The 115,343-nt window shown below is 70.4% G+C and carries 87 protein-coding genes, 3 tRNA genes and 2 pseudogenes (2 of these 92 cut by a window edge); 52 read left to right on the forward strand and 40 right to left on the reverse strand.

The genetic code is table 11. The features are described 5' to 3' along the window. The 4 genes in view from OG623_RS22365 to OG623_RS22380 are tightly spaced (at most 4 nt apart) and all read right to left on the reverse strand, a layout consistent with a single transcriptional unit that may run on beyond the window. Positions 1–648, reverse strand: the 5' portion of a protein-coding gene (locus tag OG623_RS22365) for a hypothetical protein (protein ID WP_406148725.1). 456 nt of this gene lie to the left of the window's left edge; only the first 648 of its 1,104 coding nucleotides appear in the window; the start codon lies at positions 646–648; its stop codon lies beyond the left edge, outside the window. After that, positions 645–2,519: a DrmB family protein gene (gene drmB / locus OG623_RS22370; protein ID WP_406148727.1), complete on the reverse strand. Its 1,875-nt coding sequence runs from the start codon at positions 2,517–2,519 to the stop codon at positions 645–647. Before drmB ends, OG623_RS22365 begins: the two co-directional genes overlap by 4 nt. A 4-nt stretch (positions 2,520–2,523) precedes the next feature. Then, positions 2,524–5,685, reverse strand: a complete 3,162-nt coding sequence (locus OG623_RS22375) for a helicase-related protein (RefSeq protein WP_406148729.1) — start codon at positions 5,683–5,685, stop codon at positions 2,524–2,526. Next, complete coding sequence (locus OG623_RS22380) at positions 5,682–7,307, reverse strand: NERD domain-containing protein (RefSeq protein WP_406148730.1); 1,626 nt, start codon at positions 7,305–7,307, stop codon at positions 5,682–5,684. Before OG623_RS22380 ends, OG623_RS22375 begins: the two co-directional genes overlap by 4 nt. Before the next feature lie 262 nt (positions 7,308–7,569). On the opposite strand from OG623_RS22380, the pseudogene OG623_RS22385 reads away from it, so the two are divergent. From OG623_RS22385 to OG623_RS22400, 4 genes and pseudogenes are all read left to right on the forward strand, one after another. Beyond that, positions 7,570–8,589: pseudogene (locus OG623_RS22385) on the forward strand (sigma-70 family RNA polymerase sigma factor); the annotation flags it as partial. Between the two features lie 246 nt (positions 8,590–8,835). Beyond that, complete coding sequence (locus OG623_RS22390; RefSeq protein ID WP_406151959.1) at positions 8,836–10,920, forward strand: transcriptional regulator; 2,085 nt, start codon at positions 8,836–8,838, stop codon at positions 10,918–10,920. Next, entirely contained in the window at positions 10,917–11,909 is a 993-nt protein-coding gene (locus OG623_RS22395) for a hypothetical protein (protein WP_406148731.1), read from the forward strand. The genes OG623_RS22390 and OG623_RS22395 overlap by 4 nt, the downstream gene beginning before the upstream one ends. Further along, positions 11,906–12,799 carry a DUF6339 family protein gene (locus OG623_RS22400; RefSeq protein WP_406148732.1) on the forward strand — a complete coding sequence of 298 codons (894 nt, stop codon included), beginning with the start codon at positions 11,906–11,908 and terminating at the stop codon, positions 12,797–12,799. Before OG623_RS22395 ends, OG623_RS22400 begins: the two co-directional genes overlap by 4 nt. Here OG623_RS22400 and OG623_RS22405 read toward each other — a convergent pair. The 5 genes from OG623_RS22405 to OG623_RS22425 form a co-directional block, all read right to left on the reverse strand. Further along, positions 12,730–13,947: a DNA cytosine methyltransferase gene (locus OG623_RS22405; protein ID WP_406148733.1), complete on the reverse strand. Its 1,218-nt coding sequence runs from the start codon at positions 13,945–13,947 to the stop codon at positions 12,730–12,732. The two genes, OG623_RS22400 and OG623_RS22405, sit on opposite strands and share 70 nt — an antisense overlap. Positions 13,948–14,031: 84 nt before the next feature. Further along, positions 14,032–14,556, reverse strand: a complete 525-nt coding sequence (locus OG623_RS22410) for a very short patch repair endonuclease (protein ID WP_406148735.1) — start codon at positions 14,554–14,556, stop codon at positions 14,032–14,034. 20 nt (positions 14,557–14,576) lie between these two features. Further along, complete coding sequence (locus OG623_RS22415; protein ID WP_406148737.1) at positions 14,577–17,495, reverse strand: Z1 domain-containing protein; 2,919 nt, start codon at positions 17,493–17,495, stop codon at positions 14,577–14,579. Between the two features lie 61 nt (positions 17,496–17,556). Next, entirely contained in the window at positions 17,557–19,086 is a 1,530-nt protein-coding gene (locus OG623_RS22420) for an ATP-binding protein (protein WP_406148739.1), read from the reverse strand. A gap of 146 nt (positions 19,087–19,232) precedes the next feature. After that, entirely contained in the window at positions 19,233–20,159 is a 927-nt protein-coding gene (locus tag OG623_RS22425; RefSeq protein ID WP_406148741.1) for a TetR/AcrR family transcriptional regulator C-terminal domain-containing protein, read from the reverse strand. A gap of 114 nt (positions 20,160–20,273) precedes the next feature. Here OG623_RS22425 and OG623_RS22430 point away from each other — a divergent pair, with 114 nt between their 5' ends. Further along, positions 20,274–21,896, forward strand: coding sequence for an MFS transporter (locus OG623_RS22430; protein ID WP_406148742.1), 1,623 nt, complete (start codon positions 20,274–20,276; stop codon positions 21,894–21,896). Between the two features lie 69 nt (positions 21,897–21,965). Here the strand turns inward: OG623_RS22430 and OG623_RS22435 are convergent, their stop codons facing one another. Further along, positions 21,966–22,532, reverse strand: a complete 567-nt coding sequence (locus OG623_RS22435; protein WP_406148744.1) for an SMI1/KNR4 family protein — start codon at positions 22,530–22,532, stop codon at positions 21,966–21,968. A 178-nt stretch (positions 22,533–22,710) separates the two neighbouring features. Here OG623_RS22435 and OG623_RS22440 point away from each other — a divergent pair, with 178 nt between their 5' ends. Beyond that, positions 22,711–25,191, forward strand: coding sequence for a SpoIIE family protein phosphatase (locus OG623_RS22440; RefSeq protein WP_406148746.1), 2,481 nt, complete (start codon positions 22,711–22,713; stop codon positions 25,189–25,191). A gap of 14 nt (positions 25,192–25,205) precedes the next feature. Here the strand turns inward: OG623_RS22440 and OG623_RS22445 are convergent, their stop codons facing one another. Beyond that, a complete protein-coding gene (locus OG623_RS22445) occupies positions 25,206–25,412 on the reverse strand; it encodes a DUF4287 domain-containing protein (protein WP_406148747.1) in 207 nt (68 codons plus the stop codon). A gap of 236 nt (positions 25,413–25,648) precedes the next feature. Here OG623_RS22445 and OG623_RS22450 point away from each other — a divergent pair, with 236 nt between their 5' ends. From OG623_RS22450 to OG623_RS22460, 3 genes are read left to right on the forward strand one after another with little or no spacing between them, the layout of a single operon-like run. Continuing rightward, positions 25,649–26,092, forward strand: coding sequence for a hypothetical protein (locus tag OG623_RS22450; RefSeq protein ID WP_406148748.1), 444 nt, complete (start codon positions 25,649–25,651; stop codon positions 26,090–26,092). A 5-nt stretch (positions 26,093–26,097) separates the two neighbouring features. After that, entirely contained in the window at positions 26,098–28,992 is a 2,895-nt protein-coding gene (locus OG623_RS22455) for a caspase family protein (protein ID WP_406148749.1), read from the forward strand. Continuing rightward, a complete protein-coding gene (locus OG623_RS22460; protein WP_406148750.1) occupies positions 28,989–30,530 on the forward strand; it encodes an extracellular solute-binding protein in 1,542 nt (513 codons plus the stop codon). The genes OG623_RS22455 and OG623_RS22460 overlap by 4 nt, the downstream gene beginning before the upstream one ends. Positions 30,531–30,578: 48 nt before the next feature. Here OG623_RS22460 and OG623_RS22465 read toward each other — a convergent pair whose 3' ends face one another. Both OG623_RS22465 and OG623_RS22470 read right to left on the reverse strand, forming a co-directional pair. Then, a complete protein-coding gene (locus tag OG623_RS22465) occupies positions 30,579–31,586 on the reverse strand; it encodes a hypothetical protein (protein ID WP_406148751.1) in 1,008 nt (335 codons plus the stop codon). A 123-nt stretch (positions 31,587–31,709) separates the two neighbouring features. Next, complete coding sequence (locus OG623_RS22470) at positions 31,710–31,982, reverse strand: hypothetical protein (RefSeq protein WP_406148752.1); 273 nt, start codon at positions 31,980–31,982, stop codon at positions 31,710–31,712. Here OG623_RS22470 and OG623_RS22475 point away from each other — a divergent pair, their 5' ends adjacent. Together OG623_RS22475 and OG623_RS22480 are read left to right on the forward strand one after the other, a co-directional pair. Continuing rightward, positions 31,983–32,315, forward strand: coding sequence for a DUF6412 domain-containing protein (locus OG623_RS22475; RefSeq protein WP_406148753.1), 333 nt, complete (start codon positions 31,983–31,985; stop codon positions 32,313–32,315). A gap of 105 nt (positions 32,316–32,420) precedes the next feature. Continuing rightward, positions 32,421–33,194, forward strand: a complete 774-nt coding sequence (locus OG623_RS22480) for a YidC/Oxa1 family membrane protein insertase (protein WP_406148754.1) — start codon at positions 32,421–32,423, stop codon at positions 33,192–33,194. A 37-nt stretch (positions 33,195–33,231) separates the two neighbouring features. Here the strand turns inward: OG623_RS22480 and OG623_RS22485 are convergent, their stop codons facing one another. Beyond that, positions 33,232–34,917 (reverse strand): hypothetical protein, encoded by a 1,686-nt coding sequence (locus tag OG623_RS22485; protein WP_406148755.1) that lies wholly within the window; start codon positions 34,915–34,917, stop codon positions 33,232–33,234. A 268-nt stretch (positions 34,918–35,185) separates the two neighbouring features. On the opposite strand from OG623_RS22485, the gene OG623_RS22490 reads away from it, so the two are divergent. Then, on the forward strand, positions 35,186–36,046 hold the full coding sequence (locus OG623_RS22490) for a fumarylacetoacetate hydrolase family protein (protein ID WP_406148757.1): 861 nt from the start codon (positions 35,186–35,188) through the stop codon (positions 36,044–36,046). A gap of 81 nt (positions 36,047–36,127) precedes the next feature. Here the strand turns inward: OG623_RS22490 and OG623_RS22495 are convergent, their stop codons facing one another. Both OG623_RS22495 and OG623_RS22500 read right to left on the reverse strand, forming a co-directional pair. After that, entirely contained in the window at positions 36,128–36,607 is a 480-nt protein-coding gene (locus OG623_RS22495; protein WP_406148758.1) for a heme-degrading domain-containing protein, read from the reverse strand. Beyond that, positions 36,604–37,746, reverse strand: coding sequence for a Gfo/Idh/MocA family oxidoreductase (locus tag OG623_RS22500; protein ID WP_406148760.1), 1,143 nt, complete (start codon positions 37,744–37,746; stop codon positions 36,604–36,606). Before OG623_RS22500 ends, OG623_RS22495 begins: the two co-directional genes overlap by 4 nt. 56 nt (positions 37,747–37,802) lie before the next feature. Here OG623_RS22500 and OG623_RS22505 point away from each other — a divergent pair, with 56 nt between their 5' ends. The 9 genes and pseudogenes from OG623_RS22505 (at position 37,803) to OG623_RS22545 (ending at position 46,725) form a co-directional block, all read left to right on the forward strand. Next, complete coding sequence (locus OG623_RS22505; RefSeq protein ID WP_406148761.1) at positions 37,803–38,951, forward strand: ROK family protein; 1,149 nt, start codon at positions 37,803–37,805, stop codon at positions 38,949–38,951. Positions 38,952–39,190: 239 nt separating this feature from the next. Beyond that, on the forward strand, positions 39,191–40,066 hold the full coding sequence (locus tag OG623_RS22510) for a hypothetical protein (protein WP_406148763.1): 876 nt from the start codon (positions 39,191–39,193) through the stop codon (positions 40,064–40,066). A 60-nt stretch (positions 40,067–40,126) separates the two neighbouring features. Continuing rightward, entirely contained in the window at positions 40,127–40,891 is a 765-nt protein-coding gene (locus OG623_RS22515) for a GntR family transcriptional regulator (protein WP_406148765.1), read from the forward strand. Between the two features lie 137 nt (positions 40,892–41,028). After that, positions 41,029–42,152 (forward strand): annotated as a pseudogene (locus OG623_RS22520) (TIGR03364 family FAD-dependent oxidoreductase). 4 nt (positions 42,153–42,156) lie between these two features. After that, entirely contained in the window at positions 42,157–42,888 is a 732-nt protein-coding gene (locus tag OG623_RS22525; protein WP_406148767.1) for a phosphonatase-like hydrolase, read from the forward strand. Next, a complete protein-coding gene (locus OG623_RS22530; RefSeq protein ID WP_406148768.1) occupies positions 42,885–43,985 on the forward strand; it encodes an ABC transporter ATP-binding protein in 1,101 nt (366 codons plus the stop codon). The genes OG623_RS22525 and OG623_RS22530 overlap by 4 nt, the downstream gene beginning before the upstream one ends. Further along, positions 43,982–44,833, forward strand: a complete 852-nt coding sequence (locus OG623_RS22535) for a 2-aminoethylphosphonate ABC transporter permease subunit (RefSeq protein ID WP_406151961.1) — start codon at positions 43,982–43,984, stop codon at positions 44,831–44,833. The genes OG623_RS22530 and OG623_RS22535 overlap by 4 nt, the downstream gene beginning before the upstream one ends. Then, positions 44,820–45,617 (forward strand): ABC transporter permease, encoded by a 798-nt coding sequence (locus tag OG623_RS22540; RefSeq protein WP_406148769.1) that lies wholly within the window; start codon positions 44,820–44,822, stop codon positions 45,615–45,617. The genes OG623_RS22535 and OG623_RS22540 overlap by 14 nt, the downstream gene beginning before the upstream one ends. Positions 45,618–45,663: 46 nt before the next feature. Continuing rightward, complete coding sequence (locus OG623_RS22545) at positions 45,664–46,725, forward strand: 2-aminoethylphosphonate ABC transporter substrate-binding protein (RefSeq protein WP_406148771.1); 1,062 nt, start codon at positions 45,664–45,666, stop codon at positions 46,723–46,725. Positions 46,726–46,745: 20 nt separating this feature from the next. Here OG623_RS22545 and OG623_RS22550 read toward each other — a convergent pair whose 3' ends face one another. Both OG623_RS22550 and OG623_RS22555 read right to left on the reverse strand, forming a co-directional pair. Further along, on the reverse strand, positions 46,746–47,525 hold the full coding sequence (locus OG623_RS22550) for an HAD-IIA family hydrolase (protein ID WP_406148772.1): 780 nt from the start codon (positions 47,523–47,525) through the stop codon (positions 46,746–46,748). 138 nt (positions 47,526–47,663) lie between these two features. Beyond that, positions 47,664–49,175: a recombinase family protein gene (locus tag OG623_RS22555; RefSeq protein ID WP_406148774.1), complete on the reverse strand. Its 1,512-nt coding sequence runs from the start codon at positions 49,173–49,175 to the stop codon at positions 47,664–47,666. A gap of 192 nt (positions 49,176–49,367) precedes the next feature. Between OG623_RS22555 and OG623_RS22560 the strand changes: the two genes are divergently transcribed. The 3 genes from OG623_RS22560 (at position 49,368) to OG623_RS22570 (ending at position 51,970) form a co-directional block, all read left to right on the forward strand. Beyond that, entirely contained in the window at positions 49,368–49,931 is a 564-nt protein-coding gene (locus OG623_RS22560) for a hypothetical protein (RefSeq protein ID WP_406148776.1), read from the forward strand. Between the two features lies 1 nt (position 49,932). Further along, complete coding sequence (locus OG623_RS22565; protein ID WP_406148777.1) at positions 49,933–50,667, forward strand: class F sortase; 735 nt, start codon at positions 49,933–49,935, stop codon at positions 50,665–50,667. Positions 50,668–50,941: 274 nt separating this feature from the next. Then, positions 50,942–51,970 carry a glycoside hydrolase family 6 protein gene (locus OG623_RS22570; protein ID WP_406148779.1) on the forward strand — a complete coding sequence of 343 codons (1,029 nt, stop codon included), beginning with the start codon at positions 50,942–50,944 and terminating at the stop codon, positions 51,968–51,970. Between the two features lie 33 nt (positions 51,971–52,003). On the opposite strand, the gene OG623_RS22575 is transcribed toward OG623_RS22570, so the two are convergent. The 3 genes from OG623_RS22575 to OG623_RS22585 form a co-directional block, all read right to left on the reverse strand. Beyond that, positions 52,004–53,938 (reverse strand): galactose oxidase-like domain-containing protein, encoded by a 1,935-nt coding sequence (locus OG623_RS22575; RefSeq protein ID WP_406148781.1) that lies wholly within the window; start codon positions 53,936–53,938, stop codon positions 52,004–52,006. Beyond that, positions 53,935–55,845, reverse strand: coding sequence for a glycosyltransferase family 2 protein (locus OG623_RS22580; RefSeq protein ID WP_406148783.1), 1,911 nt, complete (start codon positions 55,843–55,845; stop codon positions 53,935–53,937). The genes OG623_RS22575 and OG623_RS22580 overlap by 4 nt, the downstream gene beginning before the upstream one ends. 320 nt (positions 55,846–56,165) lie before the next feature. After that, positions 56,166–56,239 (reverse strand) — tRNA-Lys (locus tag OG623_RS22585). Between the two features lie 169 nt (positions 56,240–56,408). Here OG623_RS22585 and OG623_RS22590 point away from each other — a divergent pair. From OG623_RS22590 to OG623_RS22600, 3 genes are all read left to right on the forward strand, one after another. Further along, complete coding sequence (locus OG623_RS22590) at positions 56,409–57,698, forward strand: peptidoglycan-binding protein (RefSeq protein WP_406148785.1); 1,290 nt, start codon at positions 56,409–56,411, stop codon at positions 57,696–57,698. 22 nt (positions 57,699–57,720) lie between these two features. Then, positions 57,721–59,790: an SPFH domain-containing protein gene (locus OG623_RS22595; protein WP_406148787.1), complete on the forward strand. Its 2,070-nt coding sequence runs from the start codon at positions 57,721–57,723 to the stop codon at positions 59,788–59,790. A 190-nt stretch (positions 59,791–59,980) separates the two neighbouring features. Further along, positions 59,981–60,568 carry a lytic polysaccharide monooxygenase gene (locus OG623_RS22600; RefSeq protein ID WP_406148788.1) on the forward strand — a complete coding sequence of 196 codons (588 nt, stop codon included), beginning with the start codon at positions 59,981–59,983 and terminating at the stop codon, positions 60,566–60,568. 91 nt (positions 60,569–60,659) lie between these two features. On the opposite strand, the gene OG623_RS22605 is transcribed toward OG623_RS22600, so the two are convergent. The 7 genes from OG623_RS22605 to OG623_RS22635 form a co-directional block, all read right to left on the reverse strand. Further along, a tRNA-Lys gene (locus tag OG623_RS22605) sits at positions 60,660–60,733 on the reverse strand. Positions 60,734–60,895: 162 nt separating this feature from the next. Then, on the reverse strand, positions 60,896–61,654 hold the full coding sequence (locus OG623_RS22610; RefSeq protein ID WP_406148789.1) for an IclR family transcriptional regulator: 759 nt from the start codon (positions 61,652–61,654) through the stop codon (positions 60,896–60,898). A gap of 180 nt (positions 61,655–61,834) precedes the next feature. Continuing rightward, the gene (ehuA, locus tag OG623_RS22615; protein ID WP_406148790.1) at positions 61,835–62,671 is read right to left on the reverse strand and encodes an ectoine/hydroxyectoine ABC transporter ATP-binding protein EhuA; all 837 of its coding nucleotides are present in this window, start codon (positions 62,669–62,671) and stop codon (positions 61,835–61,837) included. Next, the gene (gene ehuD / locus OG623_RS22620; protein WP_406148791.1) at positions 62,661–63,305 is read right to left on the reverse strand and encodes an ectoine/hydroxyectoine ABC transporter permease subunit EhuD; all 645 of its coding nucleotides are present in this window, start codon (positions 63,303–63,305) and stop codon (positions 62,661–62,663) included. Before ehuD ends, ehuA begins: the two co-directional genes overlap by 11 nt. Continuing rightward, complete coding sequence (ehuC, locus tag OG623_RS22625; RefSeq protein WP_406148792.1) at positions 63,302–64,036, reverse strand: ectoine/hydroxyectoine ABC transporter permease subunit EhuC; 735 nt, start codon at positions 64,034–64,036, stop codon at positions 63,302–63,304. The genes ehuD and ehuC overlap by 4 nt, the downstream gene beginning before the upstream one ends. Before the next feature lie 19 nt (positions 64,037–64,055). Next, complete coding sequence (ehuB, locus tag OG623_RS22630) at positions 64,056–64,958, reverse strand: ectoine/hydroxyectoine ABC transporter substrate-binding protein EhuB (RefSeq protein ID WP_406148793.1); 903 nt, start codon at positions 64,956–64,958, stop codon at positions 64,056–64,058. Between the two features lie 206 nt (positions 64,959–65,164). Continuing rightward, on the reverse strand, positions 65,165–66,136 hold the full coding sequence (locus tag OG623_RS22635) for a D-2-hydroxyacid dehydrogenase (RefSeq protein ID WP_406148794.1): 972 nt from the start codon (positions 66,134–66,136) through the stop codon (positions 65,165–65,167). 182 nt (positions 66,137–66,318) lie between these two features. On the opposite strand from OG623_RS22635, the gene OG623_RS22640 reads away from it, so the two are divergent. Both OG623_RS22640 and OG623_RS22645 read left to right on the forward strand, forming a co-directional pair. Further along, positions 66,319–67,083, forward strand: a complete 765-nt coding sequence (locus OG623_RS22640; protein WP_406148796.1) for a decarboxylase — start codon at positions 66,319–66,321, stop codon at positions 67,081–67,083. A gap of 64 nt (positions 67,084–67,147) precedes the next feature. Beyond that, a complete protein-coding gene (locus OG623_RS22645; protein ID WP_406148798.1) occupies positions 67,148–68,248 on the forward strand; it encodes an LLM class flavin-dependent oxidoreductase in 1,101 nt (366 codons plus the stop codon). A 45-nt stretch (positions 68,249–68,293) separates the two neighbouring features. Here OG623_RS22645 and OG623_RS22650 read toward each other — a convergent pair whose 3' ends face one another. Continuing rightward, the gene (locus OG623_RS22650) at positions 68,294–70,147 is read right to left on the reverse strand and encodes a putative bifunctional diguanylate cyclase/phosphodiesterase (RefSeq protein ID WP_406148800.1); all 1,854 of its coding nucleotides are present in this window, start codon (positions 70,145–70,147) and stop codon (positions 68,294–68,296) included. Positions 70,148–70,569: 422 nt separating this feature from the next. Between OG623_RS22650 and OG623_RS22655 the strand changes: the two genes are divergently transcribed. Then, complete coding sequence (locus tag OG623_RS22655; RefSeq protein WP_406148802.1) at positions 70,570–71,814, forward strand: M6 family metalloprotease domain-containing protein; 1,245 nt, start codon at positions 70,570–70,572, stop codon at positions 71,812–71,814. 56 nt (positions 71,815–71,870) lie between these two features. On the opposite strand, the gene OG623_RS22660 is transcribed toward OG623_RS22655, so the two are convergent. From OG623_RS22660 to OG623_RS22690, 7 genes are all read right to left on the reverse strand, one after another. Further along, positions 71,871–71,944 (reverse strand) — tRNA-Lys (locus tag OG623_RS22660). Continuing rightward, complete coding sequence (locus OG623_RS22665) at positions 71,935–72,621, reverse strand: hypothetical protein (protein ID WP_406148803.1); 687 nt, start codon at positions 72,619–72,621, stop codon at positions 71,935–71,937. Before OG623_RS22665 ends, OG623_RS22660 begins: the two co-directional genes overlap by 10 nt. Before the next feature lie 167 nt (positions 72,622–72,788). Next, positions 72,789–73,130 carry a hypothetical protein gene (locus OG623_RS22670; protein WP_406148804.1) on the reverse strand — a complete coding sequence of 114 codons (342 nt, stop codon included), beginning with the start codon at positions 73,128–73,130 and terminating at the stop codon, positions 72,789–72,791. Between the two features lie 72 nt (positions 73,131–73,202). Continuing rightward, on the reverse strand, positions 73,203–74,537 hold the full coding sequence (locus OG623_RS22675) for an AAA domain-containing protein (protein WP_406148805.1): 1,335 nt from the start codon (positions 74,535–74,537) through the stop codon (positions 73,203–73,205). Continuing rightward, the gene (locus OG623_RS22680) at positions 74,534–76,171 is read right to left on the reverse strand and encodes a hypothetical protein (RefSeq protein WP_406148807.1); all 1,638 of its coding nucleotides are present in this window, start codon (positions 76,169–76,171) and stop codon (positions 74,534–74,536) included. The genes OG623_RS22675 and OG623_RS22680 overlap by 4 nt, the downstream gene beginning before the upstream one ends. After that, positions 76,162–77,346, reverse strand: coding sequence for a hypothetical protein (locus OG623_RS22685; RefSeq protein WP_406148808.1), 1,185 nt, complete (start codon positions 77,344–77,346; stop codon positions 76,162–76,164). The genes OG623_RS22680 and OG623_RS22685 overlap by 10 nt, the downstream gene beginning before the upstream one ends. Then, a complete protein-coding gene (locus OG623_RS22690) occupies positions 77,243–78,190 on the reverse strand; it encodes a phosphatase PAP2 family protein (RefSeq protein WP_406148809.1) in 948 nt (315 codons plus the stop codon). Before OG623_RS22690 ends, OG623_RS22685 begins: the two co-directional genes overlap by 104 nt. A gap of 314 nt (positions 78,191–78,504) precedes the next feature. Between OG623_RS22690 and OG623_RS22695 the strand changes: the two genes are divergently transcribed. After that, positions 78,505–79,101, forward strand: coding sequence for a histidine phosphatase family protein (locus tag OG623_RS22695; RefSeq protein WP_406148811.1), 597 nt, complete (start codon positions 78,505–78,507; stop codon positions 79,099–79,101). A 249-nt stretch (positions 79,102–79,350) separates the two neighbouring features. Here OG623_RS22695 and OG623_RS22700 read toward each other — a convergent pair whose 3' ends face one another. After that, positions 79,351–80,706 carry a tetratricopeptide repeat protein gene (locus OG623_RS22700; protein ID WP_406148813.1) on the reverse strand — a complete coding sequence of 452 codons (1,356 nt, stop codon included), beginning with the start codon at positions 80,704–80,706 and terminating at the stop codon, positions 79,351–79,353. A gap of 263 nt (positions 80,707–80,969) precedes the next feature. On the opposite strand from OG623_RS22700, the gene OG623_RS22705 reads away from it, so the two are divergent. Together OG623_RS22705 and OG623_RS22710 are read left to right on the forward strand one after the other, a co-directional pair. Beyond that, positions 80,970–81,332, forward strand: coding sequence for a hypothetical protein (locus tag OG623_RS22705; protein ID WP_362886144.1), 363 nt, complete (start codon positions 80,970–80,972; stop codon positions 81,330–81,332). Positions 81,333–81,419: 87 nt separating this feature from the next. Beyond that, a complete protein-coding gene (locus tag OG623_RS22710; protein WP_406148814.1) occupies positions 81,420–82,304 on the forward strand; it encodes a spermidine synthase in 885 nt (294 codons plus the stop codon). Between the two features lie 25 nt (positions 82,305–82,329). On the opposite strand, the gene OG623_RS22715 is transcribed toward OG623_RS22710, so the two are convergent. Beyond that, positions 82,330–82,914: a hypothetical protein gene (locus tag OG623_RS22715; protein ID WP_406148816.1), complete on the reverse strand. Its 585-nt coding sequence runs from the start codon at positions 82,912–82,914 to the stop codon at positions 82,330–82,332. Between the two features lie 79 nt (positions 82,915–82,993). Here OG623_RS22715 and OG623_RS22720 point away from each other — a divergent pair, with 79 nt between their 5' ends. The 10 genes from OG623_RS22720 (at position 82,994) to OG623_RS22765 (ending at position 96,438) form a co-directional block, all read left to right on the forward strand. After that, complete coding sequence (locus tag OG623_RS22720; RefSeq protein ID WP_406148818.1) at positions 82,994–83,713, forward strand: response regulator transcription factor; 720 nt, start codon at positions 82,994–82,996, stop codon at positions 83,711–83,713. Continuing rightward, entirely contained in the window at positions 83,710–85,131 is a 1,422-nt protein-coding gene (locus OG623_RS22725) for an ATP-binding protein (protein ID WP_406148820.1), read from the forward strand. Before OG623_RS22720 ends, OG623_RS22725 begins: the two co-directional genes overlap by 4 nt. 141 nt (positions 85,132–85,272) lie before the next feature. Further along, a complete protein-coding gene (locus OG623_RS22730; protein ID WP_406148821.1) occupies positions 85,273–86,763 on the forward strand; it encodes a cellulose binding domain-containing protein in 1,491 nt (496 codons plus the stop codon). A gap of 670 nt (positions 86,764–87,433) precedes the next feature. Beyond that, a complete protein-coding gene (locus OG623_RS22735; RefSeq protein ID WP_406148822.1) occupies positions 87,434–88,756 on the forward strand; it encodes an ABC transporter substrate-binding protein in 1,323 nt (440 codons plus the stop codon). Between the two features lie 168 nt (positions 88,757–88,924). Beyond that, positions 88,925–89,923 carry a carbohydrate ABC transporter permease gene (locus OG623_RS22740; RefSeq protein WP_406148824.1) on the forward strand — a complete coding sequence of 333 codons (999 nt, stop codon included), beginning with the start codon at positions 88,925–88,927 and terminating at the stop codon, positions 89,921–89,923. 15 nt (positions 89,924–89,938) lie between these two features. Beyond that, positions 89,939–90,859 (forward strand): carbohydrate ABC transporter permease, encoded by a 921-nt coding sequence (locus tag OG623_RS22745; RefSeq protein ID WP_406148826.1) that lies wholly within the window; start codon positions 89,939–89,941, stop codon positions 90,857–90,859. A gap of 148 nt (positions 90,860–91,007) precedes the next feature. Next, positions 91,008–92,465, forward strand: a complete 1,458-nt coding sequence (locus OG623_RS22750; RefSeq protein ID WP_406148827.1) for a GH1 family beta-glucosidase — start codon at positions 91,008–91,010, stop codon at positions 92,463–92,465. A gap of 253 nt (positions 92,466–92,718) precedes the next feature. After that, a complete protein-coding gene (locus OG623_RS22755) occupies positions 92,719–93,765 on the forward strand; it encodes a LacI family DNA-binding transcriptional regulator (protein ID WP_362885735.1) in 1,047 nt (348 codons plus the stop codon). 121 nt (positions 93,766–93,886) lie between these two features. Next, a complete protein-coding gene (locus OG623_RS22760; protein WP_406148828.1) occupies positions 93,887–95,932 on the forward strand; it encodes a TerD family protein in 2,046 nt (681 codons plus the stop codon). 335 nt (positions 95,933–96,267) lie between these two features. Next, positions 96,268–96,438: an MbtH family protein gene (locus tag OG623_RS22765; RefSeq protein WP_406148830.1), complete on the forward strand. Its 171-nt coding sequence runs from the start codon at positions 96,268–96,270 to the stop codon at positions 96,436–96,438. Between the two features lie 11 nt (positions 96,439–96,449). Here the strand turns inward: OG623_RS22765 and OG623_RS22770 are convergent, their stop codons facing one another. Then, complete coding sequence (locus tag OG623_RS22770; RefSeq protein ID WP_406148832.1) at positions 96,450–97,457, reverse strand: helix-turn-helix domain-containing protein; 1,008 nt, start codon at positions 97,455–97,457, stop codon at positions 96,450–96,452. A gap of 204 nt (positions 97,458–97,661) precedes the next feature. Here OG623_RS22770 and OG623_RS22775 point away from each other — a divergent pair, with 204 nt between their 5' ends. Next, positions 97,662–97,787, forward strand: coding sequence for a hypothetical protein (locus OG623_RS22775; protein WP_406148834.1), 126 nt, complete (start codon positions 97,662–97,664; stop codon positions 97,785–97,787). A gap of 43 nt (positions 97,788–97,830) precedes the next feature. Continuing rightward, positions 97,831–98,736 (forward strand): LysR family transcriptional regulator, encoded by a 906-nt coding sequence (locus OG623_RS22780; RefSeq protein ID WP_406148835.1) that lies wholly within the window; start codon positions 97,831–97,833, stop codon positions 98,734–98,736. A 9-nt stretch (positions 98,737–98,745) separates the two neighbouring features. Here the strand turns inward: OG623_RS22780 and OG623_RS22785 are convergent, their stop codons facing one another. Beyond that, entirely contained in the window at positions 98,746–99,780 is a 1,035-nt protein-coding gene (locus tag OG623_RS22785; protein ID WP_406148837.1) for an aspartate-semialdehyde dehydrogenase, read from the reverse strand. 500 nt (positions 99,781–100,280) lie between these two features. Here OG623_RS22785 and OG623_RS22790 point away from each other — a divergent pair, with 500 nt between their 5' ends. The 7 genes in view from OG623_RS22790 to OG623_RS22820 are tightly spaced (at most 4 nt apart) and all read left to right on the forward strand, a layout consistent with a single transcriptional unit that may run on beyond the window. Further along, positions 100,281–101,123, forward strand: a complete 843-nt coding sequence (locus OG623_RS22790) for a thioesterase II family protein (RefSeq protein ID WP_406148839.1) — start codon at positions 100,281–100,283, stop codon at positions 101,121–101,123. Continuing rightward, positions 101,120–102,799 carry a condensation domain-containing protein gene (locus tag OG623_RS22795; protein ID WP_406148841.1) on the forward strand — a complete coding sequence of 560 codons (1,680 nt, stop codon included), beginning with the start codon at positions 101,120–101,122 and terminating at the stop codon, positions 102,797–102,799. Before OG623_RS22790 ends, OG623_RS22795 begins: the two co-directional genes overlap by 4 nt. Beyond that, the gene (locus OG623_RS22800; protein WP_406148843.1) at positions 102,789–104,648 is read left to right on the forward strand and encodes an amino acid adenylation domain-containing protein; all 1,860 of its coding nucleotides are present in this window, start codon (positions 102,789–102,791) and stop codon (positions 104,646–104,648) included. Before OG623_RS22795 ends, OG623_RS22800 begins: the two co-directional genes overlap by 11 nt. Further along, positions 104,645–109,237 carry a beta-ketoacyl synthase N-terminal-like domain-containing protein gene (locus OG623_RS22805; RefSeq protein ID WP_406148845.1) on the forward strand — a complete coding sequence of 1,531 codons (4,593 nt, stop codon included), beginning with the start codon at positions 104,645–104,647 and terminating at the stop codon, positions 109,235–109,237. Before OG623_RS22800 ends, OG623_RS22805 begins: the two co-directional genes overlap by 4 nt. Before the next feature lie 2 nt (positions 109,238–109,239). Next, a complete protein-coding gene (locus OG623_RS22810; RefSeq protein WP_406148847.1) occupies positions 109,240–110,550 on the forward strand; it encodes a MupA/Atu3671 family FMN-dependent luciferase-like monooxygenase in 1,311 nt (436 codons plus the stop codon). Continuing rightward, positions 110,547–114,644, forward strand: a complete 4,098-nt coding sequence (locus OG623_RS22815) for a non-ribosomal peptide synthetase (protein WP_406148849.1) — start codon at positions 110,547–110,549, stop codon at positions 114,642–114,644. Before OG623_RS22810 ends, OG623_RS22815 begins: the two co-directional genes overlap by 4 nt. A 4-nt stretch (positions 114,645–114,648) precedes the next feature. Beyond that, a protein-coding gene (locus OG623_RS22820; RefSeq protein ID WP_406148850.1) for an MFS transporter crosses the window boundary here: on the forward strand, positions 114,649–115,343 show its 5' portion. Its footprint extends 562 nt past the window's final position; the window shows 695 of its 1,257 coding nt (coding positions 1–695); the start codon lies at positions 114,649–114,651; its stop codon lies beyond the right edge, outside the window.

The following is a 115,343-nucleotide window of genomic DNA, read 5'->3' on the forward strand; positions in this document are numbered from 1 at the left end:
GTGACGGTTCGGGAATTCACCGTTCGCAGTCTTCGTGTCCACTCGGAACAGATCGGCAAGAAGAGCGATCTCGCGTGAGGTGCGGTGATTCGTGCGCAACAGAAGAGTTTTCTCATCGATGTCAAGCTCATTTTCGATGTCGACGAGGGTAGTCTGTCTCTCTTCGATGCTGCGGCTTCCGTCAGCGAACACAGTGACATTATTCTCGAGGATGGCGCATAGCTCGTAGAACTGGCTCGGAAGATTCTGTCCCTCATCGATGACCAGACTCTCGAGCGGCTCCGGTGGGTTTCGCAGGCACGCGATCTGCATCCGGTGCCAGTCGTAACTCCACTCGTCTGTGCCGTCGTTCGGTGGGTCCTCCTGAAAGTTCTTGTTCCAGAAGTTGCTCAGCCACCGATGGAAGGTGGTGATGCGGAACCCACCGGACAAGCGGTCCGAGAGCTGTGCTGTGTACTGACTGAGGAGATTCGAGCGAGTGATGAGGGTGGTGCTTCGGCCGGCGGTGGCCTGCATCCATGCCCTGTAGACGGCCATGACGGTCTTGCCGGAACCCAGGGGTCCGGTGATCAAGTGGTTTCCGTCAAAGGGCAGTTTGATGACCTCGTACTGATCTGGCGTCAACTCGAGCAGGCCGGGAAAGTTCATTGCGCCTCGACGGCTGCTGCTGATTCCTCGAACGCGGCCTGAATCACCGATTGGAAGAACCCACTTACTTGGCCGTCACCGATTAGAAGAGTGCGATCGAGCAGCGTGTTCCCAATTTCGCAGCACGTCTCGGGGAGCAGTGTGCACGCATGGCAGGCCGCCCTGTTGAGGTTTGCGAGGGAGCGGCCGGTGGAGTCGGCGCACAGCGGATCCTGTGAACACCACTGGGCCGACTCGAGAAGTCGAACCAGTGTGTCCGTCAGGTGTGGGGGCAACCCTTGGCGGACCAGGCCGCCCAGGGTCCCCTCCGAGTCCCCGGCTGCTGTGTAAATGAATATGCCGGCCTGCGGCGGATTTCGACTCCCGGCCGGATGGCTTCTGGCATAGACCCGTTCACGGAGAGACGCCGCGTTGTATCCGCTGTCGTACGAGAGCTGGCGGATGAACTGATGCGCCAGTGTGTGCAGCATGACGAATCTGGGCAGCAGTCGGGGACCTGTCTTCTCTCGCAGGCGTTCGATCTGGAAAGAAGCCTCAAGGTTCCCCTCGATCCCCTCGACCCAGCGGAGAACCGCCGGCGAGGATTCCCATTCGCTGAGCGCGTCCTCGTTGAACGAGATGAAAATTCCTTCGCCGTACGACTCCACGGCGGGCAACCACTGCGCTCGGGCAACGGGATTGACCGAAACGAGACGTTCGCGTCCCTCCGACTCGTAACGGGAAAATCCTTCGAGCGCCCTGACTTCACGAATTCTGTCCGCCACCACAATTTTGTGGACGCGATGGTGGAGCAGCACGAGGGATGTCGGGTCGTCCACCTGCGCCCCCACTCCCACCTGCCTGATGCTGAAGTCGGTCGTGGAGTCCTCCTCGGATTCCGATGAGGAGAAGGCCGCCCATTCGGCGATGCTGAGATCTTCTACTGCAGCATCGACGACTGGGCTCGCCGTGGCATCGAGCGTGTGCGCCCGGCGCAATCCGTCGACGAACTCTACGGGTACGTCGCATTTTCTTGCGATGTGCTTGACGATCACCTCCGTGGCGGGTGCGTCTCCCGTCTCGATCAGCTCTTCCCACAACCCATGATTCATGACTCGCTGGGCTGATTCATTATCCGCTTCAAGGTCCGGTGGGGAGGGGATCTCAATAGCAGAATGAATCAGTGGAAAATATACATTGGATGCGCCGCGTTGGACTGCACGTGGCGTCTCCTCGCAGTCGTCGTGCTCATCGTCGGAGGTCTGCCAGGGCTGGCTCCCCGAGCAACGTGCCCCCACCTTCTTCAGTGTGTACTTCTGGCTGATTCCTTCGAGTGTCCGATATGAGGCGCAGGTAATACACGACACCTTCAGGGCGTCGAGGCCGGACGAGTCGGGGGTGGCGATGAACTTGAGGCTCTTCGTCCGGCACTGACGTTGATCGTGGCTTTCGGCGCGTGAATGTGCCCATCGCTGCCAGTCGACATCGGCCATGTGGCCGGCCCTGCAGACCTGAATGAAACGCATGGGGGCCAACTGGGGGGCGTTCGAGCACCGGCCACACTTTGGGGTCTTGTCCCTCTGCTCCGCCTCGGGACGCCAAAGGGTCATCATCCTGCACTTCGGGCAGAACAGCCAACGAGGGAAACGCACATAGCCAGGACCGCGACGGGACACGTACTGGGCCTTTCCGGACGGGATCACAGCAGCCGCACGGAATCCCCTTACTCCCAGCTTCCGTGCCAGCCGTGGGGAGTTCACCGGATCGCCCAGGTTGCCCCAACTTCGGATGTCGGCGGCAACGAACGACTCACCTTGCAAGTCGATGATGCCGCCGACGCCGAACGGCGACACAGTTTGTGCCCTGCGGACCTTCCGCCTGATGTCCTTCATCCGGTCATGCCCCCCTGACCGCGACCAGGCATTCCCGGTCGACATTTCTCATGGACTGAGCGGTCTCCCACAGTCCTTGTCCCTTGCCGAAGTCGGTCAACAGAGAGGCATGCCCGAGGCCCTGTGGCCGGTAGTAGAGGCGACTGCCCTCTCCGCGGGCGATGGCGGCTTCCTGCATCCAGCTCTCGATGAGCTCGTCCAACTGCTCACCGGCTGCTTCGCTCTCGTCCGGGTCGGATCTCTGCACGTGCGCCACGATTCTGTCCCGCACGCGCTGGACCTCCTCCTTATGATCGGGCACGTCCCCGGCACTGTCCTCGGAGCTCAGTCCCACGCCATGGCGTACGAGGATGGTGAGTGCTGCATGCAGCGCCCGATCCCGGGACGGTGGCGACCACGGCGTGACACTCGTGGGCTCCACGTGCCGATAGAGCGAGGAGTGGTAGACCCCGAAGGACTCATAGTGAGAACGGTCGCGGGGTTTGCTCGATCGGAACAGAGTGACGATCAATCCGGGGACCTTGCGGCGACCGACCCGACTGGTCGCTTGGATGTACTCGGAGGTGGTCTTGGGCTGCCCGTTCATCAACATCAGACCCAGGCGCGGCACGTCGACGCCTACGGACAACATGTTGGTTGTCGCCAGAAAGGAGACGCTCTCCCTGTCCGTGAATGGCCGGCCGAGCCGATCGAGCAGTCTGGGCTGTGAGGCGCGCGGAATGTTGCTCGTGAGTTCGACGACTGCGTGGTCGGGGAGTTCACGGCGCATGGACTCGTCCTGTGTGAGGTGTTCAAGCCTGGCCGGGATGTCGTCCCTGGCGATCGTGACAGTGCGCCCGAGTTCACGGAGACTGTTGTGATATGCAACGACGGTCCAGTAGGCATCACGGAGCTCGTCGTCCCGGCAGACGTCGTTGGGGGCTTGGAGGGCCGCTGCCCCGACGTGGACCGTCCCAGTGGAGGACGTGTGACCCTGAGCCATGACACCGACGTAGAGCCGCCCCGGGCGGTCATGGTCGGGGGAGGCGAAGTAGGAATAGCGGGCGTCGGTCCCTGCCGGTGGGAAGAGCTGCGTTCGACGACCGTAGAGGCTCTGGATCTGTTCCTGTGACCGGCGGATCGTTGCCGTCGACGCGATTACCTTCGGCCTGATGCCGTCCCATGCACAGAGTTCCAGGACTGCTGCCTCGTAGAGGCCGACCGTCGTGCCCAGCGGACCTGCCAGCAGATGCAGCTCGTCCTGAATCACCAGTGACGGCCTGCGCTTGCCCCTGCCCCCGAAGATGCGGCCGGCTTTCGTCTCCCAGGCCAGTCGCGCGAACTTGTCCACGGTGCCGAGCAGAAAGGTGGGCGGCTGCTCGTAGATGTGCTGGTCGACCACGGAGACCGGTAGGCGGTCGTGGAAGTGGCATGTGTCCCGAGGACAGAGGAACGAAAAGCTGACAGAGTCCGCGGAGATCCCGAAGTCACCGTCGCGGGTGTGGCGCTGGGGGACAATCTCGGTCCCGCACCAGGGGCAGCGTTCCAGGAGGAACCGATCGTCAGGTTCGTTCATCTGCTTGAGCTCGCCGAGGGCGGTCTCGGCCTCGGCGTACGAGTTCGGTGTGGTGTCCCTGCCCACCCACAGGCCAACAGTGATCGGTTCATCCCCCAGCTGTCGCGCTTCTGGTCCGTCGTGCCCAAGACGCATGTACTCGAGAGCGCAGATGGCCGTCGCTGTCCGCTGGAATTGTTGGGTGGTGAGAAGGCTGAGCGTGTACCGACTGATGACTGCCGTACCACCACCTGCGGTTCCGTGGTGCAGCCGACGCCAGGCGATCTCGAAACACGCGGTGAGTAGGTATGCCTCGGTCTTACCGCCGCCCGTGGGAAACCAGATGAGGTCGACCGTGTCACGGTCCTCGTGGCCGGGGTTCATGAGCCCCTCGACCACCAGCAGGAAGAAGGCGAGCTGGAAGGGGTGCCATGCCGCCTCTGCGTCGGGCTCGGAGATTTCGACGACGTCGTCGGTCCTACGGCGTCGGGTACCGGCAAGTTCGCTCCGACTGTGCAGCATCTGCAGGGCCATGGCTCGGTTGGCCAGCCGGAACGCCTCCCGTGCGTGGTCCCCTCCGACGCCTTCCGCGGTGAGGATCTCGACGCCGGACTCCATGCGCCTGACGGCGGTCTCGACACGTTCGAGGATGCGTGAAGCGGGTGGCTGGCTCCACTTTGGTAGCTTCGTGGTCGCCTCGACCACACGGGACTCGTACCAGGTGCGATAGCCCGCGACGAACGCTTCGAGGTCAGCGCGGAACCTATCCACGGGAAGATCCCGCCGGTACAGGCGAGCGAGGTTGAGCACCGGCAGATCTGTGGGGCCGTCCGGACGGATGTGGTCGACCACTTGCTGCGGCATGACCTCCGCGCGAAGCGTGGTGACCTGCTCGCCCGACTCCTTCCACTCGACTGCACAACCGTGTCCGACGGCTCGCGTCGCGATGTGCCGGTACTGAACCCGGAGCTCCTCTTCCTCTGGGTCCCGGCTGTTTAGACGAGTACTCGGGTACTCGAGTACCCTCCCGTCCAGCACCGTGACCTCGAGCCCGGCTTGAAAGAGCATGAGGTTCCACGAGTTCCGGGGGTCTTCGTCCTCGTGGTGAGCGTTTGCGAGCACGCACGTGACAAGACGGCCCACGCCATGCCGACGCCACCGGACGTAGAGACGCGCGTGCCCGTCCAGGACGAGTTCGCTGCTGGTCGAACCCTGGGTGACCGGGACCGTCTGGGAACGGCTCGGCCGTCGGATCCAGATCCTGCGCCCTCCCTCACGCACTGTTTCGTACCGCGCAGCAGACCCGGTCACTGTGATGGTCGTGGCATCGGTGAAGAACGAGAACCCGAGTGATGACGGCATCCACGCGTTCGCCTCGGCCACGGGATCGTCGGCGAACCCGTCCTCCTCGCCGACCCCTGCGACGTTCTCGGACAGCTCCTGCTCACCTGCAGCTGATGTGCGGTCGTGGAAGTCCGTGCCACGCGGGTAGAGAGTGCCCATGAGATAGCGTCGATCCGGTGGGTCGACGAGTGTCTCCTCCGCGTCCGGATGCGGTCCGACGAGCTGCCTGCGCAGATACCCGACGTATTCTTCCCGGTGCGCCGCGAGTTCCTGCTCGGAGGCAGTCATCCCGTCTCACCCTCCCGCTCGAGTCCGGCAGCGCCAATTTCTCTGAGCACACGGTTGACGCCGGGCAGAGTGGCGATCCACAGGTGTGCACGGGCGCGGGTCCAGGCGACGTAAATTGCGTCGAGTCGACCTTCGAGCACTTCGATATCGAGGTCGATGAGGCACACGACCTGGTTCTCAAGGCCCTTGAAGTCCACCACCGAGGACCAGGTGATGCGATTTCTCGAGCGTCCGGTGCCGACAGTGTCCGCGTATCGCTCAATCTTGGAGAAGCGGTTCGAGAGCCGGGCGGAGGTCTTCTCCCAGTTGCCCGAGGCGGACACCAGAGTGATGTCCCTGGGGGCCACTCCGTCATCCAGGAGGCGCCTCAGATGTGCGTCCAGAGCCACCGCCTCGTCTTCCCTGGATGTGACCTTGGCGAAGGCTACCTGCTCTCCTTGCCCGGCCATCGCGACTCCCAGATCGGCACCTGTGTAGCGCTGTACCTGCTTCACGATCTGTTTGGTGTTGCGGCAGTTGCGCCTCAGGGAGGCCGTCATCGCGCCCAGTTCGCGAAGGTATTTCCACGCTTCGGGGTCGTAGCCCTCGGGAGAGAGAACCTGGTTGTTCTGGTCAAGCATGAAGATCCACTGACCCTTGTCCAATCCGCCTCGGACGAGTTCATCGAGTCTTCCCAGGTGCTCGAAGCTCATCAAGTCCTGAGCCTCGTCGACGATCAGGTGGTCGAAGGATCGCCCTCGTATCTCGGCGAGACGATCGAAGGGGAGTACGACGACGGGCTCCCCCGACAAGATGCTGGAGAGATGTGCTGCCAGCGTGCGACTTGCACACGTAAGGAGGACCGTGCCGCGGGCAGACTTGCGACGGGCAGCCTCTGCCGCGAGGAATGTCTTGCCCGTTCCCGCCCCCCCTGTCCAGATCAGCCTCGGGTTGTCCTCCAGCTCGTCGATGCGTTCCAACTGCTCGGTGGTCAAGCGCTCGAAGGTCGCCTCGAGATCGGTGATCCTGGACTGGAGGTTGGGGACCAGATCGAATTCCGGGCGTACGGCCCTCAGGATGTCCCCGCGAAGCTGGGCGGAGATTGGTGTGATGGCCGACTTGTTTCTGCCCTTGCTGGGCCAGTAACGGCCAGCCCGCCGGATCGCTGCTTCGAGCCCCTTCCCACCGGCGTACGCAGTCTGGCCGAGATACTGTTCGGGTTCGTATGTCGTCATGGGGGGGAGATCGACATTCGGGGTGATGACCAGGTATCCACCCACCGCGCTGCGACCACGGAGACCGTCGACCGCTGTTTGGAACTCTCGTTCCAGTTCGTGCATGCCGCTGCTGGCCTGTTCGAAGGGGCCTTCTGCCCGCGTGTCCATGTGCCCGTCACCCCGGCCGTACTGCCACCTGCCGTCACGGAAGGCCACTCCACCTCCCTTCACCTCGATGAACAGGATCAGCTGGGGTGTGATGACGACGAAGTCGACCTCCCCGACCCGCTTGTAACGGTGCGCCGGTAGATGCACGGAGTGCAATGCGACGCTCTCCTTGTCGGGGATCGCCTTGAGTGCGGCGAAGACGCTTCGCTCGGCGACACTCCTGGTCCTGCTCGAGATTTCGCTCGGAACGATCCTCATCAACTCTCCCCGCGGTCGCATCAACAAGGTCAAGATAGCGATATGACCTCGGAACAGCCACGGAGCAAGTGCGCAGGGGAGAGCCATGAGCTCGGAGCATCGACTTACAGCCAGTCAGCGTGCGTATCCGGCCGATTCGGCCCGGGTCGAGCGGTTGTTGCGTCGATTCCGGGCCGAGGGGGTCGACCGCGGCTTCGCCGTTTCGCAGGTGGCGGCCGCCGCGCTTCTCGACCCCGATGCCTGTCGTGTGCTGACTTCCGTGATGGAGGCCGAAGGATGGACAGCCAATCGGGCGGACCTTGGCGTACCGAGCGCAAGTTGTCAGTCCGTGCCCACCGTTCCGGTGGAGGTTGTCGGTGATCCTCCGCTCGATGCGCCGGGTGCTGCCGGGTTCGCCGGGGTTGCGCGAACGGCAGGAGCTTTCGACTCCGCCGTCGCGGCGGCCAGGCGGGTTCTGGAGAACGACAGATGGGACAGCAGGCCGCAGAAGCGGATCCTGACTGCTGAGGAGGAGGCCGGCCTCTTCTGGCTTCTGAGATCCGACCTCCCGTTGACCGGAGACCTTCCGGAGGGTTACCTGCGTGGTTTGGGGGACGGAAGCGAAGCGCGTCGTGCCTACGAGGCTTTGGTGATGCACAACCAAGGGCTCATTTACGCGACGGTGAAGGGCAAGGTTCCTGACGGGGAGGGATTGGACCGTGAGGAAGTCATCCAGTTCGGTGAATTCGGACTGATTCGCGCCGTGGAGAAGTTCGATGTCACAAGGGGGTTGAAATTCTCTACCTATGCAACATGGTGGATCAGGCAATCTGCCGACCGTGGAGTGGCGGACCATGGTTCCGTGATCCGCTATCCGATCTACGTGCGAGAGGCTATAAGGAAGGTTCGGAAGGCCCAGCGGAAGTTTCAGAGTCTGGGAAGGGAGCCGGATGAGGTGGATCTGGCGGCCGAGTGCGACATGGATTACAAAAAGGTCGTCGAGTGTCTCAAGCTAATGCGCGGTGTCCAGTCGCTAGAAGGCCTCGTCGAGAGTCCGGCGTCTAATGAAGCGATCCGTTGGGCACATAGTGGTGCACCTGATCCCTACCAGGCGTTGAGAGGGTACTTCGCTGTGGAGGAGCTCAGACCGCTGTTGGGCATCCTGCCGGAGCGAACCCTGCTTGTGATCCTCCACCGCCACGGGGTCGTGGACGGCGAACGCTGGACGCTCGAGGCGCTGGGGAACCGGTTCGGAGTCACGCGTGAGCGGATTCGCCAGCTCGAGCGTCGGGGAATGCAGGACCTCCGCATCGCTCTTGACCTGGAGTCGGACCCTACGGTCGCGACCGAGCGCCGACAGCAGGACGTGAGAGAAAGGCTGAGGCGGAGCCGCGAGAAGTTGGGAAGGCTTCGCCGAAGGGCCGCAGCGGCAGGTGGGCCGGCGCCCGCGCCGGGAAATCTCGGCGCTACCACGGGTGGTCGCTCGGACAAGAAAGAGGGAGCGGTGGCATCGATCGAGGGATCATTCAGTAGCTGGCTGAGTGACCGAATGCAGGAACGTGGAATGAAGGATATCGAGCTTGCGGACCGTCTGGGTGTGTCCGTCGGACTCGTCGCAGAATGGGCTGGCGGGCGATCATCGCCGGATGAGGGAATGCGGATGGTTATCCGATCCATTCCGGAGTTGAGAGATGTGTCGGGACTTCCCGAGGAGACCGACGAGGAATTGTCCGAGTTGACCGGGAGTCCTGCCTGGTATCATCGCCCCGCGTACACCGATGGCGGGCGGGACTTCGGAAATGCGGCAGCCTTTGCTTTCGAGGCGGACGTGGAGGTCCTGGCACGTGAGGCCACCCAGAACAGCCTCGACGAGTGTCATGACGGCACCCGGCCGGTCCGTGTCCGGTACACGCTGCACGAGCTCACGGGCGATGCTCTGACAAGCTTTCGCGAAGCGATCCACTGGGACGAACTCGCCCCACACTACGAGGTCGCGGCGGCTCAGGATCAGAAGGTCGGCCGAGTCATCGACGCCGGGCTGCGGGAGATGCGCGAGCGTGACCGGCTTGTTCTGCTGCGGGTCGACGACTACAACGCCTCAGGCCTCACCGGCGATGACTACGAGACGGGTCGGTTCGCTGCCGTAGTCCGGCGCCAGCTGGACAGTCACAAGTCCGTCGCCGGTGCTGGTGGTTCATACGGCCTGGGTAAGGCGACCCTGTGGGCGACCAGCCGGCTCGGTCTGGTGCTCATGAATTCCACGCTGTCCGAACCGCACGAGGGGCGTGCCGAGAGGCGACTCATCGGCCGACTCGATCTGCCGTGGCGCGAGGTCGAAGGCACGCCCTGGGCCGGCCCCGCCTGGTTCGGCCGGCCCGACCCCGATGCCGACAGACCCGACGTCGCGCGCTCGTGGTGGGCCGACGAGGAGAGTGTCGAGCGACTCCATCTCACGCGGGAAAGCAACGATCCCGGTACCTCGTTCCTCATTGTCGGCGCACACGACGTGGCGAGCCTCGCCGACGCCGCGTCGGCTGAAGGCGACGCCGGTGAGGACGAGGAGAGCGTGCATCGCATGCACAAGCGTCTCCTCGATGCGCTCGGACGGAATTTTTGGGCCGCCATGACCGCAGGTGATGACGGACAGCCGTTGCTGGAGGCCTCCGTCCGCACGTTGCGCAACGGTGTCGAGATCATCGAGGAGGAGAGTGTTGATCCCCGGGTCACCCAACCTTCGAGGAGCCGTGCGCTCCAGGCGTTCCTGAACGGCACGACCGTAGAGCGCCTGACCGAGTCCGGCCAGGTGGCCATGACGACCGTACCGCTGAACGTGCCAGGTCTCGGGGGGCAGAAGAACGGTGGTGAGCACCGAGCGGTGCTCCTAGTGACCGAGGCCGAGGACGCCGACGGGCGACCGAACACAGTGGTGGCGATGCGAGGTAACCGCATGACGGTCAGGACGAGCCGTGTGCCGGACCTCGCTCTGGGCACCAACCCCTTCCAGGCGGTGCTTCTCGTTGGGCACGCCGCGGGCGACGAACAGCCCTTCGCCGACGAGGCCGAGGCGTTTCTTCGCACCTCGGAGCCGCCCGAACACAACAAATGGGGGCAGACCGAGGAGCTGCGCATGCGGTACTCGCCGTCCGCCTACCGGAGGATCGCCACGCTTACCCGCGACACGAACAGGGCGGTGCGTGAACTCGTGACGCTGCCCAAGGCGAAGCGTCGCGGCGCGACCGACAGGCTGCGCAAGCGGCTCACGGTATCGGGCAAGGGGGTGTCTCGGACATCCGGCAAGGCCGGGGTACCGATCCTCGACGAGCTTGATGCCAAGATCGGCGCCGATGGTGCATGGTGCGTCACTGCCGAGGTGAAAGTTCCCGCAGGGGGCGAAGCCGTGCACCTGACCCCGGTGGCCAAGCTGGACGTGCGATCCGGCCCCAGGCCGACGGTGGCCTGGGCCGAACTAGTCGCCGTGCGCAACTGTGAATTGGTGAGCGGTGTGCTGCGGTTCGAGCCCGGCACGCGGAACGCGACCTTCCGCGGTGTCACCGACGTGTCAACGCACCCGGTACGTACTGCGCTTACCGGCCTGGTCGTCGAACTCCGCACAGAACAGGGAGAGAAGCCGTGAGGGCATATCCGTACCAGCGGCTCCCCGGCGTCGTCTCACTGCGCGTGACGGCGGTGGGTCTGAAAGGGCCTGGGGACAGCCGTGAATCGCTCGACACCAAGGCGTACTCGGTAGTCGAGCAGGTGGTGGCTCTGGGGCGGGCGGAGCGCGTTGACTGGGAGAGCGCTCGGATCAAGCTGTCAGCCACGGTTCCGGCCAGGGCGACCGAACCCAACGGCTACTGGTCCGACGTGACGGTTGTCGCGGTGCTTGCAGAGAAGATCACCAACACACGGATCACCGTCCAGCTGGAGCCCGAGACCGAGGGCGGTCGGGATTGGATCGGCTCCGTCGAACTATGGCGTGCCGATCATCTCGACCGTGCCGCTCTGTCTGTTCACGTCGTGGCGACCGTCGACGGGGTGCCGGGTCGCGTGATCGCCACTTCGGAGAAGGAGTGGGTCATTGATCTGACGGCAGATACTCCGCTGCGTCAGCGTGAACTCGACGTTCGCGAGGTTGGCTTCCGCGAGGGCCCGGAATGGCTGCGCCCCTTCCGGGATGTGCCGTGGATCGTCGATACCTCCGGTGAACTGCCGGCTGTGCACGTGAACACCGACTTCGAAGGAATCACCGACCTCGTCGGTGGCGACGGTTCTGCAGCCGAGATTCTGGTCCGAGACCTCCTGATTGCCCAGATGTGCACAGATGTGTGGACCGCCGTGTTCCACACCGCCATCGGAGATCTGGAGGTCGAGGAAGACGGTACGCCACTCTTCCCGCACGACTGGCGAGGAGAGGTGCTACGCGAGATGCTCCCGGACGTCGTACCTGGCCGCCCCGTCGAGGAGGCTCTGCGCGAGGTTCATCGGCGGCGTACCGGAACCTTCGGGTGGATCGACCTCCAACCCCGTATCCAATTTGCCGCCACCCGCAGGGCCGAGGTGCCCAGAGCTCTGGCCACAGCCATCCGTGGCCTGGACCGACTCCACCAGGGGATCCACGCATGACCGACAAGCCCGTTCACCTGCCAGAGCGACTTGCCGTGCTCTCCGACCTCAACGCCGCCTCATACCTCACCGAAGGGCTGCTCGCAGGCAAGGAGCACGTACCGGCCATAGCGCTCGGCAGAATCGCCGAGACCGTTCCTGGCGACGAAGCACGCCTGGCGCTCGGGCCGGTGCGCGACCTCTTCGACGAAGCGATGTACCGGTGTCGAGCTGACAAGCCGACCAAGGCCGATGCCTGGCTCGCGCCTCGGCTCCATGCCACTGTGCGGTTCGATCGTCGCGAGGCCGCCGACCGCGGGAGGTGGAATCATCTCGCCCTGGGTGTTGCTCCCGACTACGTCACCTGGCGTCACATGCCTGAGCCCAAGCAGGACGGGAAGGCACCGATGGTCACGGCCAACCGATTTCGCGGCGCCCACTACACCCAGGCCTTTGCTCGGTTGTGGTGGGCGGCCGAGCTATTTCGGAACGGTCCCGACTACGGACCGGTTGTCACCGCCTGCGCCCACCAGGACATGCTCAACACCGTGCTGCGGCTGGACGTCATCGACCACCGACCGACGGCTCAGGCGATGGTGCGCCTCATCGAGCGCGGCACGGTCAGAACCGGCCGTGAGATCAACGCCCTGGCCAGCGTGGTGAACACATCCGCCGCCACTCTGATGTACGACGTCATTGCCCCGGACGCGGAGCGGGAAGGGGAGCCATTGCGTCAGTGGATCGAGGCGGCGGAGTGGGCTGGTCCGGTGACACGCGACATCCTTCCGGAGGGCCCGGATGAAGCGCCCGCGCCGGAGGAATCAGTGGATCGTCTCGTCGACTACTTCTCGGAGCTCTTCGAGGACGCCTGCGTCCGCGGGCGGGTTGACAAGGCGTCGGATGACGACTGAGTCTCGGCGCCCCGCTCCCTCTTCGGGGGCTGCCACTGCTTGAGACGCTTGAGGGCTTCTTCGGAAGGCTTGCCCAGCCCCAGAGTCGCGCTCAGGATGTGCAGGCCCAGGAGCGGTGGAACGGCGTTGCCGATCTGCTGAGATACGTCCTTCCCGGACCAGGGGTATTTTTCCGGGAAGGACTGCAGCATGCCTGCTTCCCGGAAGCTGAAGCGGGGAAGATCGGGGCCGCTTTCCCCGGCGACGATTCTGTTCCGGGACACTTTTCCCGTGACCGTCGCGGAGGGGGCGCGAGAGCTTCGGCGGCCACGTGCCTTGGGATCCCCCCCCGTGCCATAGTTCGAGATCACGGTGAACGGCCCGGTGCGGTGATCCGCGAGTGCCTCCCCCATGGAGACCCAGGGGAGCGGTGGGCCGTCCCTGCCGTCCGTCTGCTCCTGCCACAGACAGGGATCGGGCGGAGTCGGAGTGAGCGTCGGCCGTATGTCCTTGCGGTAGGGCTGATGGGTCGGGCTCGGCAACGCGACCTTGTTCTTCTTCCCGTATCGGGCAATGAGGACAGCCCTTCGCCGGGTCTGAGGAACGCCGTACTCCTCGGTTCGGAGGATGCCGCACTCGGCCGAGTAGCCCTTTTCGTGGAGTACGTCACGGAACGCTGTCCACACAGGCAGGACCGCAGGGACCTGCTCCAGAACGATGGCTTCGTAGGGGCTGCCGTTCAGGAGCGCGTCCAGGGCCCAGTGGAGAGGTTGGAGGACGAGCCCCGTGCGCTCGTCCTCCAATACAGCGAGATCGGCCTCTATGTATGGCCAGGCCTCACCGTTCGCCAGGCGCTCGACGAAACCCAGTACCTCGTCGAGGGCTCGACGACCGGCGCCCTTCCCGGCGACGGTGTAGGTCTGGCACGGCGGACCGCCGGCCAGGACATTGGCTTCCGGGAACTTGGCCGCGTCGAAGGCGCGGACATCACCCTGCTCGGTTGGCAAGCCGGCCTCTCGGCGGGTCTCGCAAGCGCTCGCGTCCCACTCGATTCCGATGGATGCGGCCCCCAGCGCGTGAGCCGCCATGTCCAGACCGCCTGGCCCGGCGAAAAGGTCGACAATGCGCACATCCGCAGGGCGGAGCGGATTCTGGGATGTGTTGGTCATGGGGTTGAAGTGTAGCCGGCGAGAAATGTTCCGGAGCTCAGTGCGTGATCACAACGGAAACGCCCGCGATCACCCGGTTCGCAGTCACCCCGCCGCCGGCGGTGACGAGCGGGGTCCTCCGGCGACATCGCTCTCTGCCGCATCGCGCGACGTCGCTCGCAGACCCTTGTCCCCGTGCTGTGTCCGCCGCTCAGGCCGCTCCTGCTCGATGGCCTCCGCCACCTGCTCCGCGACCGAGCTCGGATCCTCGTGTTCCCAGAAGCGCAGCACAGTCCACCCCTCGGTCACCAGATGCGCCGTTGTCTCCGCGTCCCGCGTCATGTTGCGATCGAGCTTCTGCCGCCACCACTCCGCGTTCGACTTCGGTTGCGTGGCGTGCTCGGGGCAGCCGTGCCAGAAGCACCCGTCCAGGAACACAGCCACCCTGGCCCGTGTGAAGGCGATGTCGATCGTGCGCCGGGCCATGTGCGGCACGCGCTCGTTGAGGCGGTAGCGGTAACCGGAGGCATGCAGTAGCTTCCGAACCGCCACCTCGGGGGCGGTGTCACGGCGGGCTTGGCGGCTCATCCGGGCCGAGACGGCAGGAGAGGACGGTTTGGCGGTGCTCATCACTGCCCATTTTCCTACGCTCAGCCACCTTCGCGATCAATGACGGCGAAATTACTCCTGCTCGAATCGATGGCCCGGAAGCGCACAAGGCTTCGCTGCTCGCCGTTCGGTGAGGTCGGGGCGACCAAGCAGAACGCCATCACGACCTCTCCGGGATCGATCTTGCCGGCCGAGGAGAGCCGGGGCTCTTTCTCGACCATAGGGTAGAGGACCAGGACGCCTCGCCGTTCCTGCACGAGTGACTCGATGAGAGAGTCCCCGGAGTCCTTGAGCGCGCCGGCCACGCGGAGGGCGACGCCGCGGTGTCCGGGTTCACTGACAGCGCCGAACAGGTCACCGCGACGCCGGGTACGGCTCGCCAGCGAGAGTGGACGGGATCCCAGGATGCTCGCATCGACCCGCCGCGCGGACGTCTGTTGCGGGACGATCACCAGCCAGTCGGCAATTTCGTGTCCGGCCTCGGCGGACGCGGCGAGGTATTCCAGGTGCGGTGAGAACTGCGTGGGAGTCGACCACTTCAAGTCGCGCAGTATGCCCAGCAGCGCACCGTGCTCGATGGACCCGAGCACCGCTTCGTAGCTGTCGGTACGACCGTTCGCGAGGGATGAGAACTCCAGAGTCACAGTGGACGGATCCAGAGCGTCGAGGACGGGGCGCCATGCCTCTGTGTTGTGCCGCAGGTCCGCTGCGCCCGTCGGGTACGCCGTCGGCTCCACCCATTGCCCTGGCGAGCGGATCTCCACCAGCTCCGCGTTGAACATCTTGTTCCTGGCCGCCGGCTTGAGCCAGGAGAGGTGTTGCGAGACCAGCGGCGGGATCTGTGCCGGGGTGACCTGGGGTTTGCCGTCCACCAGGGCGGCGTAACGGGTGAGCTGGGTGCGGAAGGTCTCCTCGTCGCGGCAGATCGCCTCGAAGGCCTCGTAGAGGTCGACGGTCTTCTTCTTGCCCATCGGTACCTCGCGGCCGATGTAGAGGCGGACCAGGTCGCGGTAGCCGGGGCGGAATCCGAACCACCGGCCCATCTGCATGAGGGTGTCGGCCTGCTGGGCCCTGCGGCGGTAGTACGTAATCGTGAGGCCCTCGATCGTGAAGCCGCGGGAGAGCTTCGTGCCGCCGACCAGGATCTTCCACACGTGCGGTGTCCGGTCGAAGTCGAGCTCCGCCTGCTCGTAGTCGCGTTCGGTGGCCCCGTTGACGATGATCACCGGTTCGCCGCCCGAGTTGATGAGCTGGCGGGCCCGGGAGACGTACGGCTTCAGGTCGTCGTACGACGTGGGGGCTGGCAGGCCATCGTCCCCGAAGCGCTGGAAATCAGTGGTCAGCAGGGTGGCGAGGCGTGCGTGTCCCTCCTGGCCCGTGTACGCCGACCGGTGCCACATCGAGTTGATCCGCAGGGCGAGGGCCGCGTGTTCCCGTTGTTGCACGGACTCGTGGACGAGCATCGTGTGGTGGCGGAACGGCCCTTCGGGAACGCCGTTTGCCGCCCGGTACAGCTTCAGTGCTCCTGTGAGGACGAAGGCGTCCATGGCTTCTTGAAGCCGGCCCCCGGTGTCGTCGTAGATGCCGCGTACGTGCGTCTCCTCCGCCGAGCCCTCGCCTTCGAGGTCGTGGAAGTCCTGCACGCCCATGTAACCGGTCGGCCGGGGCAGCGAGATCAGGAAGTCGCGGGGGAAGATGTCCTCCTCGTCGCCCGGGTCGACGAAGACGTTGGCGAACGGCGTCGCCGTGTAGCCGACGTACTGGGCGCGCGGAAGCAGACCGAGAAGCTGCGTGATCTGGCCGTTGATCGCCTTGCGGGCGACCTTGCCGTTCTCCCACTTCGCCGGGTCCGTCGTGTTCAGCGATGCCTGGTCCGACTCGTCGTCGATGATCAGCGCAGGGATCTCGGAGAGGATCGGGCCGATCTTCCTGAGGTCTCTGAGCAGCTTGTCCAGAACGCCTGCGTTCTTCTTCACGACCATCACGCGTGCGGCGGCATAATGGAGATTGGCCGCGTCGTACAGCGGCTGGGTACGGACCTGCTTCTCGAATTCGAGCGTGCGGATGCCGTTCAGAAGGCTCTTGTAGTCGTCGTCGCGCGTTGTGAGGCGCTCGATGTCGAAGGCACCCAGGGTGGACGGACGGCCGCCGTGGCTGACGAAGTTCGCCGGCCAGTCCTCGTCGTCCTGGTAGTCGACACCGACGAGCGCGTCCGTATCGGCCGGGTCGGCGCCGCGCAGGATGTTCTCCTGTCCTATCAGCTCCATGTCCAGTCGGCGCTGGGTTTGGCCTCGCAGGAGATTCAGGGTGCCACCCAGGATGATGACCAGGCGGTAGCCCGCGTCGACGGCCTTCGCGATGACACCTGTGAAGTTGGCCGTCTTTCCCGACTGGACGTAGCCGACGACCAGGCCCCGGGCCCCGTATGCCTCCGTGCGGGTGGGATCGGAGAGACGCTCGACCACGGCGTGGCTGGCTTCGTCCAGGCTCGACACGGCAGCGTCCGACCAGCCCTTGCGGCGCAGCGTCTGCTTGTACGAGTTCCAGTAGAAGGCGCGTGCCGCCGCCATGTCCCTGGAGTACCAGGACGTGAACTCCTTGCTGATGACCGTGGCACCCGGCTCCTTGAACACCGGGACCGCCTGGTCGAGGGCCTTGCGCAGGTCGGGGCCGAAGCCCAGGCGGTCGTACGTGTCGGAACGTCGGGCGTCGGTGCGCGCCGGAGCGGTTGACCAGTCCGCCTGTTCGGCTAGATCCCAGGTGGTCAGTGTGCGGTGCCAGAGCGCGGTCAGCTCGTCGCCGGGGCCGGCGGCGACGATCCGGTCCCGGAAGTGGCCGGTGTATGTGTCAGCGGGCTCGTCGGCGTCGGAGAGCGCGAAGGCCAGCTTCGCGAATGCCTTCGGACCCCGGCGCATGGCCGCCAGGACATCGCCGTGGAGGTTGAACAGGTGGTCGGTCATGGCGTTGTGTGCTTCCTCGGGTGATCGGGAGATGCCAGAAGTACAAGCGGCAGGGTGGGGCTCAGCGGGACAGTTCGCAGCGAGCCGCCGTGACCAGGACGGCGTTCCACAGGGCGATCTTGTCGGCGCGCACGGCCCTGACCCGTGATTTCTGGAAGATCTCCTCGACCATGAGGTAGAGCATGCTCTTGACGACCGGGGCGTCGTTGAGGCCGCCTCTGCGCCCGCCGTTGAAGGCAGGCCGATACAACTTGTTCAGCCTGATCTCGCGTTCTTCGCGGTCGAGTTCGAAGAACAGGTCTGCTGCCAGGGGCACCCAGCGGAAAGTGATCGGATCTTCCCCCCTCAGCTCTGGCAGCTCATCCCGGAGGACCCGCCGCAGTTTCGGATCGAGGCCCTTGCCTGCGGGGATGACGGCGTCACGGGTCACTTCGGTGGTCCGCTTGGCGGCTTCCCTGTACGTCGTCTGCGCCTCCAGGACGTAATCGGCGAAGCCGTTCCCCGCCGCGTCAGTTGCCCGTTCGAGCCCTCGCCCGAAGGCGGGGGTGACCGTCACACCGTCCTTCTTGACCGTGAGACTGAAGACGTCGTTCGCCTCGGCCGGCAGGTCGATCGCGATACGGGCCAGCGCGAGGTGGCCCTCGGCGCTGCGGGTGCTGTTCCAGCCACCGGCCTGCACAAGCCTGTTGTTGCGGTAGATGTAGAAGCCCTGCCGCTCGGCGAGCGGGCCGATCCCGCGGAAGCTCACCAGTGGGGACTTCGGCTGCCAGATGTGCGCGGTCAGCTCCACGTCACCGATGCCCTCGACAGGAGCGGTGTACGTGCGCGGATAGCCGGCCCGGCCTGGGACGCGATAGCCGAACGGGTCGATCGGTTCGACGCCCCGGTGGTCGAGCTCCTCCTTGGTCGTCACATCCTCAACCACGATATCGACGTGGAAAGCGTCGTCGGTCAGGAAACGGTGCAGGTGAAGCCCGAGATGGGTCTCCAGCTTCTCGATCGCGTCGTCGAGATAGCGGTCGGCCTGCCCAGCGGTGACCGTGTCGAAGGCGCGGACCTTGTCCCAGCGGACGATTGTGCCTTGCCATTCGATCAGGCCGTCGTAACGGTCGACGAGGTCCTGGCAGTAGCCGGGGTCCACGATGTCGCAGGTGAAATCGGCCTGGGCGCGAGCTGTCAGCCACCGGCGGCCGGCGGACGGGCTGCGCTTGGTCCGGCTGATCACCGTGAGCGAGTCGGCGTGCGAGAGGGACGCGGCCTTGAGGCCCGCGCCGAAGTGGCCGAGCGAGTTCTTTCCGTAGTTCTGCCGTCCGCCCACCGTCATCGCGGTGTCGAGCGCCTCGTCGTTCATGCCCTGTCCGTCGTCGATGACCAGGAGGCTGACCAGCCGGTCCTCGTCGCGCAGGAAACTGATGACGACTTTGTGCGCACCCGCGTCGATGGAGTTGTCGACGAGGTCGGCTATCGCCGCCTCGAATCCGTACCCCTGGTGCGTCAGCGATTCGACGTAACGGGCGGCGGGCGGCAGCCGCTTGCTGCCGGCCGTCGGGATCTCGTACTGCCAGTCCGCAGACGGCTGGTAGGGCGGCATGGGCTTCCTCGCACAGACGAAACGGGGCCTGTGTGGGGGAGTGGCCCGAAGCTAGTTGTTGAATGTGATCGTATTGCAAAGGTGCGACATAGGGGAATCCCCGGTGAATTCGGCCAGAGGCTGATCAGATTCCGTGCACCGTGGCTTTAAGCCGATGTCCCTCGCACCCCCGCCACCAGCGCCTCCACCCCGTCCAGCACGCGCGCCAGGCCGAACTCGAAGAGGGCGTTCAGGTCCAGTCCGAAGCCGTTGCCGGCGTCGTCGTCGAAGAGCGTGGACAGGACCGGGTATGCCGTGGCCGTCTGGATCGCTTCCATCCGTGGTTCGGTCGCCGTCATCCATTCGTCCGCCGTCATGCCGCTGTCCTGCCGCGCCTGGGACTCCAGCTCCACCGCCATCGCGATGCCCTGGGCGTATCCGAGCACCGTGAGGTGGGTGTGCAGCATCTGTTCCGGGGTGAGGCCGAGGCCCGTCAGTGCGCTCAGGACGCGTTCGAGATAGTGCATGGCGTTCGGGGCGGCCATGGGGCGGGTGATGCCGGCCATGGCCCGTGCCAGCCACGGGTGTTGCTCGTACTGTTTCCACAGCCAGCGAGCCTCCCGCTCCAGCAGGGGGCGCCAGCCCGTCGGTTGCGGGGCGGGCGGGCCGCTGCCGAACACCGCCTCGGACATCAGCCGGACCAGCTCGCCCTTGCTCGGGACGTGGCGGTAGAGCGCCATGGTGGACGTGCCGAACTCCGTCGCCAGGCGCCGCATCGAGAGTGCGCCGAGGCCCTCCTCGTCGGCCAGCGCGATCGCCGTACGGATGATGCGCTCCCGGCTGAGCTGTCGTCCTGGAGCCGTCGCGCGCTGCCGGCTGTGCTCCGCGACCACCGTGCCGACGCCGGGCACCGCGCGCACCAGCCCTTCCTGGTTCAGCGCGCCCAGGGCCTTCGTCGCCGTGGCCATCGCGACGCCCCAGTCCTGGGTGATCCGGCGTGTGGAGGGCACCGGGTCCCCCGGGCGGAGCTCGCCCGAGGCGATGCGGCGGCGGATCTCTCCTGCGATGCGGAGGTAGGGCGGTTCCGTGGTCATGGGCATAGCGTACTAGTGCACCTGGGGAGGTGATGGGCCCTACAGGTGGGGGTTTGCAGCGGTGCACTAGGTTGCTGTTTGCGGTGTACGTGGCGTCGCGCTTCCGTGCTGTGCATGGAGAACACCCAGCGCACCCAGCGCGCCCAGAACACCGAGCACGCGGAGGGCGCCCCCGGGCCCCTCGCCGGCCGCAAGGAATGGACCGCCCTCGGCGTCCTGATGCTGCCGCTGCTCCTCGTCTCGATGGACGTGTCCGTCCTCTACTTCGCGATCCCCTACATCAGCCAGGACCTGGAGCCCAGCGCCACACAGCAGTTGTGGATCCTGGACATGTACGGCTTCGTCCTCGCCGGCCTGCTCATCGTCATGGGCGACCTCGGTGACCGCATCGGGCGGCGCACGCTCGTCCTGGCCGGTGCCGCCGTCTTCGGTGCGGCATCGGTGGCTGCCGCCTACGCGCACTCCGCCGAAGTGCTCATCGGCGTACGCGCGCTGCTGGGGCTCGGCGGGGCTGCCCTCATGCCCTCGACCCTCGCCCTGATCCGTAACCTCTTCCTCGACGCGAGGCAGCGCGCGAAGGCGGTGACCCTCTGGACCGGTGTCATGACCACCGGCATCTCGCTGGGGCCCGTCGTCAGCGGGCTGCTGCTCGAACACTTCTGGTGGGGCTCGGTCTTCCTCATCAATCTGCCCGCCATGGTGCTGCTGCTCCTGCTGGTCCCCTTCCTGGTGCCGGAGACCGCGACCGGCACCCGCGGCGGCCGTTTCGACCTGCTCAGTGCGCTGCTCTCGCTGGGCGCCCTGCTCGCCGTCATCTACGGCATCAAGGAGTGGGCCCGGCACGGTTACGAACCGCTGCCCGCGCTCTGCGTCGTCGCGGGTCTGGTGCTCGGCGCCGTCTTCGTGCACCGGCAGCGGCGCCTCGCCCATCCGATGATCGACCTCGGCCTGCTCGGACGGCGGGCCTTCGGCGGGCCGGTGCTCGCCAATCTGCTCGCGATGTTCGCCACGGTGGGCATGGCGGTCTTCTTCACCCAGTACCTGCAGTCCGTGCTCGGCCAGAGCCCCCTCACCGCCGCCCTGTGGAGCCTGGTGCCGGCCGCGGGTGTGGCGCTTATGGCGCCGACCGGGGCCGCGCTCGCGCAGCGGACCGACCGTGCGTACGTGATGGGCGGCGGGTTCCTGCTCGCCGCCTGCGGGTTCCTCTGGCTCGCACAGGTGCGTACGGACTCCCCGCTGTGGTTCTCCCTCGCCGGCGGCGCCGTGTACGCGGGTGGGCTGGTCGCCGCCATGACCCTCGCCAACGAACTCGCGCTGGGCGCGGCCCCGCCGGAGCGCGCGGGTTCGGCGGCGGCCGTGCTCGAATCGGGCCAGGAGCTGGGCGGGGCCCTGGGCATGGCGATCCTGGGTTCCATCGGCGCCGCGGTCTACAGCCGGGACATGGCCCACGCCCTGCCGGCCGGGACACCGCACGCCGACGCGGTACGCGAGACCCTGGGCGGCGCGGCGGCGGTCGCGGCTGAGCTGCCGGCGGCGACGGCGGACACCGTGCTGTCGGCCGCGCGTGAGGCGTTCACACACGGGCTGGGCATCGCGGCGATCGGCGCGGCCGTGGTCATGGCGGGGGCGGGTGTCCTGTCGGCCGGCTTCCTGCGGGGCCTGGGCAGGCCGGCAGGGACCGTGCCACCAGCCTCGGAGCACGACGGGGACAGCCGTCCGACGGCTGTGGCAAGCTGATCGACGGGGGCCGGGCGGCCGCGGCTGGCAGCGTGTCGGTGGGCGGAGCCGTGTCGGCCGACCGTCGGTTCAGCGGCAGAGCGCGTCGATGTCGTCCGAGAAGGCCGGGAACTCCGCCCGGGCCTCGGTGACGATCTCCTTCGCCGTACGGCGCGGCGTCGTCGCGTGGCGCTCGGCGATGCGGGTCAGGAGCTCGTCGGGCTCGGATGCGAAGTCGTCGGCCCCGGCCTCGGCTGCCTCCATCGGGCCGTAGCCGTCGGCCAGGACCCAGAGGAAGTCGGAGAGGCTGCCCGCCACCACGCCGCGCTCACCCTCCGAGCCCAGGAACACGATCGGCTGGTCGGCGAGGGGCCGGTCGGGCCTGACACGCCAGATCATGGCCTTACCGCCCGAGCCGTCCTGGCCGAAGACGAGGTAGGCGTCGCCGTCCACTTCCGGGTTTCCCGTCCAGTTCCGGAAGAGATCGGTCGTCCACTCGGCGGACTCGAAGTCCGCGCTCGGCTCGAAGTCGAAGCGGAGGTACTCGTACCCGCCCGCGTCGGCGGTGAGGTAGCGGTCGTCGTGGAAGTCGACCCCGGCCACCTCGGCCAGGGCTGCCGGGAAGTCGCGGTCGGTCCGGCCCATGTCGTCGTTCATGGACGCAGGCTATGCGGCCCCACCGACAACACGGACCCGCGAGAAGCCGCCGCCCGCTCCGGTAGCGGCCTGTGAGCCCGGGGCCGATGCTGGGTGCGTACGTGTCCACGTGTGCGGAGACCTGCTCGCCCGGGCGCCCGCGCCGGGCCCCGCGACGGGCGGCGAAGGAGCTGGGCTCATGGCTGATGCGCCCCTGATGGTCGTGGACGGCGCCGGGCTGGTCACCGGGTGGAGCCGGGCGGCCGAGGAGCGCTTCGGGCCGGCCACCGCCGATGCGCTGGGCATGCACCTGATGGACGTACTCGCCCGTGACACCCGGCGTGCGGTCGGCGATGAGGGAGAGACCGGTGACGCCCGTGGCGGCGGCGACGGGCGTGGTGACGGTGACGGCGGCGGCAATGACGGGAAGAGCGCGGGCGACACAGGCGCGGGCGACACGGGCGCCGGTGCAGGCCTGCGGCTAGAGCCCCTCGCCGGGGCGCGTTGGGCCGTGCGGGAGGGCGATGCGGGTGCGGGGGACGGGGCGGATCCCGTCGGTAAGGCGCTGCTGGACGTGATGTTCACGCAGGACCGCGTACGCGTCCTCGTGCTCGACCCCGAGCTCCGGCTCCTTCGCATCAGCGACTCCTCCGCGGGCCCCGGCACGGACGAGACCGAGCGGCTGCGCGGGCGCCAGTTCCGTGAGGTGTGCGCCTTCGAGGACCCCGAGCGGGTGGAGAGCTACGTACGGGAGGTCCTGCGCACCGGGGTGCCGGGTGTCGAGCGCTCGTTCCGGGCCCGCCCCGGTGACGTACCAGGCGGGCGGCGCACCCTCTCCCTCACGGCGTTCCGGCTCCAGGAGGGGTACGGGGCGCGGCAGGGCGCCCATGGCCCCGTGCTGGGTGTCTCCGTCGCGGTGGAGGACGTCACCGAGCGGGTGAGGCGCCGCGTCCGGAGCCAGGCGCTCGCCGCGGTACGCAACAGCGTCGGCCGTACGCTCGACATCGAGGCCACCTGCCGCGATGTCGTCGAGGCGCTGGTCCCGCTCTACGCGGACGTCGGCGTCGTCGAGGTCGTCGACGCGGTTCTGCGCGGTGAGCCCCCGCAGCCGGCGCCGCTGGGCCGCGACGTACCGCTGCGCCGCGCCGCGTACGGCGGCGGCAACGTGTCCGCCCATCCGGTCGGCGATGTGCGGGCGGTGCCGCCGGGTACGCCCTTCCAGCGCGGTCTTTCCGACCTGCGGGCCCGCGTCGTCCCGGTCGAGGACGCGCCCTGGGCCGACGCCGACCCCGCGCGTGCGCGCTCCATCAAGGAGACCGGCGCCCACTCGCTCCTGCTGGTGCCCGTGGCACTGCGCGGAGCCGTCCTCGGGCTGGTGAGCCTCTACCGCTGCGGCGACTCCGAGTCCTTCACCGAGGACGACATGCGCGTGGCGGCGGCGGTGGGCTCCCGCGCCGCTCTGGCCATCGACAACGCCCGCCGTTACGTGCACGAGTACACCATCGCCAGCGCCCTCCAGCGCCGGCTGCTGCCCCAGCGCCCGGCGCCCCAGCCCGCCGTCGAGACGAACCATCTGCTGCTCCCGGGCGGCAGCGCGGGCAACTGGTTCGACACGATCGCGCTGCCCGGGGCCCGTACCGCCCTCGTCATCGGGGAGGTGGCCGAGGAGGGCATCCAGGGAGCCACCGCCATGGGACAGCTGCGCACCGTCGTCCACGCACTCGCCGCCCTCGACCTGGAACCGGACGAACTGCTCGCCCGTCTGTACGACACCGCGGCCCGGCTGGCGCAGGAGCGGGCCGAGCTGCCGAAGAGCGACCCGCTGCACCGGGAACCGCTGAGCGCGACCTGTGCGTACGCCGTGTACGACCCCTTCGCCAGGACCTGCACCGTGGCCTCCGCCGGGCATCCGGCGCCCCTGCTCATCGGTCCCGACGGCACCGCTGCCGTGACGAGCGTGCCGCAGGGTCCGCCGCTCGGCGCCGTCGCCCGTGGCCCCGTCGCCGCGGCCTCCTTCCCGGTCCGGGCCGGTAGCCTGCTCGCGTTGTACAGCGGTGCGTTGCGCAGCCACGCCGAGATCCCGGAGGGTGTGCTGCGTCAGGTGCTCGCCCGCCCGGAGCGCCCGCTGCGGGAACTCTGCGACGCGGTGGCCTACGCCCTGCCCGACTCCGCCGAACTCCGGGGCTCCGCCTTGCTCCTGGCCAGGATCCATGCGATGCCCGAGGACCGGTACGCCGCCTGGGAGCTCCCGTACGACAGGTCGGCGCCCTCCACCGCCCGCCGGCTGACGGCCGGCACGCTGGCCGGCTGGCACGTGGACGGCGAGACCGGGGAGGCGACCGAGCTGATCGTCAGCGAGCTGGTGACCAACGCCGTGCGCTACGGGAGCCCGCCCGTGGAGCTGCGCCTCATCCGCGACCGGGGCCTGACCTGCGAGATCCGGGACGGCAGCACCACCGCCCCGTACATGAAGTACGCCGGAGCGGTCGACGAGGGCGGGCGGGGCCTGTTCATCATTTCCCGGCTCGCCTCGCTGTGGGGTACCCGGTACGCCCCCGACGGCAAGACTGTGTGGTCGGAGCAGACGATGCCGGAGGAAGGAGCGCCAGGGGTACAGGGAGAGGAAGGGGTGCAGGGGGAGGAAGGGGTGCGAGGGGCGCAGGGGGCAGAAGGGGGCTGAGGAGGTGATCGGGACTACTTGTCCTCCGCGAGTGTGTGCGCGACCAAGGCGTTGGCGTGGCCGTGGCCCATGCCGTGCTCGGCCTTGAGCCAGGCGACCAGCTCCATGTGCTTGGTCAGGGGGGAGGACCGGATGAGGCCCTTCCACTCCATGACCGGGCGGCCGTACTTCTTCTCGATCGCGGGGAAGTAGCTCGCGGGGCCCTTCACTTCTGCGGTCATGTCTCTCGTTCCTGTCCTCGGTGGCCGGGTGTTTCCCGGGTGGTCCGGTGTCTGTCAGCTCTTATGACTGCCGACGGGCGCGTAACTGATCGGTCGGCGCACAACGACCGCCAGATGAAGCGGAACAGAGGGGTGCCCCGTGTCAACACCCGTGAAATACTTCGGTGTTCAGTGATCCTCGCCCTCACGGGGTCGAGGGTGCGCGTGAGGGCCACGGGGCCGATGGGGGCAGCAGCATGACGGACGGGGCGGACACAGGCGTGCGGAAACAGGGGCAGGAGAGGGTCGAGTTACGGATCGGCCTCGTCGGTACGCACACCCGGCGCGACGACCTCGAAGCCCTGGACATCTGGCTGAGGAACGCGCCGGTCCTGGAGGACGCGCTGGAGCGCGGCGAAGTGGCCCTGGTCCGTGCGGACTCGCCCACGCAGTCCGAGGCGATGGGCGGCGAGCTGATCCAGGACATCATCCTGGTCGTCTCCGCCGAGATGGCGCGCTCCGTGGCCGAGAACGCATGGCGGTCGGTGGAGACCTGGCTGCGTAACCGCCGCCGGTTCGCCGGCCCGGAGGAGGCCCCACGCGTCACCCTGGACGGGCCGCCCCAGGGGCCGGGTGCCGGCCTGAGCCGCGACACCGACGACGATGCCCATGGCGGCGACGACGAGCCCGGAGAGGTCTAACGGCCGTGCCGCCGTACGACACGCGCGGCGGGGGGAACGGAGCGAAGCGGCACAGGGCCGTACTCATCGGGGTGGAGCACTACACCGGCACGCGGAACGACCTTCCGGCCGTCGCCACCAACCTCCGCCTCATGCGCGAGGCCCTGACCGCCGAACACACCGGGGTTCTCGCCGCGGAGGACCTCGTCGTGATCCCCGCGGACGGCGCCGGCGGCCCGAACGCCACCGTCGATCCGCTCCAGGTGCGTGCGGCGCTCACCGCGGCCCGCAAGGACGTGACCGGCCTGCTGGTCGTCTACTTCGCCGGGCACGGCATCGTGCGCCCCGACGGCAGCGACCTCAACCTGATGTTCACCGACTCGGGGGTCACTCAGGACCCCGAGCACCCCTTCGTCGACACCCTGTCCTGGCGCGGCGACGTCATGCCGGACCTGCGCAAAGCCAGCGCCGACTGGGTCGTCGTCATCCTCGACTGCTGCTTCGCAGGCAATGCGCTCGGGGCCTTCAACCCGGCCGCCGGGCAGAACTTCGCCCTGCTCACCGCGGCGGAGCGGGGCGTGGAGATCCCGCCCGGTGATCCCCGTACGGGTACGGAGTTCACGGCGGCCCTCCACCGGCTGCTGACCACGGGCGAGGGCGAGCCGGTCACCTTCACCCGGATCGTCGCCGGGATACGCGAGGCGATGGCGCCGCTGAAGGCCATCGACGGACACCAGTGGATCCCGGACGAGCGCCGGCACGGCGACGACGTGGTGCTCGCCCACGCGGCGGACCCGGAGCCGGAGCCGGCACCCACACCAGGACCGGGTCCTGCACCCCCTCCGCGTCTGCCGGATCCGGATCCGGACCCGGACCCGGACCCCGCCCCCGTACCGTTGCCAGGTCCGCAGCCCGAACCGGGGGGCACCTGGCGGACCCGGGCCGCCGCGTGGTGGGCGCGGCTGCCCGCCCCGGACCTGGCGCGCCGCCTGCTTCCGGTCCTGGCGCGCCGTATGACGCGTACGACCGCCGCGGCCCTGGTCGGCGTCGTCGCTCTCGCCGGGGCCGGCACCTGGTACGTCCTGGGCTCCTCCTCCGGCGGCGCCTGCGCGTCACCCCTGGAGCTGCGCGTGCTCACCGACCCCGATCTGCGGCCGACCGTGCAGAAGGCCGCCGACGCCTACCCCAAGCGGGACGGCGACGGCTGCCGGACCGTCGGCATCAATGTGTACGACGCCAAGGCCACCGACGCCGTCGCGGCCCTGCGGTCCTCCTCGCTCTGGCAGGAACCGCCCGCGACCTGCCCCGAGTCCGGCGACTGCCCTCGGCCCCAGCGGGACGTCGGCGCACAGCCGGACATCTGGATCCCGGCCGCGGGCAGCGCGTGGCAGCGGGCGACGGCCGACGGGGCGAGCGGCGGCGGAGCGAGCGGCGAGGGGGTCCCGGCCGGGAGCGAGGCCGGAGCCGATGAGCCCGGTGCTGGACCCGGCGGGGAGCCCGGTGCTGAACCCGGCGGGGAGTCCGGTGAGGGGTCCGATGAGGGGTCCGGGAGCCGGGCGGGGAGCAGCGTGGTGGACCTCGACCGGCTCGGCTCCGTCGCCTACACCCCGATGGTCCTCGGAGTGCCGGACACCATGGCCCTGGCGCAGTCCCTCCAGACCGACGATCCGCTCGACGCGATCGTCACCGGGCTCGAAGCCGCCCAGAAGGTCGAGATCCTGCGCCCCGACCCCGAGGACACCGAGGGCGCCCTGCTGGCGACCGACGCCCTCTACGCCTCGTCCGGCTCCGGGCACGCGGCCACGGTCGAGCAGGGCATGGCGCAGGCGCTGCGGCCGATGCCCTCCACGGCGCGGGAACTCATGTGCGTACTGGCCGACGGTGCGCACAACAGCCTGGAGGACCGGGCGGCCGTACTCGTGCCGGAGCAGACCCTCGCGCAGTTCAACCTGTCGGCGGGGGAGCCTGGCCGGCCCGGCTGTGCGACGGAGGCGCTGGCGCACCGGGTGGCCCACTATCCCTCCGATGTGCCGATGCTGGACCTCCCCTTCGTCCGTGTCACCTGGGCCGGGGCCGACCGGGACGCCGACGCGCGTAAGGCGGCCGTCGAGGACTTCTACGACTGGCTGGCCACGGACCCGGACGCGCAGAGGTGCTTCACCGACGACGGTTTCCGGGGTGTCGACGAGGGTGCCCCCGCGCCGCCCGCCGACGACTCGGTGCTGCGGAGCGAGGACAACACGACGGCCGTGCGTGAACGGCTCCCGACGACCGCCCCGGGCGTCGACGTCTCCGCGTCGCTGAGCGACACCCTGAGCCGCTACCGGGGGGCCCTCGGGCCGGGCAGGGTGCTGTATCTCCTCGACAACTCGACCTCGATGGAGGACAAACGGGTCTGGGACGGCACCGGCGGCGCCAAGGAACTGGTGGCCCGCTCGATGAGCTCCCTGGGCGCCGGGGACTCGTACGGGGTGCTGACGGCGGCTGTGGGCGAAGGGGAGCCCGTCGCGGAACTCGTGCCGTTCGGGCCGAACACCAGGGCAGGTGCGCAGAAGGCCGTCGCCGGCACGCGTACCGCCGCTTACGACGCCCGCATCGCGCCGGGTCTGGACACGGCGCTCGGCACCCTGCGCGGCGGCTCCACCGGGGTGGAACAGCCACGGCTCCTCGTCCTGGTCACCGATGGCGAGGACTTCGAAGCCGTCGGGGACAAGGACCAGAAGCGGCTGGTCCGGGAGGCGGCGAGTACACCGCTGGTCAGGATCGTGACGGTCTCCCTCCAGGACGGTGCGTGCACACCCGGCAGATTCGGCGAGCGGCTCGCGGGGGCGAGTGGCGGACGCTGCCTCGACCCGGCCGACGACATCGCGGCCGAGCTGGCGGCGGAGGTCGCCAAGACCGGTACGGGGGACGCGGAATGACCTACGGAGACCACCACCACACGCACGACGGCACGCACGATGGCACGCACGACCGCACCGGGACCCGTACCCGTACCTGCATCCGTGCCCGCACCCGCACCCGCGCCCGTACCCGCCGGGTCAGGGTGGCGCTCGCTCTCGGCTGCCTGCTCACGCTGGTCTCCGCCGCCTGTACGGGGGGAGGGCCAGGGGGCGGCGCGCAGGAGTCCGGCGACGGGAAGCCGGCGGCCGAAGGGCCCATCGTCGTCGCCAGCGGGCTCGATGTCACCGGCTCCGGGAGCGTGCGCCAGCAGCTCATAGAGGAGTGGAACCGCAGGCACGCCGGCTCGAAGGCCCAGCAGGCCAAGCTCGTCGAGCTGCCCGGCGGCGCGGACCAGCAGCGCAGCCAGCTCCTCGGCGCCCTCCAGTCGGGCAGCGCACGCTACGACGTGGTGAACCTCGACATCACCTGGATCCCGGAATTCGCCGAGGCCGGCCTGATCCGGCCCATGCCCGTCCAGGAGACGGGCCCCGCGGCCGACGACGACCGCGACTTCATCCGGCGGGTCCTTGCCACCACCGTATGGAAGGACCGTTCCTACGCCCGGCCGTTCAACACCGATGTGGGCCTCCTCTACTACCGGCCCGACCTCCTGACGAAGGCCGACATCGCGGTCGACAAACAGCCCAACGCCCACTGGACGTGGGACCAGCTCTACGCCTCCGTCAAGACCCTCGGGCTCAACCCGGTCCGCAGCGACGAACGCGCGGGCTGGACCACGCAGTTGAAGCAGTACGAGGGGCTGACCGTCAACACCGTCGAGGCGTTCGCCGACGCAGGCGTCGAACTCACCGACAGCGAGGGGAAGTACAGCTCCAGCCCGACCGAGCTGAAGAAAGGGCTCGACTCGCTTCTGGACCGCGTCGAACGGGGCATGGTGCAGCCCGCGGCGCTCAGCTCCGACGAGACGGCGTCCCTCACCGACTTCGCCGAGGGCCGCGCCGTCTTCCTGCGCCACTGGCCGTACGCGTACGGGGCCCTGGGCAGCCTGATGGACCCGAAGGCCTACGCCGTCAACCCGCTGCCGGGGAAGGCCGTGCTCGGCGGGCAGAATCTCGCCGTCACCGCCGACTCACCCCGCGCCACGAACGCCCGCGCGCTGGTTGCCTTCCTCACCTCGCGCGAGAGCGAACGCTGCCTGCTCGACGCGGGCTTCGCCGCGACCCGGGCCTCCGCGTACGGCAGCGCGGCGAAGCCCTGCTGGCCCCGCGTCGCCGCCGCGCTCCGCCCGGCGGGGGAGGACGCGCCGAAGGCGGCGGCCGGCACAGGGGAGGGCGGCCCGAGGGGGCAGGGGGCCCAGGCGCGCGCCGCGTACATCCGGATACTCGGCGCGGCACTGACCGAAGCGGTGCAGCGGCCGCGCACCCCCTACTACGGCGCGTTCACACAGGTGTTGCAGTCCCGGGTGCACGCGCTGCTGGCCGAGGAGCGACCCGACACCGCCGAGGCCGCCAAGGGCCTCGACAAGGAGCTGCGGGACGTGTTCGCGGGCAGGTGACGAGCCGGGGCGGAAGGTGAGCCGGGGGGATGTGCCCTGCCCGAGCCCTCAGCCCGCTCCGTGGCACTCGCGGTACGCACGCTCCTCGCCGCACCAGCACGCCGCGCTGCGCGCCGGGGGCCACGGGACGGCACGGCCACGGGCCGCCAGCGTCGTGGCGTACTGGGGGAGCAGATCGGGGTCTGAGGGGGACGCGGCCTCCGACGCGGCGAACGCCTCGTAGGAGGGGACCGTGCCCGTCACGATGCCGAGATTCGGCGTGCCCGTGGCATGCAGGTCACGCAACGCCGCCTCCAGGCGCGCCAGATGGTCCTGGTGCGAGAGGTACTCCTGGGACAGCTCCGGGTAGGCGGCGAGGAGTTCGCGCAGCTCGTCCTCGGGCCACCGCAGCACCGCGACGGGGAACGGGCGGGACAACGCGCTGCGGTAGGTGCCCAGTTCGGCGCGGAGCCGGTTGATCTCCGCCTGGAGCTCGCCCGGGTCCGAGGAGCCGAGCGACCACAGACGCTTCGGGTCGTGCAGCTCGTCGAGGGGTACGGCGGCCGTGTGCAGGGTGTCGGCCAGCTCGTCCCACGCGTCGTGGGCGACGCCCATCAGCCTGCGCACCCGGTGCCGCCCGGTCACCAGCGACTGGACGGAGTACGGGACTTCATCGCCGGGCGAGAGCAGTAGCGTCAGCGCGGTCGAGAAGAAATCGTGGGCCGCCTCCAGCTCGTCGTGCGCTTCGAGGGTCTCCGCGGCGATCTCCCAGGGGGCGGCGTCGAGCGGACCGGCGGCGCGGATCCCGTCGATGATCGCGCGGGCCTCCGCCTCGTGGCCGTACTCCCACAGATTGGCCGCTTTGAGTGCTTTGACCAGGTGTGGGTGCTCGATGGGGGTTTCGGTTGATCCGAGCAGTTCGTCATAGAGCGTGCTCGCGCGAGCACGCTCACCGGCGAGCTCCAGATGGGCCGCGGCCTGGAGGAACAGCGGTTCGTGGTCCTCGGGATACTGCGCCGCGGTGCGCAGCAGGCGCTCGGCTTCGGTGATGTGGTCGGCAGGCGTGTCGGGGCGCATGGACCACACGGTACTGCGGGACGGGGGCGAGGTGAGAGGGAGCGGACCGGAGCGCTGATGAAGGCGGGAGGACGGCTGGGAGAACACTCGGCGCTCCTGTGGTGGAGGCGGCGAGGGGGACGCTCAGCGCTCCCGCGGGAACAGGACGCCCATCGCGCCCACGAGCGCCATCGCGCCCACGAGCGCCATCGCGCCCACGAGCGCCGTCGCGCCCACGAGCGCCGTCGCGCCCACGAGCGCCATCGCGCCCACGAGCGCCGTCGCGCCCACGAGCGCCATCGCGGCCGACAGCAGCACGGCGCCGTCGGTGCCCGCCGGCTCCTTCAGCCGCTGGACACCGATCGTGTATAACGGCTGAAGGACACCATCGAGGACGCCGAGCGGGAAGGAGGGCACATGAACGACGACATGAACCGTGTACGCCGTGCGGTCGCCCGCCTCTTCCGGCCCGCCGCCTTCGTCGTCCTGTTCCTCGCCGAGGTGCTCCTCGCCGAGGGCGGCAGCCTCTCCGCCGCCGTCGCGCTCGCCGCCACCGCGGCCGCCGGCTCGGCGCTCCTCGTCTGCTCCGTCATCAGCGCGCGCTGCGCCTGCCCCGTACCCCGTACGAGAGTGCGCACAGCCATCCGCGACCGGGAGAAGCGCACCGCCTTCCTCCCGCAGCGTGACCCCGACGCCCGGGGCCGCACCAGGCCCCGAGCACCCGGGGCCGCCCTCCTGACGGCCGCGTAGAGGGCGCATCTTCCACGACCCCCTGCGCGGGTCGTCCTGCCGAGTTCACCACGACCGCACCGGTCGTCACTCCCCGGCACGACGAGACCCCCGGAGGGCTCACCCATGTCCGCGTTCATGTCCGCTTTCGCGAGCCTGGTCGGCGCATTCGCCGACGCGCTCCACCCGCTCTTCCAGACGGCGTCCACCGCCGCCGCGATCGTCCTGTTCACCGCCCTCGTACGCCTCGCCGTCCATCCGCTCTCGCGGGCGGCGGCCCGTGGGCAGAAGGCCCGCACCAAGCTTCAGCCGCAGATCGCCGAGCTGCGCAAGAAGCACGCCAAGAACCCTGACCGGATGCAGAAGGCGCTCATGGAGCTGCACGCGAAGGAGAAGGTCTCACCGCTCTCCGGCTGCCTGCCGAGCCTGCTCCAGATGCCGGCCTTCTTCCTGCTCTACCACCTCTTCTCCAGCCAGAAGATCGGCGGCGACCCCAATGCGCTGCTCGGCCACGAACTCTTCGGAGCCCCGCTCGGCGAACGCTGGCACAACGCGCTCGCCGACGGCGGCCCCTTCGGGGAGCAGGGGCTCGTCTACCTCGGGCTCTTCGTGATCGTCGCCGCCGTCGCCACGTTCAACTACGGCCGCACCAAGCGCCAGATGGCCGCGAACCCCGTGACACCGGCCACAGGCCCGGACGGACAGCCCGTCCCCGGCATGGGCGCGATGACGAAGGTCATGCCGCTGATGTCCTTCCTGACCCTCCTCTCCGTCGCCTACGTGCCGCTCGCTGCCGCGCTGTACATCGTCACCAGCACCACCTGGACCGCCATCGAGCGCGCCTGCCTCTACCGGGAGACCGCCCCGGCGAAGGAGCCGGCCGTGGCGGTCACCCCGTAGGCGCCGGGGAGGGGGAGAGAAGGGGGAAGCGCGGCGGTCACTTGCTGCTGAAGGTGACCTTCTTGCCGTCCTCGTCGTAGTTGTAGTGGCCGGTGAAGCCCCAGTTCTTCCAGCCGCCGTCACCGTTGTTGGCGATGGTCCCGTCCTCGATGGAGAAGATGTCGACACCGTCCACCTCGGCGAGGTGCTCCAGGCCGGACACCCCGGCGAAGGAGAGATCGTTGAAGGACTTGGCCGTGATGATGTTCTTGCCGGGGAAGGCCTTGCTGTACTCGTCGAGCAGCGAGTGGGTCAGCTCGGCCTTGTCCTTCGGCTTCTTGCCGGAGAAGTCGGTGCCGGGGTACGTCCCGTCCGTGTACTTCGGCGACCCGTCGTTGAAGTTGACCGACTCCGTGCCGTTGAAGATGGAATCGGCGTCCAGGTCGGCGGGGTCCGGCTTCTCGAAGGAGGCCTCCATCCCGTCGCGGGTGAGGTCGCCGTAGAGGGCCCAGTTGATGAAACCGCCGTCGCCGTCGTTCTTGAAGGTGCCCTTGTCGAAGACGTACACATCGAACACGGCGCGGCCCGACTCGATGTCGTCGCCTTCCTCGTCCTCGTAGTACTCGTTGGAGTTCAGCCGGTACCGGCCCTCGTGGACCATGGTGTCCGGCTTGTCGACCCAGTGCGACTTCTGCTCCGAGTGCATCGCGACCACGTTGTAGTCGGGGTAGCAGCGCCGCAGGTCGTTGACCAGCATCCGGACCGCCGTGGTCGAGCCGTCCGAGTCCAGGGGGGAGTACGTGTTGTAGTACCGGTCCCGGTCGGGCAGCTCCTCACCCTCGATCTGGCAGCCCTCGTCGCCGGGCTTCCAGTCCTTCTTGCGCTTGGGGCGGGGAGGCTCGTCGAACGTGACCGTCCGCTTGTCGTCGCTGATGTCGTAGTAGCCGTGGAACGCCCGGTTCTTCCAGCCGAGGTCCGCCTTGTCCGACCAGGTGAACTTGCCGCTCTTGAACGCGTAGACGCGGTACGTCGTGCCGCTGATCTCGATCGTCTCGATCATCGCCGCACCGTCCATCTGCTGGAGGTTTCCCTCGTGCGGCTGCGCGATGACGATGTTGTAGTCCGGAAGGCAGTAGGCGAGGTCGTCCAGCGCCGCCTTGACCCGCTTCTCCTTGTTCTTCTCGTTGCTGATCTTCGTGGCGATGAAGTCGACCAGATAGTCGAACCCCCAGTTGATCGCCGCGACAGCACCGATCCCGGCGGCCTCGCCACGCCCCAGCTGGTCCAGACCGTCGTTCGTCAGGAGCTGCGACTGGCCGTCCACGGACGAGACGCGCTCCCGGGGCTCGAAGCACAGGCTGGGAAGCGCGTTCCCCTCGTGCGTGTCCGAGGTGTCCTCCGAGTCGTCGGAGCCGTCGTCCGAATCGTCGCCGGAGTCCTCGTCCGACGCGGACGTGGTCTCGGTGTCGTCATCGCCCGAGGGGTCCGACTTATCCGGATCGGAGGAGTCGGAGTCGCTGTCGGCATCGTTGTCATCGAGGCACTCGCTGCCGTCGGAGCCCTCGCCCATCTTCACGACGCGGCAGATCTGCTGGGAGGTGTGGGTGGCGATGTCGCCGCCGATGCCGGTGGCGAGCAGCGCCGTGACCACGAGGCCGACGACTCCCAGCACACCCAGGTACTCGGCCGATGCCAGCCCCGTGCCCGTGCGTAGGCCTCGGAGTATCCGGTCGCTGTGCTTCACGCGTCACCTCGCCGCTCGCCGTGGCCCGTTCGGGTTCCCGGGGCCGTACGCCTGCCGGGACCTGCACGATAACGGCGGGACCGGGGCCCAGTCCCAGGGTCCGCAGGCCCATAGCGGGGCCCAAATCCCGCTCCTGCGACGGGTTTCGGGCCGGGGTGCTGCCGGGGTGGGTCTTGCATAGTGATCCGATGTCTTGGAGGATCAACCGAGCCTTTCGCTGGCCGCAACCCACCGACGGGCTCGATCTCGACCAAGGAGAGATGGACCGTTGAAGCTTCTTCGAGTGGGTACAGCGGGCTCCGAACGCCCCGCACTGCTTGACCGGAACGGGACCTTGCGGGACCTTTCGGGCCTCGTCACCGAGATCGACGGCGAGCTCCTCGCCGATGCCTCGGCCCTGGCGCGGGTGCGGGAGGCAGCCCAGACGCCCGACGTCCTGCCCCCGCTCGACGCGGAGGGCCTGCGGATCGGGCCGCCGCTCGGGCGCATCGGCAAGATCGTGTGCATCGGGCTGAACTACCACGACCATGCCGCCGAGACCGGGGCGGCGATCCCCGACGAGCCGATCCTGTTCTTCAAGGCCCCCGACACCGTCGTCGGCCCCGAGGACACGGTGCTGGTGCCACGCGGCAGCCGGAAGACCGACTGGGAGGTGGAGCTCGCCGTCGTAATCGGCCGCACCGCCCGCTATCTGGACTCCGCCGACGAGGCACTCGGGCACGTCGCCGGATACACGACCTCGCACGACGTCTCCGAGCGTGAATTCCAGATCGAGCGCGGTGGCACCTGGGACAAGGGCAAGAACTGCGAGACGTTCAACCCGCTGGGCCCCTGGCTCGTCACGGCGGACGAGGTGCCCGACCCGCAGGCGCTGCCGCTGAAGCTCTGGGTCAACGGGGAGCTGAAGCAGGACGGCACCACGGCCGAGCAGATCTTCCCGGTCGGCGAGGTCGTGCGCTATCTGAGCCACTTCATGACGCTCTACCCGGGCGATGTCATCAACACCGGCACCCCCGCGGGCGTGGCCATGGGCCGGCCCGAGCCGAAGCCGTACCTCCGGGCCGGCGACGTGGTGGAGCTTGAGGTCGAGGGACTGGGGCGCCAGCGCCAGGAACTCAAGGACGCCTGAGGGCGAGGGCGTCCTCAGGACGTACGGACGGCCGCCGGGATCCGACCCGACCCCGGCGGCCGTGACCGTGGCCGCTCCCGGTCAGTCCTGCGGGCCTGTCGTGAACCGTTCCAGGGCCTCCACCACCAGCGCGTGGTCCTCGGCCTGCGGCAGACCCGACACCGTGACGGAACCGATCACGCCGGCACCTTCCACCGCGATCGGGAACGAACCACCGTGCGCGGCATAGGTGTCCAGGTCGAGGCGCGATGACTCCTCGAACGTGGTGCCCTTCGCCCGGAACCTCGTGCCGACCAGGTAGGAGCTCTCGCCGTACCGCTCGACCACCTTCCGCTTACGGTCGATCCAGGCGTCGTTGTCCGCGCTCGAACCCGGCAGCGCGGCGTGGAACAGCTGCTGGCCGCCGCGCCGGATGTCGATCGCCACCGGGGCGTGCCGCTCACGGGCCAGCGCGACCAGCAGACCGCCCAGCGCGTACGCGTCGTCGTAGCCGAAGCGCGGCAGCGTCAGACGCCGCTCCTGCGCGATCAGCTCGGAGATGGTCGGCGCGCTGGGGCTCATGCGTGGGGCTCCTTGTCGTCACGGGCGTCGTCACGGGCGCTGTCATGGGCGTCGTGGTGGGGGTCGAGGGTCACGGACACTCCCTCGCGGGCCGAGCGCCGCGCAGACTCCAGGACGTCCAGCGCGGCGGCGGCCTGTGTCGCCGTCACCGGATTGCCGCCCTCGCCGCGCAGGGCTGCGGTCACGGCGGCGTAGTACGCGGGATAGTCGCCGGGCAGCGTGCGGACCGGGTCGCCCCCGCCGGTCTGCGGGGACTCACCCGAACCGATCCTGCCCCACAGCTCCTCCGGCTCCTCGCCCCACGACACGCCGGCCGCCGGGCGCGCACCCTCACGCAGCGCCGCCTCCTGCGGGTCCAGGCCGTACTTCACATAGCCCGCCTTCGAGCCGAGCACCCGGAAACGCGGGCCGAGCTGCGCCGTGGTCGCGCTCACGTACAGATGCGAGCGCACCCCGCCGGCGTGCGTGATCGCGATGAAGGTGTCGTCGTCGGCCGCCGCACCCGGGCGGCGTACGTCGGACTCCGCGTACACCCGCACCGCGGGACCGAACAGCGCCAGCGCCTGGTCCACGACATGGCTGCCCAGGTCGTACAGCAGCCCGCCGATCTCCTCCGGGGCGCCCGACTCCCGCCAGCCGCCCTTCAGCTGCGGACGCCACCGCTCGAAGCGCGACTCGAAGCGCTGCACCTCACCGAGCTCGCCGTCCTCGATCAGACCGGCCAGCGTGAGGAAGTCGTTGTCCCAGCGGCGGTTCTGGAAGACCGAGAGCAGCAGTCCGCGCTCCTCGGCCAGCGCGGCCAGCTCGCGGGCCTCGGCTGCCGTACCGGCGAGCGGCTTGTCCACGACCACCGGCAGACCGGCTTCGAGCGCCGCCCTCGCGAGCGGGACATGCGTCTTGTTCGGCGAGGCGATCACGATCAGGTCCAGCTCGTCCGCGCGCGGCCACAGCTCGTCGGGCGAGGCCGCCACCCGCACGCCGGGGTACTCGGCGCGGATCTGCGACTGCCGCTCCTCGTTCGACGTGACGACCGTGTCCAGGACGAGGCCGTCGGTCGCGGAGACCAGCGGGGCGTGGAATACGGAACCCGCCAGGCCGTAGCCGACGAGCCCGACGCGGAGAGGAGTGTTGGCAGTCATGCGACCCACTTAAGCAACGCTGTTGCCAAAGTGCAAGCGAAGGGGACAATGGTGCGGTGAACAGGAGCAACAGCAGGAGCGGCGGAGCGAATCTGCCGGCCCTGCGCCACCACAACGCCTCGCTCGTCCTCGACCTGCTGCGTGTCGCGGGTGAGCGGGGCATCAGCCGGCCGGCGCTCGCCGAGCGCACCGGGCTCACCCCGCAGGCCGTCAGCAAGATCACCGCCAGGCTCCGCGCCGATGGCCTCGCCGCCGAAGCCGGCCGGCTCGCCTCCACGGGCGGCAAGCCGCGCACCGTCCTGCGGCTGGTCCCGGACGCCGGACACGCCGTCGGGCTGCACCTGGACCGCGATGAACTCACCGCCGTCCTCGCCGACCTCGCCGGCACCACGGTCACCACCCGCACCTTCCCGCTCGACCTCGGCGCCCCGGCCGCCGACGTCCTGGCCATGGCCGCCCACGCGGTGCGGACGGTACGGGCGGAGGGGCCCCGGGCCCCCAGGACCCCGGCCCGGCGGCTCTTCGGTGTGGGCGCCGCCCTGCCGGGCCCGCTGGACCACCGCGAGGGGGTGCTGCACCGGGTCACCGGCTTCCCGCAGTGGGACGGCTACCCGCTGCGTGACGCACTGGCCGCGCACATAGGACTGCCCGTCGTCGTCGACAAGGACACCAACGCCGCCGCGCTCGGCCTCGCCCTGCGTGAACCCCACGGGACCGACTTCGCCTATCTCCACCTGGGTACCGGCCTCGGCGCCGGTCTCGTCCTCGGAGGGGCGCTGCACCGCGGAGCCCGTACCGGCGCCGGAGAGTTCGGCCACCAGACCCTCCAGCTGGACGGCCCCCCGTGCGACTGCGGCGGGCGCGGCTGCATCGAGACGCTGTGCCTGGCCGCCGCCGCCCGCGGAGACATCGCCGAGGCCGCCAGGATCCTCGGGGCGGGCGCCGCCAACCTCGTCGGACTGCTCGACATCGACCGGGTCGTCCTCGGCGGCCGTACCGTCGCGGCCGCCGAGGACGCCTACGTCAGCGGGGTACGCGCCGTCATCGAGGAGCGCGCCCTGCGGGAGGGCGCCCCCGTCCCCGCCCCCGTCACGGTGGCCGGCGGCGACCGCACCGTCGCCGAAGGGGCCGCCCAGCTGGTCCTGGCCCCGCTCTTCGGCCGGGCGGGCGAGGACGAGGAGCGGCCCTGGCGGGAGCGGCCCTGACAGCGGGAGCGGCCCTGACAGCGGGAGCGGCCCCGGCAGGAGCGGCCCCAGCGGAAGCAGCTCTGGCAGGAGCGGCCCCGGCAGGAGCCGCCCCGGCAGGGCTGATCGGGCGGACTTCCGCGCCCGGACGGGCGGTTCGGCCGGGTCGGCGGTGGCCGCCCACGCGCGCGCGTGGCAGCGTCGTCCGCGGCAGCCGGACCTCGTGCCGGTCGGTCGCGAGCAGCGAAGGGTGTTCTCCCATGCCCCCCAAGCCCCCCGCACGGCCACGTGACGGCCGTGTCTTCTCCACGCTCGGGACGTTCGGGCTTGCGGCCGGATTCGCCGTACCCGCCGTTCTGCTCGGCGGCGCCCAGGCGGACGCCGCAGCGGTTTCCCCCACCGCCGTCGTCGCCGGCGACCGGCAGCCCGCCTGCGGAGAGCCGGACGCCGCGCACTTCCCCATCGAGACCCGGATCCACGGCGGCCCGGACTCGTACGCCTCCGGCGGCGGTTACGGGATCTGGTATCTCGACCTCACCAACACCACGTCCGAGCCCTGCCGGGCCATCCATCCGGTGCTGGTGCTCACCGACGAGGACCGCACCCTCAAGCCCAGCCAGGTCCAGCTGGAGTTCTCCGACGCGTCCGATCCCGACGCGCGGCACCGTGTCACCTGGGAGAGCACGGAACGGCACGAACAGATCGGTGTGTTCGGCGGCGGCGATGACGACGACTTCCCGGGCTTCACCGTGCCCGCCAGGGGCACCGTCACCGTCGAGGTCCGGATGGCCTTCACCTCGGACACCGAGCCGGGACGGATCACTGCCGACGCGGCCGTCGTGCAGCGGCTGGCGGCGGCGAAGGCGCGCGAGGACGACGGCGACTGGGTGGGGGAGTCGGAGGACTACACCTTCACCGTCGTCGAGGGCGGCCCCGACGGCGGTACCGACGTGGAGCGGGCCGGACCCGACGGGGACGCCGACGAGAGCGGCGGCACCGGCACCGGCCCCTCCGAACTGGCCCGCACCGGGCGGGGGGAGCAGGCCGCCGCGGCCGGAACCGCGTCGGGTGCGCTGCTCGCGGGCGGTGTGGCGGCCCTGGCGGGCGCCCGCAGGATCCGTCGCGTACGGCACTGACCCGCCCGGCTCCGCACGGAGCGCCACGTTCAGTTCATATGTATCTGCCACCATCACGGCGTGGACTTCCCGACCGACCAGGCACCTGGCGCACCGATCCGTTCCGGCATCCCGGAGCACGGCCGTATCCCCAAGTACTACGCGGTGAAGGCTCGGGTCTCCGCCCTGATAGGTGAATTGGGCGAGGGCGGCGCGCTGCCCACGGAGCGCGATCTCGCGGTGCGCTTCGAGGTGTCGCGCGAGACCGTGCGGCAGGCGCTGCGTGAGCTGCTGCTGGAGGGCAGGCTCCGCAGACAGGGGCGGGGGACGGTCGTGGCGGGCCCCAAGCTCGAACAGCCGCTCTCGCTCGCCAGCTACACCGAGGGCGTACGCCGCCAGGGCCGCGCCCCCGGCCGTCATCTCATCGGGCTCGACCGCTTCCCCTGCCCCGAGGCACTCGCGGAGGAGATCGGCGTGGCGCGCGGTGAGGCCGTCTGGCACCTGGAGCGGGTGCTGCTCGCCGACGAGGAGCGGGTGGGCCTTGAGAGCACCTATGTCTCCGTGGCCCGTGTCCCCCGCCTGGACGAGGAGTTCGAACCCGACTCGTCGTTCTACTCCTACCTCACCGACCGGCTCGGCATCGCCTTCGGGGGCGCGGACGAACGGATCGAGACCGTGCTGGCCACCCCGCGCGAGGCACTGCTGATCGGCACGCCGCCCGCACTGCCGATGCTGCTGCTCCACCGGATGTCGCGGGACGTGGACGCACGGCCGCTGGAGCGGGTGCGGACGCTGTTCCGGGGGGACAGGTTCTCGTTCACGACGCAGCTGGACGCACACGGCTGACCGGAGATCAGGGGCGGCTCACCCAGTCGCCTTGATCACGAAAGGATAACGGGTCTGGTCCAAGCTTGGGTGGTCGTTCACGCTCCCGTTGCTGCGCGGATCGGTCCGGGCCACCCGCTGCCAGGAGCGTTGCCGATGTGAGAGTCATCGTCGTAGGAGCCGGCGTGGTGGGAACCATGCACGCCTGGCACGCAGTGAACCGCGGCCACGAGGTCGTACAGATCGAGCGGGAGAGCGAGGCCCGCGGAGCGTCCCTCCGCAATTTCGGCCAGATATGGGTGAGCGGCCGGGCGGGCGGTGAGGAACTGGACACCGCGCTCCGGGCCCGTGAGCTCTGGGAGGACATCGGCCGGCGGCTGCCGGAGCTCGGCTTCCGCGCCTGCGGATCGCTCACCCCGGTACGCGGCGCACTGGAGCTGGCGGTCGCCGAGGCGGCCGTCGCCCGTCCCGACGCCGCAGCCCGCGGCTACAAGCTGCTGACCGCCGACGAGGCGCGGGCCGTCAACCCGGCGCTGCGCGGGGACTTCGAGGCCGCCCTGTGGTGCGAGCGGGACGCGGCCGTCGAGCCGAGGACCGCCCAACTGGCCCTGAAGCAGGTGCTTCTGGCCTCAGGGCGCTTCACCTACATCGGAGGCCGGGAGGTCCGTGAGGTCATCGGCGACAACGCCGTCCGCGACGACCACGGCGATGTGCACACGGGCGACGCCGTTCTCCTGTGCACCGGCGCCTCGCTCGGTGGTCTCGTCCGCGAACTCACCGGTCCTGGCCTCCCCGTGCGCCGCGTACGCCTCCAGATGATGCAGACCGACCCGCTCGGCGACGACCTGACCACCTCTGTCGCCGACGCCGACAGCTTCCGCTACTACCCCGCCTACGCCGGCGAGGCCCTCGACGCCCTCGCCGCCGGCCAGGCCCAGGCCCCGGCCGCCGCCGAACACCGGATGCAGCTCCTCATGGTCCAGCGCGCGACGGCGGACTGACCATCGGCGACACCCACGAGTACGAACACCCCTTCGCCTTCGACACCGTCGAGGAGCCGTACGAGCACCTCGCCCGGGTCGTCGAGCGTCTCCTCGGCCGGCCGCTGCCACGCATCCGCCGCCGCTGGGCCGGGGTCTACGCCCAGTGCACCGACACGAGCCGGATCGTCCACCGCCAGCAGGTGCGGGGCGCCACCTGGCTGGTCACCGGGCCCGGCGGACGTGGCATGACCTGCTCGCCCGCCATCGCCGAAACGACCGCGAACGAACTGGGCTGGTGAAGAAATGACCACACACGACTCCCTCGACCTCGTCGTCCTCGACATGGCGGGCACCACCGTCGCCGACGGCGGCCTCGTCGAGCAGGCCTTCTCCGTCGCCGCCGGGCTCCTCGGTGTCGAACCGGGCTCCCCCGAGCACGCCGGGATGCTCGATCACGTACGCGCCACCATGGGCGAGTCCAAGATCTCCGTCTTCCGGCACCTCTTCGGCGACGAGGACAAGGCACGGTCGGCCAACACCGCTTTCGAGAAGGCCTACGGCGAACTGGTCGACGACGGCAGGATCGCCCCCGTGCCCGGCGCCCGCGAGACCATCGAGGAACTGACGGCGGCCGGCCGCACCGTGGTCCTCACCACGGGCTTCGCCCGCACCACCCAGGACGCCATTCTCCGCACACTCGGCTGGCAGGACCTGGCCCCCCTGACGCTCTGCCCCGCCGACGCGGGAGGCCGGGGCCGCCCCTACCCCGACATGGTCCTCGCCGCCTTCCTCCGCACCGGCGCCGTGGCCGGCGTCCGGCAGACCGTGGTCGCGGGAGACACCGCGTACGACATGCTCAGCGGCGTACGCGCCGGAGCCGGCGTCGTCGCCGGCGTCCTGACCGGGGCCCACGACAAGGACCGGCTCGCCCGGCACGGTGCCACGCACGTCATCGGCTCCGTCGCCGAACTGCCGGACCTGATAGCGCGGGCCGAGGCGGCGCCGGCCGCCGGAACAGCACGGGCCGAGGCATGACGGGCACGGTGGCGGGCCCCACGGCCGGAGGCATCAGGTTCGACGGGGTCAGCGTCGCGTACGACGGGAACACCGTCCTCGACCGGCTCCACCTGACCGTGGAACCCGGCGAGGTCATGGCCCTGCTCGGCCCCTCGGGCTCGGGGAAGACCACAGCCCTGCGGGCCGTCGCCGGCTTCGTGCGGCCCGTCTCGGGACGGGTCCTTCTCGGCGACCGCGACGTCACGGCGCTGCCCCCGCACCGGCGGGGCATCGGCATGGTCGTCCAGCAGTACGCCCTCTTCCCGCACATGCGCGTCCGGGACAACGTCGCCTTCGGCCTCAAGGCCCGTAAGGTCGACAAGCCCGAGATCACCACCCGGGTCGCCGAAGCGCTCGACCTGGTCGGCATGTCCGCCTACGCCGCCCGCTACCCGCGAGAGCTCTCCGGCGGCCAGCAGCAGCGCGTCGCCATCGCCCGCGCACTCGCCGTACGCCCCGGTGTCCTGCTGCTCGACGAACCGCTCTCCGCGCTCGACGCCCAGCTCCGCTCCGGCATGCTCGCCGAACTGGCCCGTCTGCACCGCGAACTCCCCGAAGTCTCCATCCTCTACGTCACCCACGACCAGGTCGAGGCCCTCACCCTCGCCGACCGGATCGCCGTCATGGACCGGGCACGGCTCCAGGACTGCGGCACCCCGCAGGAGCTCTACCGCACGCCTCGTACACGGTTCACCGCGTCGTTCGTCGGCAACGCCAACCTGCTGCCGGTCACGGCCGGTTCGGGATCCGTCTCCTTCGCCGGGCACGAACTGGAGCTGCCCATCGGCGAGGTGGCCGCCGGAGCCACCGCCACGCTCTGCGTCCGGCCGCACCTGGTCGGGCTCGGGGACGGGCCCAACGCCCTCACCGGCACCGTCGCCGAGGTCCAGTGGCGCGGCTCCACCCACCGGCTGTACGCCGACATCGACGGCCACCGCGTCAAGGCCGACCTCAGGGAACTCCGGGAGCCCCCGGCGCTGGGCGAGAAGGTCACGCTGCACTTCGCACCCGAGGACGCCGTACTGCTCCCCGCGGTGGGGCCGGCCCTCCAGCCGGCCGGAGGTTCCCATGACTGACGCCGCCACCACGGCCGTCCGCCGGGTCCGCACCACCGGCTGGCTCTGGGCGCTGCCCCCCCGTGGCGGTCCTCGCCCTCGCGCTCCTCTACCCGCTCGCGCTCGTCGTCCAGCAGTCCTTCACCCCCGACGAGGGCGGCACCTCACTCACCCCGTACGCCGATGTCTTCGCCTCCGAGTCCTTCCGCTCGGCCCTGGGCACCACCGTCTGGCTCGCCCTCGGCTCCACGGCCGGCTGCCTCGTGCTCGGCTTCACGCTGGCACTCGTCATCGCGTTCGTCCCGTTCCCCGGCGGAAGGGCGGTCGCGAAGTTCATCGACGTCTTCCTCTCCTTCCCGTCGTTCCTGATCACGCTGGCGCTGCTGTTCATCTACGGCACGGTCGGCATGGCGAACGGCGTGTGGACCGGTGTCACCGGCGCATCCGAAGGACCCTTCCACTTCCTCACCACTCCCTGGGGCGTACTCCTCGCGGAGATCACCTACTTCACCCCGTTCGTCATGCGGCCCCTGCTCGCCGCCTTCTCCCAACTCGACACCGCCCAGCTGGAAGTGGCCTCGTCGCTCGGTGCCGGGCCCGCCCGCATCGTGCGGAAGGTGATCCTCCCCGAGGCACTGCCCGCGCTCGCCGCGGGCGGCAGCCTCGTCCTCGTCATGTGCCTCAACGAATTCGGCATCGTGCTGTTCACCGGGGCCAAGGGCGTCACCACCCTGCCGATGCTCGTGTACAGCAAGGCGATCCTGGAGTCGGACTACCCGGCCGCCTGCGTCGTCGCCGTCGTCAACATCGCCCTCTCCGTCGGCCTCTACACCCTGTATCGGACGGTGAGCCGCCGTGCTGGTGCATAGCCGGGCCGGGAAGTGGGCCACCTGGGCCCTCTTCCTCCTCCTCTTCGTCCCGCTGTTCGCGATGCCGCTGCTGGTCATCGTCGCCGCGTCGTTCTCCACGAACTGGTCAGGGGCCTTCCCCTCGGGACCCACGGCCGAGCACTACGCCGCCGCCACCGGCGGCGACTCCCTCCAGGCCCTCACCACCAGCCTGGCCACCGCAGTGTGCGCGAGCCTGCTGGCCCTCACGCTCGGCACCTGGGCCGCGCTCGCCGCAGGCTCCCTCCCCGGGCCGGGCAAGAGGCTGCTGGACGCCCTGTTCATGCTTCCGGTCGCCGTGCCGTCCGTCGCCGTCGGCCTCGCCGTACTCGTCGCGTTCAGCCGGCCGCCGGTGCTTCTCAACGGGACCCGCTGGATCGTCATCCTCGCCCACACCCTCCTGGTCACGGCATTCGCCTACCAGTCGGTGTCGGCCGCGATCCGACGCCTCGACCCGATGTACGAGCAGGCAGCGGCCGGCCTGGGCGCCGGGCCCGGCTACATCCTGTGGCGGATCAAGCTGCCCCTCCTGCTTCCGTCCCTCACGGCGGCCACCGGTCTCTGCTTCGCCCTGTCCATGGGCGAACTGAGCGCCACGATGATGCTCTACCCGCCGGACTGGACCCCCCTGCCCGTGCAGATCTTCGCGGCCACCGACCGGGGCTCCCTCTTCACCGGCGCGGCCGTCTCCGTGGTCCTGATGGGCACCACGCTGCTGGTCCTGCTCGCCGTATCCCGCATCCGGACGCGGGCCTCGTACCGCTGAACCCCGTATCGCACACACCCACACACCTCCAGGAGACACGACACCCATGCGCACGAGCATCCTGAAGCCGGCGGCCGCGGTCGCCGGAACCCTCGCCCTGGCCGCCGGCCTCACCGCCTGCGGAGGTTCCTCCTCCGCGTCGGACGAGAAGGTCGTCACCGTCTACAGCGCCGACGGCCTCAAGGGGGAGAACGGCGAAGGCTGGTACGACAAGGTCTTCGAGGACTTCGAGAAGAAGACCGGGATCAAGGTCGAATACGTCGAGGGCGGCTCGGGCGAGATGGTGCAGCGCGCCGTCCGCGAGAAGTCCAACACCCAGGCCGACGTGCTGGTCACGCTGCCGCCGTTCATCCAGCAGGCCGGCACCAAGGGCCTGCTCCAGACGTACGAACCGACCGGATCCGACCAGGTCGACGCCGCGGACAAGGCAGCCGACGGCACCTGGACCTCGGTCGTCAACAACTACTTCGGGTTCGTCTACAACAAGCAGAAGCTGAAGACCCCGCCCAGGACCTGGGACGAGCTCCTGGACAGCTCGTACAAGGAGAAGGTCCAGTACTCCACACCGGGCGTCGCGGGTGACGGCACGGCCGTGCTCATCAAGGCCATGTACGACTTCGGCGGCACGGAGCAGGCCATGGCCTGCCTGAAGAAGCTGCAGACCAACAACGTCGGCCCCTCCGCCTCCACCGGCAAGCTCGCCCCCAAGGTCGACAAGGGCGAGCTGTACATCGCCAACGGCGACGTCCAGATGAATTTCGCCCAGACCCAGGACATGCCGAACCTCGACATCTGGTTCCCGGCCAAGGGCGACGGCAAGCCCACCACCTTCGCCCTGCCGTACGCCGCCGGGCTGGTCGAGAAGGCACCGCACAGCGCCAACGGCAAGAAGCTGCTCGACTTCATGCTCTCCGAGCAGGCCCAGCAGGACGTCAGCGAGGTCGGCGGCGGGTTCAGCGCACGCAAGGACATCGAGGCCACCGACGCCAACGCGGTGGAGCTGGCCGGGCTGATGAAGGGCGTGGAGATCTTCGAGCCGGACTGGTCCACCATCGGCACCGAGCTGGACGAGTACGTCGAGGACTGGAAGTCGGCCACGGGCAGCTGACCACCGCCGGCGCCCGTCGGTCAGATGAGGTCGACGAGGTCTGCGATCGAGTCCACGACCCTCGTCGGGCGGTACGGATAGCGGGTGAGGTCATCCTTGGTCGTCAGCCCGGTGAGAACCAGGAAGGTTTCCATTCCGGCCTCCAGCCCCGCCAGTACATCCGTGTCCATCCGGTCGCCGATCATGGCGCTGCTCTCGGAGTGCGCACCGATGGTGTTCAACGCGCTGCGCATCATCAGCGGGTTGGGCTTGCCGACGAAGTACGGCTCCTTGCCGGTTGCCTTCGTGATCAACGCGGCTACGGAGCCGGTGGCAGGCAGGGCTCCCTCCGGTGAGGGGCCGGTGTTGTCAGGATTGGTGGCAATGAAACGGGCGCCGTTGTTGATCAGTCGGATCGCCTTGGTCAGGGCCTCGAACGAGTAGGTCCGCGTCTCGCCGAGGATCACGAAGTCGGGATCGGTATCGGTCAGCACGTACCCGGCTTCGTGCATGGCTGTGGTCAGCCCCGCCTCCCCGATCACATAGGCGGTCCCGCCGGGGTGCTGGTTGTCCAGAAATGCAGCGGTGGCCAGGGCCGATGTCCAGATGTTCTCGACCGGTACTTCGAGACCGATCCGGTTGAGGCGCACATGCAGGTCACGGGCCGTGTAGATCGAGTTGTTCGTCAGGACGAGGAAAGGCTTGCCCGATTCGCGGAGCTTCTTGATGAAGGCATCCGCGCCAGGGATCGGCACGCCTTCATGCATCAACACCCCGTCCATGTCGGTGAGCCACGATTCGATGGGCTTCTGGTCTGTCATGGGGTGCTACTCCTGCCAAACGATGACTCACGGGGTGGCCATGCTATTCACTGATCGCGTTCGGGGGCGGAATGTCTCGTAGCACGGACGGCGAACCAGACCCGTTCATCTCTTTTGTACGCTGAAGTTCCATATCAGCTACTTCCATACGATCTCCAGGAGGTCCTGCCGAAACAGCCCGCGCTGGGCTCCGCCCTTGCCTGCCCCGCTGATCACCACGGCTTCGATACTCCTCCTGATCTCCTGCCGCCTCATGTCCACGGTGTAGTTCTCCCAGTCGCGAACGATGCGGGCAGCCGCCGTGCCCGCCCGGACGACTGTCTCCGAAAGAGCCGAGACCTTTTCCCTGGTATCCCGTTCCTTGTCCTCCAGGCGACGGATCTCGCGGGCGAATTCGCGGAGAGAAAACAGATCGTCGGCCCGGAGTTGCCGGGCCTCGGCCTTGTCCGCCTCGATCTGCTCCAGTGTCTTCTTGGCTCCGGCCAGTTCGAGGTCTTCGTCCGAGGCGGGCTGTGCACGATGCGATTGCCCCTTGAGGTTGTCGAGAAACGCCTTCTCGACGTACTCCTCCGCCGGAGGGCCGCTGCGGGACAGACGGCCGCACCCGCCGTTCGCCGTCCTGCACACGTAGTAGTACCCATACCGCTCGGAGCTGGGAGTGCCCTTCGCGTACACGGCGGAGTGGAGGCCGCTGCCGCACTTCGCGCAGCGTGCGATGCCGGCCAGAAGTCGTTCGGTGACCGTGGTCCCGGCCCTGCGGCCTCTTCCTGTGTTCTTCCGGGCGTCCAGAACGTCGATCAGCTCTCCCCACTCCGCGGGTGTGAAGATCGGATCCCATCGCCCGATGACGGGCGTACCGTCCGTGCGCTCGACGAGATGTTCGACGGGGTCCACACGGCCGGACCGTTCTCGGACTTCCTGGGGGACGTAGGCGCGGTAGCCGCACAGGCGAGGGTTTCTCAGCACGTACCTGACGCTGCTGTATCCGATCGTCTTGCCCGCCGGCGTCTGCGGGCTGCGGATGCCCCGTGCTGTCCACTCCTTGTGCAGCGTCGCGATCGTTTTGCCGTCGACCACGTCCTGGCGTGCCTGCCGGAGGAGTTCGGCCTCCTGCTCGTCGAGACGCTCGGTGTCTTTCCAGCCGAAAGCCCGCTGCCCCTTGTGCGGCTTGCCGTCCGTGGCGTCTGCGAGCTTCTGCCGGGAGATCCTGCGTGCGGCGTCCGCGGAGAACTTGTTGGCGATGGCCACGTAGATTCGGGCCTGGAAACGCCCGTCATCCGTGGTCAGGTCGTACTCACCCGCGGTGGTGCCGAAGATCATCGGGCGGCGGGCCTCCTCGTAGATGTCGATGAGGCGTTCGAGGTCGCGCGGCTGTCGGGCGATGCGATCGATGTTGTACGCCAGGATGCCGCTGATCAGGCCATTCCGGAGGTCGAGAACCATCTCCTCGAAGTCCTTGCGCATCACGCGTCGCTTGTACGCGGAGGTGTCGTTGTCCTCGTAGATGCGGTGAATATGCGCGCGCCTGGCCTGTGCCAGTTCGTAGACGTCCTCGCGCTGGCGGACCACTCCGTCGCGGCCGTCGCGGCCGTCGCCCACATGTCCGACGTCTGAGATTCGGGCGTATCCACCCACTGTGAGCATTGTCATCTCCCCCGTGCGGCTGCCAGGAACGGTTCTGAGCCTAGGTTTTCTGAGCGTGTGACAGGCCCGGACGTACGGTTTCGAACTCCAAAGGGTGATTGCACCGACCTGGTGGACCTTCCCCTGCCGTAACCCGACCGGGCTACAGCGGATGCGGGGTGCCGCCCCACGCGTGAACCTTCCCTCAGGAGGTTTACGATGCGTTCACTGCCCCTCACGTTCTGTGCCGCACTGGTGGCCGGGACGATAGCCCTTCCGGCGTCCGCGGCGTCGGCCGATTCCAGAGGCGACGACCCCAGGGAGGGGAAGCGGCCGGGCACGGTCTCGGTCAGCCCGTCCCGTGTCTCCCCCGGTGGGGAGGTGGAGCTCCGGACCGACGCCTGCGGCAAGGGCAGGTCGGCCCGGGGCAGCTCCGAGGCCTTCGCTTCCGAGGCGCGCTTCGAGCCGGCCGAAGGCAAAGGCCTCGTCGCCGGGGCCCGGATCCGCTCGGACGCCGCACCCGACACCTACGAGATCCAGGTGACCTGCAAGGACGGCCACGGCAAGGCCACCGGCACGGTCACCGTCGGCAGGCACAGCCCTCCCTCACCCGTCGCCCCCGTGCGGGCCGGCGGCGGAGGGACCGCGGCGCTCGCCCAGGACGCGGCGGCCGGTGAGGGCCCCGGCACCCGGCACGCGTTGCTCGGCCTCGCCCTGGGCGCCGTCGCCGCGGTCGCCGTCGCGTTCCGCAGCGCCCGACGCCGCCGCCCGGCGCAGCACTGACATGGCGGCCCCTGACCGCCCCGCCGGGACCGGACGTCTGCTGACCGGTGTCGCGTGGGCCGTACTGCTGCTGGGACTGTGGCTGTGGGGCCGTGCGGCCACCGCGGGCAACTCGGCCCCGACGACCGGTGATGTCGCGGCGGTCGGCCGCCCGCTGGGCGTCCCCCTGCCCCCCGCGCACGATCCGCTCGACGGCGCGACGCCGCAGCGGGTCGAGATCCCCTCCGTCGGGATCGACGCGGACATCGTGCGGCGCGGTCTTGACGACGAAGGGGCGATCGAGCCCCCGCCGTTCGACACCCCGGGCGTGGTCGGCTGGTACGGCGGGGGCGCCGAGCCCGGCACGAAGGGCGCCGCGCTCTTCGTCGGCCATGTGGACACCGAGACGAAGCCCGCCGTGTTCTACGGGCTGAGCGCCGCGAGACCGGGCGAGAAGATCCGGGTGGACAGGTCCGACGGGAAGGCCGCCGAATTCACCATCGACGACGTCCAGGTCTTCACCAGGGAACGCTTCGACGCGCAGAAGGCGTACGGGCCCCGTGAGGACGGGCGGGCCGAGCTCCGGCTGATCACCTGCGGCGGTACGTACGACCACGCGTCCCATGCGTACACCGCCAATGTCGTGGTCTCGGCGTACCTGACGGCGGAAAAGGACACGGAAAGGGACGCGGAAGAGGACGCCGCGAAGGCCGGGAGTGCCGCGAAGGCCGGGAGCGCCGCGAGGGGCGGCGCCTGAAGCGGGCGGTGTCACCTGGCCCGGCCGGCGCCCGCTCCCCCTCGGAGCCGCCGGCCGGGCCGGTCCTCCACCGCGGGTGTCCTGGCCGCGGGAGTGACCCGGGCACGACGCGGGAGGCCGGGGCGTTCGTACTGGGACGACACTGTAGGCGGCCGGCGCCCGTGCCCCGGACGGATTTTGGCAGGATGTCCGGATCCGGGCGGGGCGTCCGGGGCCGGGACCGCTGTGCCAGGATGGCTCCGACCGGCAGTGCACCGGTACCAAGGGGGAGTGGATGTACGGCAGTTACACCGGACTGAAGGCGGGTGCCGCGGCCGGTACGGCGGCGGTTCTGCTGCTGTTGGCCGGGTGCTCGTCGTCCGGCGACGGAGACGGCGACGCCGGGGGGAAGGACGCGCCGGCCGAGATCGGCCAGCGGCCCAAGGGCGACGACCCGTACTGGGTCAACCCTGACGGGAACGCCGCGCGTCAGGCCGCTTCCTACGCGAAGGACGGCGAGAAGGAGAACGCCGAGCTGATCCGGAAGATCGCGGAGCAGCCGGTGGCGGAGTGGCTCACCCCGGACAATCCGCAGGAGGCGGCGAAGGGCTTCACCGAGGCGGCCGAGCAGGCCGACCGGGACGCGCTGCTGGTCCTGTACAACATCCCGCACCGGGACTGCGGTCAGTTCTCGAAGGGCGGGGCGGCGGACGGCGACGCCTACCGGACATGGCTGGACGGCGTGGCCAAGGGCATCGGGGACCGCCGGGCGACGGTGATCCTGGAGCCGGACGCGCTGCTGCACCTGGTGGACGGCTGCACGCCCCAGGAGTTCCACGAGGAGCGGTACGACCTGCTGAAGGGCGCCGTCGAGCGTCTGAAGCAGCAGCCTGCGACGACGGTGTACGTGGACGCGGGCAACGCGGGCTGGCAGTCGCCCGACGCGCTGTTCGGGCCCTTGCAGCGGGCGGGGATCGCGGAGGCGGACGGCTTCGCGGTGAATGTGTCCAACTTCCGGACGACGGCCGCGAGCACGGAGTTCGGCAAGCAGCTGTCGGCGAAGGTGGGCGGCAAGCACTTCGTGATCGACACCAGTCGTAACGGCAACGGCCCGTACGACGGGGGCGACCCCGCGGAGAACTGGTGCAACCCGCCCGGCCGTGCGCTCGGCGAGTCCCCGACGACGAAGACGGGCGACGAGCTGGTCGACGCGTACCTGTGGATCAAGCGTCCGGGGGAGTCGGACGGTGACTGCAAGGGCGGGCCGAAGGCCGGCGACTGGTGGCCGGAGTACGCACTGGGGCTGGCCCGCGCCACGAAGTAGGCGGGCCGGCCCCAGGGGGTGGAGAGCCCCGTGTCAGGGGATCTCCACCCACATGCCCTCGGAGGGTGTGCCGTCGGCGTCGGTGACGAAGAGCATGTACCAGCCGGACGGGGCCAGGGCCTTGTTCTTCGGGACGGTCACGCTGATGCTGTCGTCGGACTTCTTCAGGTCCAGCGCGATCGACCGCTGGTCCGTGTCCGTGACATGGGTGACCGCGCTGGGGCGCATCAGCTTCGCCGAGGTGATCGACGAGGCGTGCTGTGTCGTGAACAGCCCGGTGCCGCCCCGGGAGATGCGCTTGGGACCCGCGGTCAGCTCCGGGCGCCCGTCGCGGTAGAGGTACGGCGGGGTGTAGATCTCGATGCGCTGCTCGAACGTGCCGGGCCGTGTGTTCGCCGCGTCGGCGTACAGGGAGTCGGAGCCGAAGATCATGACCCGGCCGTCGGGCAGGAGCACGGACCCCGAGTGGTAGTTGCGGCCCACCGCCGGGTCGGCGACCCGCTTGTAGCTGTCCGACTTCGCGTCGTAGAGACGGGCCTGGAGGATGTTCGAACCGCCGCGGCCCCGGTAGTCGTTGGAGCCGCCGGTGACCAGCAGGGAGTCGTCGGGCAGGAGGGAGGCGCTCGGGTAGCGGGTGCCCTCGGAGAGGCTTGCGCCGTCCGTGAAGCGCGGGTCGTCCTTCGTGAGGTCGACCAGCCGTGACTTCTCGCTGGACTTGTCGGACTCACCGACGCCGCCTCCGCCGATCACCATGAACTTCTCGTCCTGGGCCGGGGGCAGCCGTACGGTCGCCGATGTCTCCATCTTGTCCGGGTCGCTGAGGCCGGGGATCTTCTCGAACTTGTTGGTGTCCAGGTCCCAGACGCCCGGGTCGCGGCCCACGTCGGCGGGCCCGTAGCCGGCGTTGGAGCCGGAGTAGAAGAGCTTGCCGTTGTTCATGAGGAAGATGGCGGGATAGGTGGGGAACTTCCGGACGATGCCGGTGTAGTTCCACTTCTTGGTCTCCGGGTCGTAGATCTCGTCCTTGCCCGGCACGATCTGCCCGATCTCGTCAAGACCGGACAGGGAGAGGATCTTCCCGTCCTCCAGGGTGGTGAGCGTGGGATACCAGCGGGCCTCGTTCATCGGGTCGACGGTGATGTACTTCTCGGCCACCGGGTCGAACTCGTAGGCGTCCTTGATGCCCTGGAAGTCCTTCTTGTCGAGGGCCAGCTTCTGCGCGATCCCGTAGACGTTGTGGGCGTCGGAGCCGGAGAGCCCCGATATCCGGTAGTTGTCCTCGGTGCCCGTCTCGTACTTCGCCCCGGACTTCTGTGCCTCGACGTAGATCCGGCCGAGCCCCGGGTCGTTGCGCAGGAACGCGCCGGTCTCCTTGTCGAAGACCTTGGTGGCCTTCTCCACCAGCACCGGGTCCTTCGTGACGAACGACTTTCCGTTGGCCTTGCCGGTGAAGCGGGTGCCGGCGGGCAGGGTGATCGGCTTGTCCGGGTCCTCGTTGTGGACGATCATCAGGCCGCCGGCCTTGGTGACGTCGCCCTCCAGCTTCTCGTACCGCTTCGTGCCGCCGGCTATGAGGAGCTTCCCGTCCGGCAGTTGGGTGTGGCCGGCGCAGAACATGTCCTTGGGCGTGGGGATGTTCTTGTAGGTGTTCTTGTCCGGGTCCCACAGCACCGAACGGAAGCTTTTCGCGTCGAAGTTCTTCTGGTTGTTGCCCGAGCCCGCGACGAGCAGCACCTTGCCGGTGTGCAGCAGGGCGGCGTGGATTGTGTTGATCTTGAACTCGGACGGGATGTCGAGGAAGTCCCAGTGGCCGTTCTCCGCCTTGTAGTCCGGCCGGTTGATGGCGTACGTGTGGTAGCGCTCGGTGGCGAAGCGGTACACCCAGGGGCCGTTCGCCCCCACGAGCGCCAGAACAACCGCCGTACTGATCGCCAGGCGGCGGGTACGGCGGCTCGGACGGTACTTCATCGGTTACGTCCCCCAAGGGCGATCTGCATGGTGTCTTCGTTGCTCGCCCAGGACTCGGGCTCGGGCCCCGGTACGGGCTCGGGTGGCGGCGAGGGTGGTCCGGCGCGGCGCTTCTTCCGCTCGGCGCGGACCGTGTACCGCCAGCCGATGATGGGAGCGGCGGTGATCAGCAGCGCCAGCGAGGCCCAGGTGACCATCGCCGGGTGGCTGTGTCCGAGGACGTAGGACGCGATGATCGAACCGCCGAAGACCAGGATGAAGAAGAGGTGGATCCGGAAGGTGCCGAAGAGGGTGTCCGGGCTGGACGAGTCCCCCTTGGGCGTCACCACGAAGGAGCTCTTGCGGCGCAGCACGGCGTCCAGCAGGGAGCGGGCGTAGATCGGCGCGGAGAGCGCGGACATCGCCATGCCGGCGAGACCGCCCGAGCCCTCGGGTTCGTGCGGCGAGACGTTGTGGCGGCGGTTCCAGACGTAGAGGCCGACCTGGAGGGCCGTGGCGTTGCCGTAGAGCATCATCCAGATCACCGGGTCGATCTGGACGCCGGACGCACCCATGCCGAGGAACAGGGCGCAGCTCAGGGCGGCGAGTATCCAGTTCATGGCCGACATCGGATAGAAGATGATCATCATCGTGTAGTTGAAGAGCTTGCCCACCGGGAGGGAGAACCAGCCCTTCCAGTACTGCTTGAGGATCGTCTCGTAGGTGCCCCGGGACCAGCGCAGCTGCTGGGTGAAGAAATCGGTCCACGCGGCCGGTCCCTCGCCGACGGCCAGCACGTCGGGGGTGTAGACCGAGCGCCACTTACGGCCGGTGAGCGGGTTGCGGTGGCGGTGGATCTCGAAGCCGGTGGCCATGTCCTCGGTGATCGAGTCGTAGAGGCCGCCGATCTGCTTGAGGGCCGAGATCCGCACGGCGTTGCTCGTGCCGACGAACATCGGGGCGCCGTAACGGTTGCCCGCGCGCTGGATCAGCGCGTGGAAGAGGAACTGCTGGGACTCGGCGGCCTTCGTGACGAAGGTGTCGTAGTTGCCGTAGACCTGGGGGCCGATGACGAAGCCGATGTCCGGGTCGCGGAAGTAACCGAGCATCCGCTCCAGGTAGTTGGGCAGCGGCACATGGTCGGTGTCGACGGAGGCGAAGAAGTCGTACGCGTCACCGTGCGCGTCGAGCCAGGCGTTGTAGTTGCCGTGCTTGGTCTTCGCCCGGTGCGGGCCCTTGGCCTGGTTCCAGTGGGCGACGCCCTTGCGGGAGAAGTGGTGCACCCCGAGCCGGGCGCAGACCTCCTTCACGGCGGGGTCGTCGCCCTCGTCGAGCAGCCAGACGTGCATCTGTCCGCGGTGCCGGATCCGCACGGCGGCCTCCAGCGTCTTCGTCACCATCGCCAGGGGCTCCTTGCCCGGGACGAAGGAGGTGAGGAAGGCGACCTTGGTGCCGCTCTCCGGTATGACGGGGACCGGGTCGCGGGCCACCAGGGTGGCGTGCGCGTTCGACAGGACGTTCATCGTGCGGAAGAGCTCGATGAGGCCGATCGACACCAGCATCACGACGTCGAGGACGAGCAGCGTGTCGTTCTTGAGGTTCGGGTCGCGTTCCGTCCAGTGTCCCGGCTGCATGAGCCAGACGAAGAGACCCAGCGAGACGAGGGGTGCGGCGCCCAGCAGCAGGGCCGCGCGTATCCGGCGGGTCTCCTGGGAGAGGAGTGAGCGGTAGCGCACGGTGTACGGCCGGGAGGCGTCGGGCTGGGTCAGAGGCCCGGCGAGCCGGCTGTAGTGCTCGTAGTCGTAGCGCGGCAGTGGCTTCTTCGCCTGCCGTCTCGCTCTGCCGGTGCGGGGCTGCGGAGGCAGCCGCAGCTGAACCGTGTGGGCAGGGTCGTGGTGCTGCCGGTCGCCTGACGGCGTCGACGTCATGGTCATCCCCCCGCACGCAGCAACTCTGCGTGAATTCTGTCCCTGCGTACGCCTGCGAGATCCCCCACCCCGCGAGTAAGCCGATCGGTGTTCCCCCGGCCGGGAGCCCCGTGGACCTCCGGACGACACCAGGTCAGGTTGTCCGATACGCGGCGTGAACGCAAGGGCGAAACAGGCTGTTTACCCGTCATACGTGCGATTTGAGGGAATACCGTGAACGAGGCGCGCAGGGGCGGCGAAAGGTGCTCGGGGGCGCTCCGGCAGCCAGGAGAGCACGAGCGAGGCCCCTTCACCTGTGGTGAAGGGGCCTCGCTGCTGCGTGCGCCGTCAGGGACTCGAACCCCGGACCCGCTGATTAAGAGTCAGCTGCTCTAACCAACTGAGCTAACGGCGCCTGCTGACCTGGAGAACTTTACCCGATGTGGGGGAGTGCTTCCGACCAATTCCTCTCCGGTACGGCCTGTCGGATGGTCGTTTTTTCTCTTTAGTCCGTCACCATGATGTATGCCGGGAAAGTTGATGTACGGAAGATTTGCGCGCCTGCCCAGGGGAAGAGGATTCGCATGACTGTGCCGGTCTTCGAGGAGTACGAACCCACCGCCGACTGTGGATGTCCGGGCTGCGCGCAACGCCGCCGCACGGCCGCCGCACTGCCCGTACGCCACGGCGGGCACCCGGCCGCACACGGTGCCCGGCGGGCGCTGGTGCTGGCCACCGCGGCGGGGATGGTGCTGACCTGCGGGGCGGGCCAGGCCGCCGCGCACGCCGTCGGACGCGCCACCGGGGGTGCCGCGGCGGTCGATCCGCAGCCGGTCACCCCGCAGGGCCAGGTCGGGCCGCTGAACAGCGACGGAGCGTCCGGGCCGCCCTCCGCCCCGGACACGGCGCCGCGCACGACGACCAGGACCGACATCATCGACCGCGCCAAGAAGTGGGTGGCGGCGAAGGTCCCGTACAACATGGCGGCGTACTGGTCGGACGGCTACCGGCAGGACTGCTCGGGCTTCGTGTCGATGGCCTGGAACCTCGGCACCAACGAGTGGACCGGCAGCCTCGCCGCCTTCGGGACGAAGATCGCCAGGGCGGACCTGGAGCCGGGTGACATCCTCCTCTTCCACAATCAGGCCGACCCCGCGGTGGGGTCGCACGTCACGGTCTTCGGCGGCTGGACCGACAGCACGCACACCCACTACGTCGCGTACGAGCAGACCCGCCCGAACACGCGTAAGGCGACGACGCCGATGGCGTACTGGAGCAACTCGTCGAAGTACGTGGCCTACCGCTACAACGGCATCGTCAGTGGGGCGAGCGGCAGCGGCTCGAACACGGCGTTCCCGGGGGCAGGGAAGTTCGGCCCCGGTGCGAACAACGCGTACGTGACCCAGCTCGGGAAGCTGCTCATCGCGCAGGGCGGCAAGCGCTTCTACGCGGTGGGCGCGGGGCCGCGCTGGAGCGACGCGGACAAGCGGGCGACGCAGGCGTTCCAGCAGGCGCAGGGCTGGAAGGGCAAGGAGGCGGACGGCATCCCCGGCCCCGACACCTGGAGCCTGCTGGTCAAGGGCACCGGACACCGGATCCCCGCCGCCACCGGAGCCGGCGGCAGCCCGAACCGGGCCGTGGCGTACCCGGGGCCGAGCCTCTTCCAGCCGGGGCGCTCCAGCAGCCAGGTCAAGCGCCTCGGCAGCCAGTTGGTGAAGAAGGGGTACGGCACGCACTACGTGACCGGGCCCGGCCCGCGCTGGACGGAGGCGGACCGCCGCAACGTCGAGGCGTTCCAGCGGGCCCAGGGGTGGAGCGGCAGCGCGGCCGACGGGTACCCGGGGCCCGAGACCTGGCGGCGGCTGTTCGCGTGACGGGTGAAGCGACGGAACGGACATGACGGAGGCGGCAATGCGGTCAACGGAGAACGTACGGGGCGAGTGGGACGAGCTGGGCGAGCGCGCGGCGGGGGACGCACGGGACACACGGGTGATCGTGCCCGGCCCCGGTGTGGGGAGCGCGCAGGGCGGGACGCCGGGTGAGGTGGCGCCGAAGGCGCCGGTGGTTGTGGGGCCGGTGGTGGGTACGGCTGCTGTGGAGGACGACATCCCGGCGGATCTGGGCCCGGCGTTGGACGCCGTGGCCGGGGTGGGCCGGACGGCCGCCGCCACGGGCCCCGCCGGGGATCCGACAGGGCTTGGCCTGGGGCCGGATCTGGGACTGGGGCTGGAGCTGGGACCGGGTGGCGAGCGGGAGTCGGGGCGGCAGGCGGAGCCGGAGCCGGCTACGGGTCCGGCGGACCTGGGCCCTGGCCCGTCGGCGGTGATGCCGCCGGAGTCGGGCCCGGCGGACCGGGAGCCGGTGCGTGGCCCCGAGCCGTTGGAGCCGGGGCAGCTCAGCGGCTCCGCTGACCTGGAGCTGGACCTGGAGCTGGACCCGCCGGCGGCATCGGTGTCGGAGTCCGGTCCGGTGGTCCTGGACCTGAGCCCGGCCCCGGAACCGGACCGGGAACTCGGCCTGGAACCGGACCGGGAATCCGGCCTGGACCTGGACCGGGAACTCGACCTGGACCTGGACCGAGAGCCGATGCAGGGCCCCGAGCCGCTGGGGCCGGAGCAGCTCACCGGCCCGGTGGGACCGGACACGGACCCGGGGCCCGGCCCGGAGCCGTTGGAGCTCGGGCCGGACCTGGGGCACCGGCAGGAGCAGGCGCAGCAGCCCGAGCAGGTCCTTGCCCTCTCGGGTGAGGGCGGCGTGGAAGTGGAGCCGCCCGCAGCCGGTCCGCAGGGCTGGGCCTGGGGTGAGGCGCCGGATCTCCGGAAGGCGGACGCCACGGACCCGGGCGCTTGGTGGGGGGCGGGGCGCAGGCAGCCCGTCATCACCACGGAGACCACCGCGCCCATCCCCGTACATCTGCTCTTCCGCGACGACGACCGGGACCCACCGCCCCCCGGTGGGCCGGGGATCCCGGGCGGCAGCACGGCCACCGGGACCACGCGGCGTCCGCCCCTGCCGCGTTCCCGCCGGGCGCCGCAGCGGCCAACCAGGCCCGCGCCGCTCGCCGACCCCCGGCTCACCGAGCGGCGGGGACCCGAACTGCCCGGCTGGGCCGCGCTGTTCACCGCCGCTTCGGCGGCGGTCGCCGGACTCGGGGTGCTGGGATGGCAGGGCGCGCTGCCCGCTGCGGTGACCGGCAGGCTCGGGCTCGGGGTGCGCGCCTACGACGGCATCGGCACCGTGGCCTGGGCGCTGCTCGGGCTGGTGGTGGCGGTGGTGCTGTTCGCGCTCTGCGGTCTCGGCCGGGGCAGGTCCGGACACGCCTCGGTGCTGACGCTCTTCGGTGACTACCGGGGCAGCGTCCGGCGCACCGGTCTCCTGTGGATCTCGCCGCTGCTGCGGCGCCGCCGGGTCGACGTACGCCTGCGGCACTGGCGGAGCGAGGCGCTGTCCGCTGTGGACGCGAGCGGCACCGCGCTGCGGGCCGTGGTCCTCGTCGTCTGGCGGGTGCGGGACACGGCGCGGGCCACGCTCGGTGTCGCGGACCACGAGCGGTATCTGCGCGACCAGGTGGAGGCGGCGCTGGCCCGGGTCCTCTCGCAGCTGCCCGCCGACGCCTTCGACGGGACCACCCGCACCCTGCGTGACGCGGAGGCGGTGGGCGACGCGCTGACGCGCATGGTGAAGGCGGACTGCGTGCCCGTCGGTATCGAGGTCTACTCCGCGCAGCCGACCGCGATCGAGTACGCCCCCGAGGTCGCGGCGGCGATGCGGAGGTGTCGGGTCGCGGCCATCGACGCGAAGCACCGCGACGGGGTGCTCACCGCCGTGGTCGACGCGGTGGACGACACGGTCGGACGGTTGACGGCGCGCGGCATCGTCGAGCTCGACGCCTACGAGCACAAGGCGCTGGTCAGAGATCTGACCGTGGCCTTCTACACCGGCCGGGGCGGCGCGGACGGTGTCTGACCGGCTCCCCGCACACCGGAGCGCCCGCCGAAACCCGAGCCACATTGGTCTGGACATGTTCATGACGCGTCAATAATCTGGAACTTGGTCTAGACCGCATGGGCGGTGTCTGGTCTATACCGCACGTTGCGCGCAGCACGGTTCGGATCATCCCCAGGACATCCCCCACGTTCTCGAGGAGCGACACAGCATGCGGAAAAGGGCAAGCGCGGCGGTCATCGGTCTGGCGATTGCGGGCGTCTCCATGTTCGCGACCAGCAGCGCCAGCAGCCACGGCTACACGGACTCACCCATCAGCCGGCAGAAGCTCTGCGCCGAAGGCACCGTCACCGGCTGCGGCAGCATCCAGTGGGAGCCGCAGAGCGTCGAGGGCCCCAAGGGCTTCCCGGCGGCAGGACCGCAGGACGGGCAGATCTGCTCCGGCGGGAACAGCGGCTTCGCCGAGCTGGACGACCCGCGCGGCGGCGACTGGCCCGCCACCCAGGTCACCGCGGGGCAGGACTACAGCTTCCGCTGGCAGTTCACCGCCCGGCACGCCACGAGTGACTTCAACTACTACATCACCAAGGACGGCTGGGACTCCACCAAGCCGCCGACCAGGGCCGATCTGGAATCGCAGCCCTTCCTGTCGGTGCCGTACAACAACCAGCAGCCGCCGGCGACGCTGACCCACCAGGGCACCCTGCCCCAGAAGACCGGCAAGCACCTCATCCTGGCCGTCTGGAACGTCGCCGACACGGCCAACGCGTTCTACGCGTGCTCCGACGTGAAGTTCTGATCATGCGGCGCTGATCCGGCGCGGCACGACGCACCGCGGCACAACGCACAGTGGGTGGTCTCCGGAAGGAGACCACCCACTGTGGTGTCTGTGCGCCGTCAGGGACTCGAACCCCGGACCCGCTGATTAAGAGTCAGCTGCTCTAACCAACTGAGCTAACGGCGCCTGCTGACTCGAAAATAATACCTGGTCCTCGGGGGTGCTGATGACACCGGCCATGGCGGGGCCGCAGCGCGGGCAGGAGAGTGCGGGCCCGCCCCTGACCTGCGGGCCCGCACGGGTACATATATACCGTTCCCGTGCGACGGGAGCTCTACGAGGTACGGCTCACAGGGCCAGCGACAGGAGCACCGGGGCCGCGCGCCTGTTCAGCGTGGCGGCGGCGGCCCGCAGCCGGTGCGCGTGCTCGATCGGCAGGGACAGGGCCAGGCATCCGGCCGACGAGCCCGCCGTCAGCGGGACGGCAGCGCACACCGTGCCCACGGCGTACTCCTGGAGGTCGAGCACCGGCACCGTCGCCGGCTGGCTGTCCAGCTTGGAGAAAAGCACCTTCTCGCTCGTGATCGTCCGCGAGGTCAGCCGCGCCGTCCGGTGCCGGGCGAGATGGTCGCGCCGGCCGTTCTGGTCGAGCTGGGTGAGCAGGCACTTGCCGATCGCGCTGGCGTGCGCCGCCGAGCGGAAGTCCACCCACTCGTTGACCGCGGGGGTGCGGGGCCCGTCGGCCACCTGCGTGACGCGGATCTCCCCGTCGACGTAACGGCTGACGTACACGGCAGCGCCGACCGAGTCCCGCAGCTGCACCAGCGTCTGCTGGAGCTTGGCCTCCAGGGTCCGCCTGCGGGCGGTGCCGGAGCCGAGTTCGATGAGGGCCGCGCCGACGATGTAGGCGCCGTCGGTGGTCTGCTCGACGTATCCCTCGCGGCGCAGGGTCGACAGGAGAGGGGTGAGGTGTCCCGGCGGCAGTCCCGTCTCCCGGGAGATGCGTGCCTCGGTCACCCCGCCGCCGTGCGTGGACACGGATTCGAGCACCCGCAGGGCGTACTGCACCGAATGGAACGGCGCCTTCGGCTCGGGCTTCAACGCCACGGTTCCCCCTTCGGGACCTCTGCCAGGTTGTGACCGCACGCTCGCGACCCACGATAGCCGTCAGGGCCTCGATGGGGAGGGGCCCCGGGGGAGTTGATGGTGCGCCCCGGCCGGCGGAGCCGGCCGGGGCGCACCATCGCGGCATATGCCGAGGTCACGGGCTTTGGATCAAAGCCGAGGTCACAGCACCGCGTTGAGGAATTCGCGGGTCCGTTCATGCTCGGGGTCGGTGAATATTTTCTCCGGCGAACCGGCTTCCACGACCCGTCCCGCGTCGAACATCAGGACCTTTTCCGATACGTCACGGGCGAAGCTCATCTCGTGGGTCACGCAGAGCATCGTGATGTTGGTGTTCCGCACGATGTCGCTGAGCAGCTCCAGCACGCCCGCCACCAGCTCCGGGTCGAGCGCCGACGTCACCTCGTCGAGCAGCAGGATCTCCGGCCGCATCGCCAGCGCGCGGGCGATGGCGACGCGCTGCTGCTGTCCGCCGGACAGCTGGGAGGGGTGGGCGTCGACCTTCCCGGAGAGCCCGACCAGGTCGAGCAGCTCCCTGGCGCGGGTCTCCGCCTCGTCCTTGTCCATGCCGAGGACGTTGACGGGTGCCTCGGTGATGTTCTGGAGCACCTTCATGTTCGGGAAGAGGTTGAACTGCTGGAAGACCATCCCGATCTTCTTCCGGGACTCCCGCAGCTCCTTCTCGCCCGCCGGCTTGAGCACACCGGACGGCGTCCGCACGTGCGAGAGGGGTGAGCCGTCCACCCAGATCACACCGTCGCTGACCTTCTCCAGCGTCATGAGCAGCCGCAGGATGGTGGTCTTTCCCGAGCCGCTCGGCCCGATCAGCGTGACGTGCTCGCCGCGCTGCACGGTGAAGTCCAGTTGGTCCAGGACCACATGGTCGCCGTACTGCTTGACGACCTTGTCGAAACGGACCAGCGGCTCGGCTCCTGCCGCCTGGGGCTCCCCGGCCGCGTCGGCGGCCTCCTTCTTGAGGTTGGCGGGTTCAGTGGCCAAGGCGCTTCTCCAGCTTTCTCATGAGCAGTGAGGTGGGGTAGCTCGCGACCAGGAAGATGAGTCCGGCGAGCGTGAACACCTCGGTGTACACGAAGTGGTCGGCTCCGTACTTCCGGGCTTCGAAGACCATCTCCTGCACCGTGATCACGGCGAGGAAGGGGGTCTCCTTGAACATCGAGATCGCGTAGTTGCCGAGGGCGGGCAGTACGTTGCGCACCGCCTGCGGCAGGATCACGGCCTGCCAGGTACGCCGGGGCGACATCGAGAGCGCCCGGCATGCCTCCCACTGTCCCTTGGGGACACCGTCGATCCCGGCCCGGTAGACCTCGGAGGTGTACGCGGCGTAGTGGATGCCCAGCACCACGATGCCGACGGTCAGCGGTTCCACGGAGCTGAAGACGGCTGCCGCGCCCACCAGCTGGACCAGCAGCGGGGTGGAGCGTACGAACTCCGTCAGCACCTTCACCGGCACGGTCACGAACCGGGAGGGCGCGCGGCCGGCCACCGCGACGGCAAGACCGAGCACCGCGGCCACGAGCGTGCCGAACACGGTCGCGAGCAGCGTGATCTTGAATCCCTGGAGCAGCAGAGGAAAGGCGTCCCCGACCGCATCCCACTGGAATGACTGGTTCACCGGGCACCTCCCGCTGTGGCGGCGGCTTCCGCCGTGCGTGTCTTGAGCAGGCTGCCCGCATCGGTGTGCATGCCAAGACGGCGCTTGGCGCTGCGCTCCAGCATGTTCATGAGCAGCGTCAGCGCGTAGGCGAGGATGAAGTAGACGACCAGCAGGAGCACGTAGGTGAGGAGGGTTTCACCGGTCAGGCTGCGGACGTGCTCGATCGCGGTCATCAGATCGGCGGCGGAGATCAGCCACAGCAGGGGCGTGCACTTCAGCAGCTGGATCAGCAGGTTGGTGAAGGACGGGATCATCTGCACCCAGGCCTGGGGCATGATCACCTTGCGCATGCGGTGGAAGGGCGTCATGTTCAGCGCCACGGCCGCCTCGTACTGGGCGCGGGGCACGGAGTTGATGGCGCCGCGCACGATCTCGGCGCCGTACGCGCCGTAGTTCAGGCCGAAGGCGACGACTCCGCAGAGCAGCGGGGTGAGTTCGTAGCCCGTGAGGGACGGCATCGCGTAGTAGAGCCAGAACAGCTGGATGTAGAGCGAGGTGCCGCGGAAGAACTCGACGACGATCCGGGAGGTTCCCCGCGCCAGGAGCAGCTTGCTGCCCGCGGCGAGGCCGAGGACGAAGGACAGCAGCAGGGCGACCAGGGAGCCCAGCACCGTCGCTTCCAGAGTCACCCACAGGCCGGACCTGATCTGCGGGAACTCTTCGCCGAGTATGGAGAAGAAGTCACTCATACGGTGGAGTCCGTCCTTGTCAGCCCTTGCACAGGTCGGCCGTCTTCAGCGTGGCCGGCGGGATCTCCGTGGCGCCGAAGCCGTACGCCTGGAGGAGCTCCACGTAGCGGGACTTGTCCGAGACGATCTTCTTGAGCTCGCGGTTGAAGGAGTCCCGCAGGTCCTCGTTGCCCTTGCGGAACACCGCGCCGCCCGGGGAGTACTGCTTCGCGCCGTCGACCTCGGGGACGAAGGGCTCGGTGACCTCGGTGTCCGGGTTGGTCTTCGCGAGCCAGCGCAGCGAGATGCCGGTGAGCAGGAACGCGTCGATCCGGCCGCCCTTGACGGCGTCGGCACCGTCCTGCGGCTTCTGCAGCGACTTGATCTTCCCCTTGTCGATGCCCGCGCCTTCGGCGTACGAGGCCTCGACCGCACCCGACATCACACCGACGGTGATCCCGGCCTTCTTCGCGGACGCCAGGTCGGTGACGTTCTTCGGGTTGCCCTTCTTCACCATCAGCGCCGTGGGGGAGATGAACTCCGGCTCGGAGAAGATGGCGTTGGCGCAGCGCTCCGGGGTGATGGCCATGCCGGCGCTGACGACGTCGTACTTGCCCGCCTGGAGCCCGGGGATGAGGCCGTCCCACTCGGAGAGGGTGGGCTTCAGCTCGTCCACACCGAGCGCCTTGAAGATCTGCGCGTGCAGGGCGGGGGCCTCGCCCTTGAGCTCCTTGCCCTCCATGAAGCCGTACGGGGCCTCGTTGGCGTACGCGACACGGACGAAGCCCTGCTTGCGGAGCTTGTCGAGAGCGCCCTCACCGTCCGATGAGCCGGCGTCCGTCTTGCTGCACGCGGAGAGCAGGCCGGGGACGACGAGCAGACCTCCCACAGCGGCCGATCGATTGAGGAAGCCCCGACGGGACAGGTGAGGGAAGTCAGCCATGGTTCGCAATCTCCTGGAGAAATCGGGGTGTCGAACAGTCCGGACAGGGTGAGCACCTTCCCTGTTCAGGATGTCTATGCAGGGAGCCGCTGCCATGTAACCGAACAGTGGCCGGAGGGTGACCTTCCCGTGTCACGGCATGGGCGCAGCGCGACGAGGGGTGTGCGGGGCGTGCTCCTCCTCGCGTGTGTGTTCGTGAGGGTCCGTCATTCGGGTTGTCGGTGAGATATGTCCGAAGAAGGAACGTAACCACGCTGTTTGTCCACCACGTTGGGGAGCGCCTCACCGGCCGCCCAGCCCTCGTACATCGAGACGAACTGCTCGCCCAGCCGGTCCCGCCAGCCGGCTGTGTCCCCGCTCATGTGCGGCGAGACGAGCAGGCCCGGCACGTCCCACAGCGGGCTGGACGGACCCAGCGGCTCCTCCTGGAACACATCGAGTGCCGCACCCGCGATCCAGTGGCTGCGCAGCGCGTCGGTCAGGGCCTCCTCGACGACCAGCGGGCCGCGTCCGACATTGACGAAGTGGGCGGAGGGCTGGAGCAGCCCGAAGAAGCGGGCGTCGAACATCCCGTACGTCGCGTCGGTCAGCGGGGCGGCGCTGATCACCCAGTCGGCCCCGGCCGCCAGCCGGCCCAGATCCTCCACGCCGTGGATCGTGCGCCGCGCCGTACGTCCGACGAGCGCCACCTGGACGCCCAGGCCGTGCAGCAGCCGCATGATCTCCCGGCCGATGGGGCCGGCCCCGACGACCACGGCACGGGTGCCGGCCAGGCCCCGGGTCTCCCGGTGGCGCCACCGGCGCTGTCCCTGGAGCTCCAGCGTGCGGGGGAGGTCCTTCGCGAAGGCGAGCACGAGACCGGCGACGTATTCGGCGATCGGCAGCTCGAAGACGCCCCGGGCGTTGGTGACGGCGGTGGGGGAGTCGGCGAGCTCGGGGCAGAGCAGCCGGTCGACGCCCGCGCTCGCCGTGTGCACCCAGCGGGGGCGTGGCCCGTCGCCGGGCCAGGCCTCGCGGACGGCGTCGGAGGTGAAGTCCCAGACGAGCAGCACATCCGCTTCGGGCAGCCGGCCGGCGAGCGTCCGTTCGTCGGCGTACCGGACGGTGGCCCGGCCCGTCAGCCGGCCCAGGCGCGGTGACGGGTCGGTGTCCAGGACGAGGATCACGGGAGTGGTCATGGGGAATGCCACGCTCGCACCGGGGAACACGCCCGTCAACAGGGCGCAGTCGCCGCGGAAGAAACCGCTGGTCAACCTGGCTGCGGGCGACGCTATGGGGTGAAAAGGGCGATACTTGTCCCAGGCAGGGGCAACGGTGACGCGAGCGCCGCAGGACATCCGGACGCACGGGAAGGGCGGACATGACGACCGTAGGACTTCTCTACCCGGGCCACGCCGCGGAGGACGACTTCCCGCGGATCGAGGTCATGCTCGACAGCGACATCAGAGTGCCGCTCTTCCACACCGACATCGACGAGGACGTCCGCAGGGTCGAGAGCCTCCGTGCGGCGGGCGCGGCCGAACGTCTGGGCGCCGGTGTCGAGGAGCTGCGGATGGCCGGCGCGGAGTCGGTGGTCTGGGCCTGCTCGGGCGGCAGCTTCGCCTTCGGCTGGGCCGGGGCGCACGACCAGGCCGCGGGTCTCGCCAGAGCCGCCGGGCTCCCCGCGTCCAGCACCTCCATCGCCTTCGTCCAGGCCGTACGCGAGCTGGGTGCGTCCCGGGTCTCGGTGGCCGCGACCTACTCCGACGACGTCGCCGCGCTCTTCGCCGGATTCCTGGGCTCCGGAGGCGTCGAGGTGACCTCCACCCGGGGCGGCGGCATCATCAGGGCGTCCGAGTCGGCCGCGGCTGACCCGGATCTCGTCAAGGAGCTGATCGTGGCCGGTGACCACCCCGACGCCCAGGTGATCCTGCTCCCCGACAACGCCCTGCACACCGCCGCGTACGTCCCCGAGCTGGAGGAACTGGTCGGCAAGCCGGTCCTGACCGGCAACCAGGTGGCCGTCTGGGAAGGCCTCCGGCTGGCCGAACGCCGTATCTGGGCCCCCACACTCGGCACCCTGTTCGCGACCCGTGAGCCCCCGCTGGGTGCCGCGGAGCCCCGGGGCCTGGAGGTGCGGGAATAAGCGGAGCCATCCTCCTGTTTGTACGCTCCGGTACACAGACGTAGCACCGGAGAGGCCGAAACACGTGGACGAGAACCGAGGCGACGAGATTCGCGGCACTGCGAGCGGGACGGCCTCCGTGCCCCTCTCCGTGCTCGACCTGGTGACCGTGGGGCAGGGCCGCACGGCGACCCAGGCGCTGCGCACCAGCGTGGATATCGCCAAGCTCGCCGAGAACCGCGGGTTCCAGCGCTTCTGGGTCGCCGAGCACCACTCCATGCCCGGGGTGGCCTCCTCGTCGCCCGCCGTGATCCTCGCGCACCTGGCCGCCCACACCGAGCGCATCAGGCTGGGTTCGGGCGGCGTGATGCTGCCCAACCACGCCCCTCTGGTGATCGCCGAGCAGTTCGGCACCCTGGAGGCGATGGCTCCGGGCCGTGTCGATCTCGGCCTCGGCCGTGCCCCCGGCACGGACGGTGCCACCGCGGCCGCTCTGCGCCGCACGGACCGGCTGAACGAAGGCGCTGACGACTTCCCGCAGCAGCTGGCCGAGCTGACCCGGTTCCTGGACGACGACTTCCCGGACGGGCACCCCTACGCGCGCATCCACGCCGTACCCGGACCGGTGCAGGCGACCTCGCCCGGCGGTGTCCAGTCGCCGGGCCGCCCGCCGGTCTGGCTGCTGGGCTCCTCGGGCTTCAGCGCCCGGCTGGCCGGTGTTCTCGGTCTGCCCTTCGCCTTCGCCCACCACTTCTCGGCCCGGAACACCGTGCCGGCCCTTGAGCTCTACCGGGAGTCCTTCGAGCCCTCCGCGGCGCTCGACGCCCCCTACGCCCTCATCGGTGTCGCGGCGCTGGCCGCCGACGACGAGCGCGAGGCCAGGCGCCAGGTGCTCACCGGCGCCCTGTCCATGGTCAGGCTGCGCACCGGGCGTCCGGGGCTGGTGCCGAGCCCCGAGGAGGCGGAGGCGCACGACTTCACCCCGATGGAGCGCGAATTCGTCGACGGCTGGCTGAAGGACATCGTCCACGGCACGGCGGACGAGGTCCGTACCGGCCTGGACGACCTGGCCAAGCGCACCGGCGCCGACGAGCTGATGATCACGGCCAACGCCCACGGCGGCGAGGCACGGCTGCGCTCCTACGAGCTCATCGCCGACGCGTACGGGCTGCCCTCCATCGGCTGACCGGAGCGGGCCGGGCGAAAGGGCCCGGCGCGGGGAAGGCCCCGGTCAGCTCTCCGGCGGCCTGGTGCCGATCAGTTCGGCGATCCGCTCCGGCGCCACCGCACGGGAGTACAGCCACCCCTGCCCGGTGTCGCAGCCGATCCGGCGCAGCCGCTCCGCCTGGCCCGAGGTCTCCACGCACTCCGCGGTGACCGTCAGGCCCAGGCGGTGCGCCAGCTGCACCATGGCCTCGACGATCGTCTCGTCGGCCGGTCTTGGGTCGGCGCCGTCCTCGTAGCGGAAACCGCGGACGAAGGAGCCGTCGAGCTTCAGCACGGACACGGGCAGCCGGCTCAGATAGGCGAGGTTCGAGTAGCCCGTGCCGAAGTCGTCGATCGCGATACGGACCCCCATGTCGCTGAGGGCCTGGAGCACCCGCAGCGGCCTGCCCGAGGAACCCACCACCGCGGACTCCGTCAGTTCCAGTTGCAGCAGCCCTGGTTCCAGGCCCGTCTCGGCGATGACCTCCGCCACATCGGCGACCAGGTCGGAGTCCCTGACCTGGCGCACGGCGACGTTGACGCTGATGAACAGCGGCGGCTCGTACGGGTGCTCCAGCTGCCAGCGCCGGGCCTGGCGGCAGGCCGTACGCAGCACCCACCGGCCGAGCTGGACGATCGTGCCGTCCTCCTCGGCGATCGGGACGAACCGGCTGGGCGCGAGCAGCCCGAAGCGCGGGTGGTTCCATCGGACCAGGGCCTCCACACCCCGTACGACCTCGTCCGCCAGGCCGACCAGCGGCTGGTACTCCAGCGCGAACTCCCCTCGCTCGACGGCGGGGGCGAGCGTGGAGGAGAGCGCCTGCCGGGTCATCCGGTGGGCGTTGCGCTCGGGGTCGAAGAGGGTCCAGCGGGCCCTGCCGTCGGCCTTCGCCCAGTACAGCGTGGTGTCGGCGGCCTGCATCAGGGCGGTGGCCGATGTGCCGGCCGACGGGCGCTCCACCACCCCGATCGACGCGGAGACCGACAGACGGTGCCCGGACACCTCGAACGGCCGCTGGAGGGCGGCGAGCATCGAGCGCGCGAGCTCGGTGAGCTGGTGCGTACCCGACGAGTCCTCGACCAGGACGGCGAATTCGTCGCCGCCCAGGCGCGCCACCAGATGGCCGCCCGAGCGGTGCCCGCCGGTCTCGGCGCAGCCGGTGAGCCGCGCGGCGACGGCGGCGAGCAGCCGGTCGCCCGTGCGGTGCCCCAGGGTGTCGTTGACCGCCTTGAAGCCGTCGATGTCCAGATAGCAGAGGCCGATCCTGCGGTCCGCCGGCGCTGACGGTCCGTCCTCGGGCGGCGGGGACTCCAGCACACGCGTGAGGCGTTCGAAGAACAGGATGCGGTTGGGCAGCCGGGTCACCGGGTCGTGTATCCGCAGATGGCGCAGCCGCTCCCGCAGTTCACGCCGGTCGCTGACGTCGGTGACGGACAGCAGGACCCGGCCCCGGCCCTCGACGGACCCGCCCATCGCCGCGACGGTGACCTCGGCCCACAGCGGCCTGCCGTCGGCGTGCTTGAGCCGCCGGGTGCACCGGAGCCTGGGGCGGTCGCCGTCGAGTACCTCCGTGTACGCCCGCCAGGTGTGGCTGTCCGAGCTGAGGCCGACGAGGTCGGCCGCCGGCTGCCCGGCCAGGGCCGCGGGGCCGGTGCCGAGCAGTGCGCCCAGCGCGTCGTTCGGCCTGACGATCCGGCCGTGGTGGTCGACGACGGCCATCGGGAGGGCGGAAGCGGTGAACGCGGCGCGGTAGTCGCCCAGCTCGGAGGGGTGAGCCTGATCCTCCGGCCGCCGGTGATCACTCCGAGTGACCTCTGGTGGCCCTGTGCCGGGGGCCGTGCCCGCCGGGGGCGTCGGCCCTTCGGATGTTCCGTTCACCGCTCGCTCCCGCTGTGCAGATTGTCGTGAACAGGTGTGGCCGGGCAGCTGCGTGGAGTGGAGCGTCGCGCCGGAGGCGGGAACCACGCAGGAAAACGAGGTGAAGCATAGAGGGTGGCCCGAACGACCTTCCAGCGCGCCCGCCGTTTCGGACGGGCGGCACGCGCATGGCCCCGTCTGCCCCACGGCTCTCCCGAGCGTGGCATCCGCATGCATTTTGGTCATGGATGATCAATTTTGCGCCTATCTGGTTGATTCCGGCTTTACGGGTGAGCGAATGTGACCCTCCGTGAGGGAAGTCGTATGTCTCCCGGATGACCGCCAGGCCCCCACTGACCCGTGTGGGGCAGCACAACAGGGCGTGAGGCGCCGAAGCGGCACAGGGTGAAGGGCAGGTCCCGCATTCGCCACCGGAGGTAGATGTGCCGCGTCAGCGCAGACTCGGGGGAGCGGGGAGACGACCGGGACTGCGCAGGGTCGGGGCCGCTCTCACCGCCCTCCTGGCGCTCGCCGCGATCGGGCTCGTCGCCGGGCCCGCCGTGGCCGCGACGCGCGACGCGCGACCGTGCGCCCTGCCCAGGACCGGCGCGCACCACTCCCTCGGCCTCGACACCTGGAACGGCGCCTACCCGCGCCCCGACCACGCACTCGACGCGGTCATGGTCTTCCTCTCGTTCCCCGACTCCGAGCCCGTCGTGTCCCCCAGGGTGCTGGCCGCCGACTACTTCCCCTCCACCACCCGCTTCTACCAGCGCGCCTCGTACGGGAAGTTCACCCTGCGCCCCCACCCGCAGCAGCGGTGGACCGCCATGCCCCACCCCTCCACCTGGTACGGGATACAGCGCGACTGGGGATCCGAGCGCCGCAGCGCCTATCTGCGCGACGCGATCGACGCCGCCGACGAGCAGACCGACTTCTCCGCGTACGACATCGTCTACCTCGTCGCCGACCCGGACGCCCCCGGCGTCGACTCCGACGCCACCAAGGTCGTCAACTTCGACCGCCCGGTGCGCGCCGACGGCACCGACATCAGGCGCGTGGTCACCGTCTTCGAACAGCACCCGCCGGACCGTAACGTCCTCGCGCACGAGACCGGGCACGTCTTCGACCTGGCGGACCTCTACCACCGCCCGGAGGACGGGAAGGGCGACTGGGACACCTACGTCGGTGACTGGGACGTGATGGGCAGCCAGTTCGGACTGGCCCCCGACTTCTTCGGCTGGCACAAGTGGAAGCTCGGCTGGCTGGAGGGCGAGGAGGTCGTCTGCGTCCAGGGCGCCGCCGAACTCACCCTGGAACCCATGGCCGAGGTGCCGAGGCCGGGCGCGTCCCTCGGGACCCGGCTCGCGGTGATCAGGACCGGCGCGGACAGCGCGCTGGCCGTCGAGGCCCGCAGCTCCACCGGCAACGACCGCACGACCTGCACCGAGGGCGTACTCGTCTACCGGATCCGCAACGCGACACCGTCCGGCGGCGGCCCGGTCGAGGTGCTGGACACCCACCCCGACTCCGACGCCTGCTGGGACCGGTCGGTCTACCCGCCGCTGGCCGACGCCCCGCTCCGGGAAGGCGAGCGCTACACCGTGCCCGGCGAACGCGTCCGTATCGACGTCGCCGACCGCACCCCGTCGGGCGCCTGGACCGTCCGGATCGCCACCGGTACCTGACCGCACGCGCACACGAAGAAGCCCCCTCGCTCGCGCGAGGGGGCTTCTTCCGTCGGTGCGCCGTCAGGGACTCGAACCCCGGACCCGCTGATTAAGAGTCAGCTGCTCTAACCAACTGAGCTAACGGCGCCTGCTGACGTCGTAGACATTAGCACCCGGATCGGCGGGAGGAAAAATCGAATGACCGGTGGTCGACGGGGCCGCCGACCTGCCCACCCGCACGCACGCCCACAGCAGCACATCGGGTCCGGGGAGCCAGGGGCTACGGGTGTCGGGGGCGACCACCCAGCGGGGCACACCGGCGCCTTTGCCGCCGGTCAGGGGCGGGACGGTGACCGCGTCCCCCGTGCCGTGACAGAGCACGGGCGGCAGCGCGCCCCGGTGTCCACGGGGGCTTTCGGCGCAGCCCGTGCCCCACTCCTCCCATGACAGGAGGGACGGCAGCCGCTGGGCCGTGCCGGGGGAGGCGAAGAGCATCATCCGCCCCCGGTGCGTGGCGACCGGGCCCGACCCCGGCCCCTCGGCCCAGAGCCGCTCCAGCATGCGCCTGCCGAACAGTGCGGGCACGTTCACGACGTCGAAGGAGGAGCCGCACGGCAGCACACCGGGTGAGCCGGGGCACGCCTCCCACTGCGAGAGCGTGCTGCGGGGATAGGGCGAGGCGCCCACGAGCCAGGCGGCACCCGACGCCGTGACCTCGGCGGCCCTGTCGTCGGTGCGGTCCCGCAGCAGGGCGAAGATGTCGACACCGTGGTGCGGGGCGACGGCGGTCCGCAGGGTCGTTTCGTCTTTCAGCCATGCGCTCATGACGTCATGTCTACCCGGCGTGACGCTACTGTTCCCCAGAGTTGCCGAAAGCCGGACAGGGAGGCGACCGGCGGAGTATCTTGCCCGACGGCATATGCCAGAGGTGTACCCGTAGTGACGGACGGCCGTGCGGTGACCGTGCGGTGTCGGGCGGTGTCAGGGCGGTGTCAGGGTGTGGATTCGTTCAGCAGGGACCGGCCGAACTCGATCATCTTCTTGGCGTAGTCCTCGGTCCACTCCGCGCGATCGGCTATGTCCGCGGGCGTGAGCCGGTCGAACCTGCGCGGATCGGCGAGCTGGGCGGCGGCCACGGCCTGGAACTCCACGGCCCGGTCGGTCGCCGCTCTGAAGGCGAGCGTCAGCTCCGTCGCGCGGGCCAGCAGCTCTCTCGGATCCTCCATCGACTCCAGGTCGAAGAAGTGCTCCGGGTCGGCCGCCGCCTCCGACGGCTCGAAGAGCAGCGGTGCGGGACGCAGCCGCTGCCGCTCGTTCCGCTCGGGTTGTGCCATGGGTGTTCCCTCCTCGTACGACCGGACGGCCACCTTCCATTGTCCGGCCCCGCACAAGAGCGCTGCCCAGGATCAGGGCGCCCAATGCACGCGATGCTCGGCGAGGTGGGCCAGGACCGCGTGGTTCGCCTCCCAGCCGTCGGGGAATTTCACCGTCACGCCCAGCTGGACCGGCTCCGTCGACGGGTGCTCGTCCAGCAGGTCGGCCACCCCCGCCCTGCACACGACGACGCACGCGTGCCGGTGGCGCGAGGCCAGGACGCACAGGCGGCCCGTCTCCAGATGGAACGCCGTCGCGTCGGGGCGGCCCGACAGCGGGTGCAGGACCACGGTCACGTCGAACTCGCGGCCCTGGAGCCGGTTCGCCGTGTCCACCGCCACGCCCGTCACACCCAGCTCCGCGAGCGCCGCCCGCACCGCGGCGGCCTGGTCGCGGTGGGCCGTGCCGACCGTGACCCGCTCCGCCGTGACCGGCACCGCTTCGGGGCCGCGCTCGCTCGTCGCCGCGCCGCCCCTGTCCAGCAGCCTGCGCACCACGAGGGCCACCGCGCGGACCGCCTCGGGGTCCGTGCGCGGGGTGTGCCCGGCCGGAAGCTCCAGCAGCCCCCAGCCGGACTCCGCCGCCTCGTCCAGCACCCGGTCAGGGCCCGACCCGTCCGACGGCACGCCGAACGACAGCCGCCGGTCGCCGTGGTCCGTACCGCTGCGGAACGGTGTGTACGGGTAGAACGCGTCCGACACCAGGGGCGCCGCCGACGCGGGCAGCCGCCAGGACACCGGCAGCCGGTGCTGCGGCAGATCCGGATTGTGCGCGAGCAGGGTCGACACCGCGCTCGCCGACGGGTCGTACGAAAGGCCCGCCCACTGGTCGGCGCCCACGATCGAGAACGGGTCGAGCTGGCCGGGATCCCCGACGAACAGCGCCCGCTCGAAAAGACCGGCCACCGCCAGCAGCGCGTCCGAGCGCATCTGGTACGCCTCGTCGACGATGGCGTGCCCCCACGGCTCCACGTTCTTCACGTGCCCCCACTTGGCGGCCGTGGAGATCACGATGTCCAGGCCCGCCAGATCCGCCGCCTTCGCCGACTTCCGTACGTGCTCCAGGTCGTCCAGGGCCTTGTCGTACGGATCGGAGTCGCTGCTGTGCAGCCGGCCGACCGGCAGCCCGGGTGCCTTCTCGGCGAGCCGGAGCACCAGGTCGTCCACCTGGGCGTTGGTCTGGGCGACCACCATCAGCGGGCGGCCCGCGGCGGCCAGCTCCAGCGCGGCCCGCACCACCAGCGTCGACTTGCCCGCGCCCGGCGGGGAGTCCACCACGACGCCGCGCGCCGTGCCGCGCAGGGTGTCGCCGAGGATCGCGTCGGTCGCCAGCGCCGCCGCCGCGCCCGGGTCGGTAACGGGTGTCACAGGAGGTCCTCCGCTGTCACGGGGTCGGGCTGCTCGGCGGGTCCGGTGGAGCGGTCGGCGCCCGGCGGGCCGCCATGGGTCCACGGGGTGTCCTCCGGGTCGGGCAGCTTGGGCCCGCCCCGCTGGTCGTGCTCGAACAGCGTCCAGGCGATCCGGTCGCCGGGCTCGGGCACCGAACCCGGCGCGGGCTCCTTGCCCCGGCCCATCCGGTCGGTGATCCGCAGGACAAGACCGATGGTCCCGGCGTCGGGGCCGGTGGATTCCCCGGCGGGCTCGGCGGCGTACCCCACGAACTCCGCCGTCTGCGGCTTCCCGTCCAGCGAGCGGTACACCTTGGTCCGCTCACCGAGCTGCGGGCGCTCGTCGGTCACCACCGTCACCAGGGGACGCGGCGAGGGCCGCTTCGACTCGCTGTACGCCATCTCGACCTCCGTCACCTCCCCGACGAACGCCTCGCCCGCCAGCCGGCGCCCCGCCAGCACCAGCGGATCGTCCAGCGCCTCCTGGGCGTCCAGCTGCGCCTGGGCCGTCTCCCGGGAGGCCAGCTTCTGCGCGGCCGTCACCGCGTCGTCCCTGCGCGGCTGCGGCGGCTCGCCCGCCCGCACCCGGTCCCGGTGCGCGGTGAACGACCAGCGGTCCCTGGTCCAGCGGTCCTCGGCCCTGGCCGCATCGGGCAGCTCCCGCAGCAGGTCGAGCCCGCGCCACACGGCGTCCCAGGTGGGCAGCAGCACCCCCGCGAGCAGCGACCTGATCTCCCGCTCCGCGCCGCTCAGCTCACCGAGCCGGGTGTCGGCGTCGATGCCGTCCTCAGCGGCGGCCAGCGCCGTGCGCGCCCGGTCGTACCGCTCGATCGCGGGCGCCAGCAGCCGGTTGTCGAACGCGGGGTCCGTCGCGGGACCGGCCGGCGGGCAGAGCAGCTGACCCGCACCGTCCCGTGCCCCCTCGGCCCGGAGCGCCGCCACCGCGCCGGACTCGCCCGGCGGCGGATCGACCCAGGCGAGCAGCGCGCCGAGATGCTGGTCCTCCAGGCTGCTCTGCCCGGTCGCCCAGTGGCGGTTCAGCAGATCCGTCGCGGCGAGCAGCAGCGAGGAACCCGGCACCCTGGCCCGCTCCCCGTAGTGCGTCAGCCAGCGGCCGAGCAGCGGCACACGCGCGGGAGCAGGATAGGGAGTCTCCGGGTCGTCATCGGCGGTACGCCGGAAGCGCATGGACCGCCCCAGCAGCCGTACGAAGTCGAGTCCTGCCCTGCTGGGCACGATCAGCTGGGGCGCGTCGGCGCACAGCTCCACCTCGACCTTGACCTTCTTGCCCGTGCCGGGATCGACCTCGCTGCGCTCGGCCGGCTCGACCACATCGGCGTACGCGTCGATGTGCGGCAGCACCGCCTCGGCCAGCTCGGCGAGGAACGCGAACCGCAGATCGCGGTCGCGCGGCTGGGCCACCACCAGCAGCGTGGGCGCCGCACGGTCGGTGCCCACCAGCGCGCCGAGCGGGGCGCCCGCCTCGCCCGCGGTCGTCAGCGGCACCAGCACGAGCGGCTCATCGGTCAGATGGCGATGCCGGACGGTGGCCAGCGGCTGGGCCCGCCCGCTGTCGACCGCCTCCAGCCTGGCCAGGGTGCTGATCAGCGACATGGGACGCCGCCCTCCGCACCGGCCAGCGCCTCGGCCCGCAGCGCGGCGGCTCTGCGCAGGGCCGCCACCGTCGGATCGGCGGGGTCGCCCTCCTTGCCGGCCGCCGCGGCCAGCACCCCGGCGACCGTCGTCAGACCACCGAGCTCGCCCCGCACACTCCGGCCGAGCGATTCCACCGCGCCGTCGGCACGGGCCTTCGCCCGGCAGTGGAAGGCCAGCTCGCACGCGGCCAGGCACTCGGGGGCGTACGCGGCGGGGACCGCGTCGACCGCGGTGCCCAGCTCGTCGCGGGAGCAGCCCGGGTCGAAGGTCGCCCCTTCGGGGAGGGCAGCCGCGATGTCCTCGACCCGGGTCAGCCTGGTCAGCTGGCGGCTGGTGACGGCGCGCTGCTTGCGCACGTCCACGACCGAGGCGGTCGGGAGGTTGGAGAAGTCCTTCGGGCAGACCAGCAGGATCCGGTGCCCGACCTGGGCGCCCTCGGTCATCGCCGCGATCCGCTCCAGCGCCAGCACGTAGACGGCGGACTGGCGGGCCGCCGCGCCGACCTTCGACGCGTCCGCCGAACTGTCGATCATGGGGAAGGACTTGATCTCGACGACCGTCCAGGTGCCGTCGGGGTGGACCACCACGGCGTCCGGCTCCAGATAGGCGGGTGAGCCCGCGACCTCCAGGGCCAGCATCGGATGGTCGAGCAGCGCCCAGCCGCCCGCCGCCGTGGCCTCGCGCAGCGCCAGCGCCGTACGCGCGGCGCGGCCCTCGGGGCCTGCGGCGGTCAGATCGGGCACCACGGCGTCGGCCGGTGCGTCGGCGCCTTCGCCGAGCCGCTCGACCAGCAGGCGCAACAGCTCGGTGCCGCCGTCGGCCTTGACCTTCGCCTCGAAGGAGTTGCCCCGCACGAACGCGAACTGCGACTGGCCGAAGGGTGCGGGGGAGCCGAGCGCGGTGGCCAGCACGGCCTTGTCGACGCCCGCGCCGTCGAGCAGGGCGCGTCGCTTGCACCCCGGGTTGGCGGCGAGCGCGGCCAGCGCGCGTGCGTCGAGCGGACGCGGCGCCACCGCCGGGCCGCGCAGCTCAGCGAGCCGCTGCCGGAGCGTCGTCGCTGGCTTCCGCCGCGGAGCGGGTGCGCGCGTGGCTGGAATCTGCGGAGTCGGTCCACTGGCCGGGTATTCGCTCACCCGCCGAAGTCTTGCATCCGTCACCGACAATCGTGGATCTCGCGGGGGTGAGGGATGCGGGCACCCGTACGAACACGGCCTTCACACGGTCCTTGACGCGGTCGGCGAGCCGCATGAACGGCCTGGTCAGCAGCGCACCGGCGGCCATCACGGCGGCACCGGCCACGGCGTCGAGGAAATAGTGGTTCGCCGTGCCCATCACGACGAACATGGTGACCAGCGGATAGGCGATGCCCACGGTCCGCACGAGCGGGTGGCGGCCGTGGCGCCACAGCAGGACGCCGCACCACACCGCCCAGCCGACGTGCAGGCTCGGCATCGCCGCGTACTGGTTGGTCATCCCGCTGAGCCCGCGCGGGGCGCTCGCGCCGGCGCCCCACCACCCGTACGAGCTGTACTGCGCCATCGTGTCGACGAAACCGTGGTGGGCGTCGAGCAGCCGGGGCGGACAGGTCGGCATCAGCGTGAAGCCGACCAGCCCGAGGAGCGTGGAGGTCATCAGCCAGGTGCGGGCCGCCCGGTAGGCGGCGGAGCGGCGCCGGAACATCCAGATCAGGACGGCGGGGGTGACCACGTAGTGCAGGGAGGCGTAGGCGAAGTCGGCGGGTATGCCGAGCACGGGGTGGCCGGTCAGCAGCCGGTTGAGCGGGTGCTCCGCGTTGATACGGAGCGTCTGCTCGATGCGGAGGATCGCCAGGCCGTTGTCCACGGCCGCGGGTATGTTCTCGTGGACGAGCAGCCGGCCCACCGAGTACAGCCCGTACACCACCGCGATCAGCGGAAGCTCGGTCCACCAGCGCGGCCGGTGACCGAAGGACGGTGTCCCGGTGGTGGCGTGCGGCATCCGGTTGCTCTCCCCATGTTCATGCGGTCGACGGCGGGCGTTCAACCGTACGGCGGTCGTATGCCCTGATTCCCCGCGGGGGCCGTCCCACGCGGACCGTCGCTGGTCACGCGTGGAGAAGGACGCGGACGCCGCCCCGGGGGTTGCGTGTGGGGCGTGTGGGAGATGATGGAGCGGGGCCTGAGCCCGTCCGGTTTCCAGCCGGCCGTCGCGCCCGACACCCCCGTCGCTGTCCCGGACACCGCTGTCCCGGACCCACCAGATCCTAGGGTCCCCGGATCTTCGGATCTCCGTATTTTTCAGGGAGAGCCGTCATGGCACCGCGAATCCTGCTCGCCCGGCACGGCCAGACACAGTGGTCGGTCCAGGGCAATCACACCGGCAGGACCGACATCCCCCTCCTCGACACCGGCCGCGAGGGCGCCAAGCTGCTCGGCGAACGCCTGCACCGGCAGCCGTGGGACGGCCTGCCCGGCGTCGAGGTACGGACCAGTCCGCTGGTCCGGGCCGCCGAGACCTGCGCGATCGCCGGATTCGGTGGGCGTGCGCAGCCGTGGGACGCGCTGATGGAGTGGGACTACGGGGATTACGAGGGCCTGACCCCGGCGCAGATCAAGGCGGACCGGCCCGACTGGCTCATCTGGCGCGACGGGGTCCCGGGGGGCGAGACGCTGGCCGCGCTCGCGGCCAGGGCGGACGAGGTCGTCGAGTGGGCGCGGTCCGAGGACCGCGATGTGCTGGTGTTCGCGCACGGGCACATCCTGCGGGCGCTGGGGGCGCGGTGGCTGGGCGAGGACGTGTCCTTCGCCGCGCGGATCCGGCTGGAGCCGACGTCGCTGTCGGTGCTGGGCTGGGCGTACGGGATGCCGGCGCTGGAGCGGTGGAACGACACGGGCCACCTGGACGCCTGACCCCGGGCCTACGCATACCAGGCCCCGGCCGGCCGAATCCGGCCTGGGCCGGCGAAAAAATCCAGCCTGTCCGGCGTTTGAGGACGGAACCCTGGGCCTCGGTCCGGGGCCGGTTGACCTGGCGAGTCTCGCTGGAGAGCGCGCACCGGTTCCGTCCTCAAGCGCCGGACGGGCTTGGATGTGCCGGCCCGAGCTGGAATGGCCGGTCCGAGCCGGAATGGCCCGTCCGAGCCGGAAGGTCCGCCAGGGCTAAGGGGCCGGGGGTAGCTCCTCGTAGCGGGAGAGGAGGGCCGCCACCTCCGGGCCGCCCCGCGGCCGAAGCACCCGCACCGCGCCGTCCAGCATCCCCCGGATCCGGGAGGACCGGACCCGGTCCAGCAGGTCGAGCACTTCGTGCCCCGCGGCCGCCGCCTCGTCGGCCGTGCCCGCCCGCGCCAGATCACCCGCGAGCTGCGCCCGGTACAGCGCGAGGTTCCGGGTGAAGTGCGGGTCCTGCAACCGCGTGGCCCGCCGCCCGTGCCGCGCCGCCCGGGGCCAGTCACCCAGCGCCGACCAGCACTGCGCCTCCAGCAGTTCCAGCTCCGCCTCCCGGAAGAAGGTCATCCACTCCGGGTCCGCGTCGCTCGGCCCCCGCGCGAACGCCACCCGCGCCCGCCCGATCGCCTGGTCGCACCCCGTGCGGTCCCCGAGCCACGCCCTGGCCCCCGCTTCCCGCAGTGCGAGGAGCGCCAGCAGCCGCGGTGAGCCGAGCGGCCGGGCCGCCCGCTGCCCCGCCTCCGCCGCGCGGACCGCCTCGCGTGCCCGCCCCGTGTCCCGGGCCAGGAACGACGCGTTGCAGAAGGCGTGCGCCTCCAGCGCGGCGTCCCCGGCCAGCCGCGCCGTCGCGAGTGCCTCCGCGTAATGGGAGCGCGCGTCGTCGAAGCGCCCCGAGTCGTGGGCCAGCCAGCCCACCGAGATCGCCAGCTCACCGGCGCCCGCGTGCAGCCGGTCCGCCGTGCCGCGCCGCGTCGTGGTCCCGGAGTCGAGCAGGGCGTACGCGGCCCGGAGGGGCTGGGACGCCCGCCGGTAGAGGCCGTCCGCGCCGTGCCGGTCGTCCAGCAGCCGGATCTGCCGCACCGCCTCCTCCACGGCGCTCACCTCGGCCTCGCCGACCCGGCGCTGCGCGGGGACGGCGAGGGAGGCCGCGGCGGCCGGATGGCCGCTGAGGCCCAGGGACGCGGCCGCCATCGTGGCAGTACCGCCGGTCATGAACACGCGACGCAGCACGTCGCTCTCCTCGTGAAGGTCACTGTCGGGCGTGAGGGGCTTGGTGGGTGTGGGCACGGGCGCCGTACGGGCCGCCCGGCCGCGCACGCTCTCGCGGGCCGAGAAGCCCAGGTCCGCGAGGCTCGCCCCGGGGAACATGTGCAGGAACACCCGTTCGTACGCGTAGTTGGGACAGCGGATCTCGCCGGACTCCACGCGTCCGATGTACCGGGCGTCGCACGCGACCTGTTCACCGATCTCACGCGCGGCCCTGCGGACCGCTGCCGCGAACTCCCCGGCGGAGCGCTGTCCGCGCAGCCGCCGGAAGGCGAGGTTGGGAACTGCCCGTGTCGACACCATGGCGGGGCCCTCTCTGGTGCGGCCGGGCTCCTGCTTCCGGTGTCCCGGCAGAGCAAGAACGTACCTGCTGTGACGGGACGCACACACAGCGTTTAGCGATAAATCGGACATCTCGCCCGCGATCCGCCATGAACTGCCACCCTTTGCGGCGGCGTGCCGCCGTAGCCGTTGACGCCGTAGGCGCGTTGGTCCCTGTGGAGACGGCGCGCGGCACCGTCCCGTGAGACGAGTCGAGACGAAGAGGAGGGGTTCCCTTGCCTCAGATGGGCCCGGAAACCACACCGTGCGACCTGGTGACCGTCCCGGCACGTCAGGGACTTGAGGCCGTGGACATCCTGCGCAGAACGGCGGAGAACGATCCCGTGGGCCCGGTCCTGCACGACGGGGCCTGCGCCGTCCTCGGCTTCGTGGTGCCCTCGGGCACGGCCGAGGCGTGGGACGTGCCGGGCAGCGCCTGTACGCGGACGGACGGCCGCGGGTTCCGCGTCCCCGCCGAGCCGCCCGTCACCGGAGGCGGCTGGCTCCTGCCGCCCGCCGACGAGGCTCCCGTCACCGACCCGGCCGTCCTGAGGGCGGCCCTCGACCAGGCGGCCCGGCTCATCGAGGCGGCCGACAACCGCAGCTGAGGCCATAATGGCCAGGTGGGCGGAGTTCCGCCGTCGCCGGGTCCTCCCAGGGAACCGGCCCGACCCGGTGAGTGAGGACGAGCGCGCGTGGCACGTCGAGGAGCCCGTGGCGCGAACGACCGGAAGCGGTCCGAGCGCCGGCCGGAGCCGGTCTCGGCGACGGTGGACGGCGGCGTCGCCGAGCTCGTGCCCGACCGTGAGCGCGCGCGTGCCTGGACGCTGCTGCTGGACGGCGCCCCGCAGTCCCATGTGGACCTGGACGACCCCGCGTACCTGTCGTTCGCCTACCAGCGCAGACTCGGTCATGTCATCGACCTCGCCGCGCCCGCCGGCCGGCCCCTCCAGGTGGTGCACCTCGGCGGCGGAGCCTTCACGCTCGCCCGGTACCTCGCCGCGAGCCGGCCACGCTCCACCCAGCAGATCGTGGAGATCGACGCACCCCTCGTCCAACTCGTACGCCGCGAGCTGCCCCTGGACCCGGGGGCGCGCATACGGGTCCGCTCGGCCGACGCCCGCGACGGCCTCGGCAGGATCCAGGACGGCTGGGCCGACCTCGTCGTCGCCGACGTCTTCGACGGGGCGCGTACCCCCGCGCATCTGACCTCCGCCGAATTCCTCACCGAGGTGCGCCGGGTGCTGAGGCCCGGCGGCCAGTACGCCGCGAACCTCACCGACGGCCCGCCGCTCGCCCATCTGCGCGGCCAGGTCGCCACGGCCGCCTCGCTCTTCCCCGAACTGGCCATGGCCGCCGATCCCGCCGTCTGGCGCGGCCGGCGCTTCGGCAACGCCGTCCTGGTCGCATCCGACCTGCCGATCGCGGTCGCCGAGCTGACCCGGCGGGTCGCGAGCGACCCCCACCCGGGCCGCGTCGAACAGGGCCGTGCGCTCGCCGACTTCACGGGCGGCGCCGCCGTCGTCACCGACGCGGGGGCCAAGCCGTCCCCGCCCCCGCCGCCGGACGCGTTCTCCTGAGGGCCGGGCAACGGGCGCGAGGCGCCTACTGGTCGACGATCTCCACCAGCGGCGGATGGCCGTTCCAGGTGCAGAACACGGAGACCGTCGCGCCCGCCCCGTCGCTGAAGTCCACCCGGATCCACTCCGGGTTCGTCCACACCTGCATCGACCAGTCCTGTTCGGGCGTCGCCGAGACCAGCTTCGCCGAGTCGTCCGCCAGCTCGAGGACGACCCTGCCCCCGCGCGTCGGGTAGCTCTTCACCTCGCCCGAAGCCGTCGGATCACCAGGACCCCCAGGGCCACCGGCACCGCCCTGACCGGCAGGCGGCTTCGCCTCGTCCCGGCTCGGGGAGGGGGCCCGGGTGGACGGCTTCCGGGAGGACGGGGGAGACGGCGTGGGTGTGGTCGGGGAAGCGGTGGCACTCGGCGACGGCGAGGGCAGCGCGCGATGCGTCGACGACGACACCGGCACGTTCGTCGCCTGCCCGGCACGCGCCGAGATCGGTACGGCACGTGGAGGGTCGTACGCCGTTCCCGACATGACCGTGTGCACGCCCCACCACGACAGGGTGACCGCCGCACCCGTGGCGAGCGACCACGCGACCGCGTGTACGAATCCTCGTTGCATCGGGGGACATCCTGCACCACTCGCACACCTGTTGTCCTGGAGAGGACCCGGTTCCTCCGTATGGGCTACGGTGCGGCGCATGCCTAGTGTGCTCGTGGTCGAGGACGACCAGTTCGTACGTTCCGCCCTCATCCGGCACCTGACCGAGGCCTCGCACACGGTACGGAGTGTCGGCACCGCCCTCGAAGCGCTGCGCGAGGTCGCGCACTTCCGCTTCGACGTGGTCGTCCTCGACCTCGGACTGCCCGACCTCGACGGCGCCGAGGCGCTGAAGATGCTGCGGTCCATCACCGACGTACCCGTCATCATCGCGACCGCGCGGGACAACGAGGCCGAGATAGTCAGGCTGCTCAACGACGGTGCCGACGACTACCTCACCAAACCGTTCTCGGTGGAGCACCTCTCCGCCCGTATGGCGGCCGTCCTGCGCCGCACCCGCGCCACCGGCTCCCAGGCCCCGCCCCCGCGGGTCCTCCAGGTCGGCGGGCTCTCCATCGACCCGCTGCGCCGCCAGGCCGAACTCGACGGCACGGCACTCGACCTGACCCGCCGTGAATTCGATCTGCTGGCCTTCCTCGCCGGCCGCCCAGGCGTCGTCGTCCCGCGCCGTGAGCTGCTGGCCGAGGTCTGGAAGCAGTCCTACGGGGACGACCAGACCATCGACGTCCATCTCTCCTGGCTGCGCCGCAAGCTGGGAGAGACCGCCGCGAGGCCGCGCTATCTGCACACCCTGCGCGGAGTCGGTGTCAAACTCGAACCTCCGGCCACGGGAACCCCCGGTCCGGGGCCGACCGCATGAGATGGGCCCTGGTCAAGGTCTGTCTGGCCGTCACCGCGATGGTCGTGATCGCCTTCGCCGTACCGCTGGGGCTCGTCATCAAGGAGATGGCCCGTGACCGCGCCTTCTCCGACGCCGAGCGGCAGGCCGCCACCATCGGGCCCACCCTCACCATCACCACCGACCGCGAGGAGCTGACCCGGGCCGTCCTGTCCACAGAGCCGGGCGGCCGGGGCCGCCTCGCGGTGCACGTACCCGCCACCGAACAGGGCGGCTCCCGCCAGGAGATCGGCACCCGGCGCGCGACCCGCGCGGACCTGGAGACCGTACGGAAGTCGGGCCGCGCCTCCATCACCGATGTACCGGGCGGCTCCGCGCTGCTCCAGCCCACCGCGCTCGGCTCGGGGGGCATCGCGGTCGTCGAGGTGTTCGTGCCGGCCGACGAGGTCACCAACGGCGTCGGCACGGCCTGGCTGGTCCTCGCGGGTGTGGGCATCGCGCTGATCGTCGGCTCGGTGGCCGTGGCCGACCGGCTCGGCGTACGGATGGTGGAGCCCGCGCAGCGGCTCGCGGGCGCCGCCCAGGACCTGGGGGAGGGGCGGCTGGGCACCAGGGTGCCCGAGGAGGGCCCCACCGAGCTCCGCTCGGCCGCGGTCGCGTTCAACTCCATGGCCGACCAGGTGGTGCAGCTCCTGGCCAACGAACGCGAACTGGCCGCGGACCTCTCGCACCGGCTCCGCACCCCGCTGACCGTGCTCCGCCTCAACGCCGCCTCGCTGGGCGAGGGTCCCGCCGTCGAACAGACCAGGGCCGCGGTCGAGCAGCTGGAGCACGAGGTCGACACGATCATCCGTACGGCCCGGGAACAGCGCCCGCAGACCCAGGGCGGGCAGCAGGGCGCGGGCGCCGGGTGCGACGCCTCCGAGGTCATCCGGGACCGCATGGGGTTCTGGTCCGCGCTGGCCGAGGACGAGGGGCGCACGGTGCGTCTCGCGGGCGTGGACCGCACCGTGAGGATCCCGGTGGCCAGGCCCGAACTGGTCGCCGCCCTGGACGCGTTGCTCGGCAACGTCTTCCGGCACACCCCGGAGGGCACCGCCTTCGCCGTCGATGTCCACCACAGCGGTGACGCGGTCCTCGTGCTGGTCTCGGACGCCGGACCCGGCATACCCGATCCGGAATCCGCCCTGGCCCGGGGCGCCAGCGGGCGGACCGGGGTGCGGGGCGAGGTGGGGTCGACCGGACTCGGCCTCGACATCGTCCGCAGGGTCGCCGAGTCCACCGGCGGTGACCTGCGGATCGGGCGGTCGGTGCTCGGCGGCACCGAGGTACGCATCTGGATCGGGCTCGACGGCGGCCCGGCCGAGCGCGCTCGCAGGGGACACCGGGAGGGACGTCGTAACGGAAGGCGGACGAGGCCCTGGGCCGGCCGGTCATGACCGGCCCCTCTTAACCCGTACCGATGCCCTCCTTAAGCAAACCCTAAGAACATCAACTCGGGTCCCATGGGCGCCCTTTGTCCGTTTCCCGGGGGCTAGCGTGCAGACGCAATCACCCCCCCGGCAGGACAGAGGAACGCGATGGGCATCAGTACGCACCGCCGCACGACGAGCACCCGCACGAAGGCGGTCGGCGCCCTCGTCGCCGCGGCTGTCGTGGGCGGCACGGTCTTCGCACTCACCGGCACGGCCCAGGCGGCGGCCGTCGGCGCCGCCTACACGAGGGCCAGCGACTGGACCGGTGGATACACCGGGCAGTACGTCGTCTCCAACGACACGGGGACGGCCCAGTCGGGCTGGACGCTCGAATTCGACCTGCCCGCCGGCACGAAGATCGACTCCCTGTGGAACGGTGAGCACACCGTCAGTGGCAACCACGTCACCGTGAAGCCCGAGAGCTGGAACAAGGACATCGCTCCGGGTGAGTCCGTGACGGTCGGCTTCGTCGCCGCGTCCGAAGGCGCGGCGTCCGCCACCGCGGCGGCAGCCGCCGACCCGGAAGGCTGCCTCATCAACGACGCCGCCTGCTCCGCGGACGGTGGCGCGGCGCCGGAACCGAGCGGACGCCCGACCGACACCCCGACGTCGGCCCCCACGCCGACGGAGACCCCGGAGGACGAGGCGACGGACACCCCCACGTCCGAGCCGTCCGAGCCGGCCGATTCCTCCGGCACGGCCGATGGCGCGGGCTTCGCCCCGTACGTCGACACCTCGCTCTACCCCGCCTACGACCTGGTGGACACCGCGGCCGCCACGGGCGTCAAGGAGTTCAACCTGGCGTTCATCACGTCGGGCGGTGGCTGCGCGCCGCTGTGGGGCGGGGTCACCGGACTCGGCGACGACCAGGTGGCCTCCCAGATCGGCGCGCTGCGGGCCGAGGGCGGCGACGTGCGTGTCTCCTTCGGCGGGGCGGCCGGCGCCGAGCTGGCGCTGAACTGCTCATCGGCCGAGGAGCTGGCCGAGGCGTACGGCGAGGTCGTCGACACGTACGAGCTGACCAAGGTCGACTTCGACATCGAAGGCGGCGCGCTCCCCGACACCGCCGCCAACTCCCGCCGCTCGCAGGCCATCGCCGAGCTCCAGAAGTCGCACCCCGACCTCGACGTGTCCTTCACCCTGCCCGTGATGCCCGAGGGGCTGACCCAGGACGGTGTGAACCTGATCGCGGATGCGAAGGAGAACGGCGTCGCGATCGACGCCGTCAACATCATGGCGATGGACTACGGGGCCTCGTACGACGGGGACATGGGTGACTACGCCACCCAGGCGGCCACCGCCACGCAGGCCCAGGTCAAGGGTGTGCTCGGGCTCTCGGACGCGGAGGCGTGGAAGGCCGTCGCGGTCACCCCGATGATCGGCGTGAACGACGTCGCCACCGAGATCTTCACCGTCGACGACGCCACCCAGCTCGTTGAGTTCGCATCGGAGAACGGCATCGGCCGGCTGTCGATGTGGTCGGGCACGCGTGACGTGCAGTGCGCGGACGGCGAGAAGCCGACCGCGGACGCGACCTGCAGCTCGATCCTCCAGGAGCCGCTGGCCTTCACCAAGGCCTTCGGCGCCTTCAGTTAGTCCCGCGGGCGCGGCGCCCTCCCTTCGGGAAGCCCGCGCCCTCCCGACCACACCCCGACGCGCGCGTCCCGGCCGGCCCCACTCCCCCCACACTCCGGCCGGGGCGCGCGCCCTTTCGTCCGTGGCGGCCTGTGCCCGGATGAGCCGAAAGGCCTCGCGTGCCGGTGGAGTTCGGGGAAAGAACGCGGAAACGGTCCGTGACCCCCCTGTGCACCCTCACAGGGCCTCACCCCGTTCATTTTCCGGCGGGCCCCTTGCGGTCTGCCGAGGGGTCCGGCACCGTCTGATGAATCGACACGATGACCCGGTCGTCCGAGGGCCTCGGTGAGGCTCTCAGCCACTCAACACCCCCTGACCTGCGCTGATTCGACCCGTACCGGAGGATGCATGCAGCATGTGCCCGTGGGCGCAAGCCCTCTGCCGGACACGGTCACGTGACTTGCAGGACACACTCGGGCAACGGAAGCGTCTTCAACTCTTGACACCCACCCCCTCTAGGCAGCAATGTTCCGGCAACAGCGCATGGGAGCGCTCCCATATCGAACGACGTTTTTCGCTCGTACGGGGACGGCACGGCCCATGTCATCTCCGTACCACTGGCACCCGCACCCACCAGCGCGTATGCCGAGCAGATCGAACGCCAGTCTCACCTGGAACAAGGAGTAGTGGAATGCGCATCACCCGCACTGTCGCAGGTCGAAGCCGCAGAACCGCCATGTTGGCCACCACGGGCCTCACCGCCGCCGCCCTGCTGCTGACCGGCTGCAGCGATTCCGGTTCGGATTCCGACGAGGCGGACGCGGACGGGAACATCACCCTGACCCTCGCCGACTACGGACAGTTCGGGTACAAGGAGGCGAAGCTCTTCGAGAAGTACCACGAGCTTCACCCGAACATCACGGTCAAGGCGAACACCGCCTCCGAAGAGCCGGTCTACTACACCAAGTTGCTCCAGCAGCTCAACACGGGCAGCGGCCTGGCCGACATCCAGGGCATCGAGGTCGGCCGTGTCAAGGAGATCGTCGCGACCAAGTCGGACGCCTTCGCCGACCTGTCCGACGTCGTCGACAGCAGCCAGTGGGTGAACTGGAAGGCGCTCCAGGCGACGACCGAAGACGGCAAGGTCATCGGCGCGGGCACCGACATCGGCCCGATGTCCATCTGCTACCGCCGCGACCTGTTCGAGAAGGCGGGACTGCCGACCGACCGCGACGAGGTCGCCGCGAAGCTCGCCGGCGGCTGGGAGGACTACCTCGAGCTCGGTGAGCAGTACCAGAAGAACGCTCCCGACGGCACGTTCTTCATGGACTCCGCCAGTGCCATGTACAACGGCGTGGTCAGCTCCAACTCGGAGCAGTACTACTCGAAGGACGGCAAGGCGATCTACAAGGACAGCGCCGGCGTCAAGGAGGGCTGGAAGCTGGCGGGCGAGGCGGTCGACAAGAAGCTGACCCAGGGGCTGGCCCAGTTCCAGGACCCGTGGAAGGCCGCTCTGCGCAAGGGCAGCATGGCCACCATCGCCTGTCCCGCATGGATGGCGGCGCAGATCGCCGAGTACTCCGGTGACGGGTTCAAGGGCAAGTGGGACATCACCCGTGCCCCGGGTGACACGGCGGCGAACTGGGGCGGTTCCTTCCTCGCCGTGCCCGCCAACGGCAAGCACGTCAAGGAGGCCGGTGAGCTCGTCAAGTGGCTGACCGCGCCCGAGCAGCAGTCGGCCGTCTTCAAGGCCGCCGGCCTCTTCCCGTCGAACAAGGGAGCCTTCCAGCTCGCCGACGTGAAGGCCGCCAAGCTGGAGTACTTCAACGACGCCCCGATCGGTGAGATCTACGCCGACGAGGCCAACGCCATCCCCGCCGCCGTGCTCGGTGCCAAGGACGGCAACATCAAGGACGAGTTCGGCAAGCAGATCAACAACATGGAGCAGCGCCACACCAAGCCGGACGCGGCCTGGGACGCTGCCGTCGAAGCCATCGACAAGATCGTCGGCTGATCCTCCGCCGGTGCGGGCGGCGGGACGTCTTCCACGCGTCCCCGCCGCCCGCACCGGTGCCGGTCCATCCGCCGGCACGAGCACCTTCCGACACTCGCACCCGACCTCGCCCAGGGTCCGGCGGCCTGCCCCGCGGTGTCGGGCACACCCAGGGAAGGACTCCCACCCGTGGCAACCACGACCCCCACCCGGAGCGCGCACGGCCCACAGCGCGGCCGACGCGCTCCGAAACCCATGACTCCCGGGCGCCAGGCGTGGCGCAGCCGGCTCTGGCGACTCGACGACAAGGCATCGCCGTACGCCTACATCGCCCCGTTCTTCCTCGTCTTCGGCGCCTTCGGGCTCTATCCGCTCGTCTACACCGGCTGGATAGCCCTCCACAAGGTGGAGATGACCGGTCTCGACCAGATGGAGTGGGTGGGCTGGGAGAACTTCAGCACCATCCTCCAGGACTCCGAATTCTGGACCGCGGTCACCAACACCTTCGTCATCGGCGTCATCTCGACCGTCCCCCAGCTGATGGTCGCGCTCGGCCTCGCACACCTGCTGAACTACAAGCTCCGTGCCAGCACCTTCTGGCGCACCGTGATCCTCACCCCGTACGCCACATCGGTGGCCTCCGCCGCCCTGGTGTTCGCCCTGGTGTTCCGGGCCGACGGCGGTCTGCTGAACTGGTTCCTCGGCCTCTTCGGCGTCGGTGAGACGAACTGGGTCAACGGCCACTGGACGTCCAACATCGCCATCGCGGTCATCGTGATCTGGCGCTGGACGGGCTACAACACACTGATCTACCTCGCCGCCATGCAGGCCGTCCCGTCCGACCTCTACGAGGCCGCCTCCATCGACGGTGCCTCGCGCTGGCAGCAGTTCCGCAACGTGACGATTCCGGCGCTGCGGCCGACGATCCTCTTCACGATCGTCATCTCGACCATCGGCTCGATGCAGCTCTTCGGTGAACCTCTCCTGCTGGAGGGAGGCATCAACGGTGCGTCGGGCGGTACCGAGCACCAGTACGAGACGCTCAGCATCTATCTCTACAACTACGGCTGGAACCTCGGACACCTCGGCTGGGCCGCCGCGGTCGCCTGGGCCATGCTCGTCCTGCTGCTGCTCATTGCCGCGATCAACTGGCTCGTCGGGCGCCTCATGCGCAAGACCGCGGCCTGACGGGGAGCGATACACATGACCACCACCAGCCCCATGACCGCGTCGGACCACCGCCGCCTCTCCGAGGCCCCCGTCGACGGCGAGCCCCGGCGCCGCCGCTTCAAGCCCGGCGCAGGCCGCCAGCACCACGCGGGCCCCTTCGCCTACTTCGCCCTTGCCGTCGTCGGCCTCGGCTCGCTGTTCCCGCTGTACTGGACGCTCGTGGCGGCGTCCCGTACGCAGGACGAGATCCTGGACAGCACTCCGCCGCTCATCCCGGGCGGCAACCTGTTCCACAACCTCCAGGCCGCCTGGGAACAGGCGCACCTCGGCAAGGCCATCGTCAACACCCTGATCGTGTCCGCCAGCATCACGGCGGCGACCCTGTTCTTCTGCACCCTGGCGGGTTACGCCTTCGCCAAGATGCGCTTCAGGGGCCGTGGCGCCCTGATGACGGCCGTGATCGCCACGCTGACGATCCCGCCGCAGCTCAGCGTCGTACCGCTGTTCATGCTGATGTCGGACATCGGCTGGGGCGGTGAGCTGGAGTCGGTGATCTTCCCGACCCTCGTGAGCGCGTTCGGTGTGTTCTTCATGCGCCAGTACCTCATCGAGGCACTGCCGTACGAGCTCATCGAGGCGGGCCGCGTCGACGGGGCGAACAACATCCGCATCGTGTGGAGCATCGTGCTCCCGGTCGCCCGGCCGGCCATGATGGTGCTCGGCATGCTCACCTTCGTGCAGGCCTGGAACGACTTCTTCTGGCCGTATCTCGCACTGAGCCAGGAGAACCCCACGCTCCAGGTGGCCCTCGGCCTGCTGAGCGCCTCCTACGTGCCCGACCAGAGCATCGTCATGGCCGGCGCGCTGATCAGCACCCTGCCGCTGCTCGTCGTCTTCGTGATCTTCGGCAGGCAGATCGTCGGCGGCATCATGGCCGGTGCGGTCAAGGGCTGACCTCCTCCGCACCCGTCTGCCCGCCCCCGGGTGCCGCCCTGCCGGATCCCGTACGGCCTGTACCTGACCCACAGGCCGTACGGGTACGGTATTGGAATCCCGCACCTACCCGTCCTCGTCCCCTCCACCCCCATGGGAGCGCTCCCGCATGACAGCCGTACGACCCGACACCACCCCGAAGCAGGCGCCCGGGACGCTGTTCCCCACGGGCTTCATCTGGGGCGCGGCGACCGCCTCCTACCAGGTCGAGGGCGCCGCAGCCGAGGACGGCCGCACGCCGTCCATCTGGGACACCTTCAGCCGCACCCCCGGCAAGGTCCGCAACGGCGACACCGGTGACATCGCCGCCGACCACTACCACCGCTACCGCGACGACGTCGCGCTCATGAAGCAGCTCGGGCTGAAGGCCTACCGCTTCTCCGTCTCCTGGTCCCGGGTCCAGCCCACCGGCCGGGGCCCCGCCGTCGAGCGCGGTCTCGACTTCTACCGCAAGCTCGTCGACGAGCTGCTGGACGCCGGCATCATGCCCGTCGCCACCCTCTACCACTGGGACCTGCCCCAGGAGCTGGAGGACGCCGGCGGCTGGCCCGAGCGCGTGACCGCCGACCGTTTCGCCGACTACGCCGCCATCGTCTCCGGCGCGCTCGGCGACCGCGTCGGCATGTGGACCACCCTCAACGAGCCGTGGTGCTCGGCCTATCTCGGTTACGGCTCCGGTGTGCACGCCCCGGGCCGTACCGAGCCCGCAGCGGCGCTGCAGGCGGCCCATCACCTCAATCTCGCCCATGGCCGGGCGATCGAGGTTCTGCGCACCCAACTCCCCGCTTCCGCGCAGACCTCGGTCACCCTCAATCTCCACCAGGTCCGCCCGCTCACCGACAGCGAGGGCGACGCGGACGCCGCCCGCCGCATCGACGCCGTCGGCAACCGGGTCTTCACCGGCCCGATGCTGCACGGGGAGTACCCCGCGGACCTGATCGCCGACACCTCGCACCTGGTGGACTGGTCGAAGCTGGTCAAGGACGGCGACCTCGCCACCATCTCCCGCCCGGTCGACGCCCTCGGCATCAACTACTACACGCCGACGCTGGTCTCCAGCCCGGTGGAGGGGGTCGCGTACGCGCGCAGCGAGGCGCACGGCTCCAGCGAGCACTCTCCCTGGCCCGGTTCCGAGCATGTCGCCTTCCACCTCGCCGAGGGGAAGGACCGGACCGCGATGGACTGGTCGATCGACCCCGACGGGCTCTACAACCTCCTCATGGACAGCCACCGGGACCACCCCGGGATCCCGCTCATGGTCACGGAGAACGGCGCGGCCTTCGACGACTACGCCTCGCCCGAGGGGAAGGTCGAGGACCCGGAGCGCGTCGCGTATCTGCACAGCCACCTCGACGCCGTGCAGCGGGCCGTCGCCGACGGTGCGGATGTCCGCGGCTACTTCCTCTGGTCGCTGATGGACAACTTCGAGTGGGCGTACGGCTATTCGAAGCGCTTCGGCGCGGTCTACGTCGACTACGCCACCCAGCGCCGTATCCCCAAGACGAGTGCCCACTGGTACTCCGATGTGATCCGCCGCCACGCGCTGCCCCCTCTCGGCACCGTCTGACCCTGACCAGGGAGAACAGCGGGACCCGGCACACCGCCGGGTCCCGCTGTTCTGTGTCTGCCTCCTGTTTTTCCGGCCCCGGGACGGGCCCGCCTTACATGCCCGTCACACGCACCCCGTACGCTTGGGAGCGCTCCCAAGGAGTGTGGCGCCGGGCGGGCCGAAGGGCTCTGCCGAGTGTCAAGGGATCGGATGGTGGGACTTGGTTTTGGCCAACCCGCTGTGAGAAGTTGACCGCGAACGGGAGGCAGCCATGGCGGCAGCGCGAGTACGGAGTGGCGGGCGGCCCACGCTCGAAGAGGTGGCGGCCAGGGCCGGCGTGGGGCGGGGCACGGCCTCGCGCGTCATCAACGGCTCCCCGCGGGTCAGCGCACAGACCAGGGAGGCCGTCGAGGCCGCGGTCGCCGAACTGGGCTATGTGCCCAACCGTGCGGCGCGCGCGCTCGCGGGCAACCGCACGGACGCCATCGCGCTCGTCGTCCCCGAGTCCGAGAGCCGGTTCTTCGCCGAGCCGTACTTCTCCGACATCGTGCGCGGTGTCGGGGCGGCACTCGCCGACACCGAGATGCAGCTGCTGCTGACCCTCGCGGGCAACGACCGCGAGCGCCGCCGGCTGGCCCAGTACCTGACCGCGCACCGTGTCGACGGGGTGCTCCTGGTCTCCGTCCACGCCGATGACCCGCTGCCCGATCTCCTCGAACAGCTCGGCATGGCCGCCGTGATCAGCGGCCGCCGGCACGCCGCTGAGACGCTGCCCTCCGTCGACTCCGACAACTTCGAGGGGGCCAGGGCGGCCGTCGACCACTTCATAGCGCGGGGCCGCCGCTCCATCGCGACGATCACCGGCCGCCTGGACGTCTACGGCGCCCAGCGGCGCCTCGACGGCTACCGCAAGGCCGTCGCCGCGGCCGGGCTCGACCCCGACGAACGGCTCATCGCACCCGCCGACTTCAGCGAGGAGAGCGGCGCCCGCGCGATGCGCGAGCTGCTGAAGCGCCGCCCCGACGTGGACGCCGTCTTCGCCGCGTCCGACGTGATGGCCGCGGGCGCCCGTCAGGTCCTGCGCGAGTCGGGCCGCCGTATCCCGGACGACGTGGCCCTGATCGGCTTCGACGACTCCGCGGTGGCCCGCCACATGGACCCGCCGCTGACGAGCGTGCGCCAGCCGATCGAGGAGATGGGGCGCACGATGACCCGTGTCCTGCTCCAGGAGATCGCGAAGCGTTCGTCGGGCGACACCACACAGGAACGCACGAGGATCGTGCTGCCCACGGAGCTGGTGGTACGCGAGTCCTCCTGAGGCTCCGTACGCCGCCCCTTACCTCGCTCTCCACGGGACGGGCAAATTTTTCACAAGTCCTCCATGAGGTGTCCACCTGCCGGATAAGGTTCCCGGAGTTCGGCGAATCCGGGGGGGCTGCATGCAGAAGATGGTCAAGGGCGCGAACGTCGGGCTGGCCGCGCTCAGTGACGACGTCGGCTCCGTGATGATGAGCCTCGGGTGGAGCAGTCCGACCGGGGAGGGCGACGCGGATGTCTCGGTGCTGCTGCTCGACGGCAACGGCAAGGTGCGCAGCGACGCCGACTTCTGCTTCTACAACAACCCCGTCGCCGGCAACGGCAGTGTCCAGCTGCTCGGGAAGACGCCCACGGCCGACGGCAACGAGGACCGCATCAGTTTCGACCTCGACGCGGTACCGGCGGAGGTCGAGCGGATCGTGGTGGCGGCGAGCCGTTACGGAGGGTCCCGTTTCGGGGATCTCAACGATCTCCACCTGACGCTCGCGGACAGCGCGGGGGACAGCCTGGTCCAGTTCTCCGTCGAGGACGCGGGCGCCGTGAGCGCCTTCATCTTCGGAGAGCTCTACCGGCGCACGGGCGAGTGGAAGTTCCGTGCGGTCGGGCAGGGGTACGCGTCAGGGCTCGGCGGTCTCGCGACGGACTTCGGTGTCGACGTCGACGACGACGCCGAGGAGGAGACCGCCGGGGAGCAGCCGGGGCAGCAGGAGCGGCGCGAGGAGCCGAAGGGTGCTCCGCGAGCCTCCGTACCCGCCCCGCGGGCCCCGGAACCGACCGTGGTGGCGGACGGCGGCGGGGAGGCGGCGGCGCCAGGGCCGAGCCGGCCCGCCAGACCGCGTACGGCCAAGAAGAAGGTCACGCTGCCGAGGACCGCGAAGAAGTCGCTCGCCGAGAACGACTCCTGGCGTACGGCCCGGCTGTTCCCCCTCTCCGCGCTCAAGAACGACCGTGAGCGTGAGACGCGTGCCACCTCCGTCCTGCTGTCGGTGATGACCCAGGTGCCCGAGTTCGGCCGCCGCCTCACGGCGGGGTTCGGCGCGCCCGCCGGGCGGATGGAGACCTTCACCGAGGTCTCGCTGCCGCACGGCGACACCCCGCGCAGGCCGGACGGAGTCATCCGGGTCGAGCGGGCGGGCAAACTGTGGACCGCGCTGGTGGAGACGAAGACGAACGGCAACGCCCTCAAGGCGGACCAGGTGCAGGCGTACATGGACATCGCCGCCCGGCGCGGCTACGAGTCCGTCATCACCCTGTCCAACGACGTGGCGCTCGAAGGCAGCTCCCTCGTCGACGTCAGGGTCGACGGCCGGCGCAAGCACAAGGTCGCGCTCTGGCACCTCTCCTGGGCCGAGGTGGCCCACCAGGCCCAGATGCTGATCCGCCACGAGGGCGTGGGCACCGCCCCGCACGCGTGGCTGCTCCAGGAGCTGCTGCACTACCTCCAGCACGAGCATTCGGGCTGCCACGGCTTCCAGAACATGGGCGCCGCGTGGGTGCCCGTCCGCAAGGGGATCGACGACGAGACGCTCTGCCAGGGCGATCCGCGGGCCACGGAGGTCATCGAGAGCTGGGAGAAGCTGATCCGGCAGGTCTGTCTGCGCCTCGGCGGTGAGCTCGGGCAGAAGGTGCTGCCCGTCCAGCGCGCCAAGCGCGGCGCCGACCCCCGCGCCCGCCGTGCCGACCTCGCCGACAGACTGTGCACCCACGGGCGGCTGGACGCCGAGCTCCGCATCGAGGGGACCCCGGGGATCCTGGCCATCGCCGCGGACCTGCGCACGGGCAAGCTGCGTACGTCGATCGAGGTGCCCGCCTCCGAGCAGGGCTACCCGCTCAGCCGCGCCAAGCGCCTGATCCGGCAGCTCGCCTCCGCACCGGCGGACCTGCACATCGAGACCCTCGTCCCGGGAGACGGCGTGGGCCCACGCGGAACCCTGGAACGGCTGCGCCCCGAGCCCGCTGACCTGCTGCCGAGGGACGGCGGCGAGATCGCCGGCTTCAGGCTCTCCCTGTTCAAGGGGATGAGGAACGGCCGTGGCAGCGCGGAGTCCGGGTTCATCCGCAGCGTCGACGACGCGGTGGACCGCTTCCACGCCCTCGTGATCGCGCAACTGGAAACGCGTGGAGCGCGTCGCTCCGGAGGCGGCGAGAGGCCGCCCTCCGACCCGTGAGCGGCCGGATGGCTGTTGATCTCTACCGCCATCGGCGATGGCGGCCCAGTTGACGAGGGTCTCCGAGTACCGGCTGAGCCGCTCATGGCCGCGGGCACGGCGGCGGCCTCTTCACCCGCCCGCGCATCCTCTCCGTCGAGAGCATGGACAGCCTCTGTCCGGACAGCCCCACCCTCCCGCCCGGCACAACCGAGTCCCCTCGATCGGCTGGAGCGATAGAGAGGTTCGGGAGCCGGAATGGGGCGGGTGTTGCGGTGGCGGGGCGGGCGGATCAGGCTGGAGCCCGCAACGAGGCAGCCGGGGCGTCGGGGCCGGCGCGTGAGTGGAGGTGCGGCGTGGGGCGGTTCACCGTTGTCGTCAACGGCGAAGAGCAGTACTCGATCTGGGCCGAAGGACGTGAGATGCCGCTGGGCTGGCGGGACACAGGCGTGGCCGGGACCAAGGAAGAGTGCCTCGCCCACATCGACGAGGTGTGGACGGACCAGCGGCCGCTGAGCGTGCGGTAATCCCGGCCGGACTACGCGTCCAGGGGAAGCCAGCCGCGCTGGACGGCCCGGGCGCCGGCCTCGAAGCGGCTCCGGGCCCCCAGGCGGTCCATCAGGACCGTGGCGATACGGCGGGCCGTGCGGTGGGAGACGCCGAGGCGCTTGGCGATGCCCTCGTCGGTGTGGCCCTCGGCGAGCAGGCGCAGGGTGGCCGCCTCCTGGTGGTCCAGCCCGCCCTCCTCGCGGCACGGCGCCTGGCCCAGCGGACGGGCGTTCTCCCACACCATCTCGAAGAGGGTGCACAGGGCGGTGAGCGTGCCCCGGCCGGTGAGGGCGACCGCGCCCTCACCGCTGTCCTCGCTGTCGACGGGGAGGACAGCGGTGGTGCGGTCCACGATGGTCATCCGAAGAGGGAGCACGGGGACCGTGCGGACCTGGCCGCCCAGCTCCGTCAGCCACGTGGCGTGCGTTTCGCTCGCCGTGTTGTTGCGCACGCTGTCCAGGTAGATCGTCCGCATGGTGACGCCCCGGCCCAGGAGCCGCTCGTTGAGCGGACGGGAGGCCTCCATGTTCGCCTCCGTCTGCGCCCCGCCGGGGGCGAAGACCATCACCTCGGTCCTGACGTTCTCGGTGAGGTCCGCCAGGCGGGCGCGGACCTCGTCGACGCCGGCGAGGTGCTCCACGCTGACCTGTGCCCCGTCGGGGCGCTGATCGCCGTACTCGGCGATCAGCTGCCGCGCCGCCGCCCGGGTGCCCGCGACGCGCCGGCTCTCCAGGGCGAACTCGGCCTCCCGCTTGGCCAGCAGGTGCTCCAGTCCGACCTCCGGGCTGACCGCGCGGAGTGCTGCCGGGGCCTCGGCCAAGCGGTCGGCGGCATACTGCACGAGCGAGAGCCGGGACAGCCGGTCCCAGGCCTCACGCAAGGCCTCCTCGGTGATCCCCAGCCGCTGGGCCAGTGCCTCGGCGTCGTCCTGGGGGTGGCTCAGCATTGCCCGGTAAACCGCCTCGGTCGTTCTGTCCAGGCCCAGTTGTTCGAGCATTTGTTCCCCCGTACATCGATCCCTGCCACATTATCCCCGCCATGGCTGATCCGAGCCGGGCTGAGGGCTGTCCCGTGGCCAGATTGGGCCAGGGCCCAATCCGACCACCCGGAAACCCTTCCTGGCGGCGTGACGGGTAGTGATGCTGTGGTTAGGAGCCGGGGGCTCCAAGAGAAAACATGCAGTCACTTGGGGGGATTCGCCATGTTTCGTACTCGTGTGGTCAAGGCTGCCGTGACCGTCGTCAGAGGCGCCGCCGTGGAGCCGGCCGTCACCGGGGCGCACGCGCCGGTCGGTGAGGACCCGAAGCGGGACATGGGCTGGCAGTGACCGACGCCGCCACCACGGGTACGACGCGTCGCCGGAACAGCACATGGATCTGAAGCAGCTCACCACCTTCCACCGGGTAGCGACGCTGCTCAGCTTCACCCGTGCCGCGGCTGACCTGAAGTACGCGCAGTCCAGTGTGACCGCCCAGGTCAAAGCCCTGGAGGTGGCGCTGGGTGTGGAGCTGTTCGAGCGGCTGCGGGGGCGGATCCGGCTGACACCCGCCGGAGAGCGGCTCGTACCGTACGCCGAGCAGATCCTGTCCCTGGTCGACGAGGCGCGGGACCGGACGACCGGCCGGACCGAGCCGTCGGGGGTCCTCACCATCGGCACGATGGAGAGCTTCACCTCCTACCGGATGCCCCCGGTCCTCGAGTACTTCCACCATCGCTATCCGGGACTCCAGCTCGCCCTGCGGTCCAGCCTGTGCCGGGAGACCTGCGAGGCGCTGCGGCAGGGCACCTTCGATCTCGGCTTCCTCATGGAGGCCGAGACCGAACACCAGGGGGTCAGGACCGAGATACTCGGCCCCGAGCCGCTGGTCGCGGTGGCGGCCCCGGACCATGTCCTGGCCGGCGCCCGCTCCGTCTCCACCAGCGATCTGCGCGCGGTGCCCATCCTGGCGTCCGAGGCGGGCTGCTCGTACGGGGCGCTCTTCGAGGCGGAGCTCAACGGCGGCGCCGAGGAGCCCGTGCCCCTGCTCCAGTTCGGCAACATCGAGTCGATCAAGCGCGGGGTCGCGGCCGGTCTCGGGATCACCGTGCTGCCCGCGATGGCGGTGGCCGCCGAGATCAGGTCGAAGTCGCTGACCGTGCTGGACTGGGAACCGCCCTTCGAGGTGTACACGCAGCTCGCCTGGCGGTCCGGACGCCGCCTCACGGGTGAGATGCGGGTGTTCATCGACTGGATGGTCCGGCACATGGAGGAGAGCCGGCCGCTGGTGGCGTGTTGACGGCCGTGTTCACAGGGCGCCCCGGGCCAGCAGCTCCTCCACTATCTGTACGGCGTCCAGCGCGCCGCCGACCCGGAGGTTGTCGGTGGCCAGCCACAGCCAGAAGCTGTGGGGATCCGTGGCCGAGACCCGGACCCGCCCCACGTGGAGGCGGTCCGGGTCGTCCAGCGCGGCCGGGGTCGGGCCACCGCGCTCATGGTGGACCGTGACCCCGGGCAGCGCGCCGAGCAGGGACACCAGCTCGGCGCGGTTCACCGCCGAACGGCACTGCGTCCACACCGCCGCTCCCTGCCCGCTGACCACCGGGACCCGCACGCAGGTCGCCGTGACCTCGACGCCGGACAGTCCCAGGACCTTGCGGACCTCGTCGGCCACCTCCCGCTCCTGGCGGGTCGAGCCGTCCTCCAGCACCTCGCCGATGCCGGGCAGCACGTTGAACGCCAGCGCGGGCGAGAACTCCGACGAGACCACGGTGGCCTGCGGGTCCTGCAGGACGGTGCGGGAGCCGTCCTGGAGCTCTTCGATACCGGCGTGGCCCGCGCCCGAGGCGCCCTGGTACGTGCTCATGACGATCCGTCGGATCCCCCAGCGCCGCTCCACGGCCCGCGCCACCCGGACCACGGGGACGGTGGCCGGGCCGGGCACCGTGATCACTCCGCCGGCCGGGCGGCGGACCAGCTCGGCCGCGTCGAGCTGCGGGACGACCAGGGGGGTGCCCGGCACCATCCGGAAGGCGGGGCTGATGTCGACGGCCAGGGCGCCGTGGGCGACCGCGGCCGGGACCCAGTCCCTGCTGACGTCCTCGCCGGCGCAGAACAGCGCGGCGTCGGCCATGCCGAAGTCGAACCGCGCGAGCGGGGCGACGCGGTGATCACGGCCGTCGACGCGGATCGTACGGCCGTCCGAGCGGGGGGAGGCCACCAGATGCAGCCGCCGGTACGGGAGGCGGCGGTCCTCGATGAGTTCGAGCAGGGTCCCGCCGACCGCGCCGGTCGCTCCGACGACGGCGATCCGGGGGGCGGAGGGGTCGTCTACCTGTGGCATGGACTTCTCGAATCCGCGTAAGGGCAGTGACACGGGCGGCACGTGGCCGTGCGAGCCGTCGGCTCCTGGACATGACCCTGTTCGGGTCGCGTCGGACGTTCGGCGTGGGGCTCGGGCACGATCGGCGCCGCCCCGATGATCCGCGCATCCGGACAGCTCGGCAACGGACGCCGACGGGTATCTCCGATGGCTCCCATCAGCGGGGACGATCGGCTCCTGCCGTGACCGCGAGCGTCATCGGAATGTCCGAACGGGGCCATCGGAACTCCTGGACGGCGGGCGTTGACCTGAAAGTTGGCTTGCCGAAGGCTATGGCAGGTTCTGATCGACCGGGTGCCGGAACGGAACACGCGAAACGGGGAGTTCATGCAGCAGGCTCTGAAGGACGTCGGGAGGGAGCGGGCCTCCCGGCCCGGCTCGAGCGCCGGGCCGGTGCCACGCGTGGCGAGCCGGCCGCCACAGGCGCGCCGGGCCCACCGGACCGGCCCGGGGCAGGCCCGGTGAGCGGCACCGACGCCGGCCACTGTCCCGGCGGCTCCACGGCCACGACGACGGCACCCGGCACCACGCCCTGGATCCGCTGCTTCCACCCGAAGCCGGCGGCCCGGCACACCCTGGTCTGCTTTCCGCATGCGGGCGGGTCGGCCAGCTACTACTTCGGGCTCTCGGCCGCGCTCGACCCGGACATCGAGATGGTGGTCATCCAGTACCCGGGGCGCGAGAACCGGCTCTTCGAGGAGCCCGCGGACTCCGTGGCCGCGCTGGCCGACGGTGTGTACGAGGCGCTGAGTCCCAGGCTGTCGCGGCGTCCCGCATTCTTCGGGCACAGCATGGGCGGGCTCATCGGCTTCGAGGTCGCCCGGCGGCTGGAGTCCGCCGGAGGGCCCGCCCCCCACGTCCTCGTCGCCTCGGCCAGTCAGGCGCCTTCGGTGCGTACGGAACGGCCGGCCGCCGGCCAGGGCGTGCCCCGCAGCGATGCCGAGGCCGACGATGCCGTCCTGACCCGGATCATGGGCCTGGGCGGCACGCGCGACGGGGTGCGCCAGGATCCGGAGCTGCTGCGGCTCGTGCTCCCCGCCATCCGGGCCGACCTGCGCGCCCTGGAGGGCTACCGGCTCGACGAGGGTGCCGCGGTCCGCTGCCCGGTCACGGTGTTCGTCGCCGACGGCGACCCCGATGCGCCGCTCGCCGAGGCCGGCGCCTGGGGCGCCCACACGACGGCGGACGCCGCCGTGCACGTCTTCGGGGGCGGCCACTTCTACTTCAGCGAGAACCCGCCGGAGTTCACCGGACTCCTCCAGGACACCGTGCGTCACTCTCACCCCGGGACACAACGCGTATGACAGCCATGGGATTCGTGGAGGAGGAGCTCGCCCGGATGTGGGCCGAGATCCTTGACGTCACCGGTGTGACGCTCGGCTCCGGCTGGCACGCGCTCGGCGGGCAGCCGGAGACGGTACGCACCCTGGCCGGCCTGATCGACGAAGAGCTCGGCGCGCACGTCGAGCCCGAGGGGCTGCTCGGCGCGGACACCCTGGAGGGCATGGCCCGCCTGGTGCGGGACGCCATGGCCGCCAGGAACGCGGCAGCCAGGAACGCGGCAGCCAGGAACGCGGCGGCCGGGCCGGCGGCAGACGGACCGGTGGGCCCGCGTTCCGGGACGCGTCCCGAGAGGCCCGCGCTCTCCTTCGCCCAGCAGCGGCTCTGGTTCATGCAGCAGATCGACCCCGGCACCACGCTCTACAACGTGCCCACCGTGCTGCGGCTCCGCGGCGCACTCGACCAAGGCCGGCTCGGCCGGGCGCTCACCGCCCTCGTCGCCCGGCACGAGGTGCTGCGTACGGTCTACGGGACGTCGTCCGGGGTACCGCACCAAGCCGTCGCCGCACCCGCGGAGTTCGCCCTCCCGCACACCGATCTGACCGGCAAGGACGATCCGGTGGCCGAGGCGGCCCGCATCGCCGCCGATGAGGGGGCCCACGTCTTCGACCTCGCCGTCGACCCGCCGCTGCGCGCCCACCTGTTGCGGCTCGGCCACGACGAGCACCACCTGGTGGTGACGTTCCATCACATCGCGGTCGACGGCTGGTCCGTCGCGCTCTTCTTCCGCGAGCTGGGGGAGCTGTACGGCGACGCGGGCGGTGGGGCCGCGACGGCACCCGCGCTGCAGTACGCCGACTACGCCGACTGGCAGCGTGACCGGCTCCAGGGCGACACCCTGAACGCGCTGACCGCTCACTGGCGCGCGGTGCTCGGCGAGGACCCGCAGGCGCTCGCCGTGCCCACCGACAGCCCCCGGACCGGGCAGCGGTCGTTCCGGGGCGCGGTCGTCACCCGCGAGCTGGGCGACGAACTCACCACCCGCATACGAGCGTTCGGCGCGGGCGAGCGCAGCACGCTCAACATGACGCTGCTCGCCGGGTTCCAGGCACTGCTCGCGGGCTGGTCAGGGACCGACGACGTGACCGTGGGCATCCCGGTCGCCGGGCGCACCCGGCCCGAGCTCCAGGAGCTCATCGGCTGCCTCATCAACATGGTTCCGGTCCGCGTCGGACTCGGCGGAGCCCCGGGCTTCCGAGGACTGCTCGCCCGCACCCGCACCGCGCTGCTCGACGCCTCCGCGCACCAGGAACTGCCCTTCGACAAGCTGGTCGAGGCCCTCGTCTCCAGGCGCGCCCGCGACTTCCTGCCGGTGTTCCGGGTGATGTTCAGCTTCCTCAAGGAACAGCCCGAGCCGGTCTTCCCCGGGATCGATCACTGCTCCCTCGACCTCACGGGCCCGCAGAACACAGCGAAGTACGACCTCAGTCTGTACGCGCAGGAGAGCGGCGCGGGCGTCGCGCTGACCCTCGAATACGACACCGACCTGTTCGGCCCCGAGACGCCGGCCGCGCTGCTGGCCGCCTACGAACAGACGCTGCACGACGCAATCACCTTCCCGGACGGACCGGTTCTGGATCTCCCCGCGGTCCGGTTCCGGGTGTCCGGATCCGAGAGGAACACCCACCGTGACCGCTGACCCACCGGCCACCACGGCGCCGGAAACCATCGATGCCTGGTTCGGCCTGCAGGCTGCCGAGCGGGGCGACGCGGTCGCCGTGACCGGCACCGACGGCCTGCTCACCTACTCCGAGCTCGACCGCGCCGCCAACCGCCTCGCCCACCACCTGCGCACCCTCGGCATCGGCCCCGAAACGCCGGTCGCCGTCTGCATGGAGCGCACGACCGCCCTGGTGGTGGCGGTACTCGCGGTGCTCAAGGCGGGCGGCGCCTACGTGCCGCTCGACCCCGCGAGCCCGGACGAGCGGATCGCCTTCGTGCTCGCCGATGCCAAGGCCACAGTCCTGATCACCGACCGCGCCGGGCGCGGCCTCGCCGTCGAGCACACCGTCCTGACCGGTCCCGGCGGCACCGCCCTGGGCGCCTTCCCGGATACCGCGCCCGAGGGGCCGGGCACCGGGCCGGCCGGCCTCGCGTACGTCATCTACACCAGCGGCTCGACCGGCACCCCCAAGGGCGTCATGGTCGAACACCGCAATGTGACGGGCCTGCTCACCGGCGTCCGGGGCCACTTCGGCTTCGGCCCCGACGACGTCTGGTCGATGTTCGCGTCCGCGGCCTTCGACGTGTCGGTGTGGGAGATGTGGGGCGCGCTGCTGCACGGCGGCCGGCTGGTCGTCGTACCGGAGGAGACCCGGCGCTCCCCGCAGGAGTTCCACGCGCTGCTGCACCGCGAGCGGGTGACCGTGCTCAACCAGACCCCGTCGGCCTTCCAGCAGTTGGTGCGCCACGAGGAGGAGCAGCAGCCCGGTGCCGGACCGGCCCCCCTCGACGCGCTGCGACTCGTCGTCCTCGCCGGGGAGGCGCTGCCCCCCGAGACGCTGCGGCCCTGGATCGCCCGGCACGGCGATGCCCGGCCCGAACTGGTCAACATGTACGGGATCACGGAGACCACCGTGCACTCCACCTACCGCCGGATGACCTCGGCCGATCTCGACGCCGGGGCCGGCAGTGTGATCGGCGGGGCCATCGGGGGATGGACGGTGGAGGTCACCGCCGTCGACGGCACCGGGACGGCCGACGGCGAAGCGGGTGAGCTGTTCGTCGGCGGCGCCGGGGTGGCCCGCGGCTATCTGGGCCGGCCCGCCCTGACCGCCGAGCGCTTCCTGCCCGACCCGGACGCGGCCGGCGCCCGACGCTACCGGTCGGGCGACAGCGCCAAGCGCGGCGCGGACGGCGACCACGAGTACCTCGGCCGGCTCGACCACCAGGTCAAGGTGCGCGGCTACCGCATCGAACTCGGGGAGATCGAGAACACCCTGACCCGTGGCCCCGGCGTCCAGGGCTGCGTGGTGACGGTCGACGAGGACTCGGCCGGCGAGCCACGCCTGGTCGCGTACTGGGTGCCCGAAGGGGCGGAGCCCACCGACAGCGCCACGAAGCTGCGCGAACACCTGAGCCGCACCCTGCCCGCGTACATGGTGCCGAACGTCTTCGTCGCGCTCGACCGGCTGCCGCTGACCCTCAACGGCAAGGTCGACCGGCGGGCCCTGCCCGCACCCGACGCCGTACGCCCCGACCTGGGCGGCGGCTTCGAGGCGGCGGGCACGCCGGTGGAGAAGGCCCTCGCGGAGATCTGGGCCGAGGTGCTCTCGGTCGACCGCGTCGGTCTCGACGACGACTTCTTCGAACTCGGCGGGCACTCGATGCTCGCGACCCAGGCCGTGGCCCGCTCGAAGGAGCAGCTCGGCGTCCCCGTGACGCTGCGGCTCTTCTTCGACCTGCCCACGGTCCGGGAACTCGCGGGCGCTCTGGAAGAGCTGCTCGCCGCACGGTCCACAGCTGAACCGCACGGGGAGAACGCATGACGTACGAAGCGGAACTGCCGTTGCCCGAGCAGTCCGTGGCCATCATCGGGATGAGCGGTCGCTTCCCCGGCGCGGGCGACGTCGACGCTCTGTGGCGCATGGTCGTGGCCGGCGAAGAGGGCCGCGCCGACTACACCGACGAACAGCTGACCGAGGCGGGCGTGCCCGAGCGGTTGCTCGCCGACCCGGCCTATGTGAAGTCCGGCTTCCCCCTCGACGGTTTCGACCGGTTCGACGCCGGGTTCTTCGGCGTGACCCGCTCCGAGGCCGAGCTCATGGACCCGCAGCACCGGCTGCTCCTGGAGACCGCCTGGCAGGCCATGGAGCGGGCCGGCCATCCGGCGGGCACCTTCGAGGGCCGCACCGGCGTCTTCGTCGGCATCTCGGGCAGTGCCTACCTACGCGAGCGCGTCGCCGACTCCGGCCCGGGCGGGCAGGTCTCCGAGGAGATCCAGGTCGCGATCGGCAACGACCCCGGGATGGCGGCGCTGCGCGTCTCCTACAAGCTCGGCCTGACCGGCCCCAGCTTCACCGTGCAGAGCGCCTGCTCCTCGTCGCTGGTGGGCGTGCACCTCGCCGTGCAGTCGCTGCTCGGCCAGGAGTCCGACCTCGCCCTCGCGGGCGGTGTCGCGGTCCGCGAGTTCGAGCCGCGAGGCTACCGCTACGAGGAGGGCGCGATCCTCGCCACCGACGGGCACTGCCGCCCGTTCGACGCGGACGCCTCCGGAACGGTGTCCGGCGACGGTGTCGCCCTGGTGGTCCTGAAACGCCTTGAGGACGCGGTCGCCGACGGCGACCACATCCACGCCGTGATCCGCGGCTCGGCCGTCAACAACGACGGCTCCGTCAAGGCCGGCTTCACCGCGCCGGCCCCGCAGGGCCAGGCCGAGGTCATCGCCGAGGCGCTGGCCGTCGCGGGCACCGAGCCCGGCACGGTCCAGTACGTCGAGGCGCACGGCACCGCCACCCCGCTCGGCGACCCCATCGAAGTGCAGGCGCTCACCGAGGCGTTCGGCCCCGGCCTCCCCGCCGGCTCGGTCCACCTCGGCTCGGTGAAGTCCAACATCGGCCACCTCGACGCCGCCGCCGGTGCGGCCGGCCTCATCAAGGCCGCGCTCGCCATCGAGCACCGCTTCATCCCGCCGACCGCGCACTTCCGCGCCCCCAACCCCGGACTCGCGCTGGACAAGGGCCCGTTCGTGGTCAGCGGCGAGGGCTCCCCCTGGCCACGGACGGCGACCCCGCCACGCGCAGGGGTGAGCGCCTTCGGTATCGGCGGCACCAACGCGCACGTGGTCCTCGAGGCCGCGCCCGCCGTGACCACGGAGCCCGGGACGGACACCGGCTGGCAGGTCCTCCCGCTGTCGGCCCGTACCCCCGAAGCCCTGGACGCCGCCGCCGAGCACCTCGCGACCGCGCTCACCGGGGGCGGCGCCGGGCTCGCGGACGTCGCGCACACGCTGCAGTCGGGCCGTGCCGAATTCGCCCACCGCCGCGCCGTGGTGGCCGACAGCAGGGAGGGCGCAGCCGCCGCGCTGCGCCAGGAACGCCCCGCCGCGGCCGCCGGCCAGGCCGACGCCGCGCCGGGCGTGGTGTTCCTCTTCCCCGGCCAGGGGGCCCAGTACCCGCGAGCGGGTGCGGACCTGTACCGCACCGAACCCGTCTTCCGTGCGGCCCTCGACCGGTGCGCCGAACTCCTCGAGCCCGAACTGGGATGGGACATACGGGACACCGCGTTCGCCCCCGACAGCGAGGAGAGCCGCGAGCGACTGCGCCGGACCCTCTGCACCCAGCCCACCGTCTTCTCCCTCGACTACGCCACCGCTCAGCTCCTGCTCTCCTGGGGGATCACGCCGGCCGCGATGACCGGGCACAGCCTCGGAGAGTACGTATCGGCCTGCCTGGCCGGGGTGTTCAGCCTCCCGGACATCCTGCGCGTGGTGGCCCGCCGGGCCAGGCTGATGCAGGACCTCGCCCCCGGCCGGATGCTGTCGGTGCTCCTCGACGAGGAGGCGCTGACGAAGGCGCCGGCCGGCCGCACCACGATCGCCGCCGTCAACGCACCCGGCTCCTGTGTGGTCGCCGGTACGCCGGAAGAGATCGCCGAGGCGCGCCGTGTGCTGGCCGAACGGGGCGTCTCCGTACGGGATCTGGAGACCTCGCACGCCTTCCACACCGCGCTGGTCGAGCCCGCCCTGCCCGCCCTGGAGGAGGTGCTGCGCTCGGTCACGCTGAACGCGCCGAAGATACCCTTCCTCTCCAACGTCACCGGAACCTGGATCACCGACGAGCAGGCCACCGACCCGGCGTACTGGGTCGCCCACACCCGCCGGCCCGTCCGGTTCTCGGACGGGGTCGCCACCCTCGCCCAGCAGGGGCCCGTCGTGTTCGTCGAGTCCGGCCCGGGAAGCCAGCTCGGCGGGCTCGTCAAGGCGCACCCCGAGACGGGGCCCGTCGTCACCCTGCTGCGCAGGCCGCGCGCCGGCGCCGAGGTGCCCGCCGAGGGCCGCGCGGTCCGTGCGGGACTGGCCGAGCTGTGGCGCCACGGCGTCACGGTCGACTGGACGGCCCTGCACACCGGCGGCGTGCGCCGCCGGGTGCCGCTGCCCGCCTACCCCTTCCGGGGCCCCGGCCTCCTGCGGCCCAAGCCGGCCGCGACCACCGGCGTCCGCACGAACAGCGCCCGGTGGACGTACGCACCGGTCTGGCACCGCGCGCCGCTGGCCGCCGCACCCGAGCAGGACGGGCCGGCCACCTGGCTGGTCCTGGCCGACGACCGGGGGCTCACCGGTGACCTGGTCGCCGCCCTGCGCGAGCGCGGCGAGACCGTCACCACCGTGCGCAAGGCGGCCACGTACGCCCGCACCTCCGAGCACGGCTTCGACGCCGAGCCCGCGGACGCCGGGCACCTGGGCCGCATCATCGAGGAGCTGCGCCGGGACGGGGCGACCCCGGACCGGATCGTGCACGCCTGGGCCGTGACCGGCCAGGACGGCACCGTCCCCGTGACCGCGGCCGGGCGGTACGCTCACGGCTTGGCCACGGGCTTCCACAGCCTGGTCTCGCTGGCACAGGCGCTCGGCGAGGGCGGCGCGGACACCCCGGTGCGGATCGACGTCCTCACCGACCGGCTGCAGGACGCGCACGGCTCGGTCGTGACCCGCCCCGAGCGGGCCGCTCTGTACGGCGCGGTCACCGTCCTGCCGCAGGAGTACGCCTGGCTGACCTGCCGCAGTACCGACGTGCTGACCCCGGTGGACAGCGCCGCGCGGACCCTGCTGACCGGACAGCTCATGGCCGAACTGACCGGTCCCGGCACCGAACCGCTCGTCGCCTACCGGGGCGCCCAGCGGCTGCGCCGCGCCTTCGCCCCGGTCGAACCGGCTTCCGTGCCCGTCGGGCAGGCGTGGCGGGCCGGCGCCGGTTACCTGATCACCGGCGCGTCGGGCGAGGCCGGGCTGAGCTTCGCCGAGCAGCTCGCCGAGGCGGGAGCCCGCCTGGTGCTCGTCGGGGACCCGCGGTTCCCGGCCGAGAGCGAGTGGGCCGCGCTGCCCGAGGGAACCGAGCGGGCCCGCGCCGGGCGGCTCGCCGCGCTGCGCGCCGCCCGGCCCGACGCCGTCACCTACCGGGCCGCCGACCTGGCCGACCCGGAGCAGGCCCGGCTCCTCGTCGAGGAGGCACGGACCGTGCTGGGCGCCGTCAACGGCGTACTGCACTGCGAGGACGCCCGGGGCACCGGACTCGTCGCGCTCAAGTCGCGGGACGACTTCGAGGCCGTGCTCGGGGCGCGGGTGCGCTCCACGCTGCTGCTCGAAGAGCTGCTCGCCACCGACGAGCTGGACTTCTTCCTGGCAGGCTCGGCCACCACCGGCATCGTCGGCGGCTTCGGCCAGGCCGACAACTGCGCGGCCGCGTCGTTCCTGGACGCCTTCGCCGCGGCCGGGTCCGCGGAGGGGCGCAACACCGTCACCGTCGACTGGTCGCAGTGGGAGTGGGACGACTGGTTCGAGCTGCAGATGGCCGGACTGCCCGAGGTGCGCGAGCTGTACGAGCGGCTACGCCTGAGCCAGGGCATCCCGGTCCCCGACGGCCTCGCCCTGGCCCGCGCAGCGCTCTTCGCCGGCCTGCCCCAACTGGTGGTGTCCCGGGCCGACTTCCAGGACGTCCTGGCCGACCAGCAGGGCCTGACCATGACGTCGTTCACCGAAGCGCTGAGCAGCGGCGGCAGCGGCGGCACGGACAGCGACTGGGACCCGGCCACGGTGTGGCCGGACGACGAACTGGCCCAGTCGGTGGCCCGGGTGTGGCGGGAGATGCTCGGTGCCTCCCCGATCGGCCCGGAGGACGATTTCTACGACCTGGGCGGCAACTCGCTGTTCGCCATCCAGATCGTGGGCCGGCTGCGGCAGGCGCACGGCGACTTCCCGATGAGCGCTGTCTTCGAGGCGCCGACCGTACCCGGGCTCGCCGCGGCGATCCGCGCCCACCAGGCCAAGTCCATCGGCCTGGACGAGTTCGAGGCGATGCTGCGCGAGGTCGAGGGCCTCTCCGCCGCCGAGGCCGAGCAGAAGCTGAAGGGAGACAGCTGACCATGGCTGCCGAGCACACGAACACCGACACCGAGACGGCGCAGACCCGCAAGCTCCAGGAGCGGCTCTCCTCGCTTACTCCCGAGCAGCGCGCGGTACTCGAGCGCTCCATGCGGGAGCGCGGCGTCAAGGCGCCCGCCGCCGTGGACGCGGGGAAGAAGGCCGGAGCCGACCGGGCCGCCGCACCGCGCCGCACCCGGCGTCCGGGCAGCACCATGGATTTCAGCCTGTTCTTCTTCTCCGGCGACGGCACCGCCGCCGGGCCGGGGAAGTACGACCTGCTGATGGAGAGCGCCCGGTTCGCCGACGCCAACGGTTTCTCGGGGATCTGGGTGCCCGAGCGGCACTTCGTGGACTTCGGCGGGCTCTACCCCAATCCGTCGGTCCTGGCCGCGGCCATCGCCGTGCAGACCCGGCGGATCCAGATCAGGGCGGGGAGCTGCGTACTGCCACTGCACCACCCGGTACGGGTCGCCGAGGAGTGGGCGGTCGTCGACAACCTGTCCGGCGGGCGGGTCGCGATCGCCGCGGCCTCCGGCTGGCACCCCGACGACTTCCTCCTGGCCCCCGGCGACGGACAGCAGCGCTACGCGCAGCGCAAGGAGGTGATGTTCGAGGCGATCGGGACGATCCAGCGGCTGTGGGCCGGGGAGAGCGTCGAACTGCGGCGCGCCGACGGCTCGGCGCAGTCGGTACGCACCCTGCCGCGCCCGCTCCAGGCGGAGCTCCCGGTGTGGGTGGCTGCGCAGGGCAGTCCGGAGACGTTCATCAAGGCCGGTGAGGCCGGCGCGTACCTGTTGACGGGCCTTGTCGCCCAGCGGCCCGCCGACCTCAAGGACAAGATCGCCGCCTACCGTGAGGCGTTCGCGGGCGCCGGGCACGACCCGGCCCGCGCCAAGGTCACCGCGATGGTGCACACCTTCCTGGACTCCGACGACGAGAGCGCCCGGGAGATCGTGCGGGAGCCGCTGACCGGCTACCTCAAGACGTTCCTCGCCCAGCAGGACAGCTTCGGCAGCGAGTACTCCAAGCTCTCCGAGGCCGAGCGCGACGTGATGCTGAACGCCACCTTCGACCGGTACTTCGACACGCTCGCGCTGCTCGGGACGCCCGACAAGTGCGAGTCCCTGATCGAGGACCTGGTCGACATCGGTGTGGACGAGGTGGCCTGCCTGGTCGACTTCGGCCTCGCACCCGGCCAGGTCCTCAAGGGCCTGGAACATCTCACCGAACTCAGCGGCCGGTACCGGGCCGCCGATGCCGATGCCGATGCCGTCGCCGTCGCCGCCGCCGCCGAAGGAGAGCACCTGTGACCGAACTGGCCGCACGGCTGGCCGGCCTCACTCCCGCCCAGCGCGCTCTCCTGGACAGGAAGATGCGGGAACGCACCCAGGCGCCCGCGACAGCCGGCCCCATCCAGCGGCGCGAGGGCGGCGACCGGGTGCCGCTCACCGTGGACCAGGAGCGCATCTGGCTCATCCATCAGTTCGACGGCGAAGACCCGCTCTACAACGTGTACTTCGCCTCGAAGCTCCACGGTGAACTGGACCGCGACGCGCTCCAGCGCGCCACCGACGCCTTCGTGCGGCGCCACGAGGCGCTGCGCACCACCTTCGAGCAGGACGGCCACGCCCCCGTGCAGGTCATCCACCCGGCCATGGAGGTGCCGGTCCGCCACGTCGACCTGCGCTCCGTACCGGACGGGGAGCGCGAGGCCGAGGTGACGCGCCTCGCCACCGAGGAGATGCGCGCACCCTTCGACCTCGTACGGGGACCGCTGCTGCGCATCACGGTGCTGCGGGTCGCCGACGGTGAGCACGTGCTCGTCGGCAGCGTCGACCACCTGGTCTGGGACCGCGGCTCCATGGGCATCTTCAACTCCGAGTTCGCCGAGTTCTACACGGCGTTCGCGACCGGCCGTGACCCCGTGCTCCCCACTGTCGAGGTGCACTACGCGGACTACGCGGAGTGGCAGCCGCAGTGGCTGGCCGAGGAAGTCCGGCACAAGCACCTGCCCTACTGGAGGAAGCGGCTCGAAGGCGCCGACATGGTCCTGGAGCTGCCCACCGACCGGCCGCGCCCGCCGCTGATGACCTCCAACGGAGCCCGCCACCAGTTCCCGCTCACCCCGGAGCTGACCCGGGCGATCCGCGGCCTAGCCAAGCGCGAGGACGTCACCGTCAACATCGTGCTGCTTGCCGCCTGGCAGACGCTCCTCCACCGGCTCAGCGGCCAGGAGGACATCGTCGTCGGCACGACCTCCTCCACCCGCGGCAGGCCCGAGACCGAGCCGATGATCGGCTACTTCCTCACCATGCTGCCGCTGCGCACCACGGTCTCGCCCGCGATGACCGTCCGCGAGCTGCTCCGGGCGACCCGCTCCACCATGCTGGGCGCCTTCGACCACCACGACATACCGTTCGGCACCCTCCTGGACGAGCTCGACATCGTCCGCGACCCGAGCCGCACCCCCATCTACCAGGCATCCTTCATCCTGGTCGACTTCGTGCACGAGGACCCGCCGCCGATGGCCGGGCTGCGCGTCGAGGAGCTGATGCTCGACAACGCCACGGCCAAGGACGACGTGATGCTCGGGTTCCTCGACGACCCGATGCTCGCCGCCGACCACTTCCACGGCATGTTCGAGTACAACACCGATCTGTTCGACGAGAGCACGATGGTCCGGATGGCCCGCCAGGTCGTGCGCGTCCTGGAGCAGATGACCGAGGACGCCGGCCGTACGGTGCGCGAGCTCTCGCTGGTCGACGCCGACGAGGCGCACACCCTGCTCGTCGAGTGGAACAGCACCGAGGCCGAGCGTGAGCCCGGCCTCTGCCTGGACGACCTGGTGCGCCGTCAGGCCGCTGCCACCCCCGACGAGGTCGCCGTGTCCTGCGGCGACGAGCGGCTGACGTACGCCCAGCTCCTGGACGCCTCCGGCAGGGTGGCCTCGCACCTGCAGGCCCGTGGCGTCGTCCCCGAGACCGTCGTCGGCGTCTGCCTGGACCGCTCGGTGGACCTCCTCGTCGCTCTGCTCGGCGTGCTGATGTCGGGCGGCGCCTATCTGCCGCTCGACGCCGCCTACCCGGCGCAGCGCCTCGCCGACATGACCGGCGACGCCGGCACCGGGTTCCTGCTCACCCGCAGCGGCCTGCTCGACGCCCTCGCCGAGTGCCCCGGTGAGCGGATCTGCCTGGACACCGACGCACGGGCGATCGCCGCCGCGCCCGCCACCCCGGCGAAGCCCGCCTCCGGCGAGGACCGGCTCGCGTACGTCATCTACACCTCGGGTTCCACCGGCCGCCCCAAGGGCGTCGACGTCACCCACCGCAACCTGGTCAACCTGCTCCTCGCGATGGCCCGCGAGACCGGACTCGCTCCGGGTGACACCCTCGCCGCCGTCACCCCCGTCACCTTCGACATCGCCGGACTCGAGCTGTACGCCCCCCTGGTCAGCGGGGCCCGGGTGCACGTCGTCACCAAGGAGCAGGCCGTCGACGGCCCCCGGCTCGCCGAACTGCTCAGCGAGACCGGAGCCACCGTCATGCAGGCCACCCCCGCCACCTGGCACCTCCTCGTGGAGGCCGGCTGGCGCAACGACGGCTCGCTGCGCGTCCTGGCCGGCGGCGAGGCACTGCCGCCTTCCCTGGCCGAGCGGCTGGTCAGCGAGCCCGGCCGTACGTGGAACGTGTACGGCCCCACCGAGACCACCATCTGGTCCACCTCCCAGCGCCTGGACAGCGGCACCGAGCAGATCTCCATCGGCCGGCCGCTGGACAACACCCAGGTGTACGTCCTGGACGAGGGGCTCGCCCCGGTCCCCGTCGGTATGCCGGGAGACCTGTACCTGGGCGGCACCGGTGTCGCCCGCGGCTACCGCGGCCGGCCGGGCCTGACCGCCGAGCGGTTCGTGCCCGACCCGTTCGGCGCCCGGCCGGGCGCCCGCCTCTACTTCACCGGCGACAAGGCGCGGCTGCGCGAGGACGGCACGCTCGTCTTCCTCGGCCGCGACGACGGCCAGGTCAAGCTGCGCGGATTCCGGATCGAGACGGGCGAGATCGAGACCCGGCTGGAGGAGCACCCGGCGGTGCGCCGGGCGGTCGTCCTGGTCCGGGAGGACCGCCCCGGCGACAGGCGGCTCACCGGGTACGTCGAGTCCGCCGACCGGTCGCTGACCGCCGAGGGCGTGCGCGAGCACCTGCGCCGCTCCCTGCCCGACTACATGGTCCCCGCCGCGATCGTCCGCCTGGAGACCTTCCCGCTCAACACCAGCGGCAAGATCGACCGCCGGGCGCTGCCGGCCCCCGCCGCCGACCGCGAAGCGGCGAGCTACGTGCCGCCGCGCGACGCCGTCGAGCTGGAGGTCGCGCACATCTGGGAGGAGGTCCTCGGAGTCTCCCCGATCGGGCTGCACGACCGGTTCTTCGACCTGGGCGGCCACTCCCTGCTGGTGCTGCGCCTGATGGCGGAGATCGAGAAGCGGTTCGGGCAGCAGCTCCCGATGGCGGCGATCTTCCGGGGAGCCACCGTCGAGCGGTTCGCCCGGATGCTCCGCGAGGGATACCAGGACGAGACCGGGGTGCACCTGGTCGAGCTCGGCTCCGGCGAAGGCGCCGGCTCCCCGGTGTTCTTCGCCCACCCGGCCGGCAGCGAGGTCGTCTGCTATCTGCCGTTCGCCGCGCTCGTCGAACCGGCCGGGCGCCCGCTGTACGCGCTGGCCTCGCCGCCGCCGGTGGACGGCGAGCTGCCGTTCACCGGTTTCGGTGACCGCGCCGCCCGGTACGCCGAACTGATCCGCGCCACCCAGCCCGAGGGCCCCTACACCGTCGTCGGCTGGTGTTACGGCGGCGCCAACGCCTTCGCCGTGGCGGGGGAGCTGGAGAAGGACGGCGCCGAGGTGTCGGTGGTCATGATGGACGCGCACGCGCCCGCCGTCGTGCCGGCCGGATCCGAGCCGGACCCCGCCGAGATCGTCGAGGCCATCGCCGCCAACCTCCAGTGGGACTACGGCGACCGCCTCAAGCCGCTCGCCGAACTCCGGGCCATGGGCGCCGACGAGCACCTCGACTACCTGCTCGGCATCGCCCGCGACTCCGGCTACCTGCCGCCGGACGCCGGCCGTGAGCAGATCCGCTCCATCCACGAACTCTGGGTCGCCAACCTGCGCCTCGTGTGGAACTTCCGGCCCAGCCCCGTCAAGGGCGAGGTCACGCTGATCCGCGCCCGTGAGGAGGAGTGGGACCTGGCCGCCTCCTGGAACGAGCTGACCGGGCAGCATGTCGAGGTCCGTACGGTCGACGGCAACCACTACACGATGATGCGCCACCCCCACATCGAGGGCGTCGCCGCCGTGCTCAACGACATATTGACCGGCGCTGCCGGGAAGGGCGAAGGCGACGATGCTTGAGCTGATGAGGGACCGGACATACCTCCGGTACTGGCTGGCGGTGGTCGCCTCCTTCCTCGGTGACGCCATCACGAAGATCACCCTGATCTACGTGGTGGCCACCGAGACCGAGGACCCGGTCCTGTACGTGTCCCTGGTCGTCATCGCGCAGTTGCTGCCCTTCGGCGTGCTCGGTGCGTTCGTCGGACCGCTGGCCGACCGGTTGCCTGCCCGGCTGCTCATGGTCGGCTCGGACGTGGTCCGCGTCGTCCTGGTGCTCGCGATGATCGCCGTACGGGACTCGCCCCCGCTGCTGCTCGTACTCATCCTGTTCAGCGGCGTGGCCAAGGCCTTCTTCGAGACGGCCCGCATCACCGCGATACCGCTGATCGTGCGCGGGCACAGCATCCCGACGGCCGTAGCCCTCTTCCAGTCCACCAATCACACCCTCAACCTGGTGGGTCCCGCGCTCGGGGGATTCCTCATCGCGTTCGGCAGTGTCACCACGGTCTTCGTCATCGACGCCGCGACGTTCGTGGTCTCGGCGCTGCTGCTGGCCAGCATGGCGGTGCTGCGGGAGGTACCCGTGCGCGGTGCCGACAGCGGCCGTGAGGGGTACTGGAAGGCGCTGCGTACCGGGATCTCCGGTGTGCTCGCCGTGCCGTCGCTGCGGTTCCTGGCGATCGTCATGGTCCCGGTGATGCTGGTACTCGGCCTGTT

It is taken from the genome of Streptomyces sp. NBC_01012 (assembly GCF_045162755.1).
In the GTDB taxonomy this organism is placed as follows: Bacteria; Actinomycetota; Actinomycetes; order Streptomycetales; family Streptomycetaceae; genus Streptomyces.

Coding starts and splice junctions, on each gene's coding strand:
- drmB (WP_406148727.1), bottom strand. CDS start 2,519: ATGAAGGACATCAGGCGGAAGGTCCGCAGGGCACAAACTGTGTCGCCG.
- OG623_RS22375 (WP_406148729.1), bottom strand. CDS start 5,685: ATGACTGCCTCCGAGCAGGAACTCGCGGCGCACCGGGAAGAATACGTC.
- OG623_RS22380 (WP_406148730.1), bottom strand. CDS start 7,307: ATGAGGATCGTTCCGAGCGAAATCTCGAGCAGGACCAGGAGTGTCGCC.
- OG623_RS22390 (WP_406151959.1), top strand. CDS start 8,836: ATGCAGGAACGTGGAATGAAGGATATCGAGCTTGCGGACCGTCTGGGT.
- OG623_RS22400 (WP_406148732.1), top strand. CDS start 11,906: ATGACCGACAAGCCCGTTCACCTGCCAGAGCGACTTGCCGTGCTCTCC.
- OG623_RS22405 (WP_406148733.1), bottom strand. CDS start 13,947: ATGACCAACACATCCCAGAATCCGCTCCGCCCTGCGGATGTGCGCATT.
- OG623_RS22410 (WP_406148735.1), bottom strand. CDS start 14,556: ATGAGCACCGCCAAACCGTCCTCTCCTGCCGTCTCGGCCCGGATGAGC.
- OG623_RS22415 (WP_406148737.1), bottom strand. CDS start 17,495: ATGACCGACCACCTGTTCAACCTCCACGGCGATGTCCTGGCGGCCATG.
- OG623_RS22420 (WP_406148739.1), bottom strand. CDS start 19,086: ATGCCGCCCTACCAGCCGTCTGCGGACTGGCAGTACGAGATCCCGACG.
- OG623_RS22425 (WP_406148741.1), bottom strand. CDS start 20,159: ATGACCACGGAACCGCCCTACCTCCGCATCGCAGGAGAGATCCGCCGC.
- OG623_RS22430 (WP_406148742.1), top strand. CDS start 20,274: ATGGAGAACACCCAGCGCACCCAGCGCGCCCAGAACACCGAGCACGCG.
- OG623_RS22435 (WP_406148744.1), bottom strand. CDS start 22,532: ATGAACGACGACATGGGCCGGACCGACCGCGACTTCCCGGCAGCCCTG.
- OG623_RS22440 (WP_406148746.1), top strand. CDS start 22,711: ATGGCTGATGCGCCCCTGATGGTCGTGGACGGCGCCGGGCTGGTCACC.
- OG623_RS22445 (WP_406148747.1), bottom strand. CDS start 25,412: ATGACCGCAGAAGTGAAGGGCCCCGCGAGCTACTTCCCCGCGATCGAG.
- OG623_RS22450 (WP_406148748.1), top strand. CDS start 25,649: ATGACGGACGGGGCGGACACAGGCGTGCGGAAACAGGGGCAGGAGAGG.
- OG623_RS22460 (WP_406148750.1), top strand. CDS start 28,989: ATGACCTACGGAGACCACCACCACACGCACGACGGCACGCACGATGGC.
- OG623_RS22465 (WP_406148751.1), bottom strand. CDS start 31,586: ATGCGCCCCGACACGCCTGCCGACCACATCACCGAAGCCGAGCGCCTG.
- OG623_RS22475 (WP_406148753.1), top strand. CDS start 31,983: ATGAACGACGACATGAACCGTGTACGCCGTGCGGTCGCCCGCCTCTTC.
- OG623_RS22480 (WP_406148754.1), top strand. CDS start 32,421: ATGTCCGCGTTCATGTCCGCTTTCGCGAGCCTGGTCGGCGCATTCGCC.
- OG623_RS22495 (WP_406148758.1), bottom strand. CDS start 36,607: ATGAGCCCCAGCGCGCCGACCATCTCCGAGCTGATCGCGCAGGAGCGG.
- OG623_RS22500 (WP_406148760.1), bottom strand. CDS start 37,746: ATGACTGCCAACACTCCTCTCCGCGTCGGGCTCGTCGGCTACGGCCTG.
- OG623_RS22510 (WP_406148763.1), top strand. CDS start 39,191: ATGCCCCCCAAGCCCCCCGCACGGCCACGTGACGGCCGTGTCTTCTCC.
- OG623_RS22525 (WP_406148767.1), top strand. CDS start 42,157: ATGACCACACACGACTCCCTCGACCTCGTCGTCCTCGACATGGCGGGC.
- OG623_RS22530 (WP_406148768.1), top strand. CDS start 42,885: ATGACGGGCACGGTGGCGGGCCCCACGGCCGGAGGCATCAGGTTCGAC.
- OG623_RS22545 (WP_406148771.1), top strand. CDS start 45,664: ATGCGCACGAGCATCCTGAAGCCGGCGGCCGCGGTCGCCGGAACCCTC.
- OG623_RS22550 (WP_406148772.1), bottom strand. CDS start 47,525: ATGACAGACCAGAAGCCCATCGAATCGTGGCTCACCGACATGGACGGG.
- OG623_RS22555 (WP_406148774.1), bottom strand. CDS start 49,175: ATGACAATGCTCACAGTGGGTGGATACGCCCGAATCTCAGACGTCGGA.
- OG623_RS22560 (WP_406148776.1), top strand. CDS start 49,368: ATGCGTTCACTGCCCCTCACGTTCTGTGCCGCACTGGTGGCCGGGACG.
- OG623_RS22565 (WP_406148777.1), top strand. CDS start 49,933: ATGGCGGCCCCTGACCGCCCCGCCGGGACCGGACGTCTGCTGACCGGT.
- OG623_RS22570 (WP_406148779.1), top strand. CDS start 50,942: ATGTACGGCAGTTACACCGGACTGAAGGCGGGTGCCGCGGCCGGTACG.
- OG623_RS22575 (WP_406148781.1), bottom strand. CDS start 53,938: ATGAAGTACCGTCCGAGCCGCCGTACCCGCCGCCTGGCGATCAGTACG.
- OG623_RS22580 (WP_406148783.1), bottom strand. CDS start 55,845: ATGACGTCGACGCCGTCAGGCGACCGGCAGCACCACGACCCTGCCCAC.
- OG623_RS22590 (WP_406148785.1), top strand. CDS start 56,409: ATGACTGTGCCGGTCTTCGAGGAGTACGAACCCACCGCCGACTGTGGA.
- OG623_RS22595 (WP_406148787.1), top strand. CDS start 57,721: ATGACGGAGGCGGCAATGCGGTCAACGGAGAACGTACGGGGCGAGTGG.
- OG623_RS22600 (WP_406148788.1), top strand. CDS start 59,981: ATGCGGAAAAGGGCAAGCGCGGCGGTCATCGGTCTGGCGATTGCGGGC.
- ehuC (WP_406148792.1), bottom strand. CDS start 64,036: ATGAGTGACTTCTTCTCCATACTCGGCGAAGAGTTCCCGCAGATCAGG.
- ehuB (WP_406148793.1), bottom strand. CDS start 64,958: ATGGCTGACTTCCCTCACCTGTCCCGTCGGGGCTTCCTCAATCGATCG.
- OG623_RS22635 (WP_406148794.1), bottom strand. CDS start 66,136: ATGACCACTCCCGTGATCCTCGTCCTGGACACCGACCCGTCACCGCGC.
- OG623_RS22640 (WP_406148796.1), top strand. CDS start 66,319: ATGACGACCGTAGGACTTCTCTACCCGGGCCACGCCGCGGAGGACGAC.
- OG623_RS22665 (WP_406148803.1), bottom strand. CDS start 72,621: ATGAGCGCATGGCTGAAAGACGAAACGACCCTGCGGACCGCCGTCGCC.
- OG623_RS22670 (WP_406148804.1), bottom strand. CDS start 73,130: ATGGCACAACCCGAGCGGAACGAGCGGCAGCGGCTGCGTCCCGCACCG.
- OG623_RS22680 (WP_406148807.1), bottom strand. CDS start 76,171: ATGTCGCTGATCAGCACCCTGGCCAGGCTGGAGGCGGTCGACAGCGGG.
- OG623_RS22690 (WP_406148809.1), bottom strand. CDS start 78,190: ATGCCGCACGCCACCACCGGGACACCGTCCTTCGGTCACCGGCCGCGC.
- OG623_RS22695 (WP_406148811.1), top strand. CDS start 78,505: ATGGCACCGCGAATCCTGCTCGCCCGGCACGGCCAGACACAGTGGTCG.
- OG623_RS22700 (WP_406148813.1), bottom strand. CDS start 80,706: ATGGTGTCGACACGGGCAGTTCCCAACCTCGCCTTCCGGCGGCTGCGC.
- OG623_RS22705 (WP_362886144.1), top strand. CDS start 80,970: ATGGGCCCGGAAACCACACCGTGCGACCTGGTGACCGTCCCGGCACGT.
- OG623_RS22715 (WP_406148816.1), bottom strand. CDS start 82,914: ATGCAACGAGGATTCGTACACGCGGTCGCGTGGTCGCTCGCCACGGGT.
- OG623_RS22720 (WP_406148818.1), top strand. CDS start 82,994: ATGCCTAGTGTGCTCGTGGTCGAGGACGACCAGTTCGTACGTTCCGCC.
- OG623_RS22725 (WP_406148820.1), top strand. CDS start 83,710: ATGAGATGGGCCCTGGTCAAGGTCTGTCTGGCCGTCACCGCGATGGTC.
- OG623_RS22730 (WP_406148821.1), top strand. CDS start 85,273: ATGGGCATCAGTACGCACCGCCGCACGACGAGCACCCGCACGAAGGCG.
- OG623_RS22735 (WP_406148822.1), top strand. CDS start 87,434: ATGCGCATCACCCGCACTGTCGCAGGTCGAAGCCGCAGAACCGCCATG.
- OG623_RS22745 (WP_406148826.1), top strand. CDS start 89,939: ATGACCACCACCAGCCCCATGACCGCGTCGGACCACCGCCGCCTCTCC.
- OG623_RS22750 (WP_406148827.1), top strand. CDS start 91,008: ATGACAGCCGTACGACCCGACACCACCCCGAAGCAGGCGCCCGGGACG.
- OG623_RS22755 (WP_362885735.1), top strand. CDS start 92,719: ATGGCGGCAGCGCGAGTACGGAGTGGCGGGCGGCCCACGCTCGAAGAG.
- OG623_RS22760 (WP_406148828.1), top strand. CDS start 93,887: ATGCAGAAGATGGTCAAGGGCGCGAACGTCGGGCTGGCCGCGCTCAGT.
- OG623_RS22770 (WP_406148832.1), bottom strand. CDS start 97,457: ATGCTCGAACAACTGGGCCTGGACAGAACGACCGAGGCGGTTTACCGG.
- OG623_RS22775 (WP_406148834.1), top strand. CDS start 97,662: ATGTTTCGTACTCGTGTGGTCAAGGCTGCCGTGACCGTCGTCAGAGGC.
- OG623_RS22780 (WP_406148835.1), top strand. CDS start 97,831: ATGGATCTGAAGCAGCTCACCACCTTCCACCGGGTAGCGACGCTGCTC.
- OG623_RS22785 (WP_406148837.1), bottom strand. CDS start 99,780: ATGCCACAGGTAGACGACCCCTCCGCCCCCCGGATCGCCGTCGTCGGA.
- OG623_RS22795 (WP_406148841.1), top strand. CDS start 101,120: ATGACAGCCATGGGATTCGTGGAGGAGGAGCTCGCCCGGATGTGGGCC.
- OG623_RS22805 (WP_406148845.1), top strand. CDS start 104,645: ATGACGTACGAAGCGGAACTGCCGTTGCCCGAGCAGTCCGTGGCCATC.
- OG623_RS22810 (WP_406148847.1), top strand. CDS start 109,240: ATGGCTGCCGAGCACACGAACACCGACACCGAGACGGCGCAGACCCGC.